Raw genomic sequence first — 110308 nt, 5'->3', positions numbered from 1 at the left:
GGCGGGCAGCGTGCTGGAGGCGATCGACCGGACGAAATACGAGGTCGTCCCCATCGGCATCGCCCAGGACGGGCGCTGGGTGCTTGCCTCAGACAGCCAGACGTACGCCATCGAGTCGGGGCGGCTCCCCGAGGTCGACGACTCCGGGACCGCGCTCGCGCTCCCGACCGAGCCGGGGTCGCTCATGGCGCTCGACCCCGGCGACATCCCGCGCTCGCTCGGCCGGGTCGACGTCGTCTTCCCCGTCATGCACGGCCCGTACGGCGAGGACGGCACCATCCAGGGCCTGCTGGAGATGGCCGGCGTCCGCTATGTGGGGTCTGGTGTGCTGGCCAGCGCGGTCGGCATGGACAAGGCGTACATGAAGCTCGTGCTCCGCTCGGCCGGCCTGCCGGTCGGGCCGTTCGTGGTCGTTCGCGACCGCGACTGGCGGCTCGACCGCAGCCGCGTGCTCAAGGAGATCGAGGAGCTGGGCTGGCCGGTGTTCGTCAAGCCCGCCCGCGCCGGGTCGTCCCAGGGCATCAGCAAGGCCCACGACCAGGAGTCGCTGGAGGCCGCCGTCGAGCGGGCCCGCGAGCACGACCCGAAGGTGCTGGTGGAGGCGGCCATCACCGGACGCGAGGTCGAGTGCGCGGTGCTGGAGTCGCCGGGGGACGCTCCGCCGGAGGCGAGCCTGCCCGGCGAGGTGCTCGTCCGGGGGGACCACGAGTTCTTCGACTTCGAGGCCAAGTACTACCCCGACCAGATGGCGCTCGACGTGCCCGCCGGTATCCCGTCCGCGGCCACGGAGGCGCTGCGCGGCATGGCGGTGCAGGCGTTCGAGGCACTCGGCTGCGAGGGGCTCGCCCGGGTCGACTTCTTCTACACGCCCTCCGGCGAGCTGATCGTCAACGAGATCAACACGATGCCCGGGTTCACGTCGCTGTCGGTCGCGCCGCAGCTGTGGGCCGCCACCGGCCTGCCGTACGCGGACCTGGTCGACCGGCTCATCCGGCTCGCGCTGGACCGGCCGGCCGGGCTGCGCTAGCCCTCGGGGATCGCCGCCTTGATGGGACCGGCCAGGTCGACCAGCACGTCTCCCGGCTGGTGCTGCGCGGAGATCGTCACCTCCACGTACGCCACCCGGCCGATGGCCGTGAACAGCGCCGGCGTCCGGGGGTCCTGGAACCAGGCCACGCCGTTGATGTCCGAGACCTCCGCCGTCGGCGCCATGGCGGCCGGCCGCTCAACCCCGCACCGGAGGGCGATCTCCCCTTCGCCCCAGACGGCGACGTACGGCGACGGGGGGTCGGTCTCGGCGCGGTCGAGGCCCACCAGCGTGCGGGGGAGGGCGGTCGTCAGCGCCCGGCAGTCGGCCGCCGCCGTCCCCGTCGGGGAGGGCGGCGTCACCCGGACCGTCCCGGAGCAGCCGGCCAGGACGGCCACCAGCAGCGCCGTCCCGGCCGCGGCGGCCCGCACGCCCATCGCTTCCCCGCTCCGCGCCCCGCGATCTCAGATGTGCACGATCGGGCAGGTCAGCGTGCGGGTGATCCCCTCCACGGCCTGGATCTGCGCCACCACCAGCTTGCCCAGCTCGTCAACGTTACGGGCCTCGGCCCGGACGATCACGTCGTACGGGCCTGTGACATCCTCGGCCTGCGTGACGCCCGGTATCCCGGAGATCTGCCCGGCCACGTTCGCCGCCTTGCCGACCTCGGTCTGGATAAGGATGTAGGCCTGCACCATGACGCCCTCCGGGTGGTAGAGATCAGTGCCGGAGCGTAACCGTACCTCGAATGCACAAGGGGTGTGCCATCACAGTCGGAGATCTCGGCGAATTCGGAGTAATTCAGCGAATTTCCGGACGGCTGCCGCAGGGGGCCGCCGTCCTGCTGGGACCCGGCGACGACGCCGCGGTCCTCCGGGCGCCGGACGGACGCGTCGTGGTCAGCACAGACCTGCTGGTCGAGGGTAGGCACTTCCGCCGCGATTGGTCCAGTGGCTACGACATCGGACGTAAAGCCGCGGCACAGAACCTTGCCGATGTCGTGGCCATGGGCGCCGATCCGACCGCCCTGGTGGTGGGGCTGGGCCTGCCGCCGGACGCCTCCACCGAGTGGCTCGACGCGCTCACCGACGGGTTCCGCGAGGAGTGCGACCTGGTCAGGGCCTCCGTTGCCGGCGGGGACATCGTCAGGTCGGAGACCGTGGTCATCGGCGTCACCGCGCTCGGAGACCTCGGCGGCCGGGCCCCGGTCACCCGGTCGGGCGCCCGGGTGGGGGACGTGGTCGCCGTGGCGGGCCGTCTGGGGCACGCCGCGGCCGGTCTGGCCCTCCTGGAGGCCGGGGTGGCCGCCACCGGCCCGCTGACGTCGCTGGTCGAGGCCCATCGCCGTCCCCTGCCGCCGTACGCGTGCGGGCCCGAGGCGGCCGGGCTCGGCGCGACGGCGATGCTCGACGTCAGCGACGGCCTGCTCCAGGACCTCGGGCACGTCGCCGGCGCGAGCGGGGCCGGGATCGTGCTCGACCCCGCGGCGCTGCCGGTCCCCGAGGCGCTCGCCGACGCCGCCGCCCTGCTGGGGACCGACCCGCTGGAGTGGGTGCTGAGCGGCGGCGAGGATCACGCGCTCGCCGCGACCTTCCCCCATCACGTGCGGCTCCCGCCCTCCTGGACCGTTGTGGGGAGGGTCGTCGAGGGGGAAGGCGTGCAGGTCACGGGACGAACCAGGACCACGGGGGGCTGGGACCACTTCCGTGGATGATGTGAAATTTGTGACAAAGGCGTATTAGATCTGTTATTAAGTATGGCGGTCGCCAACAGGAAGGACCGTCATGGGCCGCCACACGGCAGGACGACAGGCCGGAGAGGGAAACGATCCCTCCGATCTCTCCGATCCCACGGACGAGGCGGGCGACGCCCACCGGTCCGGCGACCTGACCTTCCGCTGGCCCGACCCACCCACCGGCGGCCGGGGGACCGAGCGGCCGGGCGAACGAGACACCGCCTGGCCGGTCCACGAGACCACCAGCCCCCACGGCCTGGGTTTCGCCGCCCTGTCCCCCGAGCGGCTCGCCGCCGAGCACGCGGCGACGTCCGGCTTCCCGGCGGTCGCGGACCCGCCGCCCGTGGACGTCCCGCCCCCCGGCGTCTTCCGGCTGCGGGACGACCTGCCCGCCTCGCCGACGCCGGGGGAGGGCGCGCAGGGCGTCCACTCCGGTCGCGCGGGGACGGCCGTACGGGACGGAGGTCCGGCGGCGCAGGGCGTCTACTCCGGCGGCACGGGAACGGCCGCGTCGGCGTCCGGGCGGGACGAGCGCCCCACCGGGGAGACGATGGCCGTCTACACCCTGGGCGGCGGCGCGGGAGACGGCGAGGGCAGGGGCTTCCTGGGGTCGGGCTGGCGCGAGGAGCCGCAGCCGCCGCGCCGTCTGCGCAGGATGGCCCTGGTCTCGGGGCTGTCCGTGCTGCTCGCCGTCGGCGTCACGGCAGGCGGCGTGCGCCTGATGGCCGGCCGTACGGCGCTGACCCTGGAGCCGCCGCACGCGGGCTGCGGGACCACCTGCCCGACCACCCCCGGCGTGCTCGCTCTTGGCGGCGGTTCGGGCGGCACCGATGCCTCCGGCTCTCCGGGCGACGCCTCCTCCGATGACGCGGCAGGCGACGCCGGGGCGACGGCGCCGCCCTCCGCCCCGTCCACGCCGATCCCCACCGCCACCCCGCCTGGCGTCCAGCACACGAGGGCGCGGGCCCAGGACGACCGCACCACCCCCTCCCACGCCCCCGCGAAGGGGGACTCCCGGCCGACGAGCGACGACGCCTCCTCCGGCTCGGACGGCGCCCCCGACGCCGGTGACACGTCCACCGGCACGACCGGCGACGGCGGGGACGCGACCCCGTCCGGCTCGGCCGGCGACTCCGCCGGAGGCGACGCCTCTCCCGACGCCGCAGACCAGGGCGCGGGCCAGGACACCACGCTGCAGGCCGGCGTCCCCGCCGGGTCCGTGAGCCTGCGGTTCGCCGTGACGCGGCGGGACGGGAACGGGTACGCGGCGGCGCTGAGCATCCGCAACGAGGCGGCGGCCCTGGGCTCGTGGTCGGTCGAGATCCCGGTCGGCGGCCAGGTCGTCGACGTCCAGGGCGCCGAGTGGCGGCAGAGCGGCGACACGCTGGTCCTCAGTTCGCCGGATCCGCTCGCCCAGGGCGACGACGTGCGGATCTCGTTCGAGGCCGACGGCGATCCGCAGCCTCTCGACCAGTGCACACTTGCCGGCGGGGAGTGCACGGTGGACGCCTCCACCCGCCACCGCTTCCACTGACCTCTTCCACCGGCCTCCCGCCGGGCGGCGGGCACAGGGCGGGTCGCCGAAGGGGCCTGGTTGGATGGGCGCATGACGACCACCCCTCCACGCGTGCTGACGATCGCGGGCTCGGACTCGGGCGGCGGCGCCGGGATCCAGGCCGATCTCAAGACGATGCTGGCCCTGGGCGTGCACGGCATGAGCGTGATCGCCGCCGTCACGGCCCAGAACTCGCTCGGCGTGCAGGGCTACTGGGAGCTTCCGCCCGAGGCGGTGCGGGCCCAGCTCGACTCGGTGCTCGGCGACATCGGGGCGCAGGCCATCAAGACGGGCATGCTGGCCTCGCCGGTGCTCGTGGAGACCGTCGCCGAGGTGCTCGCCGGAGTGTCCGCGCCGGTCGTCGTCGACCCGGTCGGGGTGTCCAAGCACGGCGACAGCCTGCTGGAGCCCGCCGCCGTCACGACCGTGAAGTCCCTGCTGCTGCCCACCGCCACCGTCGTCACCCCCAACCTGTGGGAGGTCGAGCAGCTCACCGGGGTCAAGGTCGAGGACGAGGACGACCTCCCGCGGGCGGCCGAGGCGGTGCTGGCCCTCGGCCCGCGGTGGGCCCTGATCAAGGGCGGCCACCTGCCCGGCGAGCCGGTCGACCTGCTCACCGACGGCACGAGCGAGCACCGGTTCCGCGCCGAGCGGCACGACAACCGCCACACCCACGGCACCGGCTGCACCCTCGCCTCCGCGATCGCGTCCTGTCTCGCGCTCGGCGAGGACGTGCCCGAGGCCGTGCTGCGGGCCAAGGAGTACGTCACCGGGGCGATCGAGCGGGGGTTTCCCCTCGGTTCGGGCATCGGCCCCGTCGACCACGCCTGGCGCTGGCGCTCCCGGTGATGACGCGGAGCCGCGTCGCGCGGTGAGACCGCCGTCCGGACCCGTCGCAAGGGACAGGGGACCCGGCGGTCTGGAGCGCCGGTCGCAGGCCGGTTCCCGTCAGTGGAGTTTCGGGAGCACCTCGGTGGCGAGGCGATCCATCTGCTCGAGGTCGTCGAACATCGGGTTGAGCAGGATCAACCCCGCCCCGGCGTCGATCACGTCGCGGACGCCCCGCACGCAGTCGTCCGGCGTGCCCGCCACGGCCACCGGGGCCAGGCCGCCGAGTCCGTAATAGCCGTAGAGGGCGTCGAGCGAGGCGGCGATCCGTTCGCGGGCACGTGTGGCGTCGTCGTCGACGGCGATGTAGATCCGCTTGGCGATCGGGAAGCCGGCGGGGTCGCGCCCCTGGTCGCGCAGCGCCTGCCGGACGATGCGCACGTGCTCGGCGAACTGCGCCGTGGTGGCCGAGCCCGCCCCGAAGAAGCCGTCACCGAGACGGACGGCACGCTGGAGCGATGCCGGCGCGGCGGCGCCGAACCAGATGGGCGGATGCGGCTTCTGGTACGTCTTCGGCTCCATCGCCGCACCGGACAACTGCCAGAATCGCCCGTCGAAGTCGATCCGGTCGTTGCTCCAGATCTCCTTCATCAGGCGCAGTCCCTCGGTGAAACGCGCGACGAAGGTGTCCGGCTCCACGCCGAAGGCCGCGAACGGCCGGAACCGCCCGCCCGTGGTGATGGCGACATCGAGCCGGCCGCGGCTGAGCTGGTCGAGGGAACTCAGGCTTTTCGCCAAGTGGACCGGGCTGTGCAGCGAGCTGATGATCGCGGCACAGCCGAGCCGGATCCGATCGGTGCAGGCGGCGGCGTAGGCCAGGGTCTCGACCGGTCCGAGATGCGGCATGGTGCCGAGCACCTGCTCCCCGGTCCAGGCGCTGTGGAAGCCGAGTTCCTCGGCGCGAAGGAGATACCGCCGCAGCCCTGCCGGGTCGAAGCCGCCGTCGGAGACGAACTGTGGGATGGAAATGGCGAATCGCATGATCGAACCGTACGCGGCGAAGGTTACGAAATACAAGTAGTCGATATTAGAAAAGAAGCATCTGCTATGCTTTCGCCCGTGCGAAGCTACGGCGAGGCGTGTGCCACGGCCCATGCGCTGGACGTGATCGGTGAGCGGTGGGCGTTGCTCGTGGTGCGCGATCTGCTGCTCGGTCCCAAGAGGTTCTCCGACCTCGAACGCGGCATGCCCGGGATCAACGCCCGGATCCTCGCCCAGCGGCTCCGCGAGCTGGAGGACGCCGGCGTGGTCCGGCGACGCCGACTCGGGCCGCCCGTCAGCGGGATGGTGTACGAGCTGACCGAGTGGGGAGCCGACCTGGAGACGGTCATCGCGCACCTCGGCCGGTGGGGTCGCCGGTCGCCCCGGCTCGACCTGGACGCCGAAATCGGCCCTGACGCGGCGGTCCTCGCGCTGCGCCAGCGGTTCGACCCCGGCGGCGTGCGTGATCTCACCGCCACCTACGCGGTGCGTTTCGAGTACGACCAGTTCGTGATCCAGGTCGCCGGCGGAGATCTGCGCGTCACCCGCGAGAGTCCGTCCGCCCCCGACGCCGTTCTGACCACCGACCCCCGCACGTTCGCCGAGCTGGTGACCGGACGGCTGACGGTCCCGGAGGCGGTCGCGAGGGGGCGGCTGGCCGTCACCGGAGACCGGGCGGCCGTCGAGCGGCTGCTCGCGGCCGTCCCGGTCGCGCGGTGAGCGACGCCGGCGTCCTCGGTCAGCTCACGGTCCACTCCTGTGACAGGGGCGGGGGATAGTTCGCGGTCCACAGCGTCAGGTACGTACCGCGGGCGAAGCTGTCGCCCTTGTTAGTGATCATCAGACCGCCGACCGCGGTGATGTAGGCGGAGTAGACGCCGTACGTCTGGGAAGTTGCGTTTGAGCAGGTCCACAAGGTGAGGACGGTGCCGGGGGTGTAGTTGGCGTCGCCCTTCGCCGTGAGGCACTTGCCGCTGTGCGGGTTGTAGATCTCCCCGTCGACGTAGGTCCACACCTGGCTGGCCGCGCCTGTGCACGGCCACACCGTGATGACGGTGCCGTTGGCGGTGCCGTCACCCTGTGGGGTCGCGCAGTACCCCACCACGTGCATGGTGCTGGTGGCGGCGCCGGCGACCCCGGCCCCCTGCACGCCCACGCCGGTGACGGCGATGACGGTGAACAGCGCTGCTGCGAGTCTGCGCGCCAGGGATGTCCCCCTCGTGTGCAACGATGACGTTCCGGCCGCCGGTACACCGGCAGAGCCTAAGCTGCGCACTCTTTCCTCCATTTGTCGGCCTCGGACCACGGCGGCCGGGAAGAGACCACGCGTGGTTCGGTCGGTGTTGTGACCCGCCGCCGAGGGAGAATCGGTCACCGCAGCCGAGTGAGACGCGTCACACGGAGCCGGCCGTGATCGCGTGGGCGCGGCCGGGCGGTCAGGTCCCGAGCTGAAAGGTACGGCGGTAGGCGGCGGGCGAGACGCCGACGATCGCACGGAAGTGCTGCCGGAAGGACGACGGGGCGCCGATCCCGCTCCGGTCGGCGATCTGGTCGATCGCGAGGTCGGTGCTCTCCAGCAGGTGCCGGGCCCGTTCCACCCGTTGCCTGATCAGCCACTGACCCGGCGTCATGCCGACCTCGTCGCGGAACCGCCGGGTGAAGGTGCGGACGCTCGTCCCCGCGTGGGCGGCGAGCTCGGACAGCGTCAGGGGCCGGTCCAGATGCTTCATCATCCAGGCCCGGGTGGCGGCGGTGGTCGTCCGGGACGGTTGGGGGACGGGCCGTTCGATGTACTGCGCCTGGCCGCCGTCGCGCCACGGGGGGACGACGCAGCCGCGGGCCACCCGGTTGGCGACCTCGCTGCCGTGATCCCTCCGGACCAGATGCAGGCACAGGTCCACCCCGGCGGCCGCGCCCGCGGAGGTGAGCACGTCGCCGTCGTCGACGAACAGGACGCCGGGATCGACCCTGACCCGAGGGAAGGTGCGCTGGAAGTGCTCCGCCTCCCGCCAGTGCGTGGTCGCCGGCCGGCCGTCCAGCAGGCCCGCCGCCGCCAGCACGTACGAGGCCGTGCAGATCGACACGACGCGGGCGCCCGGCCGGACACGGGACAACGCCGCGGCCAGGGGCGCGGGCAGGCGGCCCTCCTCGCGCACGGGCCCGAGGGCGCGGGACGGCGGGATGACCACGGTGTCCGCCCCGGCGAGCGCCCCGGCGTCGTGCTCGACGCCGATGGTGAAGCCCGCGCCGCCGGTCACCGGCCGCCCGTCGACCGTGCAGACGATCACCTCGTACAGCCGTTCGCCGTGGGCGCCGACGGCCTCACCGAAGATCCTCGACGGAATGCCGAGCTCGAACGGGATGACGCCGTCGAGGGCGAGGACGACCACACGATGCATGGCCAGATCCTGGCACAAAGTGACATTCAGGCCGATGGTGGCCGTTCGGCGCCGCTTGCACACTGGGCACCGGCCGCGTGAAGCGGAGCCCGGCGCGTCGAAGAGGAGCACGTACGGCATGAGCGAGACCAGTCCACGGATGCGGGCGATCACGGTGCGGGCATGGGGAGGGCCGCAGTTGTTGCGGGAGGCCGAAGTCGCGCGGCCCGCACCGGGGCCGTGCGAGATCCTGGTGCGGGTCCACGCGGCGGGGGTCAACGCGGCCGACTGGAAGCAACGGGCCGACGGCGGGCTCGGATTGTGGAACGATCCGCCCGTTCCCGGCTGGGACCTCTCCGGGACGGTCGAGGCCGTCGGCATCGGGGTGACGCTGTTCCAGGAGGGCGACGAGGTTTTCGGAATGCCCCGATTCCCCCACCAGGGCGGGGCGTACGCGGAGTACGTGACCGCGCCCGCTCGGCACTTCGCCCGCAAACCGGCGAACATCGGCCACGTGGAGGCGGCCGCCCTGCCGCTGGTCTCGCTGACGGCCTGGCAGGCGCTCGTCGACACCGCGCGCATCCAGTCCGGCCGGCGGATCCTGGTCCACGCCGCCGCCGGCGGCTTCGGCCACGTCGCCGTGCAGATCGCCAAGGCGCTCGACGCCTACGTGATCGGCACCGCGCGCCGGGAGAAGCACGCCTTCCTGCGCGAACTCGGCGCCGACGAACTCGTCGACTACACCGCCACGGACTTCAGCACGGCGGTACAGGACGTCGACGTCGTGCTCGACGCCGTCGGCCGCGACTACGGCCCCCGTTCCCTCATGGTCCTGCGTACCGGGGGAAGGCTGGTCTCGCTCGCCTCGCCGGCCGACGACGCCCTGCGACCGCGGGCCGCGGCCCTCGGCGTCCACGCCGGATTCATGCTCGTCGAACCCGACCACGCCGCGCTGACGGCGATCGCCGGCCTGGTGTCCGCCGGGCGACTCCGGCCCCGGATCGAGACCGTGCTCCCCCTGTCGAGGGCGTCCGAGGCGCACAGACTGGGCGAGACCGGCCGCACCACCGGAAAGATCGTCCTTGACGTCCTGGAATGACCGCCGCCGGCGGAGCTCACCCGTGGGGCCGGCGCAGGCGCACGCCCTCGATGGCGAGGTCGAGCAGTTGGCCCGCCTGGGCCGGGCCGTCGGGGTCGTCCTCGGTGGCCAGGGCGATGGCGCTGACGAGCTTGAGCAGTTGGGTGATGCCGGCCTCCGGGCGTACGGCATCGGCGCGGCGGGCCCGCGCGAGGAGTTCGTCGCCGGCGCTGACGATCATCGCGTGGCAGGTCTCTCCCACGGTCGGGTCGCCGTCACGGGCGCCGCGCATCAGTGAGGCCCCGAGGCCGCGGTTGGCCACAGCGTGCGCGCCGACGGCGTGGAGCCAGGTGACGAGCGCGGTGCCCGGGTCGGGGTCGGAGAGCAGGTCGCGCGCCTTGGCGCAGAGGGCCTCCACCCTGCTCTTGAACACGGCTTCGAGAAGGGCCTGCCGCGTGGGGAAGTGCCGGTGGAGGGTGGCCGAGCCGACCCCGGCGTGTCTGGCGATCTCCTCCAGTGAGGCTTCGGCACCCTGTTCGGCGATCACGGCCTCGGCGGCGCCCACGATGCGGGTGTAGTTGCGCCGTGCGTCGGCGCGCATCGGCCGTGCAGCCGGGGCGGTGGCGTCCTTGGGCACGGAATCTCCTGACGACTTGCTAACCGGGGTGGTCCTCCATATCGTATCGGACGATAACCGGAGGGCCACCCCAGTTAGTGGGACGTGGCCTTCGCCGGCAGGGACGAGCTCGAGGAGAGTCATGGAATCGACTGCGAGGACCGTCGTCGTGGTGGGGGCGACCGGTCTGCAGGGCCGGGCGGTGACCCGGCACCTGCTGGACGGCGGCTGGCGGGTGCGCGCGCTCACGCGTGATCCGGACGGGGCGCCGGCCGGTGCGCTGGCGAGCCTCGGGGCGCAGGTCGTGCGGGCGGAGATGGAGGACGTCGCCTCCCTGGTCGCCGCGGCGCGCGGCGCCTACGGCATGTTCAGCGTCCAGCCCACGGTCGGCTCTCCCGGCACCGCGCCCGACTTCGGCGCCGACGACGAGGTCCGCTGGGGGATCAACGTCGCCGAGGCGGCACACGCCGCCGGCGTCGAGCATTTCGTCTTCACCTCGATCGCCGGCGCGGACCGTCACGGCAGCGAGACGCTGCCGCGGAACCTGATCAGCAAGTGGCGGATCGAGCAGCACATCGCCGGGCTGGGCCTGCCCGCCACGATCCTGCGGCCGGTCTCCTTCATGGAGAACTTCACGAGCGGATACGCCCTGCAAGGGGGAGCGTTCACCACCGCCCTCGCGCCCGGCGTCCCACAGCAGATCATGGCCGTGGACGATGTCGGCTTCGTCGCCGCGCTGGCGTTCTCCCAGCCCGAGGAGTGGATCGGCCGCGCGGTCGCGCTGGCGGGGGACGAGCTCACGCCGGTCCAGATCGCCGCGGCCATCGAGCGCGCGCTCGGCCGCCCGCTGCCGTACGCCCAGGTCCCGATCGACGCGATCCGGGCCCTCAGCGAGGACTTCGCGTTCGCGTACGAGTGGCTCAACGAGCTCGGCTACCGCGCGGACATCCCCGCCACCCGCCGCATCCACCCCGAGGCGATGGATCTGCGCACCTGGCTGGAGCGCACCGGCGCCGCCCAGATCGCCGCCTTCCTGGCCGGCGGCCGATAATCGCGCAACCTTCGGGTTGCACATGAAGCTCCAGACGTGCAAGTCTGGAGTTGCACAACAGGCACGGCAGAGAAGGAGTCCTCCTGTGAGCGAGGATCGGATCGAACGCGAGATCCTGATCGCGGCATCCCTGGAGCGGGTCTGGTCGCTGGTGGCCGAACCCGGTTTCTGGGTGGCCGAGCAGGCGAGCGTGGCCGGCACCGTGGCCAGGGAAGGCGCGACGCTGGTCGCGCACAACCCCAACCTCGGCGAGGTCGTGGTGCGCGTGGAGAAGGTCGAGCCGCCGACCTACGTGGCGTACCGCTGGACAAGCGCGTTCCCCGGGGAAGAGTTGCGCGAGGACAACAGCACTCTCGTGGAGTTCACCGTGAGCGCGGAGGGCGACAAGACGCTCCTGCGTGTCGTCGAGAGCGGATTCGCGACGCTGAACACGTCCGAGGAGCTGCGCGACAGGGCGCTGCGGTTCAACACCGGCGGCTGGTCCGAGGTGTTCGACGCGTTCCAGGCGCGCGCCGAGCAGTCATCCGTGTGACGCACGAACGCGGCGGCGCCGCGGAGGCGGTCGACGGCGTCCTCGCCGCCCTGGCCGACCCGACGCGGCGTCAGCTGCTCGATCTGCTCGCCGCGCACGGCGAGGCCACGGCGACGACGCTCGCCGAACGACTTCCCGTCTCACGGCAGGCCGTGGTCAGGCACCTGGCCGTCCTGGACGCCGCCGGGCTGGTTTCCGGCGGTCGGGCGGGACGCGAGGTGCGCTACGCGGTGCGGCCCGCTGCGCTGGACGCGACGGCGCGGTGGATGGCCGCGCTCGCGGGCGAATGGGATCGGCGACTGGCCGGCATCAAGCGCGTGGCCGAGGTGACGGAGCGGGATTCTCTCTAGCGATCCCGGATCCGGCCGCTCCCGTTTGTGGTTGTTCTTCTTTCCCTGATCAGGACATTCGTCCGACCCCGGGCCGCCTCGGCGGCTCGCCGGGGCGGCGCGGCGTGCCGTGAAACGGACGCTCGACGCCACGTTCTCTCAGAAGGGACCCGTACATATGACTGCCGACGCACCTTCGCCGCCGCATTTCAACAGCAGGCAGCGGATAGTTCTCCTTGTCCTGCTCGGCGCCGGGTTCATGGTGTCCGTCGACTTCTCGATCCTGAACGTGGCGCTGCCGGAGACCGGCGCGGGCGTCGGGATGAAGGTGGCCGATCTGCCCTGGATCACCTCTGCCTACACGCTGCCGTCGGCGGGCTTCGCCCTGCTGTTCGGCCGGTTCGCGGACCTGTTCGGCCGCCGCAAACTGTTCATGGTCAGCATGGTCCTGCTGACCGGGGCCTCCTTGCTCGGCGGCCTCGCGTCCAGCCCCGGTGTCCTGCTGACCGCCCGTGCGCTGCAGGGCGTCGCCACCGCGATGGCGCTCCCTGCGGCGTTGTCCCTGCTCACCACCACGTTCGCGGAAGGCGCGATGCGCGAACGCGCCCTCGGCCTCAACGGCGCGCTGCTCTCCGGCGGCTTCACCGTCGGCGCGCTGGTCGGCGGCACCCTGGTCAGCCTGCTGAGCTGGCGGGCCGCTTTCCTGATCAACATACCGGTCGCCGTGCTGGTCCTGTCGTGCACGCCGTTCGTGATCGGCGAAAGCCGTCTTCCCGAGCGGGTGAAGCTGGATCTACCCGGGGCGATCACCGTGACCGGCGGCCTGCTGGCCGTCGTCTACGCGGTCGTCGAGAGGAGCATCGTCGCGGCCCTGGTCGGCGTCGTCCTGCTGGCCCTGTTCTCGGTGATCGAAGTGCTGGCCTCCGCGCCGCTCGCCCCGGTCCGCATCCTCAGGCGGCCCACGGTGATGTGGGGCAACTACGCGGGACTCGTCCTCTTCACGATGGAAACCGGCATGATCTTCCTGATGACGCTCTTCCTGCAGCGCATCCTGGGCTTCTCCCCGCTGATCACCGGCCTGGTCTTCGGCGTTCCCGGCCTGGCGGCCGTGGGGGCGGGAGTGATCGCCGGACGCCTCGTCGGGCGCTTCGACGGTCGCAGGGTCCTGGCCACGGCCATGCTGGTGCAGGGCGTGGCGATCCTTCCGCTGGTGTTCCTCGACGCCCACCGGACGGCGGTCGCGATGCTGGTCCCCGCGCTGTTCGTCGGGTTCTTCGGGCATGTGGCCGCGATCGTGGCGTACACGGTGACCGGCACCTCAGGCCTGCCGGACGAGGAGCAGGGCCTGGCCACGGGCCTGACCACGATGACCCAGCAGGTGGCCGTCTCCATCGGCATCCCGATCCTGAGCGCCGTCGCCGCGACACGGAGCGCGGAGCTGGCCGGTATCCACCTGGCGCTGAGCGTGGACGTGGCCGTGACGCTCGTCAGCGTGGTCGTCGTCTGGTTCGGGCTGCGCCCCGGCAGGACCACGCCGGCCGTGCGTGTGCCGGCAGGGGCAGGCGAGTCCCTGACCGCGTCCTCCGGCTGACCCCTTCAGGCGCCTGACGCCGGAGAAACGCGAGAGCCCGCCACCGGGATCGGTGGCGGGCTCGGCGAGTGTGAGGCGTCAGCGCGAGACCTTGCCTGCCTTGATGCAGGAGGTGCACACGTTCATCCGCTTCGGCGTCCCGTTGACCACCGCGCGCACGGTCTGGATGTTCGGGTTCCAGCGGCGGCGGGTGCGGCGGTGCGAGTGGGAGACGTTGTTGCCGAAAATCGGCTTCTTGGCGCAGACGTCGCAGACGGAAGCCACGGTAATCGCTCCTTTGAATCAGTCGATCGGCCCGGCGCCGGTGCATCGGCTCGTCCGAGCAATGCCGGGACAACCGGCTGGCCGTACGAGGATATCCGATGTCCGCCACTGCGCGCCAAACGGGGATCGCCGCGAACGGGGATAATCTCGTATCCGCCAACGGTAGCGCATCGGGGACGGGCGCGCGGCAGGGAAGGACGGCACGATGCTGGAGGTGCTCGATCCCCCCGCCGTACGGCGCTGGTCCCGGCACTGCGCGGACGCCCTGGCGCGGGCCAGGGCGGAGATCGACGCGCTGAACGTCTTCCCCGTGCCGGACGGCGACACGGGCACCAACCTGCACCTCACGCTCCTGTCGGCGGCCGAGGCCCTGGACGCCCTGCCCGGCGACGCGGACCCCGACACGACCTGGCAGGCGTTCGCCCGGGGCGCGCTCCTCGGCGCGCGCGGCAACTCGGGCGTGATCGTCAGTCAGGCCATCAGGGGCATGGCCGAGGTGCTCAGGAGGGCCGAGGGACGCGGGGCCGACCTGCGCGACGGGCTGCTCAAGGCGGCCGAGCTGGCCAGGGCGGCGGTGGTGCGGCCGGTGGAGGGGACCGTGCTCAGCGTGCTGGGGGCCGTCGCCCGCGCGGTGAAGGACGCCCCCGACGACCTGGCCGAGGTGGCGAGACGGGCGGCCGAGGAGGCGCGGCGCGCGCTGCGCCTGACCACCGGGCAGCTCGACGTGCTGGCCCGCAACGGCGTCGTGGACGCGGGCGCGGCCGGGCTCGCGATCATCCTGGAGAGCCTCGCCGAGGTCGTGGCCGAGGCGTACAGCGACCGGCACGACGTGCCGGCCCCCACCGAGAGGATCACCCCTGAGGCGCCGGGCGGGCCCGGCTACGAGGTGATGTACCTGCTCGACGCCGGCGAGGACGAGGTGGACCGTCTCCGGGCCGAGCTCGACCGCCTGGGCGACAGCCTGGTGGTCGTCGGCGGCGACGGCCTGTGGAACGTCCACGTCCACGTGGACGACGCGGGCGCCGCCGTGGAGGCGGGCATGGCGGCGGGCCGCCCCCACCGGATCCGGGTGACGTACCTCGGCGGCCGCCCGCACGAGCCGGGCCCCGGCCGGGGCGTCGTCGCCGTCGCGGCGGGCGACGGCCTGGCCGCGCTGTTCCGCCAGGCGGGGGCCGTGGTCGTCACACGGGCGCCCGGCTCGACGCCGCCGCTCGCCGCGCTGGTCCAGGCCGTGCGCAGCGCCGGCTCCGAGGTGGCCGTGCTGCCCAACGACGTCGGCGTCCACGCCGTGGCCGTGGCCGCCGCCGAGATCGCGCGCGAGGAGGGCGCGACGGTCAGCGTGCTGCCGACCAGGGCGTCCGTCCAGGGCCTCGCCGCGCTCGCCGTCCACGACCCGCTCCGGCGCTTCGACGACGACATCGTGGCGATGACCGACGCGGCCGGGCACACCCGGCACGGGCACGTCTGGGTCGCCACCCGCGAGGTCATGACCAGCGCCGGGCTCTGCCGTCCCGGGGACGTCCTCGGCGTGGTCGACGGCGAGGCGACGCTGATCGGCGACGACCTGGCCGGCGCCGCGATCGAGATCACCCGCCGCCTGGTGTCCGGGGGCAGCGAGATGGTGACGCTGGTGACCGGCGCGGACGCCCCGCCCGCCCTCCTGCCCGCCGTACGGGACCATCTGGAGGGCACCCGGCCGGACATCGAGATCGTGGTGTACGAGGGAGGCCAGGGCGGCTATCCGCTCCTCATCGGCGTCGAATGAGCCGGGAATGTCGCCGTCCCCGGGTAGAACATAGTGTCGTGACGAGCTTCGACGAGCCGCTCAGGAGGGCGGTGGGCCGCACGGCCGCCCCGCTGGAGAGCGCCCTGGGCATCACCACGGTGGGCGAGCTGCTGCGCCACTACCCCCGGCGGTACGCCCAGCGCGGCGAGCTGACCCCCATCGCGTCCCTGGAGCACGACGAGCACGTGACCGTGGTGGGCAAGGTGTCGTCCGCCGTGCGCCGCCCGATGAAGAACCGGCAGGGCACCTGGCTCGACGTCGAGGTGACCGACGGGAGGGACCGGCTGCGCCTCGCGTTCTTCGGCAAGGGGGCCTACGTCGCCGAGCAGCGGCTGCCGCCCGGCACCGAGGCGATGTTCTCGGGCAAGGTCAGCGTGTTCGTGAGCGGCAAGACCAGGCGCGTGTCGCTCACCCACCCGGAGTACGAGTCGTTCGACGAGACCGGGGAGACCGTCGAGGAGTTCGCCGCGGCGCCGGTGCCGATCTACCCCTCGGCCCAGGGCCTGGCCAGCTGGAAGATCCGCCGGGCCGTCCGGACCGTGCTCGACGTGCTCAGCCTCGACGACCCCGTCCCGGCCGGGGTGCGGGAGCGGCTGGGCCTGTCCACGCTGGAGGACGCGCTGCGCCGCATCCACCGGCCCGGGGACATGGGCGACGTCTCCCGGGCACGCGCCCGGCTCAAGTTCGACGAGGCGTTCGTGATGCAGTCCGTCCTGGTGCGGCGGCGGATGGCGGCGTCCGCCTGGCTCGCCCGGGCGCGCCCGGGGCGGGACGACGGGCTCCTGGGGGAGTTCGACAAGAGGCTGCCGTTCCAGCTCACCGAGGGCCAGCGCCAGGTCGGCGAGGAGATCGCGGCCGACCTCGCGAGAGAGCATCCGATGCACCGGCTCCTGCAGGGCGAGGTCGGCGCGGGCAAGACCGTGGTGGCGCTGCGGGCCATGCTCCAGGTCGTCGACTCGGGCGGCCAGGCCGTCCTGCTCGCGCCCACCGAGGTCCTCGCCCAGCAGCACCACCGGTCGATCGTGGGCATGCTGGGCGACCTCGCGACCGGCGGCATGTTCGGCGGCACCGCGGTGGCCCTGCTGACCGGGTCCATGGGCGCCGCGGCCCGCAGGAGCGCGCTCCTCGACGCGGCCTCCGGCGCGGCCGGCGTCGTGGTCGGCACCCACGCCGTCCTGCAGGAGCACGTGCAGTTCGCCGACCTCGGGCTCGTCGTGGTCGACGAGCAGCACCGGTTCGGCGTCGAGCAGCGCGACGCGCTGCGCGAGAAGGGCGGCGGCGGGCGTCCCCACGTGCTCGTCATGACCGCCACCCCGATCCCGCGGACGGTCGCGATGACCGTGTTCGGCGATCTGGAGGTCTCCACGCTCTCCCAGCTCCCGTCCGGGCGCGCCCCGATCACGACGCACGTGGTGCCGGCGGCCGAGAAGCCGCACTTCCTCGACCGGGCCTGGCAGCGCGTCCGCGAGGAGGTGGGGCTCGGCCGCCAGGCGTACGTCGTCTGCCCGCGCATCGGCGACCAGGAGGGCGACGAGGGGGACCTCGACCGGGACGACGAGGAGCGCCGTCCGCCGCTCGCCGTGCTCGACGTCGCCCAGGCCCTCGCCGACGGCCCGCTCCACGGGCTGCGCGTCGAGGTGCTGCACGGCAAGCTGGCCCCCGAGACCAAGGACGGCGTGATGCGCTCCTTCGCGCGCGGCGAGATCGACGTGCTGGTCGCCACGACCGTCATCGAGGTCGGCGTCGACGTGCCCAACTCCTCGGTCATGGTGATCATGGACGCCGACCGGTTCGGGGTCTCCCAGCTCCACCAGCTGCGGGGCCGGGTCGGCCGGGGCGGCCTGCCGGGGCTGTGCCTGCTCGTCAGCGAGGCGCCCGAGGGCACGCCGGCCCGGAGGCGGCTGGACGCCGTGGCGGCGACGCTGGACGGCTTCGAGCTGTCCCGGGTCGACCTGGAGCAGCGCCGCGAGGGCGACGTGCTGGGGGCCGCCCAGTCCGGCCGCAGGTCGTCGCTGAAGATGCTCCAGTTGCTCAGGGACGAGGACGTCATCGAGACGGCACGGGCCGAGGCGACCGCGCTCCTGGCCGCCGATCCGGAGCTGACGGCCCACGCCGCCCTGCGCGCGGAGCTCGACGCCCTGGTGGCCGACGAGCGCGCCGAGTTCCTGGAGAAGGCCTGACGCCCGCGCGGACGGACGGCCCGGCGGAAGCCGGGCGTGGAAAAGAAAAAGACCCAGGGCCCAGCCTTGGGACGGCCTCCCCCCGAATGCCGTCCCCGGCTGGGCCCACCCTCGGGTCAGGTGCCGAGGGCGCCGGCGTGCGGAAGGGCTCACGACCACGCCGGCCGGCCTTCCCCTGGGTCACGTGAAGGCCGCAGAACTCATCATGCGGATGCGGGCGGGTCCGCGATACCGCGATTACCCATTCCTCGCCGCCGCTTGCCCACTCTTGACCAGGGACGATCTTGGCCCCTCCGCCGTCACGCCCGCGCCTCTCGCCGCCGCACCGCTCGTGCCCGCCCGTGCACCCGGCTCGCCCGCCGGGCCCGTGCACCTGGCTCGCGGCGGGACAATGAACGGGTGACGCGGGTGATCGCAGGGACGGCGGGAGGGCGCCGGCTGGCCGTCCCGCCCGGCAGGTCGACCAGGCCGACGAGCGACCGCACGAGGGAGGCCCTGTTCTCCACGGTCGGCTCGGTGCTCGGCACGCTCGACGGGGCCCGGGTCCTGGACCTGTACGCCGGCTCGGGCGCGGTCGGCCTCGAAGGGCTCAGCAGGGGCGCCGCCCACGCGCTGCTGGTGGAGTCGGACGCGCGGGCCGCGCGGACGATCAGGGAGAACATCGAGGCCCTCGGGCTGCCCGGGGCGGCGCTGCGCGCCGAGAAGGTCGAGCGGGTCGTGGGCCGCCCGTGCGAGCAGCCGTACGACTTCGTCTTCGCCGACCCGCCGTACGCGGTCACGGACGACGCGGTGACGCGGGTGCTGGAGGCGCTGCGCGACAACGGCTGGCTCGCCGGGGGCGCGCTCGTGGCGGTGGAACGGGAGTCGAGGGGTAAGAACCTCGTGTGGCCCGCCGGTTTCACGGAGGACAGGGTCCGTCGGTACGGCGAAGCGGCCGTTTGGTACGGTCGCGCAGCCGGGATCCCGTAAATCTTGGGGGTGCGTCTTGCGCCGCGTCGTGTGCCCGGGGTCGTTCGATCCCGTGACCAACGGACATCTGGACATCATCGGCCGGACCTCACGGTTGTACGACGAGGTGGTCGTGGCCGTGCTGATCAACATCGAGAAGCAGAGCCTTTTCACGGTCGAGGAGCGCATCGAGATGCTCCAGGCGGTGACCCGGGAGTACGGCAACATCCGGGTGGAGAAGTTCCACGGGCTGCTGGTCGACTTCTGCAAGCAGCAGGGCATCCCCGCGATCGTCAAGGGCCTGCGCGCGGTCAGCGACTTCGACTACGAGCTGCAGATGGCCCAGCTCAACTACCGGATGTCCGGGGTCGAGACCCTGTTCATGTCCACCAACCCCGAATACTCCTTCCTGTCGTCCAGCCGGCTGAAGGAGATCGCGCGCTATGGTGGGGACGTATCCGGCCTGGTCCCGGACCTCGTGCACAAGTCGCTCGTCGAGCGGCTCAGGGGCTGAATCCGGGCTGGTATTCTTTCCTTTCAGCCTTGCACGACGGCGGTGATTCGCCATGCCTAACGAGAGCAGGATGACTCTGCAGAGCCTCGATCCCCGCGCCCCCTGGGTTATCTCCACCCACGACCTGGGGCGCCGACCGGGATCGATGCGCAGAATCACCCCGGTTCTCCCGGCACCGGAGGATCTCGCGGTCGGAATGATCGGCGCCCCCAAGGACGCCGACGTCGAGCTGGACATCCGGCTCGAAGCGGTGATGGAGGGCGTGCTCGTGACGGGCACGGCGCGGGTTCCCCTGAAGGGCGAGTGCTCGCGCTGCCTGGATCCGTTGACCTCGGAGATCGAGGTCGACTTCCAGGAGCTCTACTTCTACTCGGCGGAGGACGCCGGAGAGGACGATCTGCTCCTCGACGGCGAACTGCTCGATCTCGAGCCGGTATTCCGTGACGCGGTGGTGCTCGCACTGCCGCTGAGCCCGGTGTGCGGTGATGACTGCCCCGGTCTCTGCACGGAGTGCGGGGTCAAGCTGGCGGAGGCCGGCCCGGACCACCGGCACGAACAGGTCGACGCGCGCTGGGCGGCGCTGCAGGGCTTGGTTGTGGACAACGAAGACGATCAGGAGGGTTGACGTGGCCGTCCCCAAGCGGAAGATGTCGCGGAGCAACACCCGCGCCCGCAGGTCCCAGTGGAAGGCGGCGGCGGTCGCACTCGTGAGCTGCCCGCAGTGCCGCTCGCCCAAGCGCCCGCATGTGGCGTGCCCGACGTGTGGCACCTACAACCGCCGTCAGGTGGTTCAGCCGTCGGCCTGATCGCGTATTAGGCGGACAGTGGCGCCGGCCGGATCGTCAAACGAGCCGGCCGGCGTTACCGTGCTTTCACAGGCACGTGCGACGGCGGCTGGAACGACGCGACCGACAGACATGCCCGCGGCCGTGGTGGACGCCGTGGCCTCCGATATCGGCGGCCCGGCGTCCACCACGCCTTCGGGCTCTCCCAGCGACTCTCCGGCCCCCGTGCACGGCCCTGCCCTGCACCGGAGTTTGGAGGAGATCGATGGGCGCACCATCGAGCAAGCCGGTGGCCGTGGAGGTCGCCAGAGACGAGCTCAACGTCGTGCTCGACATCACGTTGAGCACCGACATCCTGGAGCGGGCGCTGACGCACCGCTCGTACGCCTACGAGAACGGCGGCCTGCCGACCAACGAGCGCCTGGAGTTCCTCGGCGACTCGGTGCTCGGCCTCGTGGTCACCGACACGCTGTTCCGCAACCATCCCGACCTGCCCGAGGGGCAGCTCGCCAAGCTCCGCGCCGCCGTGGTCAACATGCGCGCGCTCGCGGACGTGGCCCGCACCCTCGACCTGGGCAAGTATCTGCGGCTCGGCCGCGGCGAGGAGGGCACGGGCGGGCGGGACAAGTCGTCCATCCTGGCCGACACGCTGGAGGCGCTGATCGGCACGGTGTACGTGGACAAGGGGCTGGACGAGGCCTTCCGCGTCGTCCACCTGCTGTTCGACCCGCTGATCACGCGCTCGGCCTCGCTCGGCGCCGGGCTCGACTGGAAGACGTCCCTGCAGGAGCTCACCGCGGCCGAGATGCTCGGCGTCCCGGAGTACCACGTCGACGAGAGCGGGCCCGACCACGCCAAGTCGTTCGTGGCGGTGGTCCGGGTCGGCGGCCGCGACTACGGCAAGGGCGCCGGCCGCAGCAAGAAGGAGGCCGAGCAGCAGGCGGCCGAGGCCGCGTGGACAGCGATCCGCGCGCTCCGCGACGCCCGTGAGGGCGCGGGTCCCGTCCGCGCCTGACCGCTCGACAGCCGGAGGGGGAGAACATGCCCGAGCTGCCCGAGGTCGAGGTCGTCCGGCGGGGGCTGGAACGCTGGGTGGCCGGCCGTACGGTGGCGTCGGCCGAGGTCCTGCACCCGAGGGCGGTGCGGCGCAACGCCGGCGACCTGGCCGGCCAGCTCAAGGGCCGCACGCTGCGGTCCGCCGAGCGGCGCGGCAAGTACCTGTGGCTGCCCCTCGCCGACGGTCCGGGAGCCTCAGCCGCTCCCGGCTCCCCGGAGGACGAGCCGCGTTACGAGCCGGGGGACGAGCCGGGCGACGCGCTGCTGGCCCACCTGGGCATGAGCGGCCAGTTGCTCGTCGCCGACCCGCTGTCGCCCATCGAGAGGCACCTGCGCGTGCGGCTGGGGTTCACCGACGGCGGGCTCGAACTGCGGTTCGTGGACCAGCGCACGTTCGGTCACCTGCTCGTCGCGCCGATGGACCCCCGGCCGGCCAGGCCGGTGCCCGAGCCGATCGCGCACATCGCGCCCGACCCGCTGGAGGAGGCCTTCGACGACGCCGAGTTCGCCGTCGCGCTGAGACTCCGCCGTACGGGGATCAAGCGGGCGCTCCTCGACCAGTCGCTGATCAGCGGGGTCGGCAACATCTACGCCGACGAGGCGCTGTGGCGGGCCCGGCTGCACTGGGCCAGGCCCACCGAGACGCTGACCCGGCCCAAGATCGCCGAGCTGCTGGCGGCCGTCCGCGAGGTCATGGGGGAGGCGCTGGAGCAGGGCGGCACGTCGTTCGACAGCCTGTACGTCAACGTGAACGGCGAGAGCGGCTACTTCGACCGGTCGCTCGCCGTGTACGGCCGGCGCGACGAGCCGTGCCGGCGCTGCGGGACGCCGATCAGGCGGGAGGCGTTCATGAACCGCTCCTCCTACAGCTGCCCCCGGTGCCAGCCACGGCCGAAGAACGCGCGACCGTAGCCCCTGGGGTGCGCCGCCCCGGCGGCGTCTGGATACTGGTAAGCGTGATTCGCATGACCGCGTGGGTCCGGGGACGGGTGCAGGGCGTCGGGTTCCGATGGTGGACCCGCTCCCGCGCCCTGGAGCTGGGCCTGACGGGCTGGGCCGCGAATCTGCGCGACGGCAGGGTTGAGATCGTGGCCGAAGGTCCGCGGGAATCATGCGAGAAGCTGCTCGACATGGTCCGCACCGGCGACACGCCCGGCCAGGTGGAGGGGGTGGTCGAGCGCTGGAGCGAGCCGAAGGGAAGTATGGTCGGGTTTGTAGAGAGGTAGGACTTCCCTCAAACCCCTCAAATCCGGTATATTTACCTGTCGGGAGTGCCCACCGGTCATCTGTGCGGAGCGTTCAACTTGACCGACTCCAATGCCGGTGCGACTCTTGAGAGGAACCACGCGCACCCCTCCCGCGGCATGAAGTGCGCGAACCAGTCTGGTCACTCAGCGTGGAGGACCCTTTACTATGGCGAAGGCTCTACTCGGCCACGTCGGCGGTCCTGACCCTCGGATGATCTCGGAAATGCGTCGCCTCCAGCAGCGCATCCGCGACCTCGAGGCAGAACTTACCCGGCTCCAGGCACAAAACGACGCGCTCGCGGCGCAAACTCGTGACGAGGCCCTGGTCCGGCTTCAGGATCGCGAGCCGGCTCTCACCTGAGACCGGCTGGGGACACGAAAAGGATTGTAGGGACGCCCCGCAAAGGCGTCCCTTGCCATTTCCCCCTTGTTCCCGAGCCATTCATCCGCGCGTTGAGTGCCCGTAAAGTCCATTTCGAGTAGAGTTGCACGGATCGTCGGATCCTGCAATGGCACTGCGAACCCCGGTCTTCACCGCCCTCCCTCGACGCGCGATGATCGCTCCACGGTCCCGTCCGGAGGCTCTCCCGAGCCGTCCGGGGCTCGTCCGTACCCGCGGTCGCGTCGTAAGCGGCCACCCGTTCCCCGGAGACCGGTAGTCTTCCCGAAAGCGCCGACGGTGGGAGGGGGCTGAGGTGTACCTGAAGACGCTCACCCTGCGCGGCTTCAAGTCCTTCGCCTCAGCGACCACGCTGCGCTTCGAGCCCGGCATCACCGCGGTCGTCGGCCCCAACGGCTCCGGCAAGTCCAACGTCGTCGACGCCCTCGCCTGGGTCATGGGCGAGCACAGCGCCAAGTCGCTGCGCGGCGGCAAGATGGAGGACGTGATCTTCGCGGGCACCTCGAGCCGCCCGCCGCTCGGCCGGGCCGAGGTCACGCTCACGATCGACAACACCGACGGCGCGCTGCCCATCGACTACACCGAGGTGACGATCAGCCGCCTCATGTTCCGGTCGGGCCAGAGCGAGTACGCCATCAACGGCGACACCTGCCGCCTGCTGGACATCCAGGAGCTGCTGTCGGACTCCGGCATCGGCCGGGAGATGCACGTCATCGTCGGCCAGGGCCAGCTCGACCAGGTCCTGCACGCCGGGCCCGAGGAGCGCCGGGCCTTCATCGAGGAGGCCGCCGGAGTCCTCAAGCACCGCAAGCGCAAGGAGAAGGCGCTCCGCAAGCTCGACGCGATGCAGGCCAACCTGACCCGCGTCCAGGACCTCGTCACCGAATTACGCCGTCAGCTCAAACCCCTCGGCCGCCAGGCGGAGATCGCCAGGAAGGCGGCCGTCATCCAGGCGGACCTGCGCGACGCGCGGCTGCGCCTGCTCGCCGACGACGTGGTGACCTTACGCGACACGCTGCAGCGGGAGGAGGCCGACGAGGCGGCCGTACAGGCCCGCAGGACGCAGGTCGAGGGCGAGCTCGCCGAGGGCCAGCGGCGGGAGGCCGAGCTGGAGGCCGCCGAGAACGAGGCCCAGCCACGCCTCAAGGCCGCGCAGGAGACGTTCTACCGCCTGTCGGCGCTACGGGAGCGGCTGCGCGGCGTGGAGAGCCTGGCCGCCGAGCGGCAGCGGCACGCCGCCGACGCCGCCGCGATCGAGCGCCGCGGCCGCGACCCGGAGGACCTGGAACGGGAGGCCGCCGAGGTCCGCGAGCAGGAGCGGGTGCTGTCCGAGGAGCTCGACGAGGCGCGCGACCGGCTCGCCGCCGCCGTCGAGATCAGGGGCGAGGCCGAGGACGCGCTCGCGACCGAGGAGCGCCGCCTGGCCGCCGCCGCCCGGGCCGCGGCCGACCGCCGGGAGGCCCTCGCCCGGCTGCGCGGCCAGGTCGAGTCGGGCCGCAGCCGGGCCCGCGCCGCCGGCGAGGAGATCGGGCGTCTCACCAAAGCCGTGGACGACGCCCTGCGGCGCGCCGAGCGCGCCCAGGCCGACCTCGACGCGCAGGAGGTCGGCGGGCCGGAGGCCGATCCGGAGCTCGCCGCCGAGCTGGAGTCGGCCCAGGAGGGCGTGGACGTGGCCCGGGCCGCCGTGGAGGAGGCCAGGGCCGTGGCCGGGCAGGCCGAGGCCGTGGTGCGGGAGACGCGCGCCGCCCTCGCCGCGCCAAGGGACGCGCTGGCGGCGGCCAGGTCGGCGGTGGCCGCGGCGCGCGCCGCCGACCAGGAGTCGCAGCGTGCGGTGGCCGCCCTCCAGGCCCGCTGCGAGGCGCTGGAGATGAGCCTGGCGAGCGGTGTGGACGGCGCCGCCGCCCTGCTGGGCGCGGGACTGTCCGGGGTGCTCGGCCCCGTCGCCACCCTGCTGACCGTGCGGCCCGGGGCCGAGGCCGCGATCGCCGCCGTCCTCTCTGTGGACGGGGTCGCCGTCGACTCGCTGAACGCCGCCGTGGCGGCCATGGAGCACCTGCGGGAGCACGACGGGGGCCGGGCCGCCCTCCTCATCGGGGCCGACCGCCGTGACCGGCCGGAACGGCCCGACCTCCCCGTCGCGGGCGCCGAGTGGGCGGCCGACCTGGTGACCGCCCCCGACGGGCTCCGCCCGGCGGTCGACGCCCTCCTCGGTGACGTGCTCGTCGTCGCCGACCTGCTCACGGCGCGGAAGGTCGTCGACGCCGACCCCGGGCTGCGGGCCGTGACGCGGGCGGGCGACGTCCTCGGCGTCCACGCGGCCCGGGGCGGCTCCGGCGGCGCCACCTCGCTGCTGCAGATGCGGGCCGCCCTCGACGAGGCCGCCGGCGACCTCGCGACCGCCCGCGAGGGGGCGGCGCGGCACGCCGAGGCGCTGGCCGAGGCCGCGGCGGCCGAGCGGGAGTGCCAGCTGGCGGTCGAGGAGGCGCAGGGCCGGGTCACCGAGGCCCAGAACGGCGTCAGCTCCGCCCAGGGCGGCGTCAACGCGGCCCAGAACGGGCTCGACGCCGCCCAGGCCGTGCTCGATCGGGTGCGGGCCCGCCAGCGGGACGCCGACCAGAAGGCGGCCGCCGCGGCCAAGCAGCTCGCCCGCCTGGAGGCGGCCGTCAAGGCGGCCCAGGACGAGGCCGCCCGGCTCGCCAGGTCCGTGCAGGACGCAGAGGAGGCGCGGGAGGCGGCCCAGGCGGGCGTCGTGGAGCTGGAGGAGCAACTGGCCGAGGCCGAGTACGCCGCGGAGCTGGAGGCCGAGCCCACCACCGACACCCGTGACGAGCTGGCCTCCGCTCTCGGGGTCACCCGCCAGGCCGAGATCGAGGCAAGGCTCACGGTCCGTACGGCGGAGGAGCGGGTCAGGGGCATCGCGGGCCGGGCCGACGGCCTGCTGCGGGCGGCCCGGCGGGAGCGGGACGACCGTGCCAGGGCGGCCGCCCAGCGTGAGCGCCGCCGCCGGCAGGCCGAGGTGGCCGGCGCGGCCGTGCAGGGCGCCAGGACCGCGCTCCAGGCGCTGGAGGGGTCACTCGCCCTCGCCGCCCAGGAGCGCGACGAGGCCGAGCGGGCGCGCGGCGAGATCGACGCCGAGCTCAAGCGCGTACGGCTGCGGGTCCGCGAGCTGACCACCGAGCTGGACGCCCTCGTCAACCGCGTGCACGGCAGCGAGATGGCCAGGACCGAGCGCCGGCTGCGCCTGGAGCAGCTGGAGCAGCGGGCCCTGGAGGAGTACGGCGTCGACCTGGAGCCCCTCATCTCCGAGTACGGCCCGGCCGCGCCGGTCCCCGGCGAGCCGCCCGTGCCGTACGTGCGGGAGGAGCAGGAGAAGCGGGCCAGGGCGGCCGAGCGCCAGATGAACCAGCTCGGCAAGGTCAACCCGCTCGCGCTGGAGGAGTTCGCCGCCCTGGAGGAGCGCCACGCGTTCCTCACCTCGCAGCTCGAGGACCTCAAGAAGACCCGGCGCGACCTGCTGCTGGTGGTGAAGGAGGTCGACGACCGGGTCGAGCAGGTGTTCGCGGCGGCGTACGAGGACGTCGCCCGCGAGTTCGCCCAGATCTTCCAGCGGGTCTTCCCCGGCGGCGAGGGACGGCTGCTGCTGACCGACCCCGAGGACATGCTGACGACCGGCGTCGAGGTCGAGGCCCGGCCGCCCGGCAAGAAGGTCAAGCGGCTGTCGCTGCTGTCCGGCGGCGAGCGGTCGCTGACGGCGGTCGCGTTCCTGATCTCCATCTTCAAGGCCCGCCCGTCGCCGTTCTACGTGATGGACGAGGTCGAGGCCGCCCTCGACGACACCAACACGCAGCGGCTGCTCACCCTGTTCGAGGAGCTGCGGCAGAGCTCCCAGCTCATCGTCATCACCCACCAGAAGCGCACCATGGAGATCGCCGACGCCCTGTACGGCGTGTCCATGCGCGGCGACGGCGTCACCCAGGTCGTGAGCCAGCGCCTGCGCACGTAGCCTCCCCGGGCGGTGTGTGCCTGAACGGAGCACACCGGGGGGTCTGGGAAACTTCATATGTGGACGGTTACATCGGCATCATCGTGATCGTGGCCATCGCCGCCGTGCTGGCGGTGGGTGGCCTGTTCCTGCTGTTCCGGCCCAAAGCCAAGGACCTCCCCCCCGTCCAGGCCCCGCCGGAGCCGCCCGCCCCCGTCATCACCGAGCCCGGCACGACGGCCGGTCTGGGTGAGGAGGACGGCGGCACGACGACCACGCTGCCGCCTCCCGTCGAGGAGCTGGTCAAGGCTCCTCCGATCGAGGTCCCTCCGCCGTCCGCCGGCCGCATGGTCCGGCTGCGCGGCCGCCTGGCCCGCTCGCAGAACGTCCTCGGCCGCGGCCTGCTGGAACTGCTCTCCCGTGACCGGCTCGACGACGACGTCTGGGACGAGATCGAGGAGATCCTCATCACGGCCGACGTCGGCGTGGCCCCGACCCGTGCCATGGTCGAAGACCTGCGCACCAAGGTGAAGGTCCTCGGCAGCCGCACGCCCGACGAGGTCCGCAGGCTGCTCCGCGAGGAGCTGCTGGCCCAGGTCGCGCCCGACCTCGACCGCACGCTCCACACGGCGCCGACGGGGGAGCGTCCCGCCGTCGTCCTCGTCGTGGGCGTCAACGGCACCGGCAAGACGACCACGTCGGGCAAGCTCGCCCGGGTGCTCGTCGGCGACGGCCGCACGGTCGTGCTGGGGGCCGCCGACACCTTCCGCGCGGCGGCGACCGACCAGCTCCAGACCTGGGGCGACCGCGTCGGCGCGAGCGTCGTACGCGGACCCGAGGGCGGCGACCCGGCGTCCGTCGCCTTCGACGCCGTGGCCAGGGGCATCGAGGACAAGGCCGACACCGTGATCATCGACACGGCCGGCCGGCTCCACACGAAGACCGGCCTGATGGACGAGCTCGGCAAGGTCAAGCGGGTCATCGAGAAGCGGGCGGCGGTCGACGAGGTGCTGCTCGTCCTCGACGCCACCACCGGCCAGAACGGCATGCGCCAGGCGCAGGTGTTCGCCGAGGTGGTCAACGTCACCGGCATCGCGCTGACCAAGCTGGACGGCACCGCCAAGGGCGGCATCGTGATCTCCGTCCAGCGCGAGCTCGGCGTGCCGGTCAAGCTCGTGGGGCTGGGCGAGGGGCCGGACGACCTCGCGCCGTTCGACCCCGAGGTGTTCGTCGACGCCCTGATCGGCGACTGATCCACCGCACCGGGCCGGGGGCCTCGCCCCTCGGTCCGGTGCGTTCTGCGACCCGGGCCGCGTTCAGGCGCTCCAGGGCAGGCGCCGGCCCGCGCCAACGGGGACGACCAGGGGGGTGCCGGCCACCGGGTCGGCGATGACCTTGGCCTCCAGCCCGAAGACCTCCCGGACGCGGTCCTCGGTCAGCACGTCCTCCGGCGGCCCCGCCGCGACCACCCGGCCGTCCCGCATGGCCACGAGCCGGTGGGCGTACCGGGCGGCCAGGTTCAGGTCGTGCAGCACCATCACGACCGTCGTGCCGGTCTCGGCGTGCAGCCGGCCCACCAGCTCCAGGACCTCCACCTGGTGAGCCAGGTCGAGGAACGTCGTGGGCTCGTCGAGCAGCAGCAGGTCGGTCCCCTGGGCGAGCGCCATCGAGATCCACGCCCGCTGCCGCTGCCCCCCGGACAGCTGGTCAACCGGCCGGTCGGCCAGGTCGCGCATGCCGGTCCACTCCAGCGCCTCGGCGACGGCCGCCTCGTCGTCCCTCGACCACTGCCGGTACCACGTCTGGTGGGGGTGCCGCCCGCGCGCCACCAGGTCGGCGACCGTCAGCCCCTCGGGGGCGACCGGGGCCTGGGGGAGCACGCCCAGGATGCGGGCGACCTCCCGGGCCGGCATCCGGTCGATCCGCCGGCCGTCCAGCAGCACGTGGCCGCCCGAGGGCCGCAGCAGCCGTCCGAGCGCCCGCAGCAGGGTGGACTTGCCGCAGCCGTTCGGCCCGATGATCGTGGTGACCGTGCCCGTCTCGATGCCGAGGTCGAGCCCGTCGACGACCGTGCGGTCGCCGTACCCGAGTCGTAGGTCCACGGCCTGGAGCCTCATCGGCGCCTCCATCAGGTGAGGGTGCGGGCGGCGGCGCGCCGGCCGGATCCGCGCCACAGCAGGTGGATCAGGTACGGGGCGCCGAGCGCGGCCGTGACCACGCCGACCGGGAGCTCGGCGGGGGCGAAGACCGTCCGCGCCACGAGGTCGGCGGCCGCGGTCAGCACGGCGCCGGTCAGCGCGGAGACGAGCAGCGGCGGGTGCGGGGTCCTGGCCACGCGCAACGCGATCTGGGGCGCCGTGAGCGCCACGAACGCGATGGGCCCGGCGGAGGCCGTGGCGACCGCGGCGAGCAGCACGGCCACGAGGAGGAGCGCGGCCCGGGCCCGGCCCAGCCGCACCCCGAGGGCGAGGGCCGTCTCGTCGCCGAACCGCAGCGCCGCCAGCGTCCGCGACAGGCCGAGGGCCACGGGCACGAGGACGGCCAGCGCGACCGCCACCGGGACGACGTGCTCCCAGCCGCGGCCGTGGAGCGAGCCGGTGATCCACACCATCGCCCGTGCCGTGTCGTTCACGTCGCCGGCCGTCAGCAGCCAGTGCGTGACGTTCGTGAACACGGCGGCGACGCCGATCCCGACCAGGACCAGGCGGTAGCCGTCCAGGCCGCGCCGCCAGGCCAGGGCGTGGACGGCCGCCGCGCCGACGAGACCGCCCGCGACGGCGGCCGTGGGGACGCCGACGTCCGCCACCGCTCCGCTCACCCCGCCGTACGCGCTGCCGGTGGCGACGATCAGCGCCACCACGCAGACGCCCGCGCCGGATGTCACGCCGAGGATGTCGGGGCTGGCCAGCGGGTTGCGCGAGACGGCCTGGGTGATCGCCCCGGAGAGCCCGAAGGCGGCCCCGACGAGCGCGCCGGTCAGCACCCGGGGCAGCCGCAGGTCCACCACCACGAAGTGGGCGCCGCCGTCGCCGCCCAGCGCGCGGAGGATCTCGCCGAGCGGCAGCCGTACGTCGCCGAGGCCGAGGTGGGCCGCGGTGAGCGCGGCCAGGGCGGCCAGGCAGGCCAGCGCCACGGCCGCCGGCCGCGGCCGGACCAGCCACGACGCCCCGCCGATCCGGTACGCCCTGGCCTCCGGCAGCCGGATCTCCGGACGATCCGCGCGAGGGCGCGGCCGGACGGAGGGGCGGGGGAGCGGGGGACGGGCCTCCGGCGGACGAAGGAGGGCACGGACCCGGAGCGCCCGGGCCCGCCCCGCCGAACGCGCGGTGGCGGGCGCGGCCCGGCGGACGAGGGCGATGAGGAACGGCGCGCCCAGCAGGGCCAGGACCACGCCCACGGCGAGCTCCCCGGGCCGCGCGACGAGCCGCCCGATCACGTCGGCGACGAGCAGGAGCACGGCGCCGAGCAGTCCCGCGTACGGCAGGAGCCACCGGTGGTCGGGGCCGGACAGGGCCCGCGCCAGGTGGGGGACGACGAGCCCGACGAACGCGAGGGCGCCGCAGGCGGCGACCGCGCCGGCCGTGAGCGAGGTCACCGCGGCGAGCCCGACGACGCGGACGGCCCACACGTTGCGGCCGAGGGAGCGGGCCACGTCCTCTCCCAGGGCCAGCGCGTTCAGCCCGCGGGCGTTGGCGAGCGCGAGCACGAGCCCGGCCGCGACGAACGGCGCCACCTGCCAGGCCGGTCCCGCCCCGCGCCCGGCCAGCGAGCCGGCCTGCCAGAAGCGGAACGTGTCCATCGCCTGCTCGTCGAGCAGGACGAGGGCGGAGGTCAGCGCGTACAGCAGGGCGCTGACGGCGGCGCCGGCGAGGGCGAGCGTGAGCGGCGGGGAGCCGCCGCGACGGCCGCCGGCGGCGAGCCCGATCGCGAAGACGGCGACGCTCGCCGCGAGGGCGCCGCCGACGCCCAGCCAGATGGAGGCCCGGGTGCCGGACACGCCGAACGCGACGATGCCGAGGACCATGGCGAACGCCGCGCCTTGGGTCACCCCGAGCAGGCCGGGGTCGGCGAGCGGGTTGCGGGTGTGGCCCTGCATGAGGGCCCCGGCTATGCCGAGGGCCACCCCGGCGAGGACGCCGAGAACGGTCCGCGGCACCCGCAGCGAGCGCACGATCAGGTCGTTCTCGCCGCCGCCGGGCCACCACAGGGCGTGCCACACGTCGCCGGGCGGCACGGCCTTGGCGCCGAGGGCGAGGCTGAGCCCGGCGGCGACCACGAGCGCCGCGCCGAGCGTGAGGAGCACGCGCAGGCGGCGGCTCGCCATCCGGTCCTCCTTGACCCGAGCGTGAACTTCTTATTAGGTATGGCTAACCTAACTGCGGCGAGAGAGAGGGACAAATCGGATGAGAATGCGGCGTGCCGTGGTGACGGCCCTGATCGGGGCGTTGCTGTCGGGGGGACTGGCCGCCTGCGGCTCGGCGGGCACTCCATCGAGCGGGGGCGGCACGGCCCCGACGGCCGCGGGGTTCCCCAGGACGGTCCAGCACGCGATGGGGACCACGGAGATCGCGGCGCAGCCCCGGCGGGTGGTGGCGCTCGACCAGAGCTTCGTGGACGCGGCGCTGACGCTGGACACGCCGGTCGTGGGCTACACGACCTACCGGTCCATTGAGGACACGCTGCCCGGCTACCTCGCCCCCGTGCTCGACGACGCCCGTGAGGCGGTGTCCGTCGGGACGCTGGAGGCGCCGAGCCTGGAGAAGATCGCCGCGCTGCGGCCCGACCTGATCCTCAGCGCCAAGGTCCGCCACGAGGCGCTGTACGACAAGCTCGGCCGGATCGCCCCGACCGTGTTCAGCGAGACGACCGGCGCGAAGTGGAAGGACAACCTCCGCCTCGTCGGCCGGGCGCTCGGCAAGGAGGACCTGGCCGAACAGCGGATCAAGGAGTACGAGGACCGCGCCGCCGCGATCGGCGAGGAGATCGCGGCAGGGAACGGCGGAACCCCGCCGACCGTCTCGATCATCCGCTTCGCCGGGGAGCCGACCGTCCGGCTGTACGTGGAGAACTCCTACTCCGGCATCGTGCTCAAGGACGCCGGGCTCGTCCGGCCCAAGGGGCAGCCCACCACGACCGACACCATCGCCGTGAACCTCAGCGAGGAGCGGATCCCGGAGATGGACGCCGACCACATCTTCCTGGCGGCCTACGACGACCCCTCGGTGGGCCCGGTGAAGCAGAGGTTCGAGGCCAACCCGCTCTGGGGGCGTCTGAAGGGCAGGATCCACGAGGTGCCGGACATCACCTGGATGACGGCGGTCGGCATCCAGGGGGCCCACGCGATCCTCGACGACCTGGCGAAGACCTTCGGCGTGGACCCCGCCCGCCCGTCCTGACCCATCGGGAAGGGCGCCGGGCGTCAGCCCGCGAGGAAGCGGCGTAGATCGGCCAGATGGGGCTCGATGTCGATCCCCGTCTCGTCGAGCCAGCGCTGGTCGCCGTACGTGTGCCGGTAGCGCTCGCCGCCGTCGCAGATGAGCGTGACCACGCTGCCGCGCTCGCCGTTCTCCCGCATCTCGCGGATTACCGCCACGGCCGCCGCGATGTTGGTGCCGGTCGAGCCGCCGACGTCGCGGCGGGTGACCTCCCTGACCCAGTGCATCGCGGCGATCGACAGCGCGTCCGGCACCAGCGTCATCCGGTCGATCACGGTCGGCAGGAACGACGGCTCGACCCGCGGCCGGCCGATGCCCTCGATGCGCGACCCGCGCCCGGCGTGCTCCTCGCCGGAGGCCCAGGACGGGTAGAAGGCCGAGCCCTCCGGGTCGGCCACGCACAGGCGGGTCCGGTGGCGGCGGTACCGGATGTAGCGGCCGATGGTCGCCGAGGTGCCGCCGGTCCCGGCGCCGACCACGATCCACGCCGGGTCGGGGTGCCGTTCGAGGGCCATCTGCTGGAAGATGCTCTCCGCGATGTTGTTGTTGCCGCGCCAGTCGGTGGCCCGTTCCGCGTAGGTGAACTGGTCCATGTAGTGCCCGCCGGTCTCGGCGGCCAGGCGGTGGGACTCCTCGTAGATCGCTCCCGGGTCGTCCACCAGGTGGCACTTGCCGCCGTAGAACTCGATGATCTCCCGCTTCTCCGGCGACGTCGTGGCCGGGATCACCGCGATGAACGGCAGGCCGAGCAGGCGGGCGAAGTACGCCTCACTGACGGCCGTCGACCCGCTGGACGCCTCGATGATCGTCGTCGTGGGCCCGATCCAGCCGTTGGCCAGGCCGTACAGGAAGAGGGAGCGGGCGAGGCGGTGCTTGAGTGAACCGGTCGGGTGCACCGACTCGTCTTTCAAGTAGAGGTCGATGCCCCAGTGGGAGGGGAGCGGGAAGACATGGAGATGGGTGTCGCAACTGCGGTTCGCGTCGGCCTCGACGGCCTGTACGGCCTCCGACACCCACGCCCTGTCCGCAGGGTCGTGCCGGTCCACGTGTTTCATGGCGCCACTGTAGCCAGTGAACTCCGCCACACTTTACTCCGGATTGAGGCTCCGGTGTTACTATACTGAGACTTACTCGGCCTGCGTGTGACCAGACCGCGTCCGGCCCCGTGTCGCTTGCACTCCTGTGACCAGGAAAAACAATTAACACTGTGCTTACGTCCCATTCGGCACGATGTTCCTTGGCACAACAATGACCGGACGGCCTCGCATGGGTTCCTGGCGGACGGGTAACGGGGGAGAAGTTCTGTAGGGGGATGAGATGATCTCGACCGACGAGCAGCGACAGGTGTGGTTCGAGCGTGAGGTCGTGCCGGTGACCAACCAGCTCTACGCCTCCGCCATGCGGCTCACCCGTAACCCCGCCGACGCGGAGGACCTGGTCCAGGAGACGGTGGCCAAGGCGTACACGTCCTACCACCAGTTCCGCGAGGGCACGAACCTGAAGGCCTGGCTGCACCGGATCCTGACCAACAACTTCATCAACGACTACCGGAAGCGGCAGCGCTCGCCGAAGCTGTCGGCCGCCGAGGACATCGAGGACTGGCAGCTCGCCGCGGCCGAGTCGCACATGTCCACGGGCCTGCGCTCGGCCGAGAACGAGGCGCTCGACCAGCTTCCCGACAGCGTCGTGATGGACGCCCTGCGCGCCCTGCCCGAGGACTTCCGGGTGGCGGTCTACCTCGCCGACGTCGAGGGGTTCGCCTACAAGGAGATCGCCGACCGTATGGGAACCCCCATCGGCACCGTCATGTCCCGGCTGCATCGCGGCCGGCGGCAGCTTCGCGGCATGCTGGAGGACTACGCCCGCGAGGAGGGCGTCGTCCGCGTCCCCGTCCACGCCTACGCGGCATGAGAAACGTCTGAGAAAGCCCCAGATCGCCTGGGCGTAGGCGGGCGTGACAACCGCCCCGCGGACACCCGGCCCCGAAGACCCGGCCCGGTACGGCCGTCGCGCGACGTGGCGGCCGTACCGGCGTGTCAGGGGTCAGGACGCGGCGATGAGCGCGACCGCGCCGAGCGCGAAGCCCACGCCGGCGATCTGCAGGGCGCTGAGCCGCTCACCCAGGACGTACCGGGCCAGCAGCAGCGTGCTGGCGGGGTACAGCGACACCAGCACCGCCACGAGGCTGAGCATCCCCCGCTGCGCGGCCAGCAGGTAGAGCACGTTGGCCGCCATGTCGAGGACGCCGGCCCAGAGCGTCACCGGCACGCTCCCCGGCGTCGGGCGCAGGGTGGCGCGCCGGGCGACGGCCAGCACCGCCACCAGCGCGATCGAGGCGATCCGCGCCCCCAGCAGCGGCCACCCGCCGGAGTCGGCCGGGGCCAGCCTCAGCAGGATGAAGAACGCGCCGAACCCGGCCCCGGAGGCGAGCGCGCCCAGGATGGGGCCGACGCGCGAGCCGGTGGCCGTGCCGTTCGGGTCACGGCTGACGAGCAGGACGGCGAGCAGGCCAGCACCACGCCGGTCAGCGCCAGGGCGGACGGGCGCTCCCCGATGAGCAGGCCGAAGATCACCGGGACCGCCATCGCCGTGGTCGCCGTGGTCGGGGCGACCACGGACATCATCCCGGTGGCGAGCCCCCGGTAGAACAGGACGAGGGCGCCCGCCCCCGCCACGCCCGACGCCATCCCCCACAGCAGCGCCGCGGGGCTCACGCTCCCCGGCAGCAGCGGAATGAGCACCCCGATCAGCAGCAGCCCCCCCACCTGGGACAGGACGACGACCGCGAAGACCCGGGAGCGCCTGGTGGCCAGGCCGCCGAGGAAGTCGGCCGTCCCGAAGATCACCGCACATGCCGTAGCGAGCGCCACCGCCGTCACGAGTTCCCCCAAGGAATCGGCAAGAATAGTTCAATGGATTGTAATAGTAGACCACTAGACTGTACTCATGCCTGATCCGTCGACGATCAACGCGGCCATCGCCGCCAACGTCCGTGCTCAGCGGGCGCATCGGGGCATGACGCTCGACGAGCTGGCGGCCCGGTCGAACGTGAGTCGCGGCATGCTCATCCAGATCGAGCAGGGCCGCACCAACCCGAGCGTGAACACCCTGTGCCGGATCGCCGACGCCCTCGGCGTCACGATGGGCCGGCTCGTGGAGGTGTCGGACACGCCGGTCGTCCGCGTGGTCCACGCCGCGGAGGTCGTCACGTTCACGCACCCCGGAGGCGGCTCGGCCAAACTGCTCGTCGGCACCGACGCCCCCGCCATCCTGGAGCTGTGGGACTGGCGCCTCGGCCCCGGCGAGCACCACGACGGCGACGCCCATCCGGCCGGCACCCGGGAGATGCTCACCGTCCTCGAAGGGGAGCTGACGCTGGTCGTGTACGGCCGCAGCCACGTCGTCGGGGCGGACGAGGCGGTGGTGTTCAGCGCCGACCGCCCGCATCGATACGCGAACGAGGGCGACGCGCCGCTCCGGTTCGTCATGGTCGTCACCGAGCCGCCCGAGCGTCTGGACGACTGACCGGTTATGGCTGCGCTGTAACGCTTCGTAGTCTCATCATTACTCTATGAAGTGGCAAGGGGCGGCCCAAGGTTGGGTACATACCTTTTTGTGCGTGTCTCTACGGCAGGGGGCGGTGGCCGGTGACTGAGCCGCGCACCGCTATTGGACGACTCCGCGCGGAACTCGCCGCCCTCGGTGTGCACGAGGCGTACGAGATCGGCGACGGTGCCACGCTGTCGGTCTGGATCGGCCTCGTCGTGAGCTTCCGCGACGGCCTTTACCGTTGGCGCGAGGGCGCCGTGAAGTGCCGGCACTTGGGTACGGACCCTGTGGGATGCGCCACGCGGGTGGCCCGCCGGTATGCCGAGCTGCGGGCCGAGGTGCCGCCCTGGTGGGAGGAGCTGGCCAAGGTTCTGCGGGGGGACGCGGCCCAGGAGTATCCATAGCCGACCGCCCCCGCTCGCTCGGGGGGTCGTATGCGGAGGCTGTCCGTACTGCTGTCGCTGCTCGTGCTCGCCGGCTGCGGGCGGGCCGCGACCTCGGCGATGCCCGCCGGGCCCGCCGGGCCTGCCGCCGCTCGTCCGGGCTACGGCGTCGCCGACAGGTTCGACCCCGGGATGCTCCGGATGCGCCTCATCGGGGCCCAGCCCGGCTGGCCGGGCCCCCGTCTCCCGCTCGCCCCGCCGCCCCGCAAGCTGGACTGCGGCCGGCTCAAATGCGTCGCGCTGACGTTCGACGACGGGCCGGGGGAGGCCACGGACAAGGTCCTCGACCTGCTGGCGGCCCATCACGCCCGGGCGACGTTCTTCGTGCTCGGGCAGATGGTGACCGACAAGAGCCGGGACTTCGTCCGCCGGATGGTCGCCGAGGGCCACGAGGTGGGCAACCACTCCTGGGACCACGCCGCGCTGGCCGGCCTGTCCGCCGACGCCGTGCGCCGCGAGCTCGACCGCACCCAGGACGTCGTACGACGGGTCGCCGGCGTGCGGATGACGCTGATGCGGCCGCCGTACGGGTCGACGAACCACGAGGTGGAGAACGTCGCCAGGCAGGAGGGGCTGGCGCAGATCCTGTGGGCCGTCGACACGCTCGACTGGCGCGACCGCGACCCCGCGATCGTGGCCAAGCGGTGCTGCTCGGCGAAGCCGGGCGACATCGTGCTCATGCACGACATCCACCCCACGACGATCGCCGCCCTGCCCCGCCTGTTGGACGAGCTCGACCGCAAGGGCTTCACCTATGTGACCGTCTCCGAGCTGCTCGGCAGCCCGGCGCCCGGGAAGCAGTACTTCAACCGGTGAAGGGCTACGACGTCCAGGGGCCGGCGCTGGAGCTGGGGGCGCTGATCCGCGACGACGGCGCCGCCGACCCGGCCGAGCCCATCCGCGTCCCGCTGGCCATGATGAACCGGCACGGCCTGGTCGCGGGGGCCACCGGCACCGGCAAGACCAAGACCCTCCAGCTCCTCGCCGAGCAGTTGTCCGAGCAGGGCGTGCCGGTCTTCCTGGCCGACGTCAAGGGCGACCTGTCCGGCATGGCCTCGCCCGGCGTCCCGTCCGACCGGGTGAGCAGGCGGGCGGCCGAGGTGGGCGAGACGTGGTCGCCCGCGGCCTGCCCGGTCGAGTTCTTCTCGCTCGGCGGGATGGGCGAGGGGATCCCGCTGCGGGCGACGATGAGCGCGTTCGGGCCGACCCTGCTGGCCCGGGTCCTGGAGCTCAACGAGACGCAGGAGTCGTCGCTCGGGCTGATCTTCTACTTCGCCGACAAGCACGGGCTGCCGCTGCTCGACCTCAAGGACCTGGTCGAGGTGATCCGGTACCTCACCGAGACCCCGGAGGCCCTCAGCGGCATCGGCGGCCTGTCCGCCGCGACCGCCGGCGTCATCCTCCGCGCCCTGGTCAACTTCCAGGCGCAGGGGGCGGAGGCGTTCTTCGGCGAGCCCGAGTTCGACGTGCACGACCTGCTGCGGACCACGCCGGACGGCAAGGGGGTGGTGTCCGTCCTGGAGTTGCCCGCCGTCCAGGACCGGCCGCAGCTGTTCTCGACTTTCCTGATGTGGCTGCTGGCCGACCTGTTCGAGGTGCTGCCCGAGGTGGGCGACCCGGACAAGCCGTCGCTGGTGTTCTTCTTCGACGAGGCCCACCTGCTGTTCGACGGCGCGTCCAAGGCGTTCCTGCGGTCGATCACGCAGACCGTGCGCCTGATCCGCTCCAAGGGCGTCGGGGTCTTCTTCGTCACCCAGACGCCGAAGGACGTGCCCGCCGACGTGCTGGCCCAGCTCGGCGCCCGGGTGCAGCACGCCCTGCGGGCCTTCACGCCGCAGGACGCCAAGGCGCTCAAGGCCACCGTCTCGACGTTCCCGAACTCCTCCTACGACCTGGAGAAGCTGCTGACCGAGCTCGGCATCGGTGACGCTGTGGTGACCGTGCTGTCCGAGACGGGCGCGCCGACCCCGGTCGCCTGGACCCGGCTGCGCGCCCCGCGCACGCTCATGGCGCCGTCCGCCCCGGCCGTGGTGCAGGGCGTCATCGCCGCCTCCCCGCTGCTGCCCAAGTACGGCACGGCGGTGGACAGGCAGTCGGCGTACGAGATCCTGTCGGCCCGGCTGGCCCCGGGCGAGCCCGCGTCCCGGCCGCCCGAGCCGCAGCCGTCCCGCCGGGAGCCGGCGCCGGGAGAGCGGGAGGAGCGGCGCGAGCGGACGCCGTCCGTGCTGGAGGGGATGCTCGAGTCGAAGGAGTTCCGCTCGCTGGCCCGGTCCGCCGCGTCCGCCCTCGGCCGGGAGATCACCCGGTCGATCTTCGGGACGCCGCGGCGCAGGCGCCGCTGAGCGCGAGCGTGTGCGCTTTGTCGGAGGGACGTGCCAAAGTGGCGGGCATGGGTTTCAGCGGGTTCCCCGACGAGGCGCTCATCTTCTACGAGGGCCTGGTCGCCGACAACTCCCGGGGCTACTGGGCGGCCAACAAGGAGCTGTACGAGGACGCCGTCAGGGCGCCGATGCTCGCCCTGCTGGAGGAGCTGGCCCCCGAGTTCGGCGACTCCCATCTGTTCCGGCCGTACCGGGACGTGCGGTTCGCCAAGGACAAGTCGCCGTACAAGACCCACCAGGGTGCCTATTTCAAGGCGGGCCTGGAGGGCGTGGGCTTCTACGTGCAGATCGACGCCGACGGGCTGTACGCGGCCGCCGGCTGGTGGGCGTCCGGGGAGCAGGTGCTGCGCTACCGCGAGGCGCTCGACGACGACACGGCGGGCGCCCGGCTCGAGGAGGTCCTCGCCGCCCTGCCCGGCGGGCTGACGGTGGGCGGCGAGCGCCTCAAGACCCGGCCGCGGGGCACCCCGGAGGACCACCCGCGGCTCGACCTCATGCGGTACAAGTCGCTGCACGCCGGGCGCCGGTTCGAGCCCGAGCCGTGGCTCCACACCCCCGAGACCCTCGACCGCGTGCGGGACACCTGGCGTGCCTGCGTCCCGCTCGTCGACTGGCTGCGCGTCCACCTCAGCTGACCCGCCGCCCGCCCGCCGCGGTTCGCCGTGGCCGTTCCCGATCGTGGGCGGGCGCCGGGTCGCGGCTCGTCGCGTGCCTGGTCAGCGGCCGAGCAGCAGCGCCAGGACGGTGACGACCACCCAGGCGCCCGCGAGCGCCGTGTGCATGCCCGCACCCATGTTCCGCATCGCGGACCCTCCCTTCCCCCCGAGATCTCCTGACCTACGGGACGAGGATGCGCTCCGGCGGTTGCGTCCGGCTGAGGAGTGACTTGGACGGCAGTCAGGACGCGACGTGGACGACCCCGCAGGCGATCCGGCGGCCGGCGTCGCCGGTCTTCAGCGTGGTGGCGTCCGGGCCGGTGGTGCCGGTGGCGTCCTTCGGGTGCGTGTAACGGCTGGGGATGTTGGCGAAGTTGTCCGGCTTGGCGTGGATGATGATGGCGCTGCCGTCCGCGTCCCTGAGCCGGGCCGGGGTGAACCGGTCCGTCAGGAAGCTCGTGCTGGCCACGCCGTCGGCGGTCGCGAGCAGCGAGGGGAGGTTGCCTCCGGCGTCCCCGCCCTGTCCCTGGTCCATGTGACCGCCCGCGCTGGCGAACGGACTGCCGGTGTCCGGGTCGACCGAGGCGGGGTCGCACACGCCGGCCGAGTGGATGTGGAAGCCGTGGAAGCCCGGGGTCAGGCCGCGGACGAACACGGTGACCCGCGACGCGGCGGCCGAGTACCGCTCGATCCGCAGGGTGCCGAGGACCCGTCCGTTGACGTCCCTGATCACGGCGCTCGCCGCCGCGTCCGGCCGTGCCTGGGCCTGCGGCAGCGCACCGGTGTGCGGCAGAGCGCCGGCGTGCGGCAGCGCGAGGACGCAGGCGCCGACGCCGAGCGCGAGGTTGGCGGCCAGGGCGAGATGACTCGTGCGAAGCATGGGTGAGGCTCCTCCGTAGGGGCTGGTGCCTGCGACAGGAGAGCACGCGCGGGCACCCCCGGGAGAGCGGTAGACGGGCCCTGTGCCCGCCGTTTACCCCTTCTTGCCGCCGCGGGGAACGGCGAAGCCCCCGCGCCGGGTGGGGCGCGGGGGCTTCGGCAGGCTGGGTCAGTTGGCGCGCTTGGCGCGGGCGGCGGCGCGGCCGCGGCTCGAGGCGTCGAGAACGACCTTGCGCAGGCGCACGGTCTCCGTCGTGATCTCCACGCACTCGTCGTCGCGGATGAACTCCAGCGCCTGCTCCAGCGACAGCACGCGCGGCGGGATCAGCTTCTCCGTCTCCTCGCTCGTGGACGAGCGCATGTTCGTGAGCTTCTTCTCCTTGGTGATGTTCACGTCCATGTCGTCGGATCGGGAGTTCTCCCCGACGATCATGCCCTCGTACACCTCGGTGCTGGGGGAGACGAACAGCGTGCCGCGCTCCTGCAGGTTGAGCATGGCGAACGCGGTGACCTGGCCGGCCCGGTCGGCCACCAGCGAGCCGTTGTTGCGGGTGCGCAGGTCGCCGAACCACGGCTCGTACGTCTCGAACACGTGGTGCACCAGGCCGGTGCCCCGCGTCTCGGTGAGGAACTCCGTGCGGAAGCCGATCAGGCCGCGGGACGGCACCAGGAACTCCATGCGGATCCAGCCGGTGCCGTGGTTGGTCATGTGCTCCATCCGGCCCTTGCGGACCGCAAGGAGCTGGGTGACCGCGCCCAGGTACTCCTCCGGGCAGTCGACCGTGAGCCGCTCGACCGGCTCGTGGATCTTGCCGTCGACGACCTTGGTGACGACCTTGGGCTTGCCGACCGTCAGCTCGTAGCCCTCGCGGCGCATCTGCTCCACCAGGATGGCCAGCGCCAGCTCGCCGCGGCCCTGCACCTCCCACGCGTCGGGCGTCTCGGTGGCCAGCACGCGGAGCGAGACGTTGCCGACGAGCTCCTTGTCGAGCCGGTCCTTGACGAGCCGGGCGGTGACCTTGGCGCCCTTGACCTTGCCGACCAGAGGGCTCGTGTTGGTGCCGATCGTCATCGAGATGGCCGGCTCGTCCACGGTGATCAACGGCAGCGGCCGCGGGTCGTCGGGGTCGGCCAGCGTCTCGCCGATCATGATGTCCGGGATGCCGGCGATCGCGATGATGTCGCCGGGCCCGGCCTCCTCGGCCGGCTTGCGCTCCAGCGCCTCGGTCATCAGCAGCTCGGAGATCCGGACCCGCTGGACGGTGCCGTCCGTACGGCACCAGGCCACCTGCTGGCCCTTCTTGATCGTGCCCTGGTGGACCCGGCACAGGGCGATGCGGCCCAGGTAGCTGGAGGCGTCCAGGTTGGTGACGTGGGCCTGGAGCGGCGCCGACGGGTCGTACACGGGTGCCGGGATGGTGCTCTTGATCGTCTCGAACAGCGGCTCGAGGTCGGGGGAGTCGGGCATCCCGCCGTCCTGGGGACGGGTGAGGGAGGCCCGGCCGGCCTTGGCCGAGGCGTACACGATCGGGAAGTCGATCTGCTCCTCGGTCGCGTCGAGGTCGATGAACAGCTCGTAGACCTCGTCGACGACCTCGGCGATGCGGGCGTCGGGACGGTCGACCTTGTTGATGCACAGGATCACCGGCATCTTGGCCGACAGCGCCTTGCGCAGCACGAACCGGGTCTGCGGCAGCGGCCCCTCGGAGGCGTCCACGAGCAGGACGACGCCGTCGACCATGGACAGGCCGCGCTCGACCTCGCCGCCGAAGTCGGCGTGGCCGGGGGTGTCGATGATGTTGAGGGTCATGCCACCGTGCTTGACGGCCGTGTTCTTCGCGAGAATGGTGATCCCCTTCTCGCGTTCGAGGTCGTTGGAGTCCATGACCCGCTCGTCGACGTCCTGGTTGGCGCGGAACGCCCCGGACTGCCAGAGCATGGCGTCCACCAGGGTGGTCTTTCCGTGGTCGACGTGCGCGATGATCGCGATGTTCCGCAGGTCGTCGCGGCTGTTCAAAGGCATAGTGAGGTCTCGCTCTGGATCGTCGGGGTGTCGTCCGCGTCCCGGGACCGAAGCGAGACGCTCATCCGCCGTGGAGACACGGCCTTTCCATTTTAGTTGATCCGCGGTCGTCGCCAGGCGCCGCCCGGATGCCGCGGCCAGAGAGGCCAACGCGTCCGCCGCCCGGGACATTCCGTTACCGTCCGGTGGCTGAAACCTCACCACGCGGGCAGCAGGAGGGCGTGACGGATGAAGGACTTGTCCTGCTGATCGCCTGGGGAGAGTTGCTCGTCCTGCTGCTCGTGCTCGCGTACTTCCTGCTGAGGGGGCGGACGTGAGCGCGCCGCGCCGGGCTCTCCTCACCGGGGCGGCCCTGCTCGCCGCGTTCGGGCCCGCGGCCTGTGTGAGCCCGGCCTGGGACGACCACGACTACGCGCTCAAGGCCGGGAAGACGGCGGAGGCCGCCGCCTCGGCCGTGCAGCTCGCCCGTACGGCCGTCCGGCACGAGGACGGGACGACGCGGCAGTACCTGAAGGTCGTGCTCACCGAGGCGGCCGACGACCTCGGCAATGTGAACGACCAGTTCGGCGGCGTCCAGCCCCCCTCGGACGCCTCCGAGCGGCTGCGCGGCGAGGTGACGGATCTCACGGAGAAGGCGGAGGACGAGGTGCACGATCTGCTCGACCAGGTGCGGCGCGACCGGGTGCGCGACCCGGCGGGCGCCGTGCGCGACCTGGGGGAGATCGCCGGAAGGCTCAGCGCGTTCGCGGAGCGCCACAAGTGAAGAAGCTGTTCGCCGTCACGCTCGGCATCCTGACGGCCTTCGGTGGGTTCGTCGACATCGGCGACCTGGTGGCCAACGCGGTGGTGGGGTCCCGGTTCGGCCTGTCGCTGGTTTGGGTCGTGGTCGTGGGCATCGTCGGCATCTGCCTGTTCGCGGAGATGTCGGGCAGGATCGCCGCCGTCTCCCAGCGGCCGGTCTTCGACCTGGTCCGCGAGCGGCTCGGCCCCCGCGCCGGCCTCGTGAACCTCGGCGCCTCGTTCTTCATCAACGCGCTCACGCTGGCCGCCGAGATCGGCGGCGCGTCGCTCGCGCTGGAGCTCGCCACCGGCGTGAACTACCTGCTGTGGGTCCCGCTCGTGGCGCTGGTCGCGTGGCTCGTGATGTGGCGGGTCAAGTTCGAGACGATGGAACGGATCTTCGGCCTCATGGGCCTGGGTCTCGTGGTGTTCCTGGTCGCGCTCTGGAAGCTCGGGCCCGACTGGGGGGAGCTCGCCCACCAGCTCACCCGGCCGCCGCAGGACGAGGGACTGCCGACGTACTTCTACTACGCGATCGCGCTGCTCGGCGGGGCCATGACGCCGTACGAGGTGTTCTTCTTCTCCTCGGGCGGCGTGGAGGAGCGCTGGACGTCGAAGGACCTGGTCACCGAGCGGGCCAACGTGTTCGTGGGCTTCCCGCTGGGTGGGCTGCTGTCGATCGGCATCGCCGCCTGCGCGGCCACGCTGTTCATGCCGGTGGAGGCCGTGCCCGACTCGCTCGGGCAGATGGTGCTCCCGGTGGCGGCCGGCCTCGGGAAGGTCGCGCTCGGCGTGGTGATCCTCGGCGTGTTCGCCGCGACGTTCGGCGCCACCCTGGAGACGGCGCTGTCGTCGGGGTACTCCCTGAGCCAGTACTTCGGCTGGCAGTGGGGCAAGTACGTGCAGCCGGCGCGGGCCGCCCGGTTCCACGTCGTGGTCCTCGCCGTGACGATCGTGGCGACCGCCCTCATCCTCACGACGATCGACCCGATCATGGTGACCGAGTACTCCCTCGTGTTCTCCGCGGCCGCCCTCCCGTTGACGTACCTGCCGGTCCTCATGATCGCCAACGATCCCGACTACATGGGGGACAAGGTCAACGGCAGGTTCAGCAACGCGCTGGGCATGGTCTACATGGTGCTGCTGCTCGTGGTGGCGGTGGCGGCCGTCCCGCTGATGCTTGCGACGAAGGCGGGCCAATGACGCGGGGGCACGGACGACCCGGAGGTGGCGGAGCGATGACCGAGCACGCGCGGACCCTGCACGCCCGCCTCCACCTGCTCGACCGCCAGGTCGCCTCCACCGACGAGGACCGCCTGATCTGCAAGGTCGACGACCTGGAGGTGCGGACCGGCGACGGCCCGTTCCCGTACGTCACGGCGATCCTGTCCGGGCCGCTCGCGCTCGGGCCGCGCATCGGCGGGGTGGCCGGGTGGCTGATGGCCGAGGTCGACCGCCTGTTCAGGGACGACCCGTCCGGCGAGCCGTACCGGATCGCGATGGGCCGGGTCACGGAGATCGGCAGCGCGGTCAGGGTCGCGGGGCAGCCGCGTGACCTGGCCCTGGAGCGGTGGCTGGCCCGCAACGTCGTCGGCCGCATCCCCGGGGCGCCGAGGCCCGAGCACGAGGAGGACGCCGCAACCGAACCGGAGGCCCTGGAGGCCCAGGAGGTCGCGGAGGGCCGGGCGCGGCGGGAGGACGGGGAGACGCTGCGCATGAGCACGCTGCTCGCGCGTGTCGTCCGCGACGATTCCGGAAATGTCGTAGGCAATGTGGTCGACGTGCGTCTGGTCCAGGATGGACCCCTGCTGGACGGGGTCCAATTGGCATTCCGCCTCGCGGGGTTCGTCGTCGCGCGGCGGCGGGCCGGGCAGCTGTTCGGCTACGAGCGGGCGCACCGGGACGGGCACCCGGCGCTGGTGGCCGCCGTCGTCCGGCGCCTGCACGGGGAGATCAGGTACGCGGACTGGGATGAGGTGGCGTCCCTGGGGGACGGCGAGGTGCGGCTGCGGGTGCCGTGGGAGCGGCTGAGGATGCTGGACGACCTCTGACGGGAGGGGTGGGGCGTGCGGGGGCCGGGATCGGATGTCAATAAGGTCGGGGGCATGGATCTGGCTTCCGCGTTCCCGGCCATGCTGCGGACGGCAGACGGCGTCCGGATCGACGCCGCGCACACCCCCAACAGCTCGCTCGACCTCGGCATCGTGGTGGCGCACGGCTTCACGGGGTCCTGGCGGGAGCGCCCGTCCCGCCGGATCGTGCACGTCCTGTCCCGGTACGGCGGCGTGGTGTCGTTCGACTTCCGGGGGCACGGCCGCTCGGCCGGCCGCACGACGGTGGGCGACCTGGAGATCCTCGACGTGGACGCGGCGGTCAAGCACGCGCGGGCCATCGGCTACAGGCGGCTCGTCACCGTGGGCTTCTCGATGGGCGCCGCGGTGGTCGTCCGCCACGCCGGGCTGCACGGCGGGGTCGACGCCGTGGTGTCGGTCAGCGGCCCGGCCCGCTGGTACTACCGGGACACCAAGCCGATGCGGCAGGTCCACTGGGCCATCGAACGGTGGCACGGGCGGCTCGCGGCCCGGGTCGTCAAGGGCACCCGGATCGCGGGCGGCGTCTGGGACCCGGTCCCGGTCCCGCCGTACGAGGCGGCGGCGATGATCGCGCCCACGCCGCTGCTGGTCGTGCACGGCGACGCCGACCCGTTCTTCCCCCTGGAGCACGCCTACCAGATCTACGACAACGCGCGGGAGCCGAAGGAGCTGTGGATCGAGCCGGGGTACGGTCACGCGGAGAACGCGGCCACCCCTGACCTCATCCGCAAAATTGGTCTCTGGATTTCGCGAACCAAATCCCGATAAGGGTCGTCTATGGGAGGTGTGCGGGTCCGTCAGGGTTCGCGCACCGCCGGTTTACGGGGATCGGCGCACACCCTCCGGGGTGTGGCCCAGCGTCGCGGGGGCGCGCTGGGCGGCCCCGGTCCCGCCAACGACGCACGGCGGGACCGGGGCGCATCACCCGGGCCCCGCCGCGAACGCACGGCGCCGCCGCGCCCCGGTCCGGCCGCGAGCGCGCGACGGGACCGGGCGGACGACCCCGGATCAGCCCAGGCGGGCGATCGACTTGGTCTCCAGGTAGGTCTCCAGGCCCTCCGGGCCGAGTTCCCGGCCGAGGCCGCTGGCCTTGTAGCCGCCGAAGGGCGTGTTCGGGTCGAGCGTGTGCATCATGTTCACGCCGTACGTCCCGGTGCGGACCCGCCGGGCGACGTCCATGCCGCGCTCCGTGTCGCCCGTCCAGACCGTGCCCGACAGGCCGTAGTCGCTGTCGTTGGCGATCCGGACCGCGTCGTCCTCGTCGTCGTACGGGATCACCGTGAGGACCGGGCCGAAGATCTCCTCGCGGGCGATCCGCATGTCGTTGGTGGCCCCCGCGAAGACGGTCGGCGCGACGTACCAGCCCCGGTCGAACGGCCGGTCGAGACCGCCGACGACCGGCTTGGCGCCCTCCTCCAGCCCGGATCTGATGTAGGCCTCGACCCGCTCCTGCTGGCGCCGGGCGACCATCGGGCCGATCCCGGTGGCCGGGTCGGCCGGGTCGCCCACCCGCTGGCCCGTCACCATGTCGGCGACGGCCTGGACGACCTCGTCGTACCGGGACCTGGAGGCGAGGATGCGGGTCTGGGCGACGCAGGCCTGGCCGTTGTTCATCAAAGAGGCGATGGACAGGAAGCCCATGGCGGACGGGAGGTCGCAGTCGTCCAGGACGATCGCGGCGGACTTGCCGCCCAGCTCCAGCGTGCACCTCTTGAGCTGCTCACCGCAGATGGCCGCGATCCGCCGTCCCGCGGCGGTCGACCCGGTGAAGGCCACCTTGTCCACGCCGGGGTGCGAGACCAGGTGCTCGCCCGCCTCGCGCCCGGCCGCGACGATGTTGACCACGCCGGCGGGGATGCCGGCGTCCTTGACCATCTCGGCGAGCAGGTAGGAGTCGAGCGGCGTCTCGGGAGCGGGCTTGATCACGACGGTGCAGCCCGCGACGAGCGCCGGGGCGAGCTTGGTCATGATGACGAACTGCGGGACGTTCCACGGCACGATCGCCGCGACGACGCCGACCGGCTCCCGGCGGACGACCACCGGGCCGAACATGCCGGGCCGCTCCTCCTCGACCCGGTAGTCGGCGCCGAGCCCGGCGTAGTACCTGAGCATGCCGAGCGGCTGCGGCGCCTGCGCCATCTGCGAGAACGTGATGGGCGAGCCCATCTCCAGCGTGATGGTCTCGGCGAGCTCCCCCTGCCGGGACTCGTAGATGTCGGCCAGCCTGCCCACGACGGCGGCGCGCTCGGCCATGGTCATGCGCGGCCAGGGTCCGTTGTCGAAGGCCTCACGGGCCGCGGCGACCGCGCGGTCCATGTCGGCGGGCGTGCCGTCGGGAACCCGGGCGACCACCTCCTCGCTGTGCGGGGAGATCACCTCGATGACGTCCGTGCCCGCGGGGGCCACCCAGTCGCCCCCGATGAACAGCTTGTCGTGCTGCAGCATGTCCCTGCCTCCTGATCGGGCTCGCGGGGCCGCGCACCCAGACAGACCGAACCATGTTCTGTCCGGCCTTGGCAAGAGCCGGTCCCACTGTCCGGTCCCCTCCTGCCGCCGCCCGAAGGCCGCCGCCGTCCCGGCCCCCGCCCCAAGGCCGCGACCGTCCCGGCCCCCGCGCGACGGCGGGGGCCGGGACGGGCCGGTCAGGGAAGCGTGCGGCCGAGCAGGTGGGTCATCGCCCGGCGGACCAGGTCGGTCCGCATGGCCTGCGTGGTCGCGCCCTCGGCCCCGAAGCCGAAGTAGACCGTGTCCTTCGTGGTGATGCCCGCTCCGTCGTCGAGGGACCGGTCGCTGCGCGCCCAGTCGTTGAGCGCGACGGCCGACCCGGGCGGCGGCCCGGCGACCGTCCACCCGCCGAGGTCGCCCTCGAACGACGTCTGCGACAGCGTCGCGCCGTCGGCCGTGACCGTGGCGTCGTCCAGCCAGACGCCGAGGCCCTGCGTGCCCCAGTCGCTGATGTAGGAGATGGACACCTCGACCTTCTTGCCCGCGTACGCCGTCAGGTCGACCGACCACTGCTGCCAGCCCTTGGACGAGCCGCTCGCCGCGTTCCATGCGCCGGTCGTGCCGGTCGGCGTGCAGGACGAGACGCCGTCGTAGGTCTGGTAGTGCGCGGTGAACGGGTGGATGTCCACCCAGCCGCTCCCGCAGCTGTCGCCCGGCTCCTGGGAGGTGTGCCCGTTGCGGTCGGGCAGCGTGGTCCAGTCGTCCTGGCCGGCCGTGTGCGCCTCGACCGTCAGGAAGTCCCAGTTGGGCTCGGTGTCGTACGACGCCCAGAAGGACAGGGCGCCGCTGCTCCTGCCGGTGAGGTCGATCGTGGTGGTGAGGCGCTTGTAGGAGACGTCGGCCTGGCCGCTCTGCACGGCCCACGAGCCGGTGTGCGGGGCGAAGGGCGCGCCCGCGCCGTACTGCCACTTGAGCGGCGCCGCGCTCGCGAACTGCGGGAAGCGGTCGGGCGGCAGCACCGAGGAGGTGCTGACGAACGCGGAGGTGTGGTCCTGGTTGCCGGCGGAGTCGCCGCCGTTGAGGGTGCCGAGGAACCCGGTGAACGCCCCGCCCGCGCCCTTCAGCGGCAGCGTCGCGCCGTCCGCGTCCTGGCCGCCGCCGTCCACGAACGTGTAGGCGCCCAGGTAGTACTGCACGAAGTCGTTGCTCAGGGCAAGGCACGGCGGCTTGGTCCGGGTGGTGCACTCCGGCTGGGCCGGGTAGTCGGGCTCGTACCAGTACGAACCGTTGACGTTTTGGGCGTAGAGCGCGTACTTGCCGGTGGCCAGCAGCTTGCCGCCCTCGTTCAGGTAGTCGCGGAAGGCCAGTTCCAGGGCCTCGGCGAGGTTGGCGGCGGTGCCGCCGGGCTGGGTGGCCGCCCGGGGGATGATGTCGTCGCCCGTCTCCCACACCACGGCTTTGTAGTGGCTCAGCACTCCGAGCGGGTCGGGCGCCTTGCGGCCGTGGGTGTCCACGTCGTACACGTCGGAGGAGTAGCCGGCCTGCGAGAGGGCCTTCGCGTAGGCGTCGGCGTACTTGGCCGCGGTCGCGCCCTGGGCGGGGCTCGCCCCGGTGACGTCCTCCGCGGCGACGATCAGCACCGTGCCGCCGATGTCGGCCGACACCGTGTAGGTGAAGTCCTGGCTCTTCTTCGTGGGCGAGGCGAACCACACCTTCACGCTGTCACCGGGCCGGGCGCCCTTGACCGTGCCCCTCAGCCGGTGGAAGTAGGTGTCGTAGCCGCCGCCGTAGCGCTCGCCGCCCTTCCACTCGCCGGTGGGCGCGGTGCGGACCGGGCCGCCGTTGATCTGGTAGCGCAGCAGGACGGGTCCCAGGTTCCGCTTGGCGTCCACCTGGACGACCTGGTCCCTGCCGTAGCTGGTGTCGAACGTGTTCACCACGAAGTCGGGCACCGTGTTGCCGAGGTGGCTGACCGGGTCGCTGAGATCGCGCGCCGACGTGAGCACGTCGAGCGCGAACGGCAGCTGCTTCTCGAACTCGGCCTGGACCAGCGCCTCGTCGTCGGGGAAGACGAACCCGCAGCCCTCGCAGCCCTCGTCGAGCTCCGGCGTCCAGGCGAGCGTGCCGTAGGCCGCGTGCGCGTGATCGGTGGTCTCGCCGTTCGTGGTGTACAGCTCGGCGCCCACGCCGGGGTCGAACCCCGGGACGGCCGGCTTCTCGTCGGTCCCCGTCAGCGCCAGGTAGACCGGGTCGTCCGCGGTGGTGGTCTCCACCTGCCAGCCCTCCGGGTAGAGCAGCAGCGGCCCGTACGAGTGGTAGTTGACCTGGGCCTTGAACCGCAGCCGCCGGAGCAGGCCGTCCATCGCCCGCGTCTCGGGCTCGGAGGCGGGGGCCGTGCCCCGGTACGTCTCGCTGCTCAGGACGCTGGACGAGCCCTCCTCGTCATACCCCCACTTGGTGGGGAAGTTCCGGTTGGGGTCGACGCCGTCGTTGCCCGTGATCCGCCCGTCGCCGTCGTTGTCGCGCAGGGTCTTGCGCCACAGGCGGTTGCCCTCGGTGAAGGTGAAGTCGTAGCCGTCGGGGTTGGCCACCGGCACGAACCACACCTCGGTGGTCCCCAGCAGCCGGGAGACGTCCGGCGTGGCCTTGTTCGCGACCAGATACTTCAGCAGCCGCATGTCGACCTCGGTGGAGATCCACTCGCGGGCGTGCTGGGTGGCCGAGTAGAGCACGGACGGCCGGGCGCCGTCGGGCAGGACGCGGGCCTGCCTGGTGAGCCTGAGCGCGAGGATGTCCTTGCCCTGCAGGGATCTGCCGATCGACTCCAGCTTCGCGACGTCCTTGTTCGCGTCGGCGATGGCCCTGAGCTGGTCGGCGATGCCGCCCTTCTCCGAGTAGGACCTCCAGACCGTGTAGCCGCCGGCCGCCTGCGCCCGGGCCGCCTGCAACTGGGTCTGGCCCTGCGGGTTGCGCACCGGCTCCGGCCGCAGGCCGAGGGACCGGAGCTTCCTGACCTCGCCCGGCGTGGCGGTCAGCTCGACGTGCTCGCGGTCGCCGGTGAGGCGGCGCTGGACGACATCGAATCCCTTCTGGGCCAGCGTCCCGGAAGTGCCGGGCGCGCTGTCGAGCTGGTAGAGGTCGATCTGGTCGGCGGGAGGGAGGGGGTCGCCCTGGTCGGCCTGGGCCGGGAGGACCGGCGTCAGGAGCGCCGCGGCGAGAGCGGCGGCGGCCAGGGCCGGGACGGTCACTCGTCGGGACATCGAGGAGCCCTTCGTGAGGGTGACGATCACCCGAATCTCGCCCGGAGTCAGCGGGCGTGCAAGTGGTCGTGAGGAGACGGGTAAGTCTCGAATCGATCACGGAAACATCTACATTAATCACGACAAGTGACCGCGAACTGTGCGATTGCTCGCTTTCAGCCCATCGGTTTCTCCTGTTCCGGTAGCAGGCATAAAGATCGCCTTCTATAGTTTCGGACCGGATCCGAGTGGAGGTCGACGTGCGGTCGGGACGCTGGGCCGGGCTCGCGGCGGTCGCCGCCGCGCTGCTCGCCGCGCTCTCCGTTCCGGCTGGGTCCCCCGCGCAGGCGGACCCGGACCAGCAGGCCAAGCTGCGCCGCCTCACCAAGGAGGCCGCCGACCTGTCCAAGGCGTACCGGGGCGAGATCGTGAGCCTGGAGGACGCGCAGCTGGCGGTGGACAAGGCGGCCAAGCGGGTCAAGAAGCTCAAGGTCGACCTGCGGGGCGCGGAACGTCAGGTGGCCGAGTTCGCCCAGACGGCCTACATGGGCGGCGGCTTCGACCCGTCGCAGTTCTTCACCATGACGGCCGACCTCGGCTCGCTGTCCACGTTCGCGTACCTGTCCAGCGCGAAGTCCGAGCGCCTCACCAGCATCCAGTGGCTCATCGGCCAGCAGCAGAAGGCGGCCAAGGACGCCGACGCCGAGATCGACCGCCTCCAGGCGCACATCAAGGAGCTCAAGGCCAAGCAGCGCGAGGTCGAGACCAAGATGGCCAGGTACGGCTTCCAGACGCCGGACGCCGGGACCGGGCTCACCGCCCGCCTGGTCACCGTACGCAACGCCATCATGCAGAACTTCCCGATGCCGTTCGGCGTCGGCTGCCTGCGGCCGGGTGACCCGGGGGAGCACGGCAAGGGCCGGGCCTGCGACTTCATGATGAGCGGCGGCGGCCGGATGCCCGACGCCACCGCCAAGGCCCGCGGCGACGCCCTCGCCCAGTGGTGCATCGAGCACGCCCAGCAGTACGGAATCATGTACATCATCTGGCAGCAGCGCTTCTACGACATGCGCACGGGCACGGGGTGGCGCATGATGGCCGACCGGGGCGGGATCACCGCCAACCACTACGACCACGTGCACGTGTCGGTGCTCTGACAGGCGTCCCCGGCGCGGGCGTCTCAGGAGCGGGCGGCGATCCGCTCCCTCAGCCAGTGGTACGACGCCTTGGGCGTGCGCCTCTGGGTCTCGAAGTCCACGTGGACCAGGCCGAACCGCTGATGGTAGCCCTCGGCCCACTCGAAGTTGTCGAGCAGCGACCAGACGAAGTAGCCGCGGAGGTCCACGCCCTCGACCCGCTCCGCCGCCGCGATGTGGCCGTCGAGGTAGGCGATCCGCTCCTGGTCGTCGATCCCCTCGTACGAGCAGCCGTTCTCGGTGACGTAGACGGGCGGGAGGGCCTCGCCGTACCGGGCCGCGAGGCCTTCGAGCAGCTCGCGCAGGCCCTCCGGCACGACCGGCCACCCGAACGCCGTGGTGGGGTAGCCGGTGATCCCCGCGTCCCGGAACGGCAGGCCGTCGGCGCCGGGACCCGCGATGCGCGTCGGGTTGTAGTAGTTGACCCCCAGGCCGTCGAGCGGCTGGGCGATCGTCTCCAGGTCGCCCGGGCGTACCACGTCCAGCCCGTCGATCCCGTACGCCGACAGATCGGGATAGGCGCCGAGGAGCACCGGGTCGTTGAACAGCCGGTTGTGCAGGGTGTCGTAGGCGTCCGCGGCGGCCCTGTCCTCCTCGGAGCCGGAGGCCGGCCACACCGGCGTGCAGTTGTTGGTGACCAGCACCTGCCGCGCGCCGGCCGCGCGGAGCGCCTGGACGGCCAGGCCGTGGCCGAGCAACTGGTGGTGGGCGACCGGCAGCGCGTCGAGGAAGAGCGTCCTCCCCGGCGCGTGCATCCCGAGCCCGTATCCGAAGACCATGTGGACGAACGGCTCGTTCAGCGTGATCCACATGTCGACCCGGTCGGACAGCCGCTCCGCCACGACGGCGGCGTAGTCGGCGAAGCGTCCCGCGGTGTCCCGGGACAGCCAGCCGCCCTCGTCCTCGAGCGCCTGCGGCAGGTCCCAGTGGAAGAGCGTGGGGACGGGCGTGATCCCCCGCTCGTGGAGGGCGTCCACCAGACGGTCGTAGAAGTCGAGCCCGGCCGGGTTGACCGCTCCGTACCCCGAGGGCAGCACCCGCGGCCAGGCGATCGAGAACCGGTAGGCGTTCAGCCCCGCGCCGGCCATCAGCGCCACGTCCTCGGCCCAGCGGTGGTAGTGGTCGCAGGCCACGTCGCCGGTGTGCCCGTCGCGGACCCGCCCCGGCTCATGGGAGAAGGTGTCCCAGATCGACGGGCCGCGGCCGTCCTCCCGGACGGCCCCCTCGATCTGATAGGACGCGGTGGCCGTACCCCAGAGGAACATGTTTCGCCCTCCCGTTTCATGAGCGAAACTCATGTTAACCCGCGCTCCACGTCGTGGGGAGAGAATGACGGACATGACGAGTGTCACTGGGGGAACGTTGCGTCGCAGGCCCGCCCAGCGCCGCAGCCAGGAGCGGGTCGAGCGGATGCTCGACGAGTGCGCCCGGCTGCTCGACGAGGTCGGGTACGAGGGCCTCACCACCAAGGAGGTCGCCCGCCGGGCCGAGGTTCCCATCGGGACCTTCTACCAGTTCTTCAGTGACAAACAGGCCCTCGTGCGCGCGCTCGCGCTGCGCAACCTCGACGCGTTCCTCGACCGCGTCGCCACCCGGCTGGCCGCCGAGCCGCTCTCGGGCTGGGCCGGCGCCGTCGACCTCGGCATCGACGAGTTCGTCCGGATGAAGCGGACCACGCCCGGGTTCGGGGTGGTCGACTTCGGCGAGGTCCTGGCCGCGCCCGGCGGGCCCGCTCTGCCGGGCACCCAGCGGATGCTCGACGAGGCCCTGGAGAACAACGTCGTCGTGGCCGACCGGCTGCGCACGCTCATGGTCGACCTGCTCGGCGTCCGCCCGGACGACGGCCTGGCCCGCGCTTTCGTCGTCGCCGTCGAGGCCGCCGACGCCGTGCTCAAGCTTGCCTTCCGCGCCCACCCGGACGGCGACCCCGACCTCATCGCCGAGTGCAAGCGCCTCGTCCGCCGTTACCTGTCCGGCCACCTCGGCTGACCGTCGCCCCCGGCTCCGCCGCCGACGGAGGCGATGCGGCCCCGCCGCGGGCGGAGGCGGTGCGGGCTTGCCGCTGGCGGAGGCGGTGCGGGCTTGCCGTGGCGAGGTCGTCGCCCGGACCGCTCGGCGGTCCGGGCGACAGCGGCCGGGCGGTCCTGATCAGGCGGGGGCGTCGAGGCGGGCGATCTGGGCGGGCTCGAGCTTGACCTCGGCGAGCAGCTCGTCGAGCTGGGCGAGCGAGCTGACCCCGACGATCGGGACGACGTCCTGGGCCCGCAACCACGCGAGGACGACCTGGTTGGGGGTGGCGCCCAGCTCGTCGGCCACCTCCCGCAGCACCGCGAGCCGCCGGGTCGTGCCCGGGTGGTCGTAGTGCTCCGGCAGGGGCTTGCGCGCGTACGCCCCGGCGAGCAGCGAGGTGTAGACCCACAGTGCCAGGCCCTCGGATCGCACGTAGTCGAGGGTCTCCTCGCTCACCTGGACGTGGCCGCCCTCGGGCAGGCGGACGCCCGGCCGGGGCCGCAGATAGGAGTGGCGGAGCTGGACGTGTGTGTACGGCGTCAGCCCGCGGGCGGCCGCCAGCGCCCGGGCCCGGTCGAGCCGCCAGGTGGCGTGGTTGCTCGCCCCGAGCTGCCGCGCCCTGCCCTCCCGCACCAGCTCGCCGAAGACGGCCACGGTCTCCTCGAGCGGGACCGATCTGTCCTCGATGTGCGCCCAGTACACGTCGACTCCGTCGACTCCGAGCCGGCGCAGGCTGCCCTCCATGGCGGCCCGGACGGCGGCGGCCGACAGGCCCTCGGCCGAGCCGAGCGTCCGGTCGCCGGGCACGGTCGGCCGTCCGCCGACCTTGGTGCTGATCACCACCTGGTCGCGGTTGCGGCGCGAGGCGAGCCAGCGGCCGATGGTGGTCTCGCTCTCGTCGCCGGTCGCGCCGTCCAGCCAGAACGGGTAGTTGTCGGCGGTGTCGATGATCGTCCCGCCCGCGTCGACGAACCGGTCGAGGATGGCGAACGACGTGGGCTCGTCCACGGTGGTCCCGAACGGGATGGTCCCCAAAGCGATTGTCATGCCGGCAACCCTGCCGCCTGGAGTGCACTCCACCTCAAGCCCGAAGCCCGCCCGTGTGCCAGGATCGACGGCGTGGCCGTGTACACACCTGGACAGGTCGTCGAGGAGACCGGGTTCAGCCTCGACACCCTGCGTTACTACGAACGGATCGGGCTGCTTGAGCCCATCGGACGCACAGCGTCGGGTCAGCGGCGGTTCACCGAGGAGGACGTGGCCTGGCTGGGCATGATCCGGTGCCTGCGCGACACCGGCATGCCGATCGCGGAGATGCTGCGCTTCGCCCGGCTCGTCCGGCAGGGCGACCGGAGCATCCGGGACCGGATCGTGGTGCTGGCCGACCACGACCGGAAGGTCGAGGCGCAGATCGCGGACCTGCGCCAGAAGCAGCAGGCCATCCAGCGCAAGATCGCCTATTACCGTGACGTCCTGTCCATCCCGGACGGGCTGCGCGGCCGCGAGGAGGAGCCCGCCTCCTGACTCAGGCGGTGCGGTAGGCCTGGGCCTGGAGGTTGTACAGCTCGGCGTAGAGGCCGTCGACCGTCATCAGCTCCTCGTGCGTGCCCTGCTCGCGCACCTGGCCGTGGTCGAGCACGTAGATCCGGTCGGCGTACCGGACGCTGGCGAGGCGGTGCGTGATGAGCAGGACCGTGCGGCCGTCGGCGTGCTGCCGGATGCGCTCGAACAGCGCGTGCTCAGCCCGGGCGTCGAGCGCGGCCGTCGGCTCGTCGCAGATCAGCAGCGGGGCGTCGCGGTAGAAGCCCCGGGCGACGGCGATCCGCTGCCACTGGCCGCCGGACAGCTCGTGGCCGTCCTTGAAGCGGCGGTCGAGCAGCGTGCGGTAGCCGTTCGGCAGCTCCGCGATGACCTGGTCGGCGCCCGCGACCTGGGCGGCGCGGACCACCTCGTCCTCGCCCTTGTCCATGCCCATGGTGATGTTGTGCCGGGCCGTCAGCGGCCAGCGGGTGTGGTCCTGCGCGATGACCGCGATCCTGCTCCTCAGCGTGTCGGGGTCGACCTCGCGCAGGTCGACGTCGTCCCACAGCACGCGGCCGCCGTCCGGCTCGTAGAGCCCGGCGAGGATCTTCGCGAGCGTCGACTTGCCCGAGCCGTTCTCTCCGACGAGGGCCACCACTTCGCCCCTATCGATGCGGATCGACACTCCACGCAGGGCCTGAGTTGCGGAAGCTGGGTAGGAAAAGGTGATGTCCTCGACGGTCAGGTGCCGGAAACCTGGGGGCGCTTCCCTGGTGCGGCCGCTGGGGATTCGCGACTCCGCTTCAGAGACGAAGTCGATGAAGTCGGTGAAGTAAAGCCCCTGCTCGTAAAGCCTGTTGGTGGCGTACATGAAGCTCGCCAGTGAGGCCTGCCCGGACCGGATGGCGAGCACGGCGGTGCCGGCGACCGCGAGCGGAACGGCTCCGATCGCGAGTAGCACGCCGAGCGCCACGTACACGGCGGCCTGGCCGATGCCGCCCAGGCCCTCACCCATGATCCTGGCATAGGTCTGCCGCCTGGCCAGGTCGAGCATCACCCGCTGCTCGCCGCGCGCGACGGAGTCGAACATCCGCAGCAGGAAGCCCCGCATCGTGAACGAGCGCACCTCGGCGGCGGTGTCCTTGTCCGCCAGGAGCTCCTCGATGATCCACTTGCGCCGGCGCGCCGGGATGAGCAGTAGATCGGTCCGGTAGCCCATCCGGGCCGAGCGGACCGCCGCCCAGGCGTCCGGAAGGACGGCGAGCAGGAGCAGAAGGAGCAGCACGGGGTGGAGCACGCCCAGAACACCGGCCGCGGCGGCGATGCCGACGGCGCCGGTGAGGACGTCGATGGTGGTGGTTACCACCATCGAAGCCATCGACATGCCGCGCAGGCGCGCCCGCTGCAGCGCGTCGTGGAATTCGGGGTCGTCGAAGCAGACGAGGTCGACGAGGCTGGTCAGGCCGTACAGCCGCTCCTCGCTGATCCGTTCGACCTGCGGGTCGAGCCTGGACTGGGCCCAGCCCGCACCCGCCTGCAGCGCCGTGCGGGCCGCCGCTGCGAGGCCCACCAGCAGAAGGCTGGGCAGTGCAGCCCGGATCCGCTCCGGTGTGGGGCCGGCCTCGAACAGCGCCGTCAGCACACCCGTTGTGGCCAGCAGTCCGAAGGCCGTGAACACACCGCCGAGGATGCTCAGGATGACACTGACGAGCGTGTCGCGCGGGCTCGCCTCCCACGCCATGGCCAGAGCCTGGCGGATCAGGCCGGGCAGCCGACGCGCCATCGTCATGAAGCCGAGCACGGCCATGGTGTCGCCGTGGCGGAACCACAACGGCGAGTCGACCTCGGCCAGAGTCGGGAGGTCGTCCTCGGAATCCGCTTGCGTCGTCACCGTCATGGGAGCAGTGTGTGCGCCCGCACCGACATTTCCCACGGTCGTCCGGGTCAGGCCCTCGTATGCAGAGACGTTATCCGGACAAACTTGACGCCGCATGGTCGGAAGTGGGTTGATTGGGCCTGCTGACAACGTTGTCAGCGGCCTTGTGATCGGGGGGGCCTTTTCTTCACCAATCCCGAAGGGAATGTTGCGATGAGACGACGGTGGATGGCGGCCGTCGCGGTCTCTGTGGCAGGTCTGCTCACTCTGTCCGCCTGTGGAAAGGGCGACGACAAGGCGAGCGGAGGCGGTCAGGCCGCGCAGAAGAAGGTCGAAGTCTTCTCGTGGTGGACGGGCCCCGGTGAGTCCGACGGCCTCAAGGCGATGCGCCAGATCTTCGCCAAGCAGTACCCGCAGTTCACCTTCTTCGACGCGGCCGTCGCGGGCGGCTCCGGCGACCAGGCCCGCGCGCTGCTGTCGAGCAAGCTGCAGGCCAACCAGCCCCCGGACACCTTCCAGGGCCACGCCGGCGCCGAGCTCCAGGGCTACATCAAGGGCGGCAAGCTGGAGTCCCTGAACTTCCTGTACGACGAGCTGAAGCTCAGGGACGTGCTGCCGCAGCAGCTCGTCGACCAGATCTCCGTGCAGGGCCAGATCTACTCGGTGCCGGTGAACATCCACCGATCGAACGTCCTGTGGTACAACCCGTCCGTCCTCAAGGACGCCGGGATCTCCGCGGCGCCGAAGACGATGGACGAGTTCATCGCCGATCTCGGCAAGGTGAAGAAGACCGGCAAGATCCCGCTGTCGATCGGTTCGCAGTGGACGCTGGTGCACCTGCTGGAGAGCGTGCTGTGCGGCTCGCTCGGCACCGACGTCTACAACCAGCTGTGGACGGCCAACTCGGACTGGTCGAACGCCAACGTCACCAAGGCGCTGGAGAACTACAAGACCGTCCTGTCGTACGCCGGCACCCCGCAGGACGACTGGCAGCCGGCCGCCAAGCAGGTGGCCGACGGCGACGCGGCGTTCAACATCATGGGTGACTGGGCTTACGGGTACTTCCAGAACCCGGCTCCCGGCGGCATCGGCAAGACCGCGCACAAGGACTTCGACTGGGCGGCGTCCCCGGGCACGGACGGCACGTTCATGTGGCTGTCGGACAGCTTCACGCTGCCGAAGGGCGCGCCCAACCGCGACGGCGCGATCGCGTGGCTGAAGGTGGCGGCCAGCAAGGAGGGTCAGGACGCGTTCAACCCGCTGAAGGGCTCGATCCCGTCGCGCAAGGACGCCGACACGTCCCTCTACAAGGACTACCTGGCCTGGAGCCTCCAGCAGTGGGCGTCCGACAAGCTGGCCGGGTCGATCCAGCACGGCGTCGTGGCCAACGACCAGTGGCGCACCGCGATCACCGACGCCGTCGGCCTGTTCCAGCAGGACCAGGACGTGGCCAAGCTCCAGCAGGCGCTGGTGGCCGCGGCCAAGGCCAGCGGCCAGTAGCCGATCTCCGGTACGGCCCACGCCCCGACGCCTGCCGCCCGGGCGTGGGCCGTACGTGACTTCTGAGAGGTGCATGTGACGCGGGTGCGCAGATGGCTGCCCGGGCTGCTCCTGGTGTCGCCGTCCATCATCCTCATCGCGGTCTTCGTGTACGGCCTTCTGGGGTGGAACTTCAGGGTCGCGATGACCGACAAGCACGACGAGATCGCCGAGATCCCGGGACACTTCGTCGGCCTCGCCAACTTCACCGGCATCTGGAGCGAGGAGCGCTGGGGCCTGTCGGTCCGGCACGCCCTGGTCTTCACCGTCGTGTTCGTCGGCGGCGCGCTCGTCCTCGGCTGGTTCCTGGCGTTCCTGATGGAGAAGGGGATCCGGGCCGAGAGCGGCTTCCGCGCCGTCTACCTGTTCCCGATGGCCATCTCGTTCATCGCCACCGGCGTCGTGTGGCGGTGGCTGATGAACAGCGGGACCGGGGAGCACGCGGGCGGGCTCAACCGGCTGTTCCACTACCTCGGGCTCGACGTCCTGCAGTGGCAGTGGTTCCGCGACCCCGACTGGGGGATGGCCGCGATGGCGATCCCCGCGATCTGGCAGATGTCCGGATACATCATGGCGCTCTTCCTCGCCGGCTTCCGTGGCGTGCCGGAGGAGCTGCGCGAGGCCGCGCGTGTCGACGGATGCAGCGAGTGGCAGGTCTACCGGCACGTCATCCTGCCGATGCTGCGCCCGGTGACGCTGTCCGCCCTGATCATCCTCGGGCACATCTCGCTGAAGGTCTTCGACCTCGTCGTGTCCGTGTCCGGAAAGCAGATCATCACGGACGTGCCCGCGACCTTCATGTGGACGGCCGTGTACGACTCCCACGACCCGGCGAAGGGCGCGACGATCGCGTCCTACATCGTGCTGTCCGTCGCGGTCTTCGTCGTGCCCTACCTGATCTGGAACGCCCGTAAGGGGAACCGTTCATGACCGCGGAAGTCGTTCAGAAGGCCCCCCGCGTCGCCCCGGTGGCCCGGGCGGGAGGGCGGGGGACCACCGCCCGCTGGGTGCGGCTGGTCCTGCTGATCCTGTTCGTCGTCGTCTTCCTGCTGCCGGTCTACGTCCTGCTCGTGACCAGCTTCAAGCCGCTCAGCGAGGCCGACCCCGCCCAGGCGTGGAACCTGCCCCAGGTGTGGACCACCGAGGCGTGGAGCGTCGCCTGGGAGAAGCTCGAACCCGGCATCGTCAACAGCGTCCTGCTCGCCGTCCCGGGCTCGCTCATCTCGGCCGCCCTGGGCTCGCTGAACGGGTACGTGCTGTCGAAGTGGCGCTTCCCCGGCGCCGACGTGGTCTTCACGTTGTTCCTGTTCGGCATGTTCATCCCGTACCAGGGCGTGATGATCCCGCTCGTGCAGCTCATGGTGAACCTGGGGGACACCCTCGGCATCTCCCTGTACGGCGGCATCCCCGGGCTCGTGCTCGCCCACGTCGTGTACGGCATCCCGATCTGCACGCTGATCTTCCGGAACTACTACGTCACGATCCCGGACGAGCTGATCGAGGCCTCGCGCGTCGACGGCGCCGGCATGCTGCGCACGCTGTGGTCGATCGTGCTGCCCGTCTCCGGCCCGGCGTTCGCCGTGGTCATCATCTGGCAGTTCACCTCGATGTGGAACGACTTCCTGTTCGCCGTCTTCCTCACCGGGCCGACCTCCTGGCCCACCACGGTCATGCTCAACAACATCGCGGGCGCGGTGACGACGCCGTACAGCCAGCAGATGGCGGCGGCCATCCTGGCGTCGATCCCGACGATGCTGATCTACCTGTTGCTCGGCAGGTTCTTCATGCGCGGCCTCATGGCGGGCGCGCTCAAGGGCTGACGCTCAGGCCGGGGGCAGCTCGCCCGATCCGCGCGGGATGAGCCGCGTGGGCACCTCGGCGCGCCGCGCCGGGCCCTCGTCGCCGGACAGGCGGCCGAACAGCAGTTCGGCCGCCGTCCGGCCCATCCGCCCGGGGTCCTGCGCCACCACTGTGATCCCGAGCAGGTCGGCCGGCTCGAAGTCGTCGAACCCCACCAGGGCCAGACCCCCCAGGTACGGCTCCGCGCCGAGCCGTACGGGGGCGGGGGACAGCGCGGCGAGCGCCCGGAGCGTGTCCACGGTGAACCGGCCGTTGCCGGTGACCAGGGCGGTCGGCGGGTCGGCGGCCGCGAGCAGGCGGGCGAGGTCGGCCCGCAGCCTGTCCGGGTCGGGCGGGCCCATCGTCACCAGGCCCTCGTCGTACGGCAGGCCGGCCTCCGCCAGCGCCGCGCGGTGGCCGCGCAGCCGCTCGCGCGCCGTGAAGATCGTCGGGGAGTCGCCGAGGAAGGCGATGCGGCGATGGCCGCCCGCGACCAGATGGGCCGTCGCCGTGCGGGCGCCGCCCACGTTGTCGCACAGCACGGCGTCGGCCTCGCACCCGGCGCCCGGGGGCCGGTCGGCGAAGACCGCCCTGATGCCGTCCGCGAACTCGGGCTCCAGATAGCCGTGGTCCTGGCCGGCCGGCACGATGATCAGCCCGTCCACCCGGCGTGCGCAGAAGGCCAGCACGAGCTCGCGCTCCCGCTCCGGCGACTCACGGGACGAACCGGTGAAGAGCAGGTGGCCGTGCCGCAGCGCGACCTCCTCCACCGCCCTGCTCAGGCTGGAGTAGAAGGGGTCGGCGACGTCTTCGATCACGAGCCCGATGCTCGCGGTGCGGCCGCTTCGCAGGGTCCGGGCGCTGTCGTTGCGCCGGTAGCCCAGCAGGTCGATGGCCGCGTGGACCCGCTCGGCCGTGGCGGCGTTGACGCCGGGCTCCTGGTTGACGACACGGGAGACCGTCTTCAACGCCACCCCCGCCGCGGCCGCCACGTCGTTCATGGTCGGACGCCCGCGCCTCGTGTCTCCCACCCCCGGATCATCTCCCATATCAGGCCTGCTGACAACGTTGTCACACAGGGTGGACTCATGTGCGGCGCCGCGTCACGCGACCTCTCGTGGCCACGCATCTTCACATCTGTAGGGTTTGGGGGGTGAAAAGGGGGATTATGGCCAATAGGGGACGCGTGTTGCTGGTGGCGGGATTCGTCCTGGCCGCCCTCAACCTCAGGCCCGCGCTGGCCGGGGTGTCGCCGCTGCTGCCGTCGGTCATGGCCGACCTCGGTCTGACCCCGTCCCAGGGCGGGGCGATCACGACGGTCATGGTGCTGTGCCTGGGCCTGCTCGGCCCGGTGGCCCCGGCGCTGGCCGGCCGGATGGGCCTCGACCGCACGCTGCTGGCGGGCCTGGTCCTCCTCGCCGCCGGGGTGGCGCTGCGCAGCGCGCCCGGCCTCGTGGCCCTGTACGCCGGCGCCGCCCTGGCCGGCACGGCCATCGCGATCATGAATGTGGCCATGCCCGGCATCGTCAAGCAGCACTTCCCCGGCCGGATCGGCCTGATGACGGGGGTCTACGTCTCGTTCCTGGTCGGCGGGGCCGCCGTGGCCTCGGCCTCGGCCGTGCCGCTCGCGGAGCGGGCGGGCTGGCGGGCCGCCGCCGGCTCGGCGGCCGTCCTCGCCCTCGCGGCCGTCGCCCTCTGGGCTCCCCAGGCCGTCCGGAGGCACGGCGGTGGCGGGCGGGCCGGGCACCGGCCGTACCGCGCCCTGCTGCGCAGCCGGACGACCTGGTTCGTCATGGCGTTCATGGGCCTTCAGTCGCTCACGTTCTACATCGTGCTGGCCTGGCTGCCGACGATCTTCCAGTCGGCCGGGATCCCCGCGGACCAGGCCGGGTATCTGCTCAGCCTGACCAACATCGCCCAGATCGCGGCCACCCTCACCGTGCCCGTGCACGCGGGGAAGGCCCTCTCCCAGGTCCCCCACGTGGTCGTGGCCGGGGTGCTCACGATCGCGGGGTACGCCGGCGTGCTGCTCGCGCCCGCGACCGTCCCGTGGCTGTGGATGATCGTGCTTGGCCTCGGGCAGGGCGCGTCGATCGCGCTCGCCCTGCTGATCATCGCGCTGCGGGCCCCGGACGCGGCCTCCGTGACGGCGCTGTCGGCCGTCGCCCAGTCGAGCGGGTACGTGCTCGCCGCCCTCGGCCCGCTGGCCATCGGCCTGCTGCACGAGGCGACCGGCGGCTGGACCGTCCCCCTGCTCGCGGGCGTCGCCGCCTGCCTCGTGCAGATCGCGACCGGCGTCGTCGCCGGTCGCCCGGCTCCCGCCGTCGTCCCGGCCGCCGCGACGGAGGAGCTGCGCTCCTGACGGCCCGCTAGCGGGGGAGCCGTTCCAGGTCGATGTCGATGGGGAAGGGCGCGTCCACGGTCATGCGGGAGTGGTGGATGCCGGTGACCTGGTAGGCGCCCGTGGCCGCGTCGAGGTCGTAGGAGTAGACGAACGGCCGGTTGCCCGAGTTCTCCACCCGCCAGAAGTGGGGGATCCCGGCGGCCGCGTAGTGCCGGGGCTTGACGTCCCGGTCGGGCTCCTCGGTCTCCGGGGCGACGACCTCGATGATCAGCCGTACCTCCTCCGGGAGGTAATAGGTCCGGGCGTCGTCGGCGGCGGCCAGGTCGTCGACGAGCGAGACGTCGGGGCAGGTGCGGCGGTGCCGGCCCAGCCGCACGTCCATCCTGCTGACCGCGACCACGTCTCCCGGCGCCTGCGCGTTGAGGACCGTGCGCAGGCCGTACAGCATGCGCTCGTGGAAGCGCATCTGCGGGGCCATGAAGATCATCGAGCCGTCGACGAGCTCGGCGTGCCTGAGGACGCCGAGCTCGCCCTCCCCGTCGTCGGAGGCCTGCGGGCCGCCGTCGTCGTCGCCGCATCCGCCGGAGCGGGGGTGGGGCCAGTCATCGAGGAGGCTCGTCATGACACCAAGGGTAGCGCCGCTGTGTAACGGCTTGTGGTCGTTGGATTACTTCCCGTCGGCGACCGGTCGGTGCGGTGCGGTGGTCAGCGGAAGGCGGCGGCGTTGCGGGCCGCCCAGTCGGCGAAGGAGCGCGGCGCGCGGCCGAGGACGCGCTCCACGTCCGGGCTGACCGCCCGCTCGGCCGGCAGCGGGTCGCCCAGGATGGCGAGCGTGCCCTCCACCACGGCCTCCGGCATGACCTCGAGCATCCGCGCCCGGGCCTCCTCCCGGCTCTGCTCGGCGAACCGGACGGGCGCGCCGACGGCGTCGCCGATCGCCGCGGCCCGCTGCCTCGGTGTGACGGCCGCGGGCCCCGTCAGCTCGTACGTCCGGCCGGTGTGGCCCGTCCTGGCCAGGGCCGCGGCCGCCACCTCCGCGATGTCGGCCGGGTCGACGGACGGCAGGCCGACGTCGCCGAACGGCGCGGCCGCCGTCCGCGAGGTACGGATCGACTCGGCCCACGCGAACGCGTTGGAGTCGAAGCCTCCCGGCCGCAGGATCGTCCACTCCAAGCCCGACCGCCGTACGGCGTCCTCGAACGCCACCGGGTGGCGGTAGGCCTCGGGCCGGGTGCCCGCGCCCTGGGACGAGAGCAGCACGACCCGGCGGACGCCCCCGGCCGCGGCGAGGCCGAGGAGGGCGTCCGGGTCGTCGCCCGCCACGAGCAGGAACAGCGCGTGGGCGCCGTCGACGGCGCCGCGCAGGCTGCCGGGGGCGGTCAGGTCGGCCCGCCGGTGCTCCACGCCGTCCGGGAGGGGGGCCGGCGTGCGGGAGACCGCCGTCACCTTCTCGCCCGCCGCGGCCAGCGTCCGCACCAGCACCCGTCCGACGTTTCCGGTCGCGCCCGTCACCACGATCATGTCTGTCTCCCTCGATATGAGTTAGTCGGCTGACTAACACGGAACCCTAGGAGAGCGCGGTCGCTGTTGTCTATAGTCAGTGAGGTGACTGACTCAACACGGGCGCGGCCGGGCAAGCGGGAGCGGCTGGCCGCCGCGGCCCAGCGGGTGCTGCACGAGCAGGGCGTGGAGCGGACGACGCTCGCCGACATCGCGCGGGCGGCCGACGTCCCGGTGGGGAACGTCTACTACTACTTCAAGACCAAGGACCAGCTGGTCGAGGCGGCCATCGGCGCGCACGCCGGCGACCTGCGCTCGGTGCTCGACGCGCTCGACGGGCTGCCGGCGCCGCGGGAGCGGCTCACCGCGCTCCTGCGTGGATGGGTGGCGCAGCGCGAGGTCGCGGCGCGGTACGGCTGCCCCACCGGGACCCTGGCCTCCGAGCTCGACAAGCGCGACGACGGCCTCGACCGGGCCGTGGCCGGGGTCATGCGGGTGCTGCTCGACTGGGCCGAGGAGCAGTTCCGCCAGATGGGCCGCGACGACGCCCGCGAGCTCGCGGTCGCGCTGGTGGCCGCGTACCAGGGGATCTCCCTGCTCACGAACACCTTCCGCGACCCCGAGCTCATGGCGGTCGAGGGACGGCGGCTGGAGCGGTGGATCGACTCGCTCGGCTGAGGGATCAGGCCGGGTCGACCGGGCGCAGCTCGTCGGCGTAGCTGACCGACTGCCGGCGCATCATGCCGTCCTTGTCGATGGAGTACTGCCCCATCCGCCACAGGGGCGGCGAGTAGGCGTGGATCGACACCGTGCCCTGGCACTCGCCGGTGAGGCGGTGGATGTGGTCGGGCCCGAACGAGAACGACTGCCCCTCGGTCACCAGGCTCTCCAGGTGCTCGCCGCCGATCCGCGGGTTGCACTCCCTGAGCTCGCCCGCCACCACCTTGACGGCCCCCGACGAGATGTCGTGGTCGTGCCAGCCGGTGTCGTCGCCCGGCCGCCAGCACAGCAGCCACACGTCCACGTACGCGTCGCGGTGGAGGGAGGCGTAGTGACGTCCCCCGTCCTGCGACCCCTCGAAGCCCAGGTGGTGCGTCCACAGCTCGGGCCGGGCGGCCAGCTCCTCCACCAGTGCGGAGAGCTCGCGGCGATCGAGCGGGCGCGGGGGAAGCTCGTCGAAGGGAGCACAGCTCTCGGCGACCTGGACGGTGGGCGTGCTCATGACTGCGACTCCTTTCGGGTGAGCAGGCGGTGGGGGTTGACCACCGTGATGGCGTGCCGTGCGGCGTCGCCGAGGTCCGGCGACGGCGCCTCGGCGTACGGCTGGTCCGAGCCGTTCACGACGACGTCGATGCCGAGCTCGCGGATCACGGCGTCGACGGCCCGGGGACCGTAGGAAGAGGTCTCGACGAACAGGTCCGGGTCCACCAGTCCCCGGCCGTGGCCGCCGCGGTTGATCTGGCGCTCGGAGTGCAGCGGCGCCAGCCCGGCGAGCAGCGCGAAGCAGACCCGCAGCCGCGGGTGCCGGGGGCGGCCGAAGGCCTGGAAGGCGTACCAGGCGGCGTGCATCTGCTGGACGTACGGCACCACGGCGGCCCACCACACGGGCTCGGAGCCGGCCGCGCCGCCGGCGGCGGGCCCCGGGTGGACGAACAGGGGCAGCCCCCGCTCCTCCAGCACGTCGAGCAGCGGGGCCGCGCGCCGGAGTCCGGCGTCGTCCTGGACCGCCGTGGCGGGGAGCTGGAGGCCCGCGAAGCCCTGGTCGAGCGTCGCGGCGAGCCGTACCGGATCGGGATCGGCGACGGGGGCGGCGGCCCAGGCTCCGAACGGCGCGGGCAGCGCGCGGGCGCCCTCGTGGTAGGCGTCGACGAGCGGCCACGCCTCGGCGGGCGGGAGGTGCTCGATCCCGAGAGGGCTCGACAGCGAGACGAGCGCGAGCTCGAGGCCGGCGTTGCGCTTGAGCCGGGAGTCGAGGTCGTGGTCGGCCGGGTCGACCTCGTACGGCGTCTCGCCCTCGAGGACGAGAGTCCAGCCGTCGAGCACGGGGGGCCGGGTTCGGGCCCGCAGGGCCTCCAGGAACGACGGCGTCCACAGGTGCTGGTGCACATCGACGGCCATCGTTCACCTCCCGGTTCTTCTCATTCCCTACAGACAATACATGTAATACACGAGGTACCGCGACGTCAATGAGGTGAAGCGTTTCAGTGAGCCGTTTCAGTGAAACGCTTCAGTTGATGGAGTGTCAAGACCGCGAACCCGCCGCGGCATAGGGTGACGGAGTGGCCAACCGCAAGCGCGCGACCATCCGCGAGGTGGCCCAGGCCACGGGCCTGTCACCCGCGGCGGTGAGCTACGCCCTGCGGGGGCTGCAGGTGTCCGAGGAGACCAAGCAGCGTGTGCGGCGGGCCGCCGAGGAGCTGGGCTACGAGGCGCACCCGATCGCGCGGGCCCTCGCCAGCGGCAGGACCGGGATGATCGGCCTGCTGTGCGGCTCGCTGGAGGACCTGTGGCAGCAGTCGCTCGCCGTGGGCATCGGGCGCGCGCTGCGGGAGAAGGACCGGTACGCGCTGATCCTGGACGCCGCCGGCGACCCCACCCGGGAGCGTTCCCTGGCGCTCCAGCTGCGGGACCAGCGGGTGGACGGGCTGATCGTGCAGCCGGTGGACCCATCGGCCCTGTTCTGGGGAGACCTCGCCGAGTCGCTCCCGATCGTGACCATCGGCGACGCGCTGAGCAACGGCCACAGCGCCGCCGAAGTGGTGTTCGACAACCGGCGCGGGGTCACGATGGCGCTGGAGTACCTGCGGGGCCGGGGGCACGAGCGGATCGCCGTGCTCACCCCCACCCGCCCCAGCACCCCGGACCGGCCGGCGGACGTGCACGTCATGGCCGAGGGCCGGCGGCTCGGCCTGGACGTCGAGGTGCGGACGTCGGGGCAGGGCATGGCGGAGTCGGCCCGGGTGGCCGCCGAGGTCCTGGGGGGCGACGACCCGCCCGGGGCGGTGTTCTGCTTCTCCGACTCGATCGCCTACGGCGTCTACAAGGCCGCCGCCCAGCTCGGGCGGTCGATCCCGGGCGACGTGGCGGTGATGGGGTACGACGACCACCCGATGTCGGAGCTCCTGGGCCTGACGACGGTCAACTGGGACCTCGAGGGCATCGTCCGCGCCGCCGTCCGGCTCGTCGTGGCGGCGTCGGACGGCAAGGTCCACCGCCGCCGCATCGTGCAGGCCCCCGACCTCCGGGAACGCGGGTCGGTCCAGTGACCGCCGCCGGCGCCCGCGGTCCCGTGCCGGTCCGGCTCAGTCGTCGCCGAGGATCATGTTGAGGATCCAGCTGATCACGCCGACGACGATGGCGCCCCAGAACGCCGCCATGAAGCCGCTGACGTGGAAGGGCAGGTCGAGCTGACCGGCCAGCCAGCTCGTGAACAGGAGCAGCGCGGCGTTCACGACCAGCGCGAACAGGCCCAGCGTCAGCACGTAGAACGCGCAGCCCACGGTCTTGATGATCGGCTTGAGGACCGCGTTGACGATGCCGAAGATCAGCGCGACGGCGAGGAGCGTGCCGATCTGCTTGGCGGTCGTGTCGGCGGAGACGCTGATCCCGTGCACCAGCTTCGTGGACGCCCACAGGGCCGCCGCGACAACGATGATCTTGAGTATGACCTTCACGAAAAGATCCTTCCATGGCGCGGCAAAGAACGCGCGGGTCACGTGCGGAAAGTACGCTCCGGACACCGGGCCAGCACCCCCCGGGAACGCGCGCGTGCGCGCTGTGGTCGGATGGACGCGCCCGACAACCGTCGCCGCCGGACAGGAGACGTCATGAGAACCCGCGAGATCCGCCTCGCGTCCCGGCCGAAGGGGTGGCCGGAGCCCGCCGACTTCGACCTCGCCGAGACCGATCTTCCCGAGCCGGCCGAGGGTCAGGTGCTCGTGAGGAACCTGTTCATGTCCGTCGACCCGTACATGCGGGGGCGGATGAACGACGTCAAGTCGTACGTGCCGCCGTACCGGCTCGGCGAGCCGCTCGAGGGGGGAGCGGTCGGCGAGGTGGTCGACAGCCGCGCCCCCGGACTGGCCAAGGGGGATGTGGTCCTGCACAACCACGGCTGGCGGGAGCACGCTCTGCTCGACGCCCGGGCCGTGCGGAAGGTCCCCGACGTCCCGGGGGTGTCGCCCTCGGCGTACCTCGGAGTGCTGGGGATGCCCGGTCTCACGGCGTACGCCGGCCTGCTCGACGTGGCCGGGTTCAAGGACGGCGACGCGGTGTTCGTCTCCGGGGCGGCCGGAGCCGTCGGGAGCCTCGTGGGCCAGATCGCCCGGCTCAAGGGCGCCTCCCGGGTGATCGGCAGCGCCGGGTCGGCCGCGAAGGTCGCGTTCCTCACGGAGCGGCTCGGCTTCGACGCCGCGTTCGACTACCGCGACGCGCCGGTGGCCGAGCAGCTCGCGGCGGCCGCGCCGGACGGCATCGACGTCTACTTCGACAACGTGGGCGCCGACCACCTGGAGGCCGCGATCGGCGCCCTCCGGCCGCACGGCCGGGTGGCCCTGTGCGGCGCCATCGCGGTCTACAACCGTGCGGACCCCCAGCCGGGGCCGCGCAACCTGTCCCTCGCGATCGGCAGGCGGCTCACCCTCCGGGGCTTCATCGTCGGCGACCACTACTCCCGCATGCCGGCCATGGTCGACGAGGTGGGCGCCTGGCTGCGCGAGGGACGGATCGTGTACCAGGAGACCGTGGCCGACGGGCTGGACAACGCCCCCGCCGCGTTCATCGGCATGCTGCGGGGCGAGAACGTCGGCAAAATGATCGTGCGCCTCTGACCTGCATATCCTTACTTGCGGGTATAAGCGGCAAACTTGGGGGAAATCACCCCTCTTGGGGGTGAGGCTGAATGGACGTGGAAGAGCTCGAGTCGCTGCCGGCGAAGGAGCTGCATGACCGAGCGGTCCGGTACGCCGTGCGGCATGGCGACTTCGGCTTCCTGTGGGACCTGCTGAAGGTGATCCCCGCGGCCGAGGCCGCCAGCGGCAACAGCGAGGAGACGGCCAACGACCTCAGCCGCGTGTCTGCGCTGCTCAGCGACGCCATGGCCGCGGGTGAGGGCGAGCTGGGCGACGCGCTGCGGCCCGTCTACGTCGAGTACCTGTCCAAACACCCCGACGCGTGATCGCCGTCCCGCCACGGCCCGCCGACCGGCGAGGCCGCGGCGGAACGCCGTGCGTCGCCGCGGGAGTGCGGCCCCGGCGTCGCCCCGGGCGCCCGGCGGCCATGAACGCCGGAGACGAGTGCGTCCGGCCGGACCTGTGGCCGCCCCGGTCACCGGCGGTCGTGAGCCGAATATGAGCGAGTAGCCTGCCAGGGCGGTTTCTTCAGCCCCTTCTCATGTCACCTGGTCAGGATGTCGCTGTGGTCAAGACGCGTGTGCTGGTCGTCGACGACGAGCCCGAGGTGCGCGACGCGGTGGCGCGGGCGCTGCGGGTCGAGGGCTACGGCGTGGCGACGGCCGGCGACGGCCCGTCGGCACTGGAGGCCATCGGCGCCGGCCCTCCCGACCTCGTGGTCCTCGACGTGCTCATGCCCCAGATGGACGGCCTGGAGGTGTGCCGGACGCTGCGCGGCGACGGCCACCGGCTGCCCGTGCTCATGCTCACCGCCCTCGACGGGGTGGGCGACCGGGTGGCCGGGCTCGACGCCGGAGCCGACGACTACCTGATCAAGCCGTTCGCGCTGGAGGAGCTGTTCGCCCGGGTGCGGGCGCTGCTGCGCCGCACGGCCGCGCCCCCCGCCGAGGGCTTCGCCGACCTCGTGCTACTGCCCGACAGCAGGCAGGCCAGGCGCGGCTCCCGGCTGATCGACCTGACGAGGACCGAGTACGCCCTGCTCGACCTGCTCATCCGCAACGGCGGCCAGGTCCTCACCCGGCAGGTCATCCTGGAACGGATCTGGGGCTACGCCTTCCGGCCCGGGTCGAACCCCCTGGAGGTCTACATCCGCTACCTCCGCAAGAAGACGGAGGCCGGTGGGGAGCCCCGGCTCATCCACACGGTGCACGGCCTGGGGTACTGCCTGCGGGACCCGGACCTCGCCGACGGCGGCGACGGGCCGGGGGAGGCGCGGTGAAGCTCCGCTGGCGGCTCGCCCTGGCCTCCGCGCTCGCCGCCGCGGTGAGCGTGATCGTGGTCATCGTCGCGGCCTACCTGATCACCTGCCGGAGGGTCGAGAGCGCCCTCGGGCGGTTCGACGGCTACCCGGACCGGCCCCCGGCCGGGGTGCTCGCCGGGCTCGCCGACGTCGACGACCTCGGCTGGCCGTTCTTCGCGGTCGCCCTGGGCGGCCTGGTGCTGTCCGGCGCCCTCGGCTGGCTGGCCGCGCGGGCCGCCCTCCGGCCGGTCAACCACTTCCGGGACGCGGCCAGGCGGGTCGCCACCACCCGCGACCTCACCACCCGCATCCAGGTGACGGGGGACGACGAGCTGGCGAGCCTCGCCCGCAGCTTCAACACGATGCTCGACGCCCTCGAACGCTCGGCCAAGGCGCAGAAACGCCTGGTCGCCGACGCGTCCCACGAGCTGCGCACACCCCTGACCGCCGTACGGACCAATGTGGAGCTCCTCATCCGGGGGGAGCTGCCGCCGGAGGACCGCGACGACGTGAGCCGGGCGGTCGTGAGCGGGCTGGAGGAGCTCACGGCGCTCGTCTCCGACGTGGTCGAGCTCGCCCGGGACGAGGAGCCCGCGGCGCTGGTGGAGACCGTACGGCTCGACGAGCTGGTGCGGCGGGAGGTGGCCCGGGCCGCGCGGCACTGGCCCGCGACCTCCTACACGGTGTCCGCCGAGCCGTCCGTGGTCCGCGGCGTGCCGGAACGCCTGGCTCGGGCCGTGGCCAACCTGCTCGACAACGCCGCCAAGTACAGCCCCCCGGCCGGCCGGGTCGAGGTGTCGCTGCGGGACGGCGTGCTGACCGTGCGGGACCACGGCCCGGGGATCGCGCCGGAGGACCTCCCCCATGTGTTCGACCGGTTCTACCGGGCCCCGGCCGCGCGGTCGCTGCCCGGCTCCGGCCTCGGGCTCGCGATCGTGGGCCAGGTGGTGGACAGCCACGGCGGCAGCGTCTCGGCCGCCCCGGCCCCCGGCGGCGGCACGCTCGTCAGACTGGCGCTGCCAGTAGGGTGACGGACATGGGCTCTGTACGCGTCGAGCGGACCGAGGACGGCTTCGTCGCCCGCAACGACCGGGGCGGCGAGATCGTCATGGCGACGGGTGACGGGCTGTTCAGCCCGCTCGAACTGCTGCTCGCGGCCGTCGGCGGATGCAACATCATGACCGTCGAGCCGCTGACGGCCCAGCGCGGCCACCGGCTGGTGCGGCTGGCCGTCGACGTGACCGCCGAGAAGGCCGCCCCCACGCTGCTGCGGTCGGTCACCGTGACCTACGACGTGGAGCTGCCGTCGGAGGAGTCGCGGGAGGTGTTCGAGGCCGTCGCCGAGCGGGTCCACGAGCGCCACTGCACGGTCAGCAGGTCGCTGGCCGCGGGCACGGAGGTCCGGCTGGAGCTGCCTCCTAGCGCGCCCCAGGCATGACGGCCCGGATGTAGGACGAAAATCCACCTCCGTCTTACGACTTCATGACAACTGCGCTTGTACTGTTGAAGCAAGTCCTCCAGATGAGGACGCCACACGGACTTTATTGAAAAAGGACGCGGATGGGGGAACCGCGTCCGGAAAGCGGGGGACCCGCCGGTGCCTTTGGGGAGGGCATTCCTGGCGGAACCGCTTCGATCCGGAGCCGGGCAGTTGGGGGACTGCCCGGCTCCGGCATTTTCGTCCCCGGATCCTCCCCCGTCCGGGCCCGCCCGACGTGCTCTCGCGCCGCCCGTCCGCGATCACGGCCGGCCCCCGTATTGACCCTCGTTTGGTGAAGGAAAAGCGCCGTCACGGTGATCTCGTGGCGGCGCTTTTCTGTCTGTTCTTTGCCTCGGCGTGGTGTCGGGGGCGCCCTTCTTGAATGTGGCCGCCCCGGCTTGCCGTACGGGTTGGGTATTTTGCCGGCGCCTGCCGTGCGGGGCGGGCGGCGGCCCGGCGGGACGGTGAGGGCTTTCGTGGGAGGGGCTTGGCGTTCGCAGTCGGGCTTGGCCTAACCGGGTAGATCTTCTGGGCGTTTTGTGAGTTTTACTTTGCCCCGTCCTGACTTGTCCGGTAGTGTCGCTTTCGCCGCCGACCGGTGGCTGGATTGGCCGGGAGAGGAGATCGCTGTGGGAGACCCCACCACGACCTCCGCGTCCCGGTACGGATCACACGTCTGACTCACGACGGCCTTCCGGCCGGTCGCCATAGCCAGCGCCAGAGCGCACGACGCCGGGTGATCACCGACACATCCGCCCGGCCCGTGGTCCCTCTCAGCGGACTGCCGTGACCCTGCAGGCCCCTTGCTACAAGGCCAGCCCCTGTCGTCTCACGAAAGATCCCCTCTCTTGATGAAGACACTGTTTGACCTGCGCCACAACCGAAGCGTCGCGTGCGTGGCCATGTGTGCGGGCGCCGTCGTCGTCGGCGGTTCGCTCATCGCCGCCGCTCCCGCCCCGGTCGGGAAGCCGGTCAACCAGGCCGTCACCACGGTGTCCGCCGCCCTGTCCGCCACGGCTGTGTCCGCGGCCGCCCTGCCCGGGGCCGTGCTCCCCGTCAACGAGCGGGTGCTGCTGCGCGGCAGCACCAAGGGCTCCTACTTCTGGGACGACTCCTCCGGCCGCCAGGGCGACACGGGCCTGCCGGCGATCGGCAAGCCCATGCAGAAGGGACTGTTCGCCAGCCCGAGCTGGCCGCTCGGCACCGAGGGCTACATCTTCTACAACGGCAAGAGCGCCAAGTTCTTCATCGGCGACCGCGGCCCGGGCGTCCCGTCGGACGAGGGCGTCATGCTGGACATCGACGGCAAGACCTTCGCCCAGCTGACCGGCAACGACTGGAACGACGACACGCTGACCGTGAACGGCGAGGACGGCCACATCCAGGTCGACTACATCGTCACCAAGTGGGGCGACGGGCCGGGCACCCGCGGCGAGCCGCTCCCCTTCTCCTCCGGCGCCTGGCAGGGCTGATCCACAACCCCCGTTCGTCGATGTGCGGACCGTCCCCGGGACTGCTAAGGTTACGCACGTCGCAAGCGCCGCTAGCTCAGTTGGTTAGAGCAGCTGACTCTTAATCAGCGGGTCCGGGGTTCGAGTCCCTGGCGGCGCACCGACAAGCCCCGGGTCTTCCACGGAAGACCCGGGGCTTTTCCTTTGCCGTCGCCGGTGACGGATCCCCGGCGGTGCGCGTTCAGGTGCCGAGGAGATCGTGCAGGTGCCACCCGTCCTCGTCCCCGGCCATGCGCGGCGCGGGCGCGTGAGGTGGGGTTCGAGCGTCACCGGGGCCGGCGGTTTGCCGAGGCCTATAGTCAAGGGGGATGGCCGTACACGGCTGAGCGGGGCCGGAGCGCCACCGCGGCCGTGGTGAGGGGGACCGTCATGGACGCATCCGTGCTCGATCGGCTGAGCCCGGGCGACCATGTGTGCCGGGTCTACGGCGAGGAGGGCCAGCGGGCCGAGACCGTCGCCGGCTTCGTCAGGGGTGGAGTGAAGCGCGGCCACAAGGTGGTCTACTTCGCCGTGCGGTCGCCCGGCGCCGTACTCGAGGAGCTGGCCTCCCGGGGCGTGGACGGGCGGGTGCTGTGCGACCGCGGCCAGTTCGAGGTGGCCCGCGCCGGGGACGGCTACCTGACGTCGGACGGCTTCGACGTCGGGACGGCGATCGCGGGGTGGGAGCGGGAGATCGCGCGCGCCCGGGAGGGCGGCTACACCGGGCTGTGGGCGATGGGCGACATGGCGTGGGCGGCCGGGGACGGCGCGGTGGCGGAGCGGCTGCTGCGCTACGAGCGCGAGGCCACCCGGTTCTTCTCCCGGGACGACGCGCTCGCCCTGTGCCTGTACGACCGGCGGATCTTCCCGGAGGAGGAACTGGACGCGATCGCCGCCGTCCACCCCTCCACCCTGGAGCCGGCGGACGACGCGGACTGGGCGCCGCTCCTGCGGATGCGCCGCACGTCTCGGCCGCTGGGACTGAGGCTCATCGGCGAGGCGGACGCCTCCAACCGCCACGCGCTCGCCGCCACCCTGGCGAGCCTCGCCGGCGACCTGCCCCTCACCGACGAGCCCCTGACCCTCGACCTCACCGAGCTGCGCTTCGCCGACGCGGCGGTGGCGCGGTTGCTGATCCGGACCGCGCGCGTCCTGCCCACCGGGATGCGGATCGCCGGCTGCCCCTCCGGCGTCGCCCGCCTGCTGACCCTGCTCGGCGGCGGCTGGATCCCGGGGACCGGCCTCCACCACGACGGCTGACGCGCACCCCGCGCATCCGCCGGCCCCGCGCATCCGCCGACCCCGTCAACCCCGGCCCGCTGGGCGCCTCGCGTCACCAGCTGACCGGCAGCTCCCGGAATCCGCCCGTCAGGCGGTCGGCCCGCGGCCGCAGGTCCTCGTACGGCACGGCCAGCCGCAGGCCGGGGAAGCGCTGGAACAGCGAGCCGAAAACGGCCCGCAGCTCCACCCGCGCGAGGCTCGCGCCCAGGCAGTAGCGCATGGCGTAGCCGAACCCGACGTGCGGGATGGCGAGGTCGCGGGAGATGTCGAAGCGGTCGGGGTCGGCGAAGACCCGCTCGTCCCGGTTGGCCGCCGGCGTGGACAGCATGATCAGCTCGCCGGCGCGGATCCGGACGCCCGCGATCTCGGCGTCCTCGTGGGCGTACCGGACGAGCCCGTGCTCGCTGGGCACGGCGAAGCGCATGATCTCCTCGACCGCGTCGGCGGCCCGCGACGGGTCGCGGATCAGGGCCTCCCGCTGGTCGTGGTGGCGCAGGAGGAGCAGCACGCCGTAGTCGATCTGGTTCACGGTCGTCTCGTGGCCCGCGAACAGCAGGCCGCCGGCGATCCGGGCGATCTCGGACTCGGGCAGGTCGGCCGTGGCCAGGTCGGAGTACACGTCCTCGCCCGGGTGCTCCCGCTTGGCCTGCACGATGGCGTACGTGTACTCGCCCATCGCGTCCCGGGCGGCGGCGGAGCGGGCCAGGTCGGTGAGGTCGGTCATGTCCTCCGCGATGGCCCGGAACCTGTCCCTGTCCTCGAACGGCACGCCCAGCAGCTCGCAGATCACTTGGATCGGCAGCGGCACCGACAGCCGTTCGTGCAGGTCGGCGGGCGGCCCCTGGTCGGCCAGGTCGTCAAGGAGGCCGTCCACGAGCGTCTGGACCCGGCCCGACAGGCTCTGCATCCTCCGCGCCGAGAACGCGGGCGCGAGCAGGCGGCGCATCCGGCCGTGCACGGACCGCTCGGTCGCGTGGTCGCCGTTCGGGCCGCCGATCAACGCGTTCCGCGACAGCCGGGGGGCCGACTCCGGGGCCGGGTGCGACCGGCCGAACCGCTCGTCCGCGAAGACCTCCCTGACCTCGTCGTACCCCGTCACGAGCCACGCCTCGTCACCGGTCTCGGTCAGGACCTTGGTGACCGGGCACTTCGCGCGCAGGTCGGCGAAGCCGGGGGAGACGTCCAGGGCGTCCGCCCGCTCGAACGGCAACTGAGGGAGTCCGGACATGTCAGAGATCCCTTCAAAAGGCGTCAACCTCTCGAAGCTCTCATCCGACCCGTCCCTGGACAAGTAGCGAAACCATGTCTTAGGAGGGGCTTCCCCATCTCCGGAACAGGTGCTCACCCGCCCTGATCCACGCTCACGGGCTCCGGTCGGGGGGTCCTCTCCTCGGAGCGCCTCATCCGCCGCGTTCGCCGTCCGATCACGACGGTCGCCGCGGCGGCGGCCACGGCGAACCCGACGGGGACCATCCACAGCCGGTTGAGCCGGTCGCCGAGCAGGTGGTCCACCGAGAGCCGTCCGGGGCCGGCCACCGCCAGCGCGGCCGAGGCGGCCCCGAGCAGCGCGGGGAACTCCAGCCCGCCCTGGGTCGAGAAGAACCCGTTGGGCACGTGCACGGAGGCGGCCGCGGTCATCGCCGCCGCGGCGGCGGCGCCGGCGGCCGGCGTGGCCAGGCCGAGGGCGAGCAGGCCGCCCCCTCCGGCCTCGCCGAGCCCGGAGGCCAGCGCGCTGTGCCGGGCCGGCGTGAAGCCGGACTTCTCCATCATCGCGGTGGTGCCGGTCATCCCGCCCCCGCCGAACCAGCCGAACAGCTTCTGCGCGCCGTGGGCGAACAGCACTCCGCCGACGCCCAGCCGCAGCGCCAGCAGTCCGATGTCGTGTCTGCCGATGTCAGCCATGACCGCCTCCTTCCCGGGGACGTCCGCCTGACTCGTCCAATCTCGGGTCAGGCGCCCGCCGGGGCCGCCGACGGGTCGGGGGCGGAGGCCGTCCACGCGGCCTCGCCCTCGCCGAGGACGGCCTCGTAGTGCTCGACGAGCCGTTCGCACAGCGAGGTCCACGTGCGGGAGAGCACCGAGCGCCGGGCCTCCTCGCCCATCCGGGCGCGTGCCGCCGGGTCGGCGACCAGCCGTCTCACGGCCTCGCGCATGAGCGCCGGCGAGTCCGGCGGATAGAGCAGGCCGTTGCCGCCGGGCCGCACGAGGTCGAGCGGGCCTCCGGCGGCCGCCGCGACCACCGGGACGCCCGCCGCCAGCGCCTCCTGCACGGCTTGGCAGTACGTCTCGTTCGCCCCGGTGTGCACGAACACGTCGAACGACGCGAGGGTCCGGGACAGCTCGGCCCCGGTGCGCAGCCCGCAGAAGACGGCGCCGGGCAGGCGGCGGCGCAGCCCGGGCGCGGCGGGACCGTCCCCGACCACCACCAGCCGCACGCCCGGCAGGTCGGCCAGCTCGGCCAGCAGGTGGACGCGCTTGTCGGCGGCCAGCCGGCCGACGTACCCGACGATCACCTCTCCGCCGGGGGCAAGCTCGCGGCGCAGCCCCTCATCGCGGTGGGCGGGGTTGAAGCGGTCGAGGTCCACGCCGCGCCCCCACAGCCGCAGCCTCGGCACGCCGTGCGCCTCCAGCTCGGCCATCGTCGCGGTGGACGGCGCGAGCGTGCGGGCCGCCCGGACGTGGATGTGCCGCAGCCACGCCCAGATCGCCGGGTCCGCCCCGCGCAGGCCGTACTGCCGGGCGAAACCGGCCAGGTCGGTCTGGAACACCGCGACCGCCGGGACGCCGAGCCGCGCGGCGGCGGCCACCCCGGAGGCGCCCACCACCGTGGGGGAGGCGAGGTGGACGACGTCGGGCTTGAAGTCCGCCAGGCGGGAGGTGATCCTCCGGCTGGGCAGACCGACCCGGAACGACCGGTAGAACGGCAGCCGGAACGCCGGGGTGGCGTGCACCGGGAACCCGGCGTAGCCGGCCGGCCCCCGCGACGGCGCGACGACCATGGCCTCGTGGCCCTCCGCGGCCAGATGGTCGAGGACCCGGCAGACGGAGTTCGTCACGCCGTTGACCTGGGGGAGGAACGACTCGGCGACGATGGCGACTCTCATGGCGTGATCTCCGTCTCTGGGCCGGCCGCCGTCCGGTCAGGACAGCGGCCGGGACAGCGGTCGACAGGGGTCAGACAGGGGTCGGGCGGATGCGGCGCAGCACCGGGTCCAGCTCCGCCGCCGAGCGCTCGTCGAGCAGGGCGGTGCGGCCGCGGGCGGCGTGCCACGCCTCGGCGAGGACGAGCGCGCCGAGCCTGGGCAGGAAGTCGCGCGAGCGGCGCACCACCCAGCCGGTGCCCTCGACCGCCATCCAGCGCACGCCGTCCCAGGCCGAGGGGACGGGGCCGGACGGCTCCTGGTCGGGCAGGGCCCGCACCGCGATCCCGCGCGCCGCGAGCTCGCCGGCGAACAGGCGGGCCAGCAACCGGTGGCCGCGCTCGCTCGGGTGCAGCCGGTCGACGCCCCACATCCGGCGCTCGTACAGCGCGGGGTGCGCGGCCAGGTCGACGTGGACGGTGCCGTACCGCTCGGCGAGGCGGTCGAGGATCGCGTTGATCCCCCGTACGCGGCGGGTGAGCGGGCGGCGGACCAGGTCCGGCACGCCGAGCATGAGGCCGGGGTCGGGGAGGCGGGCGGTGAGCACGGTCGCGCCGCCGTCGCGCAGCCCGGCCACGACGGCGTCCAGGTCGGCCGCGATGGCGGGCAGCGAGAAGTCGCCGCGGAGGGTGTCGTTCACCCCGGCAAGCACCGTGGCCAGCGTGGGCCGCAGGGACAGGGCGCGGGGCAGTTGGGCGGCGGCCAGGTCGCGGGAGGTCGCGCCGCTGTGGGCGAGGTTGCCGAACAGCACCTCCTCGCGCGGGCCGAGCGCCTCGGCCAGCAGCGCGGCGTAGCCCCGCCAGCCGCCGCCCGGCAGCGGGTCGCCGAGCCCCTCGGTCACCGAGTCGCCGAGGGCCACCAGTCGCGTCGTCACCATCGTCGATCTCCGATCAGCCTGGGGAGTCCGTGCGCGCGCAGGAACCCGTCCACGGAGGCGGGCCAGCCGAACCGCTCGGCCTGACGGCGGGCCGCGGCCCGCCGGTCCGCCTCGTCCCGGGACAGCAGGCGCTCGATCGCGTCGGCGTACGCCTCGGGGCGGCCGGCCGCCGTGAGGCCCGCGTCGCCGACGACCTCGGGGAGCGCGCTCTCGGCCGCCACGGTGACCGGCGTCCCGCAGGCCAGGGCCTCCAGCGCGGCCAGGCCGAACGTCTCGATGGGTCCGGGGGCCACGACCACGTCGGCGGTGGCGAGCAGCCGGGCCACCCGGTCCCGGTCGGCGATGTGGCCGAGGAACCGCACCGGGAGCCCGTCCGCGAGCGCCTCAAGGGCCGGCCGCCGCGGGCCGTCCCCGGCCACGGCGAGGACGGCCGGAACGCCCCGGCGGCGCAGCTCACGCAGCGCCTCGACCGACCGCTCGGGCCGCTTCTCCGGGGAGAGCCTGCCGCAGTGCACCAGGAGCCGCTCGCCGGGCCGGGCCAGGGACCCGCGCAGGACGGGGTCGCGGCGGACGGGCGAGAAACGGCCGAGGTCGACGCCGAGGGGGACGCGCACGAGGTTGGGGACGCCCAGCCGATGGAACTCGGCCGCCGCCCACTCCGTCGTACAGGCGATCACGTCGTACGACCGGGCCGTCGCGGAGTTGAGCCGGTCGGCCAGGCGCCTCGACAGGGGGACGGGCATCCGGCGGGGCGCGAGCACGCGCAGCAGGCCGTCCAGGCTCTCGTGGGACACCATCATCGAGCGGACGCCGCGCGAGCGCGCCCACCGGCCGGTCCACCGGAGCGTCGCGCGGTCCGACACCTCCAGGCGGTCGGGCTCCAGGTCGTCGAGCAGCCGGGCCAGGGGCCGCCGGGCGGTGATGACGCGGTAGCCGCCGGTGCCGGGGACGAGCGGCCCCGGCACGGTGACGACCAGCCCGGCCCGGGTCTCGGCCCGTCCCGGACGCTCGCCGGGGATCACCAGGACGACCTCGTGCCCGGCGGCGGCGTACCCGGCGCCCAGCTCCTCAAGAGCGGTGCGCAGGCCGCCCGAGCGGGGGGCGACGAAGTTGGCCAGCCGTACGATCCGCATGATCCATCCCGGCGTCGAGTCGGTGCCTGCGCCGATGGTGGACCGGCCGACCACCCGGACAGATAACCCCAAATGGCCTGATCCCTAACCTTCTCCGAATACCGGTGTCATTTCCGGTCACGGCATGGGCCGGATGAGGCGGGGACGGCCCGGATCAAGGACCGGTGAAGTGACCCCAGCCGGCGGAAGATCTTCAACGGGGGCGCGGTGGCGCGGACTCCGGACGGGGGAGACCGCTTCTCACTACCAAGTGTGTCCGGATGAGCACATCCTTGTCTCCCGGCACCCGAGCCTGGAGGTGGTGACGAGTGCGGTTCTCAGCGGAGGACGCTGCCTGGAGTCAGCTGCGCAGCGAGTACGCCGGGCGCTGGTCGATCTGGCGGAGCGACGCCGGCCGCTGGTACGCGACACGGCTGACGAGGTCGCTGTCCCGCGCCGAGATGGACCGGGGCCTGATCATGACCGCGAGCGGCGAGAACGCGGACGAGCTGCGCGCGCAGCTGATGGCGCAGGACGGGCTCGCCAGCCACGTGATCTCTGGCTGACCCGCGGGGAACGGCGCCGCACCCGCAGGGCGCGGCGCCTTCGCATGAGGCATGACCTCGACGCACCGCTTGGCACGCCACCGGAGCCGCTTCAGGAAGAAGCGGCACGGCCGCCGCACGGGTGGGGTGATCGGCCCGGCATGACGGGTGAGACGATCGGGGAGTGACCGAATCCGTGGTTAGCGACGGCGCGCCGGCCGGCGCCGTCACCGTCCCCCCGACGGGCGCCCAGTACACGATCGCGGCCGAGGGCTACCGGGCCGTGCTCACCGAGGTGGGCGGCGGCATCCGCGCCCTGACATACGGCGACCGCCCGCTGCTCATGGACTACCCGGAGGACCAGCCGCCCGTGGGCGGGGCCGGCCAGCTCCTCATCCCCTGGCCCAACCGCGTCAGGGACGGCCGCTACATCTTCGACGACGAGGAACGGCAGCTCGCGATCAGCGAGCCCAGGACGGGCAACGCCGCACACGGGTTCGCCCGGCTGCTCTCGTGGACCGTGCTGGCGGAGGAGCCGTCGTCCATCCGGTTCGGGGTGCGGATGTTCCCCCAGCTCGGGTACCCGCACGTGCTCGACCTCACGGCGACGTACGCGCTGGGCCGGGGCGGCCTCGAAGTCGAGGTGACCGCGACCAACGTGGGCGCCGGCACCGCGCCGTACGGGATCGGGGCCCACCCGTACCTGACGCTCGGCGAGGGCCTGGTCGACGACGCCGTCCTGGAGATGCCCGCCGCCGCCTGGGCCGAGCTGGACGACCGCAAGATCCCCACCGGGCTCCGGGACGTCGAGGGCACGCCGTACGACTTCCGGCGGGCGCGGCCCATCGGCGACCTGCCGCTGGACACGCCGTTCACCGGCCTGCGCCGCGATCCCGACGGGCTGGTCCGCGTGATCTTGCGCGCGGGCGACGGCTCCCACGGCGTCGAGCTGTGGGGCGGCGAGGGCGTCGAGTGGCTCCAGGTCTTCACCGGCGACCCGCTGCCCGAGCCGTACCGGCGGGCGGGCATCGCGGTCGAGCCGATGAGCTGCCCGCCCAACGCGTTCGAGACGGGGGAGAACCTGCTCCGGCTCGCCCCCGGCGACCACGTGAGCCACCGCTGGGGGGTCCGGGCCCTCTCGTGACACCGCCTTGAGGGGCGGGTGTGACAGGCGATCGTCGTGATTTCAGCTATTTTCATCTGCTCTCCGGAACGGGGCGAACCGGGGGCCGGTCCGGCCCGGTCCCGGCCTCACCCCGGATGAGCTGCTCCGACGCACGTCGGGACGGGGCAGGGGCGCGGGTCGTGGTGACGGTGAGGTCACGGAAGCGCACTGGGCGGGAAACAATCCTGTTTCTTTGAATTCACACAGCCGCGACACGTGCCGTATGGTGACTGTGGGAGCGCTCCCATTTGACTCAGAGGAGGCGCGCGTGACTCTCCCCTTCGGATCGGCGCCGCTCGACGCTATGCCCGTCGGGACCGCCGAGTGCCTCCTGCCCGCCGTGGGGGCGAGTGTCGGTGTCGCCCGCGGCGTCGTGCGGCGGGAGCTGGACAGGTGGGGGGTGCCCGAGCTCGTGGACGACTGCTCCCTCATCGTGAGCGAGCTGGCGGCCAACGTCGTGCGCCACGGCGGGACGGTGTTCACCCTGCGGCTCGGCAGCAACGGCGCCTGGGTCTACGGCGAGGTCTTCGACCAGGGGGAGGGCGTGCCGCGGCCCCGGGAGGCCGACGAGGACTCCACCGACGGGCGCGGCCTGATGATCGTGAACGAGCTCGCCGACGACTGGGGGGTCGCCCGGGACGCCCGGGGCGGCAAGACCGTGTGGTTCATCGCCGGGGCCGACGTCCCGCGCCACGTGCCCGTCGTCCCCTCCCGCTCACGCGTCGCGGTGGGCTGACGCGCCCAGCCGGGCCAGCACCTGCTCGGCGATCTCCTGAGGCGTGCGAGCGCCGCTGTCCACCGTCACGTCGGCCACCTCCAGGAAGTGCGCGAGCCTGCGCGCCCGCTGCTCCTCCAGCATCTTCACCAGGTCGGGCTGGAAATGCGGCCGGTGCGGGCTCGACTTCATCCGCTCGGCCAGCACCTCGGGCGGGCCGTCGAGGAACACCACGAACGCCGAGGCCAGCGCCGCCCGGGCCGCCGGGTCGTCCACCGTGCTCGCGGCCGCGGCGACCACCGGAACCGGACGGGCCGCCAACGCCTCCCGGAGCACCTGGGACTCCCTGGCGTGCAACTCGTCCGCGCCCAGGTCGGCCGCCATCCGCGCGGCGGTCGCGCCGTACCTGGCCTCCAGATCGGCGTCGCTGTCGCGCATCGGACGGCCGAGCGCGTCCGCCAGGAGGCGGGCCACCGTGCTCTTGCCGGCCCCCATGAGTCCCGTCACCACTACCGGAATGTCCGTCATGACCACCATGCTGCCCGGTCAAGAGGGGGGCACGCGAACGTTTGGAATCCGTGGAGGGGATAGAGGCACAGGCGAAGGAGGACTAGCCAATGACCATCGCCGGAAGCATCATCCTCATCATGATCGGTGCGATCCTCACCTGGGCGGTCGACTTCGCCGTCGCCGGAATCGACATCCAGGTCATCGGGGTAATCCTGATGGTGGGAGGCCTCGCCGGGCTGCTGTTCGGCATCTGGCGCCTGACCACGGCCCGCCGCGCCGCCGCCGTGACGACGACCGTGCCGGTGGACGAGGCGACGACCCGCCGCCACGTCTACGAGGAGCGGCGCTACAACGACCCGATCTGAGCCCGCTCAGCAGGAGGCCTCGCAGGAGGGAGGCACGACCATGCCAGGACGCAAGGAGCTGCCGTCCACCCTGGAGCGCTCCCCCAAGGACGCCCAGGAGACGTGGATCAAGGCCCACGACTCGGCCGTGGAGACGTACGGCGAGGGCGAACGGGCGCACCGGACGGCGTTCGCCGCGCTGAAGCACTCCTTCGAGAAGGTGGGCGACCACTGGGAGAAGAAGGGCAGGCGCGGCCCCTCGGACGAGCAGGCGGCCAAGGGCACGCCCAAGGCGGGCAAGACGGCGGAAGGGGTGGACGCCAACGCGTCGAAGCGCCACCTCTACGACGTCGCCACCCGTCTCGGCGTCCCGGGCCGTTCGAAGATGTCCAAGGAGGAACTGGTCGACGCGATCAAGAAGGCGAACCGCCGCGCCACCGCCAAGGCCCGCTGACCCCTCCGTCCGGGCGGGCCGCGCGGGTCCGCCCGGACGGGGACGAGATCAGTACGGGTAGTGCAGGGGCGCGTCCGTGCTGGTGATCCAGCGGCGTTCGGTGAACTCCTCGAGGTTCGCCTCGCCGCCCGAACGGCCGCCCAGGCCCGACTGGCCGATGCCGCCGAAGGGCGCCAGGGCCTCGTCCTGGGGGGTCGCGTCGTTGACGTGCGCCATGCCGCCCCGCAGCCGGCGCGCGAGCCGCAGACCCCGTTGTGTGTCGGCGGTGACGACGGCGTTGACCAGGCCGTACCCGGTGTCGTTCGCCGCGCGGACCGCCGCCTCCTCGTCGTCGACCACCAGGACGGGCGCGATCGGCGCGAAGATCTCCTCGTCCCAGAGCCGCATGCCGGGGGTGACGCCGGTGACGACCGCCGGCCGCAGGTACGGCGGCCGCGCCGACCCGCCGGTGACCACCCGCGCTCCCGCCGCGACAGCCTCCTCCAGCATCTCCTCGGCGCGCCGCCGCTGCCGCTCGTTGATCATCGGTCCGAGGCCGACCGGCTCGGTGTGCGGGTTCCCGACCGTGATGGCGTCGGCCCTGGCGGCCAGTGCGGCCACGTAGCGGTCGGCCACGGCGCGGACCACGATGTGGCGGCCCGCGGTGATGCACGTCTGGCCCTGGTAGTGGAAGCTCGACCAGGCGCCGATCATGGCGGCCCGGTCCAGGTCGGCGTCCTCCAGCACGATCAGCGCGTTGTTGCCCCCGAGCTCAAGGGAGGCCTTCTTGAGCAGGCCGCCCGCCGTGGCGGCGATCCGCCGGCCCACCGCGGTGGAGCCGGTGAAGTGCACCATCGCGACGTCGGGGTGCTCCACGATCCGCTCGCCCACGTCCGCGCCGCCGGGCAGGACCTGGAGCACGCCCGGGGGAGCGCCGGCCTCCGCGAACACCTCGGCGAACGTCAGGCCGCCGGACAGCGGGGTCTCCGGCGACGGCTTGAGCACCACCGTGTTGCCGAGGGCCAGGGCCGGCGCGACGACGCGCATGCCGAGCACGAGCGGGAAGTTCCACGGCGTGATGAGCCCGACGACGCCGAGGGGGACGCGCTCGGAGACCGACAGCCGCCCGGGATGGGTGGTCTGCAGGATCTCGCCGACCGGCCGGGAGGCCAGCGCGGCCGCCTCGGTGAGCTCGCCGGCCGCCGCGCCGATCTCGTAGTCGGCCTTGCCGGGGATGCACCCGGTCTCCCGTACGAGGAGCTCGCGCAGCTCGCCGGACCGCTCCTCGAGGATCGCGGCGGCGCGCCGCAGGACGGCCGCCCGCTCGGCGTACGTGGCCGCCGCCCAGGCCGGCTGGGCCGCGGCGGCCGAGGCGACCGCGCGGTCCACGTCGGGCACGCCGGCCAGGTCCACCGTGGCGAGCGTCTCGCCGGTGGCCTTGTCCAGGACATCGATCGTCTTGCCTCCGGACGGGGGCTCGAAGGCGCCCCCGATGAAGAGAGTTGTGGGCCGCTCGCTCATGTCTCTCCTTGAGCTGGTCGGGGTCAGGGGGACGGCTCGTCGCCGGGGACGGGGGCGAGCCGGTCGACGGCGCGGCGGGCCAGGACCACCGCCCCGCGCACGGGCGGCTTGCGCATCAGCCGTATCGGAAGCCGCGGGTGGCGCTCGGCCAGGGCGTCCTGGAACGCGTGGAACAGCATGGGCTGGCGGACGAAGACGCTGCCGCCGGTCACCACCTCGGTCGCGGCGGCCCCCCTGGAGACGAGGGTGTCGACAAGGCCGGCCAGCCGCCTCCCGCCTGTCTCGATCACCTCGGTGGCGTCGGCCGAGCCCCTCCGCGCGGCCTCGAAGACGACCGGGGCGCGGTCGGCCCAGTAGCCGGCGGCCGGGTTGTCGTTGACCGCCCGGGCGAGCGCCGCGGGGCCGGTCACCTGGAACCCGTCCATCAGGAGGGGAAGCAGCACGTCGGGAGCGCCCCCCGCGTCGTCGCGGGCGAGCGCCACCTTGACGGCCTCGCGGACGAGCCCGGCCGCGCTCCCCTCGTCGCCGATCACCCAGCCCCAGCCGCCCGCGAACGACAGCCCGCCGTCGCGGCCGACCGCGACGGCGATGGAGCCCGTGCCGGCGATGACCCCGATGCCCTCCTCCAGCCCGGCGGCGCTCACCAGCAGCGCCGCGTCGTTGGTGACCGCGCAGGGGACGCCGAGCCGGGCGCGCAGCGCGTCCGCCAGGTCCCGGCAGTGCTGCTCGGTGTCGCACCCCTGGGCGCCCGCGCCCACCGCGAGGACGGTCTGGCCGGCCGGCGTGTGCCGTCCGACGAGGGCCTCGATCCAGCGGGCGGCGGCGTCGACCGGTCCGGCGGACCAGTCCCCGCTCGGCTCGACCGCCTCCCACGCCGGCGTCCCCTCGGGGGTCTCCGCCCTGATGGCGGTCTTGGTGCCGCCGATGTCGAGCCCGACGAGCACGCCGCTCACGCCGTCTCCCCCGAGTACGCCGCCATGGCGGTCTTGGTGTCGGCGGAGTGGAAGACGAACGACTCGATGGGCACGTCCCTGGCCTCGGCCAGCGCCTGCGCGAGTCCCTGCAGCACGACGGCCTCCAGCACGGACCGCTGCGCGGGCGGCAGGCCGGGCACGCGGACGACCCGCAGCAGCGGCCCGGGCGGCACGTCCCGGGAGGTGAGCAGCAGCACCGGATGGCCCGCCTCGGAGAGCTGGCGGCCGAGCGCGACCTCCCGATCGCCCCCGACGATCACGTGGGCGGTGCCGCCGGCCGACTCCATCGCCCCGTGCAGGTACTGCCGGGTGCCCATGGCGGTGGACGGGACCCGCGCGACCTCGCGGAACAGCAGGGCCCCCGCCTCGGCGGTGCCCACGGCGGACGCGTCGCCCACGAAGTCGACCGACGAGACCCCGTCGAACGCGGCCGCGGCCTCGGCCGTCGCCGCGGCGGCCTCCTTCTCGAAGTCGCCCAGCAGGCCGGGGAGGTCCCGCCATCCGGGATCCGGCGCGCCGCCGTCCCACATGTCCGCCAGGACGCCCAGGGCGACCAGGGTGCCGGTGTACCCGATGGTCGAGGCGTAGCTGTCCCGCTCGTTGCCGAGGTCCACCGCGGCCCGCGCGGCGCCGGCGATGTCGGACGGCCACACGTTGACCACCGCGATCGTCTCCACGTCGTCCGGCAGCGACCGGAGGGCCTCAAGCGTCTCGACGCTGCCGCCGCTCTGGGAGACGGCCACCACGGCACGGCCGCGCACGGTGAGCGGCAGCGGCGCGTCGCCGGCGCCGATCCGGTACGCCTCGTGACCGCGGGCGCGCAGCGCCCACAGTGGCGCCGCGCAGGCGGCGAGGCTCGCCCCCATCGCGACGAAGAGCGGGCCGGCACCCCGGAGACTTCCCGCGTCCGCCAGCTCGCCCAGCCGCCGTGTCACCCGATCGGTGATGGCCGCCAGGGCGTCGCGCTGCGCGGCGCGCCCCTCGACGAAAGTCCGATACTTGCCTGACATGTGTGTCGTTCACTCCTGATCTCTGGCCGCCGGTGACGGCGGCCGGTCACTTGACGGCGCCCGCGGCGAGACCGCTCATGATCTGGCGCTGCAGGATCACGGCGAACACGACCGGGGGCACCAGGGCAACGACGCCGCCCGCCGCCATCAGGCCGAAGTCGAGGCTGGCGTACTTGCCCACGAACTCGCTCAGCGCGACGGGGACGGTCTTGGCGGCGGGGGAGTCGGTGAAGATGAGCGCGTAGAAGAACTCGTCCCACGAGGCGAGGAAGGCCATGATCGCGGCGGTCACCAGGCCCGGCCGGGCGATCGGCAGGACGATCCTGAACAGGGCGCCGAGCCGGCTCAGCCCGTCGATCTGCGCCGCGTCCTCCAGCTCCACGGGCAGCGCCGCGAAGTAGTTGCTCAGCAGCCACAGCAGGAACGGGGTGGTGAACGTGCAGTTCACCAGCACCAGGCCGGTCCTGGTGTCGAGCAGCCCGAGGTTCGCCATGATCAGGTACAGCGGGATGACGAGCGCCAGCGGCGGCATCATGTACGTCCCCAGGAACAGCAGCAGCACCGGGGTCTTGCCCCGGAAGCGCACCCGGGCGAACGCGTAGGCCCCGAAGACGGCCGCGACGCCGCTGATGACGACGGTCGCCGTGGCCACCACGAGCGAGTTGACCATCGCGGCCCGCAGGGCGCCGCCCACGCTGCTCTGCGCGCCGGTGAAGATCTCCTGGTAGCGGGCGAGCGTGGGGTGGTCGGGGACGAAGTGCGTGGGGACGCTCAGCAGCTCGGCCTGCGTGGACAGGCTCGAGATCACCAGCCACAGGATCGGCCCGAACACGGCCGCCAGCAGCACCGCCCCGATGGCGTACATGAGGACGTAGTAGCCCGTCCGGCGGCGCGTCATCGGCCCGATCCCGTCTGCCGCAGCGCCCGCAGGTAGACCAGCGACAGCGCCAGGATGAACAGGGCCGTGAGGAACGCGATCGCCGAGCCCAGCCCGAAGCGCTGGTTGGAGAAGGCCTGGAGGTAGGCGTAGAAGGCGATGGTGGTGGTGCCGGAGGCAGGGCCGCCCCTGGTCATGATGTAGATGATGTCGAAGACCTTGAACGCCTCGATCGTGCGCAGCACGATGACCACCGCGATCACCGGCTTCAGCAGCGGCAGCGTCATGTGCCGGAAGCGCCGCAGCGCCCCGGCCCCGTCGATCGCGGCCGCCTCGTAGATGTCGGCGGGGATGGTCTGCATGCCGGCCAGCAGGAGGATCGCGACCAGCGGGATCGTCTTCCAGGCGTCCACGACGGCGACGACGTACAGGGCGCGGCCGGGGCCGCCGATCCAGTCCTGGTAGTGGTCGATCAGGCCGAGCCGCAGGAGCAGCCCGTTGAGCGCGCCGTAATTGGGGTTGAGGATCCAGCGCCACATGTTGGCGTTGACGATCGTGGGGACCGCCCACACCACGATGACGGCGGTGCGGAAGAGCCACTGGCCGGGGATCCTCTGGTTGAGGAACTGGGCGAGCAGCACCCCGACGACCAGCTCGATCCCGGTGGAGAAGACCGTGAAGACCGCCGTACGGCCCACGGTCTGCCAGAAGGCCGGGTCGGTCACCAGGTCGGCGTAGTTGCGCACGCCGACGAAGCCGTAGGCCGCCTCCACCACCGAGTCGGCGTCCAGGAAGCTCAGGACGAGGGTCCGGCCCAGCGGGTAGAGGATGATCCCGAAGACGACGACGAGCGCGGGCGTCAGGAGGGCCAGGGCGTAGCGGCCCTCCCGGGCGCGGCGGAGCGGGCGGCCGGCCGGGACCGGCGCCGCCCGCGTGCCCGCGCTCGTCGGCTGTCGCACCAGTCCCGTCATGCCGTCGCCAGCTCGTTGGCCTTCTCCACGGCGGTGTCCAGGGCGGCCTGCGGGCTCTGCTGGCCGTACAGCGCCGCCTGGATCTGCTGCTGGATCACCTGGCTGATGGCGTTGTAGTTGTTGACCTTGGGCCGGTCGGTCACGCTCTTGAGCTGCTCGCCGTGGGCCTTGGCCAGCTCGGGGTTGTCGCCCAGCACCGACGCCTTGGAGTAGGAGTCGGCCCAGATGGGCGTGATGTTGTCGGGGTGCGCCTCCTGCTGCGCGGGGCTGGCCAGGAAGGTCACGAAGTTCCACGCGTCGTCGACCCGCTCGCATCCGGTGGTGATGGCGAGGTTGCTCGACCCGGTGCAGGCGGGGCCCGCCCCGCTGGGGCCGATCGGGCTGGTCGTGACGACGATGTCGCCGACCACCTTGCTCTGCTGCGGGTCCTTGGCGGCCGAGGCCACGTAGTCCCAGTTGAGGACCATCGCCGCCTGACCCTGCAGGAGGACCCGCTTCACGTCGTCCTCGATGTACTTCAGCGACGAGGGGTCGGTCAGGCCCTCGTCGATCGTGCTCTTCATCCACTCGAGCGCCGTGACGCCGCCGCCCGTGTTGAAGACGAACTTCCCCTGGTCGTCCTGCCACCTGCCGCCGAACGCCGCGAGCAGCGAGCCGTAGTCGACGATGACGCACTCGGCCTGGGCCCAGCTCCACACGAACGGGAACTTGACCGCGCCCTTCTTCTTCAGCGTCCTCGCCGCGCCCAGGACGCCGTCCCAGGTCTTCATGTCGGTCTCGGCGACGCCGTTGTCCGCCAGGAGCTTCTTGTTGTAGTAGAAGAGCTTGCCGCCGACGACCCACGGCATGGCGTAGTCGCGGTCCTGGTATCGGACGATCTCCTCCACCGGCAGCATCGTCGTCTTCCAGTCCGGCTTGAACCGGGACGTGACGTCGATGATCATCTTCTTGGTGGCGAACTCGGTGAGCCACTGGCCGTCGATCAGGACCACGTCGAACTTGCCCGCCGCGGCCGAGGTCACGATCTTGTCGTGCAGCGCCTCGTACGCGACGAAGGTGGCCTCGACGGGGACCTTCGGGTAGGCCGCCTTGAAGGCTCCGATCATCGCGTTGATGTCGGACTCCGAGTAGCCGGCCTGCTTCATGAACAGGGCGCGGAGCGGGCCCGTGGCCCCGGAGCCCGATGATCCGCCGGGGACGCCGCAGGCCGCCAGGAACGCAGCGGTGCCGGCCGCCACGCCCAGCCCGAGAAACTCACGCCGCTGTAGCGACACGCTGATCACTTCCTCTGAGACGCTTTTGTCTATTTCTCCCAGGCAGGGAGTATGTTAGTTAAATTACTAACGAACTCGGATCCGGGTCAAGGACTGGCCGAGTCATGATTCGTGAGAACCTGGAGTGATGAGGGACCGTCGGCATCGGCCGTACCAGACGGCAGAACTGACCGCGCCGGGGAGAGCGGTCCTGGGCCTTCTCGCGCGCGGCGGCGAGTTCACCCGGCCCTACATCAGCACGCAACTGGAGATGTCCAAGCCCACCGTTTCGCTGGCGATTGCCGAACTCGAGGCGGCCGGCCTGGTGGAGATGGTCGGCACCTCGCAGGGCTTCACCGGCCGGTCGGCGGCGCTGTACGCGCTGTCGGACTCGGCGGGCTACGTCCTCGGCGTGGACCTGGGGTCGACGCGGGTGCACGTGATGGCGGCCGCGCTCACCGGGGAGATCCTGGCCGAGCGTTACCGCACCCATCCGGCGGCCGACCCGCACCCCGGCGCCGCCAACCCGGCCCTCGCGTCGGCCGCCCGGCGGCTGCTGCCCGAGGTCGTGGCCGGCATCGGGGAGTCGCGCGGCCCGCTGCGCGCGATCTCCGTCGCGATCCCGATGGTCGTGCCGCCCGACCGGTCGCTGCTGACGGAGGAGGACCTCGACGCGTGGGCCGGGATCTGGCCGCCGCTCGTCGACGCCTGGAGGGGCTGGGGGCTCGACCTGGACCTGCCGGTGCGGGTGGCCAACAACGTCAACTGCTCCGCCCTGGCGGAGCTGCACTGGGGCGCGGCCCGGGGCCGGGAGGACTACGTCTTCGTCCAGGTGGGCGTCGGCATCGCGCTCGGCATCGTGAGCCGCTCCCAGGTGGTGGTCGGCGCGAACGGCGCGGCGGGCGAGGTGGTCCGCATGCCCTACCCCTGGGCGGAGAACCAGCCGCCCCGGCCCAAGGCGCTGGAGGCGCACCTGGACGCGGGCGGGCTGATGGCCCGGTGCAGGCGGCTCTGGCCGCGGGACGCGGGACAGCCCCCGGCCGACGCGGAGCGGCTGTTCAGCCTCGCCGCCGACGGTCACCCGGTCGCCCGGTCCCTCGTCGAGGACCACGCCACAGAGGTGGGCCGGCTGGTGGCGGCCATCGTGGCCGTCCTCGACCCCGGACTGGTCGTCCTCGGCGGCGGTGTCGGGCAGAACCCGCTGCTGCTGCCCGGAGTGATCAAGGTGCTCCAGGAGACGAGCTGGCCGACCCTCGTCCTGCCGGGCCAGCTCGGCGCGCAGGCGACGGTGAAGGGCGCGGTGCGCCTCGCCGTCGAGGAGGGCAGGGCCGCCCTCCTCGACGGCTGAGGCACGCCGCCGCGTCACCCGGCCTTCTCTACGCGTGGCAGTGGCCGCCGGCGGCGCTGGGCGGCACGTCCAGCGTCGGGTTGCGGTCGAAGAAGCCGCTGGGCTTGAGCGTGAAACCGCACCGGTCGACCGGCATCACCGGCCAGTCCTCCGGGCGGGGGAAGTGCGTGAGCCCGAACGTGTGCCACAGCACGACGTCCTCGCCGTCGATGCTCCGGTTCCGGCGGGCGAACTCCGGCAGCCCCCGGCCCGGCGGGCTCTGGTTGACGTAGTCGCCGGCCGGGTAGAGCTCGTCGGGCGCGTACCTGGTGACCCACAGGTCCCGTGTCGCGAAGCCGGCCCGGGAGTGGATCCCACTGTCCTCGTCGGCCAGCAGCATCGGCTGCTGCTGCGGGTGGAGCACGTAGGCCACCGGCTCACCGAACCGGTTGGTCGCGCCCGGGTTGCTCACCCGCCACACCCGGCCGCGGTCGGCCGCCGCGCGCCGCGCGCCGTCCAGTTCTGTGGTCAGCCTGGTCACCCTGCGGCCGATCACGTTGCCGTACGGGTTGTCCGGGCCGAGAGGGGCCCGTTCGACGTCGATCTCGTCCACCGCGTTGACCAGGCCGTCCACGGTCATGTCGAGGCGGGCGCCGAACAGGTGCTGGTGGCTGGGCGCGCCGAGCCCGGGGGCCACCTCGGTCGCGTGCGGGTACCCGGGGTGGGGGTGGGCGGAGGTGAAGACCACCCCTGTGGCCTTGACCTCCAGCTCGATGGTCCCGTCGAGGTAGAGGTACCAGTAGAAGCCGTAGTCGTAGTTGCCCACCGTGGTGAAGAACGAGATCACCAGCCGCCGCTGCCGCCGGGTGTCGGCCTTCCCCGTGAAGATCTCGGTGTGCTTCCAGAGAATGCCGTAGTCCTCCTCGTGGATGCAGACGGCGTTGCGGATCGTGCGGGGCGCGCCGAGGTCGTCGGCGATCACGGCGTCGAGGTAGACGATCTCCCCGAGGCAGTCGCAGCCCAGCGTCAGCGAGTTGGCGAACTTGCCGACCAGGTACTCGCCGGAGTCGAAGTAGTTCTGCCAGTACCGGGTCGGGCCGGGGTCGCCGTACGGGATGACCATCTCGGCCACCGAGGCGCGGTAGACGACCGGGCGGCGCCTGCCGTCGTCGTCGAACGCGATCTGGTGCAGCGTCAGTCCCTCGCGGGCGTCGAACCCCACCCGCAGGCTCCACTTCTCCCATTCGAGGAGGTTGCCGGTGAGGGAGAAGCTGACGCCCTCGGGCTGGCTGATCTCGATCGGCTTCAGCGTGGTGCGGTACGCGGCGGGCTCCAGGCTTCCCGACTCGGCCGGGACCGGCATCAGGCGCTCGTCGACCAGCTTGATCACCCGGCCCTCGACGAGGTCGACGTACGCGGCCACCCCGTCGATCGGATGGGCCCACGGCACGTCGTGCTCGTCGGCCTGGTGGAAGGCGAGCACGCGGACGAGCCGCCGGGCGTCCTCGTCCGGGTCGCCGTACCGCCCGGCGGTCAGCGGGCAGGCCCGGATCTTTGACACGTCGGTCAGCCCGCGCCTGGCCATGGCCGCCCGCCAGCCCTCGTCGGCGTGGACGATCTCCTCGGCCCGCGCGAAGTCGCCGTCCAGGATCGGGAACTGGCCGTCCGCCGCGCCGTCCACGACCTTCGCGGCCAGGACCGCGCCCATCGTCAGGGACACCTCGACGTCCTCCAGGCGTCCGGTGGCGACGTCCACGAGGAACGCGCGGACCACCCGGTCGACGGCGTCGCCGGGCCGGTGGGACAGCACCTCGGACTTGTGCGGCTCGCGCAGGCCCAGGTAGGCGAACCGCGTGTGCTCGCCGACGTGTCCGGCCGCGCCCAGGATGTCCCTGGCCCGGCTGATCTCCTCGGCGCTCAGCAGGTCGAGCGGATGCGGCGTCGCCATGAGGCTCCCTCTCACTGGGGTAATACCACTGCATACCAATTAGATCCAGAAGATACAATCGGCCTCTCATCATGACAAGCGCCGATGGCGCCGGAAGGAGACCGCTCGTGATCGGGATCGGACTTCTCGGGTCGGGATTCATCGCCGACACCTACGCCGACGGCCTGCGCGACGTGCGCGACGCCAGGCTCGTGGCGAACTTCTCGCGCGACCCCGCCCGGGCGGCCCGCTTCGCCGAGACGTGGGGACCGGTCGCCCGCACCCACGGCACGATGGAGGACCTCTGCCGCGACCCGGAGGTCGATCTCGTGGTGATCGCCCTGCCGAACGAGGCCCACCTGGAGGCCGTGCGGATCGCGGCGGCCGCAGGCAAGGGGGTCGTCTGCACCAAGCCGCTCGCCCGCACCGCGGCCGAGGCCGCCGAGATGCTGCGGATCGTGCGCGAGGCGGACGTGTGGCATGGGTACGCCGAGAGCTCGGTCTTCTCGCCGAACATCGCCAAGGCGTACGACATGGTCGGTGCGGGCGCGATCGGCGAGGTGCTGTCGATGCGGGCCAGGGAGGCGCATTCGGGGCCGCACGCCCCGCACTTCTGGGACGCCGGGACGGCGGGCGGCGGCGCGCTGCTCGACATGGGGTGCCATACCGTCGAGACGGCCCGGCTGTTCTTCGGCAAGGACGTGCCGATCGTCGAGGTCTTCGCCTGGGGAGCCACGCTGGTGCACGGCGACAGGACGACCGGCGAGGACAACGCGATCGCCCTGCTGAAGTTCGCCAACGGCAGGGTCGCGACCGTCGAGTCGTCCTGGACCGAGCGCGGCGGCATGCACCTGCGCCACGAGATCGTCGGCACCGAGGGCCGCCTGATCACCGACACGGGCTCCACGCCCGTCTGGGGGTTCGTCCAGAACCCCGCCGGATACCTGGTGGAGAAGGCCGACGCGGAGACCGGCTGGGTCCATCCCGTGCCCGAGGAGGCCAGGGCGTACGGGTTCTCCCAGGAGATGCGCCACTTCGCCGAGCGGTTCGCCGCCGGGCTGGCCCCCTCGGAGACCTTCGAGGACGGCTACGTCGTCAACGCCGTGATCGACGCCTGCTACCGCTCGATGAAGTCCGGCGTCTGGGAGCCGGTCGAGCCGGCGCTCTGATCGGGCCGGGGGCCGCCGCCGGCGCCACGCGCGAAGCTCGTGCGCAGACGGTAGCGGTCCCCCCGGTAGTGCAGGCGGGAGTGGAACAGCCGCGTGTCGGCGGCGTCGACCACGATCTCGGTCATCACCAGCAGCGGGGCGCCGGTCTCGACCTCCAGCAGGCCGGCCACCCTGGCGTCGGCGGGCCCGGCCTCGATCGTGGTGTCGGCCCGGGAGGGCTCCCGGCCCGCCTCGGTGAGCACCTCGAACAGGGACCGCGTCGCGAAGTCGGCATCGGGCAGCCCGGGGGCGACCGCGAGCGGCACCCGCGTGTAGTCGAGCCCCACCGTCCCGCCGTCGAGCAGCCGTACGCGCTCCAGGTGGAACAGCGGCGCCCCGGCCGCCACCATCAGCAGGTCGGCCTCGTCGAGCGTGGCGGGGTGGACGTCGGCCCGCAGCACGCGGGAGGCCGGGGCCAGGCCCTTGCGGGCAGCGGTCTCGGAGAAGGACTCCAGGGAGTTGGGCCAGTCGGTCTTGGCCGCCGTGCCCACGTACCACCCACGGCCGTGCGAGGCGGTGAGCACGCCCTCTTCGACGAGACGGCCGAGCGCGCGGCGCAGGGTCACCCTGCTGACGCCGAGGTCCAGGCACAGCTCGCGCTCCGGCGCGAGCCGGGCGCCGGGTGCGAGCGACCCCTCCGCCACCTGACGCCTGACGTGGTCGGCCACCTGCGCCCAGAGAGGCTCCGGCGCATCGGGGTTCAAGGGTCCGGCCGCTCCGGACGCGAGCACCAACGGGACCGCCTCGGCATGGGATGAACAGAAGACCACTGCATACCGGATTATGCCAGAGGGACGCCGTCAGGCGATCAGACCGCCGACGGGGGCGCTGTGGCGGATCATGTCGAGTACGGCACGGCGGATCGCCCCGCGGTCGATGCCGGCGTCCTCCAACTGCTCCTGCGAGGTGGCCGAGCCGGGCATCTCCGACACGCCGAGCTTCACGACGGGGACGGGGGCGCCTGCCAGCGCCGCGAGCACGGCGTCGCCGAGCCCGCCCTCGGGCCGGTGGTCCTCGACTGTGACGACCCGGCCGGTGGCCGTGGCCATGGTCCGCAGTTCCTCGGAGTCCAGGGGCTTGACCGAGTACGCGTCGATGACGGTGATCGAGACGCCGTCCTCCTCCAGCAGGTCCGCGGCGGCGAGGGCCTCGTGGACCGTGACGCCCGCCGCCACCACGGTCGCGTGGCCCCCGGTCCGCAGGACCTTGCAGCCGCCCACCGGGAACCGCTCGCCCGGGCCGTAGACGACCGGGGTCTCGCCGCGGGTGGTGCGCAGGTAGCGCACGCCCTTCAGCCCGGCCGTGTCCGCCACCAGCCGCGCGGTCTGGTTGGCGTCGCAGGGGTAGAGCACCGTGCTGCCGTGGATCGCGCGGAAGGCGGCCAGGTCCTCCAGGCCCATCTGGGACGGCCCGTCCTCGCCGATCGAGACCCCGCCGTGCGACCCCACCAGGCAGATGTCCGCCCGGCTCACGGCCGCCATCCTGACGAAGTCGTACGCCCTGGTGAGGAACGCCGCGAAGGAGGCGGCGTACGGCTTCCAGCCCCGGGCCTGCATGCCGATCGCGGCCGCCGTCATCTGCTGCTCGGCGATGTGGCACTCGAAGAACCGCTCCGGGTGGGCCTCGGCGAAGGCGTCCAGCTTCGTGGAGTCGGCCACCTCCCCGTCGAGCGCGACGACCGCGCCGTCGGCCGTGCCCAGGGCCGCGAGCGCCGCGCCGAACGCCGTCCGCGTGGCGACCCGCTCGCCCACCCGGTACTCCGGGAGCTCCAGGGAGCCGGCGCCGAAGGCGTACGGGGTGCCCGCGATGGTCGGGGGGTTCACCTGGACGGTCAGCCGGCGCGGGCCGCCGAGCTCCGCGACGGCCTGCTCGGGGTCGTCGAGCGGCTTGCCGTGCTTGCCCTCGCGGTCCTCCACGGCCGGCACCCCGAAGCCCTTGCACGTACGGGCGATGATCGCGGTAGGGCGCCGCCGGGTGGCACGGGCGTCGGAGAGGGCGTAGTCGATCTGCCCGGGGTCGTGGCCGTCGATCTCGATCGTGTGCCAGCCGAACGCGCCGATGCGCCGGGCGTACGCCGCGAGGTCCCAGCCGTGCCGGGTGGGGCCCCGCTGGCCCAGGCGGTTCACGTCGACGATCGCGGTGAGGTTGGCCAGGCCCTCGTGCCCGGCGTGCTCGAACGCCTCCCACATCGACCCCTCGGCCAGCTCGCCGTCCCCGCACAGCACCCAGACGTGGTACGGCAGGCGGTCAAGCTTGCGGCCGGTCAGGGCGAGCCCGACGCCCACGGGCAGCCCGAACCCGAGCGAGCCGGTCGCCACGTCGACGAACGGCACGCGGGGAGTGGGGTGCCCCTCCAGGCGCCGCCCGCGCCCGCGGAACGTCAGCAGCTCCTCGTCGGTGACCACGCCCGCCGCCTTGAGCATGGCGTACAGCAGCGGCGAGGCGTGGCCCTTCGAGAAGACGAGGTGGTCGTTGGCCGGGTTGGCCGGGTCGCCGGCGTCCAGCCGCAGATGACGGGCGAGCAGCACGGCCATGAGCTCGGCCGCCGACAACGAGGACGTCGGGTGCCCCGAGCCGGCCGACGCCGAGGCGCGCACCGAATCCACCCGGAGCTGGGCCGCGAGTTCGCACAGGAAGCGGTAGTCATGCTCGTCCATCGCCATCGACTACCCCGCGCGGGTGATTCATATCGCGGCAAAGGCCCGGTATGTCGCGCTCGTCGTCGCCGGCGTACGAGGCCCCATGTGTCGGGCTCGGGGTCAGCGGCGATAGAGGCGCGCTACGTCGCGCTCGCCGGTGTCTCGGGCGTCATCGGCGGCGCAGGCCCAGCCCCGCCGCGGCGGCCAGCCCCAGCCCCGCGACCGTCACCAGCCGCCGGTGCTGCGAGAGCCACAGCTGGAGGCTGCGCCCGTGCGACCGGTCGTCGAAGCTGCCGTGGGCGCCGTAGTCGTGGTCGCGGTCGGCCGGCTCCCACAGGTTGGACACCCCCGTGGGCGCCTTGTCGTCGTCGAGCTGCGACTTCACGCCGCTCCTGGCCAGGTAGCGGTCGAGCAGGGCCGGCGCGACGCGCTGCGCCATGATGGTCGCGGCCGTCGTGGCGCCGACCCAGTACTCCTTGCGCTCCGGGTGCGCGGCCGCGAAGACCAGCGCCCGGGCGGCCACCTCCGGCTGGTAGATGGGCGGCACCGGCTGGGGGTGGCGCCGCATCCGGTTCAGGCCCCAGTCGAACTGCGGGGTGTTGAGCGCCGGAAGCTGAACCATGGTGATCTTGATTCCGGAGTCCTCGGCGAGCAGCTCGGTCCGCACGGCCTCGGTGAAGCCGCTGATCGCGTGCTTGGCCCCGCAGTACGCCGACTGCAGCGGGATCGACCGGTAGGCCAGGGCGGAGCCGGCCTGCACGATCACGCCGCGGTCGCGCTGCTTCATCATCTCCAGCGCGACGCGGGTGCCCCAGACGTACCCCAGGTACGTCACCCGGGTGGTCCGCTCGTACTCCTCGGGGGTGATCTCCATGAACGGCGCGAAGACCGTCGTGAAGGCGATGTTGATCCACACGTCGATCGGGCCGATCTCGGCCTCGACCTGCTGGGCGGCCTGCCGCACCTGGTCGTAGTCGGCGACGTCCGCGGCGAAGACCTTGGCCGTCCCGCCCTCGACGCCCACGTCCACGGCCGCTCCGGCCAGGCCGGCCTCACCGCGCGCGATGAGCGCGACCCGCGCGCCCTCGCTCCCGAGCTGGCGGACGACGGCGCGTCCCACCCCGCCGCTCGCCCCGGTCACCACCACGACCTTGTCAGTCAGGCTCACCTCGTCATCCTCTCGATTCCGGACCGCCGCCCAGCGAGCGCTGCCGCCGTACGGCGAACGCCATGAACAGGGCGGTGATCACAACGACGATCCCGACGATCGCGGTCAGCCACCACAGGCGGGCCACGGCCGACAGCACGCCCACGGCCACACAGAAGACCAGTACGAACGACGCGATGCGGATGCGGATCACATCCACCGGCGTCGCCGGCACCATCGGCTTGCCCGTCGGCGATCGTTGTTCCTCAGTCATGAGGCGCCCCCTACCCTCGTATCCGGTTGACTATCGCGGTCGTGGACCGGTCCGGCACGTATCCCAGCACCCGCACCTCGCCGCCCAGCTCCCTGACGAGATCCGCCTCCGGCAGCAGGTCGGGGTGGTAGTCGCCACCCTTGACGTACACGTCCGGGCACACCAGCCGCAGCAGCTCCACCGGGCTGTCCTCGTCGAACACGGCGATGTGGTCGACGCAGCCCAGCGCCGCGAGCACGGCCACCCGGTCCTCGCACCGGTTGATGGGACGCTCCGGTCCCTTGAGCCGGGCCACCCCGGCGTCGCTGTTGACGGCGACGATCAGCACGTCGCCGAGCCTGGCCGCCTCCTCCAGGCACGCGACGTGGCCGCGGTGCAGGACGTCGAAGCAGCCGTTGGTGAAGACGATCCGCCTGCCCTCCCGCCGGTGGCGCTCGACGAACGCCGCCAGCCGGTCGTACGGCAGGGCGGCGTCGGGCCGCAGCGCCTGCTGCAGGTCCTCGCTCGTGCAGACGCCCGTCCCCGGACGGCGGACGACCACGCCCGCGGCGGCCTGGGCGACGTCCGCGGCCTCCTCCGGGGGCGCGCCGGCGGCCAGGCTCAGCGCGAACGCGGCGGTGAAGGTGTCGCCCGCGCCGATGCTCATCGCGTCGGACACCGGCGTCGCGTGGGTCCGGTGGGGCTCGCGTCCCCGGCGGTGGAGCAGGGTGCCCTGCCCGTCGAGGGTGGTCACCACGAGCTCGGCGCACGTGGCCTCGAGCAGCCGTGCCGATCGCGAGGTCAGGAAGCCGATGCGGTCGTGGTCGCCCGTCTCGCCGAGCAGCCGCTGGACCTCGGCGTAGTTGGGCAGCACGGCCTTCGGCAGGCAGTCCCGCCAGGGGCCCACGTCGTGGGCGTCCACGATCAGCATCGGGGCGCCGCGGGAGCCGTCGCCGCGCCCGGCGCTCAGGTCGCACAGGGCCCGCCGTACGGCGGGGGTGCAGACGCCGCCCGCGTAGTCGCAGGCCACGATGACGTCGGCGGCCGCGGCCAGGCGGGCGATCCGGTCGATCAGCTCGCGCTCCGCCGCCTCCGGCAGGGGAGCGTCGTCCTCCTCGTCGTACCGGGCCACGATCTGGCCGTCCGTCAGGACGCGCCGCTTGACCGCGGTGCGCCGGCCGCGGACCGTGATCAGCCCGTCGATGCCGAGCCGCCCGAGGGCGGCGGTCAGAGTGGCCCCGGCGGAATCCGCCCCGGTCACGCCCACCATGTGGACGCGGGCGCCGAGGGCGGCCAGGTTCGCCGCCGTGTTGGCCGCGCCACCGGGCTGCTCCTCGGTCTGCTCGACGGTGACCACGGGTACGGGGGCCTCCTGCGCCATCCGCCTACTGCGACCCCGCAGCCACGAGTCGAGCATCACGTCCCCGACGACGACGGCAGTGACATCACCGAAACGGTTGAGCGTCTCTTCCGTCATACCTGGGCGGCTACCCCCGCTGCCGCAGGAGAAACAAGGGGCGCGACCAGCACCGTCGGTCGGTTTGGGCGGCGCGTGAGAGGGTAGCCAGGGGGTCGCTCCGCGTGAACGTGGCCCGGTGGGAGCCGGACCCGCGACGACGACAGGGGGTTGCCGATGGGCGTGACGACGAAGCGAGGACGCGGAGACGGCTCGTGCCCATGACCACCGCGCTCCTCGTCGAGGGGGTCGAGCGGATCGCCGTGTTGAGGGCCAACGCTCTCGGCGACCTGCTGCTCGCCCTGCCGGCGATGGAGGCGCTGAAGAGGGCCTACCCCGCCGCGAAGCTCACCCTGCTCGGACGCGAGTGGCACGTCAGGTTCCTGCGGAACCGGCCCGGCCCGGTCGACGAGGTGGTGGCCCTGCCGCCCATAGCGGGCGTGTCCTCCCCGCCGGACGGCTCCGCCGCCCCCGAGACGCTGTACGAGGACCTGCGCGGGCGCCGCTTCGACCTGGCCGTCCAGATGCACGGCGGCGGCCGCAACTCCAACCCGTTCATCCGCAGCCTCGGCGCCCGGCTCACCGCGGGCCTGCGCACCCCCGACGCCGCGCCGCTCGACCGCTGGGTGCCGTACGTCTACTACCAGCACGAGACCCTGCGCTACCTCGAGGTGGCCGGGCTGCTGGGGGCCGCCACGACCGACATCGAGCCGAAGGTCGCGGTGATCAGGGAGGACTGGGCCGAGCTCAGGAAGACCCTCGGACGGCTGCCGCGCGGGCTCGTCGCCGTCCACCCCGGAGCCGGGGACCCTCGCAGGCGGTGGCCGCCGGAGCGGTTCGCGGAGGTCGCCGACCGGCTCGACCGGCCCGTGGTGGTCACCGGGACCGAGGACGAGCGCGACGTCGTCGAGAAGGTGGTCGCGACCATGACCCGGCCGGCCCGGCCCGTGGTCGGGCAGCTGTCCCTCGGCGGGCTCACCGCGCTGTACGCCGCGTGCGACCTGCTCGTGGCCAACGACACCGGGCCGCGCCACCTCGCGGCGGCGACCGGCACGCCCACCGTCGCCGTCTACTGGTGCGGAAACCTCGTCAACTGGGGGCCGCTCACCCGGGGCATCCACCGGCCGCTCGTCTCCTGGACGCCCCACTGCCCGGTCTGCGGCTCGGACGGCACGACGTTCGGCATGCGGGACTGCGGGCATGACGACGTTTCCTGGGTAGGGGACGTGACCGTGGACGACGTGCTCGAACAGGCCGTGGACCTGCTCCGATGACCGACGTGGAGACGCTGCGCGCCAGCGACCCGAACGAGCCGGGGATCCGGCGCCTGCGGCGCGGGCGCGGCTTCAGCTACACCTGGGCCTCCGGGCGGCCGGTCAAGGACCCGGTCACCCTGCGCCGGATCCGGTCGCTCGCGATCCCGCCGGCCTGGACGGACGTGTGGATCTGCGGGTCTCCCGACGGCCACCTGCAGGCCGTGGGCACCGACTCGGCCGGCCGCCGCCAGTACCGCTACCACGACCTGTGGCGGCGGCAGCAGGACCAGGCCAAGTTCGATCACGTGCTGGAGCTGGCCGAGCGGCTGCCGGAGTTCCGGGAGCGGGTCGCCGAGGACCTGAAAGGCGACGAGCTCAGCCGGGAGCGGGTGCTCGCCACGGCCGCCCGCATGCTCGACATCGGCTTCTTCCGGGTGGGCGGCGAGGAGTACACCGACTCCTACGGCCTGGCCACCCTGCGCACCTCCCACGTCAGATGCCGGAACGGCGAGGTCGTGTGCCGCTACCTCGCGAAGGGCCGCAAGGAGCGGGAGCTGGTGCTGTCCGACAGCGACGTGTGCTCCGTGCTCACCGCTCTGACCTCCGGCCGGAGGGGCGAGCTGCTGCGCTACCGCGGCGACCGCGGCTGGGTCGACGTGCGCAGCTCGGACATCAACGCCTACCTCAAGGAGGTCGTGGGCACCGAGGTGTCCGCCAAGGACTTCCGCACGTGGCACGCGACCGTCCTGGCCGCCGTGGGGCTCGCGGTGAGCCGGCCGGTCAGCAGCGCGGCCGGGCGCAAGAGGGCCGTGGCGAGGGTCATGCGGGAGGTCTCCGAATACCTCGGCAACACGCCCGCCGTCGCCCGCGCCTCGTACGTCGACCCCCGGGTGATCGAGCTGTACGAGAAGGGCAGGACGATCCCGCTGGAGCGGCTCGGCGAGGACGGCCCGGGCGGGCTGGCCACGCACGGTCCGGTCGAGCGGGCCGTCATCGACCTGCTCCGCCGCGCGTCGTCCGGTCCGGGCCGGCGGGCCCGTCCGCCCCGGCGCCGCGCCGCGCCGCAGGAGGCCGGGCAGGCGGCGAAGCGGCCCAGGCGGAAGGCCCCGAGCCGCCGGGCGTCGGGCCGGAAGGCGTCCGGGCACACCGCTCGCGGCCGGTAGGAGCCACGACGGCGCCGCTCGCCGGCCGGCAGTGACACGACGGCGGGGACGCGGTCAGCGGACGCCGGCGCCGAGGGCGGCGAAGGCGGCCCGGATGACGTCGTCCGCCGGGAGCCCGCCGCCCGGGGTCTCATGGAGCAGCCGGTGCCGCCGCCCGTCCGGCGCCGACACGGTGACCGACGGAGTGCCGTACGACATGGCGAGCCGGGCCATGCCCGGGTCGGCGCCGATCACCAGTCGCGCCCCCGCCACCAGCGCGCACAGCTCGCGCAGTGACGTCCGGCCGGCCAGCACGATCTGCGGCGGGAGCACGGCCCGTGTGGCGACCAGCAGCGCCATCGGCCGCTCCCGCCGGCTGCCCGTGACGACGACCGGCAGGCCCTCGTCCGCCAGCGTCCTGGCGACCGTCGCGAAGCGGTCGGGTGGCCAGCGCAGAGTGGTCTCGCCGGCCCCGGGATGGATGACGACCGCCCCGGGCGCCGGGCTCGCCACCATCGGGGTGGGCAGCCGCAGGTCGTCCGGGTCGGCCGGCACGCCGTACCACTGGACGAGGCGGCACCACCGCTGCACGCCGGGCTCGGACGGGTCCCACCGCGGGCCGGCGACGCGCGGGACCGCCTCGTGCGCGTACGCCCACAGGCGGCGCGGCCCGAGGTCCAGCAGGACGCGGTGGCTCTGCGGCCCCCGGCCGTGCAGATTCACCGCGATCTCCGGCAGGAGCGGGTGGAGGGCCTCGTCCTCCCCCGGTCCCGGCCAGGCGAGCGGCGTGAGGCCGCGGGCCGGCAGCAGCCGGTCCACGGCCCCGGTCAGCGCCGCGAGCTCGCTCAGCTCGGGCGGGCAGGCGAGCACGACCCGCAGCCCTCCGCGCCGCAGGCCGCGCAGCGCGGGCACGGCCGTGAGCAGGCCCTCCATGCCATGGGAGCGGAGGACGAGCGCCGTCACCGCCATGAGCGCTCCCCGCGTCGGGCGTGTCGCATCAGGAGGCGCTCCTCTCCAGCTGGCGGGCCGACAGCACCCGTTCGTAGGCGGCGAGGGTCTCGGCCGCGATCCGGGTCCAGCCGTACCGCGCCCGGGCCCGGTCGGCCCCCGCGATGCCGTACGCCGTGCGGCGGACCGGGTCGTCCAGGAGCCTGCGCAGGGCCCTGGCCAGCACGACGGGCTTGCGCGGCGGCACCAGGACGCCGGTCACGTTGTTGACCACGGTCTCCTTCTGGCCGCCGACGGCGGTGGCGACGACGGGCACGCCGCTGGCCATGGCCTCCAGCGTCACCATCCCGAACGGCTCGTACCACGGCACCGAGACGACGGCGCTCGCCGAGCGCATGAGCGCGGGCAGGGTGTCGCGGCCGACCCGGCCGAGGAAGCTCACCCGGTCGGCCACCCCGGCCTGCGCGGCGAGCCAGCGGAGCCGGGTGACCTCGGGGTCGTGGTGGAGCTCGGCCGCCGCCGGGCCGCCGGCGATGACGAGTTCGGCGTCCTTCAGGTACTGGAGCGCCCGGATCGTGGTGTCGACGCCCTTGCGCGGCACGAGACGGCCGACCGACAGCAGCCGCGGCCGCTCGGGCCGTTCCAGCGGCTCGACGTGCGGGTGGAAGACGGAGGTGTCCACGCCGCAGGGGACGACCCGGGTGACCCGGCGGGGCACCCGCATCCGGATCAGCTCGTCGATCTCGTCGCAGCAGGTGGCGATGACGGCGTCGGCCCGGCGGCCGATGTCTGCCTCCGCCTCGACGCGCTCACGCGGGCTGGTGTCCGCGGGGCCCTGGTGGCGGCGCTTGACGCTGCCGAGCGCGTGGTAGGTGTGCACGACCGGGATGCGCAGGCGCTCCGCGGCGGACAGGGCGGCCAGGCCGCTCATCCAGAAGTGGCTGTGCACGATGTCGGGGCGGTCGAACAGCCACCGGTCGTGCAGCCACTTCCCGAACTGGGGGACCCAGGGGAGGATCTCGTCCTTGGGGATCTCGGCGGCGGGGCCCGCGGGCACGTGGACGACGGTCACGCCGGGGCAGAAGCCGACGGATTCGGGCAGGTCCTCACGGTCCCTGCGGGTGTAGACGGTCACCTCGTGACCGAGCTCGGCGAGCGCGCGGGCGAGGGCCGCGACGTGCACGTTCTGGCCGCCGGCGTCCACACCTCCGAGCGTGGCGAGCGGGCTGGCGTGCTCCGAGACCATGGCGATCTTCACTGGGGGTTCCTCCGTGAGCGGCAGTGGCGAGTACCCGGCTCGGGGGTCAGGGAGTCCAGGTGAATGAGCCCGGTGGACGGGCGGAGGGGAGCGGCCCGCGACAGCTCGCTCCGGGCGGCGGCGCCGATGGAGGCGGTACGGCCGGAGGTGGCGGAGGCGGTGCGGCCGGCGTCGGCGCGGGCGCGGCCCCCGTGGGGCGGGAAGGCGGCGTGGCCGGAGGCCGTGGGCGTGTGAAGACGGGCGGACCCGCTGCCGCTGACACTGCGGTCAGGGCGAGGGGAGAGCGAGTGACCCGTTCCCAAGACGGTCCTCCAACACGGCATGCTCACGCCAAGGAGGTACCTGCGTCTTAGGCACCAGGAACTTCATTCACCATATCCAGGGCTGCCGCCGCCAAACCACTGGTTTCGTCAGGAAAGCGCCGGGCAGCGCTATCCGTACAGCATCGAGGGGGAAGCCATGGAGACGCCGCACTATGTCGCGGCCCGTGTGCAGCGGGCGCTGGCGGAGGACGACAGGACCAACGAGCTGGGCATCCGCGTGGACGTGCGCGGGGAGCAGGTGTACCTGCGCGGCCAGGTCTCCTGCGAGGAGCGGCGGCACCAGATCGAGGACGTCGCGCGGGAGGCGGCGCCCGGGCTGCGGGTCCACAACGAGATCACTCTTGTCGAGGTGAGGGAGCCGGGGGAGGAGGAGCACCTGTGAGGGAGCTGAGGATCGCCGCCGTGGCGGACATCCATCTGGGCGAGGACCTGCGCGGTCACTATCGAAAGAAGCTCGAGGGCATCGAGCGCCGCGCGGACGTTCTGCTGGTCGGCGGTGACTTGACCAGGCACGGCACGGTGGAGGAGGGCCGGGTCGTCGCCGACGAGCTGCGCGACCTGCAGATCCCCGTCGTCGCCGTGCTGGGCAACCACGACTACCACTCCGACCACGACCGGGACATCATCTCCATCCTGCGGGACGCCGGGATCATCGTGCTCGACGACGAGGCCGCCGTGCTGCCCGTCGACGGCGTACGGCTCGGGGTGGCGGGCGGCAAGGGCTTCGGCGGCGGGTTCGCCGGCAAGTGCGCCAGCGAGTTCGGCGAGCCGGAGACCAAGGCGTTCGTCCGGCACACCCGTGAGATCGCCGAGCGCTGGCGGTGGGCGCTGAAGGACCTGGAGGCCGACCACAAGATCGTGCTGAGCCACTACTCGCCGGTCAAGGACACGCTGATGGGCGAGCCGCCGGAGATCTACCCCTTCCTCGGCAGCTATCTCCTCGCCGAGGCGGCCGACTCCGAGGGCGCCGACCTGTTCGTCCACGGGCACGCCCACGCGGGCACAGAGAAGGGCGTCACCCCCGGCGGCATCCGCGTGCGCAACGTCGCGTTGCCGGTCATCAAGCACGCGTACACCGTCTACTGCCTCGACGGCGACTACTGCTGACCGTCCGCCGCCGTGCCGCATCCGGCGGCGGGCGACGGCCCGTCTCCGGACAGGACGGCGGCCGGCCCCGAGAGGCCGGCCGCCGTCCTGTACCGCTAGTGCGAGGTGGCTAGGGATTGAAGATGCTGACGCCCCCCGGGCCGACGAGGAACCCGAGAACGATGAGGACGATCCCCCAGAGGATGTCCCGACGGGCCAGGATGACGTAGATCCCGGCGATCACCAGTACCACGGCGATGATCCAAAGCAGAGTAGCCATGGCCCTCCACTGCCCTGACAAAAGGGCTCGTAACATCATCGAGCATCACGCGCCATCGAATTTGCCGTCGAATCCGGTGTCCATGGCGTTTGCATTACCGGATCCGGGCAGGGACGTGGCATGACCACGTTCGGATACTTCCTGTCGAGCGAGGAGCACGACCCCAGGGAACTGGTCCGGCAGGCCAAGCTGGCCGAGCAGGCGGGGTTCGACGCCCTCTGGATCTCCGACCATTACCATCCCTGGCTGGACGAGCAGGGGCAGAGCGGGTTCGTCTGGTCGGTCATCGGCGCGCTGTCGGAGGCCGTGTCGCTGCCCGTGACGACGGCCGTGACCTGTCCGCTCATCCGCATCCACCCGGCGGTCATCGCCCAGGCGGCGGCGACGTCCCAGATCCTGCTGGACGGCCGTTTCCGCTTGGGGGTGGGCACGGGCGAGGCGCTCAACGAGCACATCCTCGGGGACGCGTGGCCTCCGGCCGAGGAGCGCCAGGCCATGCTGGAGGAGGCCCTCCACGTCATCCGGGAGCTGTGGACCGGCGAGCTGGTGACGTACCACGGCGAGTTCTACGAGGTCGACACGGCCCGGATCTACTCGCTGCCCGCCGAGCCGCCGCCCATCTACATCTCCGGCTTCGGGCCCAAGGCCATCGACCTCGCCGGGCGCCTCGGCGACGGGTACGTCTCGACCGCCCCGGAGGCGAGCCTCATCGAGGCGTTCCACAAGGCCGGCGGCGAGGGCAAGCCGGCGGCGGGCGGATTCAAGGTCTGCTGGGCCGCCGACGCCGCCGACGCCCGCAGGACTGTCCACCGGCTGTGGCCCACCGACGCCATCCCGGGGGAGGCCCACCAGCTCCTGCCGCTGCCCCGGCACTTCGAGCAGCTGTCGCAGCTGGTCACCGAGGAGACGGCCACCGCGTCCGTCCCCTGCGGCCCCGATCCGCAGACGCACCTGGAGGCGATCCGGCAGTACGTGGACGCGGGCTACGACGAGGTCTACGTGTCGCAGATCGGCCCCGAGCAGGACGGGTTCTTCTCGTTCTACTCCTCGGAGATCCTGCCGCGGCTCAAGAACGGCTGAGCCTCACGCGGCCGGCTGCGTGTGCGCTTCCAGCCGGCCGCAGGGGGTGCCGGCGGCGGCCCGGCCGCCGCGTCACGCGCGGGTGAGGCGGTCGTCGCCGGTGTCCGGCGCGTCAGGGGCTTTCGCCGCGTCCGGGGAGTTCGGCCCGGCCGGGGCGTTCGCGGCGCCCGCCGACCTCGGCCGGGGCGTGCCGTCCGTCCGGGTGCCGGCCGCGCGCAGCGACAGCAGCGGCTGGACGAACCAGAGCCACCCGCTCAGCCCGGCGACGACCGCCGCCACGAGCGCGGCGGGCCAGGCGCCGGCCAGCGCCTCGACGACGAGCCCGGTCGCGAACGTCATCGAGATCGCCAGGGCGGCCCCGCCGGCCACGCCGAGCCGGTTGGCCCGGTGCAGCATGACCTCCTTCAGGCCCGAGCGGAACAGGATGCGGTGCTGTGTGGCCGGCGCGATCAGGCAGATGGACGCCACGGCCGCGGCCAGCACGGCCACGTAGAACATCCAGCGGACCGTCTGGTCCACCTTCTCGAACCCGGCCGAGAACGGCAGCGTCAGGAGGAACGCGAACAGGACCTGGACGCCGGTGGCGGCGACCCGCAGGCCCTGCAGGAGCTCGCCGAGCTCGCGGTCGACCCGTTCCTTCCGGTTCTCCTCGGGGTTGCCAGGCAGGTGGGAGTCGTCCGGCGGCTCACCCATTGGCGGCCTTCATCAGCCGGCCGTAGGCAAGCTGGAGCCAGTCGGAGATCGCCACGGCGGCCATCGTCGTGCCGGCCATCCGCGTCACCCGGGGAGCGAACACCATGCCGGCGGCGTATCCGGTCGCCACCCACTGAGCCAGGCAGAACGGGCAGGTCAGCAGCTCGCCCAGGGCGTGCTTCCAGCCGGAGCCGCGGACCTCCTCCTTCAGCTCCGCCGGCCCCGACACCCCCGCGTACCGGGTGAAGGGCGCCCGGATGGGGCTCGTGACGCTGTCCTTCGCCAGAGTCCGGGAGAGCCGGTGCGTGAACAGTCCCATCAGCGCCAGGTCCATCGGGCTGATCCGCTCCGGCGGCCGGCGGCCCGTCAAACGGCCGGCGGCCAGCAGGACGGAGACGGCGCCGCCGTACACGGCGAGCACCCGCGCGTACGACGCCAGGGGGCGGCGCTCCTCACCGGCGTATTCACGCTGGATTTCCTTGAGGCTCTCGGTCATGCAGCCGCTTTACCCGCGATTGTTTGCGGCGAACATGGCGGGGCAAGCGACGTGAGTGGGTAGTCACAGTCACGCCGTCACCGACGCGATCCTAGAGACGCTCAAGCGCGCCGGAGCGGGCCTGAAGGAGGCCGGGGTCCGTTTCGCCCTGGCCGGAGGCTGCGCAGGCTACGCGAGGGGCGCCGCGCCTTCACTGCACGACGTCGACTTCGCCCTTGTCGAGGAAGACGTCCCGCTCGCCCTCAAGACCCTGGAGAACATGGGCTTCCGCACCGCGAAGCCCCCGGAGGACTGGCTGGTCAAAGCTTTCGACGAGGAGGGCGTCCTGGTCGATCTGATCTTCTCTCTCGCCGACAGGCCCGTGACCGAGGCCATGATCGCGCGATCGGAGTCCATCAACACGGCCGCGCTCAGCCTCCCGGTCCTCGAGGCCACCGACCTGGTGATCTCGTGGATCCTTCCGCTGTCCGAGCACGCTTGCGACTACGGCGGCCTGCTGCCGGTGGTCCGCGCCATGCGGGAGCAGGTCGACTGGGACAAGGTGGCCTCGGTCGTCGCCCCGTCGCCGTACGCGTCGACGTTCATCACGCTGCTGGAACGTCTCCGCGTCATCGCTCCGACGACTCCCGCGCCGGACGTGCGCTGGCCCTGACCTGCGCCGCGTCGTCCCCGCACAGGGGAGGAGCCGCACCCCCGAAGGGGTGCGGCTCCTCTCGTTCTCGGGCCGGCGGCCTACAGGCTGCCGGTGTAGGGGAAGCGACCGTAGTACTCGCCGAGGCGGTCGCGGTAGTCCGACTCCTTGAACGCGGCCTCGTCGAACTCGGGCGCGTTCTTGATCTCCTGCTTGGTCCGGCTCACGAAGACCTTCCGCTCCTCGGGGTCGATCTGCGTGACCACGCTCGCGGGCAGCATGACCTTCTTGCCGAAGATCCAGGGACCGGTGTCCACGACGATGTAGCTCTGGCTGGCGTCGTAGGTCGCTTCGTCCACCGACCCGATCTTTCCGTCCGTGGCCTGGACGTCGTAACCGACCACGTCCAGGTTCCGACTGGTGTCGTACACGCTCGAGGGGTACGACCACAGATCCGGTGTCATGGTTCTCACTCCCTTCGTCACCTCGACCCCTACCCGGCGACGCGGGCGGAAACGTCTTCTGCACGTAAGGATCATCCCATTAGTCCCATATGTCCCTCTGGCCCCTAAGAGTGGCGCGAGTGGGGGCGAAGTGGCGCTAATCTGGTGGGGGTCATGCGCCGCTAGCTCAGTTGGT

General features: G+C 72.5%; 112 protein-coding genes and 2 tRNA genes (2 of these 114 cut by a window edge). 65 read left to right on the top strand and 49 right to left on the bottom strand.

Annotated elements, in window-relative coordinates; all coding sequences use genetic code 11:
- Positions 1-1027 carry the 3' portion of a D-alanine--D-alanine ligase family protein gene (locus Mco01_RS16185; RefSeq protein ID WP_036331329.1) on the top strand. It extends 89 nt beyond the left edge of the window, so 1027 of the gene's 1116 nt are visible here — the last part of the coding sequence; its start codon lies off the left edge, out of view; the stop codon is at positions 1025-1027.
- On the opposite strand, the gene Mco01_RS16180 is transcribed toward Mco01_RS16185, so the two are convergent.
- Both Mco01_RS16180 and Mco01_RS16175 read right to left on the bottom strand, forming a co-directional pair.
- On the bottom strand, positions 1024-1464 hold the full coding sequence (locus Mco01_RS16180) for a DUF3515 domain-containing protein (protein ID WP_204057713.1): 441 nt from the start codon (positions 1462-1464) through the stop codon (positions 1024-1026). The genes Mco01_RS16185 and Mco01_RS16180 overlap by 4 nt on opposite strands.
- Positions 1465-1491: 27 nt before the next feature.
- Entirely contained in the window at positions 1492-1725 is a 234-nt protein-coding gene (locus Mco01_RS16175; protein ID WP_036331334.1) for an Lrp/AsnC family transcriptional regulator, read from the bottom strand.
- 50 nt (positions 1726-1775) lie between these two features.
- Here Mco01_RS16175 and Mco01_RS16170 point away from each other — a divergent pair, with 50 nt between their 5' ends.
- The 3 genes from Mco01_RS16170 to thiD all read left to right on the top strand — a co-directional run bounded on the left by Mco01_RS16170 (position 1776) and on the right by thiD (position 5166).
- Positions 1776-2741, top strand: coding sequence for a thiamine-phosphate kinase (locus Mco01_RS16170; protein ID WP_204057712.1), 966 nt, complete (start codon positions 1776-1778; stop codon positions 2739-2741).
- 70 nt (positions 2742-2811) lie between these two features.
- Positions 2812-4296, top strand: a complete 1485-nt coding sequence (locus Mco01_RS16165; protein WP_204057711.1) for a hypothetical protein — start codon at positions 2812-2814, stop codon at positions 4294-4296.
- A 72-nt stretch (positions 4297-4368) separates the two neighbouring features.
- On the top strand, positions 4369-5166 hold the full coding sequence (gene thiD, locus Mco01_RS16160; RefSeq protein ID WP_204057710.1) for a bifunctional hydroxymethylpyrimidine kinase/phosphomethylpyrimidine kinase: 798 nt from the start codon (positions 4369-4371) through the stop codon (positions 5164-5166).
- 99 nt (positions 5167-5265) lie between these two features.
- Here the strand turns inward: thiD and Mco01_RS16155 are convergent, their stop codons facing one another.
- Entirely contained in the window at positions 5266-6186 is a 921-nt protein-coding gene (locus tag Mco01_RS16155) for an LLM class flavin-dependent oxidoreductase (RefSeq protein ID WP_204057709.1), read from the bottom strand.
- 78 nt (positions 6187-6264) lie between these two features.
- Between Mco01_RS16155 and Mco01_RS16150 the strand changes: the two genes are divergently transcribed.
- Entirely contained in the window at positions 6265-6906 is a 642-nt protein-coding gene (locus Mco01_RS16150) for a winged helix-turn-helix transcriptional regulator (RefSeq protein ID WP_239103646.1), read from the top strand.
- 19 nt (positions 6907-6925) lie between these two features.
- On the opposite strand, the gene Mco01_RS16145 is transcribed toward Mco01_RS16150, so the two are convergent.
- Positions 6926-7414, bottom strand: a complete 489-nt coding sequence (locus tag Mco01_RS16145) for an RICIN domain-containing protein (protein WP_204057707.1) — start codon at positions 7412-7414, stop codon at positions 6926-6928.
- A gap of 208 nt (positions 7415-7622) precedes the next feature.
- On the bottom strand, positions 7623-8585 hold the full coding sequence (locus Mco01_RS16140; protein ID WP_204057706.1) for a GlxA family transcriptional regulator: 963 nt from the start codon (positions 8583-8585) through the stop codon (positions 7623-7625).
- Positions 8586-8703: 118 nt separating this feature from the next.
- Here Mco01_RS16140 and Mco01_RS16135 point away from each other — a divergent pair, with 118 nt between their 5' ends.
- Positions 8704-9663 carry an NADP-dependent oxidoreductase gene (locus Mco01_RS16135; protein ID WP_239103645.1) on the top strand — a complete coding sequence of 320 codons (960 nt, stop codon included), beginning with the start codon at positions 8704-8706 and terminating at the stop codon, positions 9661-9663.
- A 16-nt stretch (positions 9664-9679) separates the two neighbouring features.
- Here Mco01_RS16135 and Mco01_RS16130 read toward each other — a convergent pair whose 3' ends face one another.
- Positions 9680-10279, bottom strand: coding sequence for a TetR/AcrR family transcriptional regulator (locus tag Mco01_RS16130; RefSeq protein ID WP_239103644.1), 600 nt, complete (start codon positions 10277-10279; stop codon positions 9680-9682).
- Positions 10280-10400: 121 nt separating this feature from the next.
- On the opposite strand from Mco01_RS16130, the gene Mco01_RS16125 reads away from it, so the two are divergent.
- The 4 genes from Mco01_RS16125 to Mco01_RS16110 all read left to right on the top strand — a co-directional run bounded on the left by Mco01_RS16125 (position 10401) and on the right by Mco01_RS16110 (position 13761).
- Positions 10401-11309, top strand: a complete 909-nt coding sequence (locus Mco01_RS16125) for an NmrA/HSCARG family protein (RefSeq protein WP_204057705.1) — start codon at positions 10401-10403, stop codon at positions 11307-11309.
- A gap of 85 nt (positions 11310-11394) precedes the next feature.
- Complete coding sequence (locus tag Mco01_RS16120) at positions 11395-11841, top strand: SRPBCC domain-containing protein (RefSeq protein ID WP_204057704.1); 447 nt, start codon at positions 11395-11397, stop codon at positions 11839-11841.
- Complete coding sequence (locus tag Mco01_RS16115; RefSeq protein ID WP_204057703.1) at positions 11838-12191, top strand: ArsR/SmtB family transcription factor; 354 nt, start codon at positions 11838-11840, stop codon at positions 12189-12191. The genes Mco01_RS16120 and Mco01_RS16115 overlap by 4 nt, the downstream gene beginning before the upstream one ends.
- A gap of 157 nt (positions 12192-12348) precedes the next feature.
- Entirely contained in the window at positions 12349-13761 is a 1413-nt protein-coding gene (locus Mco01_RS16110; protein ID WP_204057702.1) for an MFS transporter, read from the top strand.
- A 78-nt stretch (positions 13762-13839) separates the two neighbouring features.
- Here the strand turns inward: Mco01_RS16110 and rpmB are convergent, their stop codons facing one another.
- Positions 13840-14025, bottom strand: a complete 186-nt coding sequence (gene rpmB / locus Mco01_RS16105) for a 50S ribosomal protein L28 (RefSeq protein ID WP_036331350.1) — start codon at positions 14023-14025, stop codon at positions 13840-13842.
- A gap of 205 nt (positions 14026-14230) precedes the next feature.
- Between rpmB and Mco01_RS16100 the strand changes: the two genes are divergently transcribed.
- The 12 genes from Mco01_RS16100 to ftsY all read left to right on the top strand — a co-directional run bounded on the left by Mco01_RS16100 (position 14231) and on the right by ftsY (position 28176).
- The gene (locus Mco01_RS16100) at positions 14231-15790 is read left to right on the top strand and encodes a DAK2 domain-containing protein (protein ID WP_204057701.1); all 1560 of its coding nucleotides are present in this window, start codon (positions 14231-14233) and stop codon (positions 15788-15790) included.
- 38 nt (positions 15791-15828) lie between these two features.
- Positions 15829-17991 (top strand): ATP-dependent DNA helicase RecG, encoded by a 2163-nt coding sequence (gene recG / locus Mco01_RS16095; RefSeq protein ID WP_204057700.1) that lies wholly within the window; start codon positions 15829-15831, stop codon positions 17989-17991.
- A gap of 399 nt (positions 17992-18390) precedes the next feature.
- Complete coding sequence (gene rsmD, locus Mco01_RS16090) at positions 18391-18960, top strand: 16S rRNA (guanine(966)-N(2))-methyltransferase RsmD (RefSeq protein WP_204057699.1); 570 nt, start codon at positions 18391-18393, stop codon at positions 18958-18960.
- Positions 18961-18976: 16 nt separating this feature from the next.
- Positions 18977-19453 (top strand): pantetheine-phosphate adenylyltransferase, encoded by a 477-nt coding sequence (coaD, locus tag Mco01_RS16085; protein WP_204057698.1) that lies wholly within the window; start codon positions 18977-18979, stop codon positions 19451-19453.
- Positions 19454-19523: 70 nt separating this feature from the next.
- Positions 19524-20078, top strand: coding sequence for a YceD family protein (locus Mco01_RS16080; protein WP_036332023.1), 555 nt, complete (start codon positions 19524-19526; stop codon positions 20076-20078).
- Between the two features lies 1 nt (position 20079).
- Positions 20080-20259 (top strand): 50S ribosomal protein L32, encoded by a 180-nt coding sequence (gene rpmF, locus Mco01_RS16075; protein WP_084370173.1) that lies wholly within the window; start codon positions 20080-20082, stop codon positions 20257-20259.
- Positions 20260-20503: 244 nt separating this feature from the next.
- Positions 20504-21253 carry a ribonuclease III gene (gene rnc / locus Mco01_RS16070; protein ID WP_036331360.1) on the top strand — a complete coding sequence of 250 codons (750 nt, stop codon included), beginning with the start codon at positions 20504-20506 and terminating at the stop codon, positions 21251-21253.
- 26 nt (positions 21254-21279) lie between these two features.
- On the top strand, positions 21280-22206 hold the full coding sequence (gene mutM / locus Mco01_RS16065) for a bifunctional DNA-formamidopyrimidine glycosylase/DNA-(apurinic or apyrimidinic site) lyase (RefSeq protein ID WP_204057697.1): 927 nt from the start codon (positions 21280-21282) through the stop codon (positions 22204-22206).
- Positions 22207-22259: 53 nt separating this feature from the next.
- Positions 22260-22520 carry an acylphosphatase gene (locus Mco01_RS16060; RefSeq protein WP_036331363.1) on the top strand — a complete coding sequence of 87 codons (261 nt, stop codon included), beginning with the start codon at positions 22260-22262 and terminating at the stop codon, positions 22518-22520.
- A gap of 187 nt (positions 22521-22707) precedes the next feature.
- Complete coding sequence (locus tag Mco01_RS16055; protein ID WP_036331364.1) at positions 22708-22902, top strand: hypothetical protein; 195 nt, start codon at positions 22708-22710, stop codon at positions 22900-22902.
- Between the two features lie 334 nt (positions 22903-23236).
- Positions 23237-26944 carry an SMC hinge domain-related protein gene (locus Mco01_RS16050; RefSeq protein WP_204057696.1) on the top strand — a complete coding sequence of 1236 codons (3708 nt, stop codon included), beginning with the start codon at positions 23237-23239 and terminating at the stop codon, positions 26942-26944.
- A 59-nt stretch (positions 26945-27003) separates the two neighbouring features.
- A complete protein-coding gene (gene ftsY, locus Mco01_RS16045) occupies positions 27004-28176 on the top strand; it encodes a signal recognition particle-docking protein FtsY (protein WP_036331365.1) in 1173 nt (390 codons plus the stop codon).
- A 63-nt stretch (positions 28177-28239) separates the two neighbouring features.
- Here the strand turns inward: ftsY and Mco01_RS16040 are convergent, their stop codons facing one another.
- The gene (locus Mco01_RS16040; protein WP_204057695.1) at positions 28240-29040 is read right to left on the bottom strand and encodes an ABC transporter ATP-binding protein; all 801 of its coding nucleotides are present in this window, start codon (positions 29038-29040) and stop codon (positions 28240-28242) included.
- A gap of 11 nt (positions 29041-29051) precedes the next feature.
- Positions 29052-31247: an iron ABC transporter permease gene (locus Mco01_RS39125; protein ID WP_239103643.1), complete on the bottom strand. Its 2196-nt coding sequence runs from the start codon at positions 31245-31247 to the stop codon at positions 29052-29054.
- A 79-nt stretch (positions 31248-31326) separates the two neighbouring features.
- Here Mco01_RS39125 and Mco01_RS16025 point away from each other — a divergent pair, with 79 nt between their 5' ends.
- Positions 31327-32319: an ABC transporter substrate-binding protein gene (locus Mco01_RS16025; RefSeq protein WP_204057694.1), complete on the top strand. Its 993-nt coding sequence runs from the start codon at positions 31327-31329 to the stop codon at positions 32317-32319.
- Positions 32320-32342: 23 nt separating this feature from the next.
- On the opposite strand, the gene Mco01_RS16020 is transcribed toward Mco01_RS16025, so the two are convergent.
- The gene (locus tag Mco01_RS16020; protein WP_204057693.1) at positions 32343-33413 is read right to left on the bottom strand and encodes a PLP-dependent cysteine synthase family protein; all 1071 of its coding nucleotides are present in this window, start codon (positions 33411-33413) and stop codon (positions 32343-32345) included.
- A 262-nt stretch (positions 33414-33675) separates the two neighbouring features.
- Here Mco01_RS16020 and Mco01_RS16015 point away from each other — a divergent pair, with 262 nt between their 5' ends.
- On the top strand, positions 33676-34269 hold the full coding sequence (locus Mco01_RS16015) for a sigma-70 family RNA polymerase sigma factor (RefSeq protein WP_036331368.1): 594 nt from the start codon (positions 33676-33678) through the stop codon (positions 34267-34269).
- Positions 34270-34401: 132 nt separating this feature from the next.
- Here Mco01_RS16015 and Mco01_RS39120 read toward each other — a convergent pair whose 3' ends face one another.
- A complete protein-coding gene (locus tag Mco01_RS39120) occupies positions 34402-34743 on the bottom strand; it encodes an EamA family transporter (RefSeq protein ID WP_239103661.1) in 342 nt (113 codons plus the stop codon).
- 2 nt (positions 34744-34745) lie between these two features.
- Positions 34746-35249: a DMT family transporter gene (locus Mco01_RS39115; protein ID WP_239103667.1), complete on the bottom strand. Its 504-nt coding sequence runs from the start codon at positions 35247-35249 to the stop codon at positions 34746-34748.
- 55 nt (positions 35250-35304) lie between these two features.
- Between Mco01_RS39115 and Mco01_RS16005 the strand changes: the two genes are divergently transcribed.
- The 5 genes from Mco01_RS16005 to Mco01_RS15985 all read left to right on the top strand — a co-directional run bounded on the left by Mco01_RS16005 (position 35305) and on the right by Mco01_RS15985 (position 39366).
- Entirely contained in the window at positions 35305-35883 is a 579-nt protein-coding gene (locus Mco01_RS16005; RefSeq protein ID WP_204057691.1) for a helix-turn-helix domain-containing protein, read from the top strand.
- Between the two features lie 122 nt (positions 35884-36005).
- Entirely contained in the window at positions 36006-36311 is a 306-nt protein-coding gene (locus tag Mco01_RS16000; RefSeq protein WP_036331371.1) for a hypothetical protein, read from the top strand.
- Positions 36312-36341: 30 nt separating this feature from the next.
- Positions 36342-37166 (top strand): polysaccharide deacetylase family protein, encoded by an 825-nt coding sequence (locus tag Mco01_RS15995; RefSeq protein ID WP_204057690.1) that lies wholly within the window; start codon positions 36342-36344, stop codon positions 37164-37166.
- A complete protein-coding gene (locus Mco01_RS15990) occupies positions 37163-38692 on the top strand; it encodes a helicase HerA-like domain-containing protein (RefSeq protein ID WP_204057689.1) in 1530 nt (509 codons plus the stop codon). The genes Mco01_RS15995 and Mco01_RS15990 overlap by 4 nt, the downstream gene beginning before the upstream one ends.
- Positions 38693-38739: 47 nt before the next feature.
- Entirely contained in the window at positions 38740-39366 is a 627-nt protein-coding gene (locus tag Mco01_RS15985) for a DUF2461 domain-containing protein (protein WP_204057688.1), read from the top strand.
- 262 nt (positions 39367-39628) lie between these two features.
- On the opposite strand, the gene Mco01_RS15980 is transcribed toward Mco01_RS15985, so the two are convergent.
- Both Mco01_RS15980 and typA read right to left on the bottom strand, forming a co-directional pair.
- Positions 39629-40267 carry a superoxide dismutase family protein gene (locus Mco01_RS15980; protein ID WP_204057687.1) on the bottom strand — a complete coding sequence of 213 codons (639 nt, stop codon included), beginning with the start codon at positions 40265-40267 and terminating at the stop codon, positions 39629-39631.
- 168 nt (positions 40268-40435) lie between these two features.
- Positions 40436-42289 carry a translational GTPase TypA gene (gene typA / locus Mco01_RS15975; RefSeq protein WP_204057686.1) on the bottom strand — a complete coding sequence of 618 codons (1854 nt, stop codon included), beginning with the start codon at positions 42287-42289 and terminating at the stop codon, positions 40436-40438.
- Between the two features lie 313 nt (positions 42290-42602).
- On the opposite strand from typA, the gene Mco01_RS15970 reads away from it, so the two are divergent.
- Genes Mco01_RS15970 through Mco01_RS15955 form a run of 4 tightly spaced genes read left to right on the top strand, consistent with a single transcriptional unit; the run spans position 42603 to position 45930 of the window.
- The gene (locus Mco01_RS15970; protein ID WP_204057685.1) at positions 42603-43052 is read left to right on the top strand and encodes a hypothetical protein; all 450 of its coding nucleotides are present in this window, start codon (positions 42603-42605) and stop codon (positions 43050-43052) included.
- Positions 43049-44272, top strand: coding sequence for an NRAMP family divalent metal transporter (locus Mco01_RS15965; RefSeq protein ID WP_204057684.1), 1224 nt, complete (start codon positions 43049-43051; stop codon positions 44270-44272). Before Mco01_RS15970 ends, Mco01_RS15965 begins: the two co-directional genes overlap by 4 nt.
- A gap of 35 nt (positions 44273-44307) precedes the next feature.
- Positions 44308-45120 (top strand): hypothetical protein, encoded by an 813-nt coding sequence (locus Mco01_RS15960; RefSeq protein ID WP_204057683.1) that lies wholly within the window; start codon positions 44308-44310, stop codon positions 45118-45120.
- A gap of 54 nt (positions 45121-45174) precedes the next feature.
- The gene (locus Mco01_RS15955; RefSeq protein WP_239103642.1) at positions 45175-45930 is read left to right on the top strand and encodes an alpha/beta hydrolase; all 756 of its coding nucleotides are present in this window, start codon (positions 45175-45177) and stop codon (positions 45928-45930) included.
- A 240-nt stretch (positions 45931-46170) separates the two neighbouring features.
- Here Mco01_RS15955 and Mco01_RS15950 read toward each other — a convergent pair whose 3' ends face one another.
- Positions 46171-47607 carry an aldehyde dehydrogenase gene (locus Mco01_RS15950; protein WP_204057682.1) on the bottom strand — a complete coding sequence of 479 codons (1437 nt, stop codon included), beginning with the start codon at positions 47605-47607 and terminating at the stop codon, positions 46171-46173.
- A gap of 197 nt (positions 47608-47804) precedes the next feature.
- Positions 47805-50867 carry a M14 family metallopeptidase gene (locus Mco01_RS15945; RefSeq protein WP_204057681.1) on the bottom strand — a complete coding sequence of 1021 codons (3063 nt, stop codon included), beginning with the start codon at positions 50865-50867 and terminating at the stop codon, positions 47805-47807.
- 239 nt (positions 50868-51106) lie between these two features.
- Here Mco01_RS15945 and Mco01_RS15940 point away from each other — a divergent pair, with 239 nt between their 5' ends.
- Positions 51107-52003, top strand: a complete 897-nt coding sequence (locus Mco01_RS15940; RefSeq protein ID WP_204057680.1) for a coiled-coil domain-containing protein — start codon at positions 51107-51109, stop codon at positions 52001-52003.
- Between the two features lie 23 nt (positions 52004-52026).
- Here the strand turns inward: Mco01_RS15940 and Mco01_RS15935 are convergent, their stop codons facing one another.
- On the bottom strand, positions 52027-53307 hold the full coding sequence (locus Mco01_RS15935; RefSeq protein WP_204057679.1) for a GH1 family beta-glucosidase: 1281 nt from the start codon (positions 53305-53307) through the stop codon (positions 52027-52029).
- Positions 53308-53380: 73 nt separating this feature from the next.
- On the opposite strand from Mco01_RS15935, the gene Mco01_RS15930 reads away from it, so the two are divergent.
- Entirely contained in the window at positions 53381-54031 is a 651-nt protein-coding gene (locus tag Mco01_RS15930; protein WP_204057678.1) for a TetR/AcrR family transcriptional regulator, read from the top strand.
- A 159-nt stretch (positions 54032-54190) separates the two neighbouring features.
- On the opposite strand, the gene Mco01_RS15925 is transcribed toward Mco01_RS15930, so the two are convergent.
- Positions 54191-55099 (bottom strand): aldo/keto reductase, encoded by a 909-nt coding sequence (locus Mco01_RS15925; RefSeq protein ID WP_204057677.1) that lies wholly within the window; start codon positions 55097-55099, stop codon positions 54191-54193.
- A gap of 72 nt (positions 55100-55171) precedes the next feature.
- Between Mco01_RS15925 and Mco01_RS15920 the strand changes: the two genes are divergently transcribed.
- The gene (locus Mco01_RS15920) at positions 55172-55576 is read left to right on the top strand and encodes a MerR family transcriptional regulator (RefSeq protein ID WP_204057676.1); all 405 of its coding nucleotides are present in this window, start codon (positions 55172-55174) and stop codon (positions 55574-55576) included.
- A gap of 1 nt (position 55577) precedes the next feature.
- Here Mco01_RS15920 and Mco01_RS15915 read toward each other — a convergent pair whose 3' ends face one another.
- Entirely contained in the window at positions 55578-57470 is a 1893-nt protein-coding gene (locus tag Mco01_RS15915; protein WP_204057675.1) for an ABC transporter ATP-binding protein, read from the bottom strand.
- Between the two features lie 192 nt (positions 57471-57662).
- On the opposite strand from Mco01_RS15915, the gene Mco01_RS15910 reads away from it, so the two are divergent.
- The 3 genes from Mco01_RS15910 (at position 57663) to Mco01_RS15900 (ending at position 60808) form a co-directional block, all read left to right on the top strand.
- The gene (locus Mco01_RS15910) at positions 57663-58949 is read left to right on the top strand and encodes an ABC transporter substrate-binding protein (protein ID WP_204057674.1); all 1287 of its coding nucleotides are present in this window, start codon (positions 57663-57665) and stop codon (positions 58947-58949) included.
- A gap of 84 nt (positions 58950-59033) precedes the next feature.
- Positions 59034-59918, top strand: coding sequence for a carbohydrate ABC transporter permease (locus Mco01_RS15905; RefSeq protein WP_239103641.1), 885 nt, complete (start codon positions 59034-59036; stop codon positions 59916-59918).
- Positions 59915-60808, top strand: a complete 894-nt coding sequence (locus Mco01_RS15900; protein ID WP_204057673.1) for a carbohydrate ABC transporter permease — start codon at positions 59915-59917, stop codon at positions 60806-60808. The genes Mco01_RS15905 and Mco01_RS15900 overlap by 4 nt, the downstream gene beginning before the upstream one ends.
- A 3-nt stretch (positions 60809-60811) precedes the next feature.
- Here the strand turns inward: Mco01_RS15900 and Mco01_RS15895 are convergent, their stop codons facing one another.
- The gene (locus Mco01_RS15895) at positions 60812-61828 is read right to left on the bottom strand and encodes a LacI family DNA-binding transcriptional regulator (RefSeq protein WP_239103640.1); all 1017 of its coding nucleotides are present in this window, start codon (positions 61826-61828) and stop codon (positions 60812-60814) included.
- 152 nt (positions 61829-61980) lie between these two features.
- On the opposite strand from Mco01_RS15895, the gene Mco01_RS15890 reads away from it, so the two are divergent.
- Positions 61981-63189, top strand: a complete 1209-nt coding sequence (locus Mco01_RS15890; protein WP_239103639.1) for an MFS transporter — start codon at positions 61981-61983, stop codon at positions 63187-63189.
- 7 nt (positions 63190-63196) lie between these two features.
- On the opposite strand, the gene Mco01_RS15885 is transcribed toward Mco01_RS15890, so the two are convergent.
- Together Mco01_RS15885 and Mco01_RS15880 are read right to left on the bottom strand one after the other, a co-directional pair.
- Positions 63197-63793, bottom strand: a complete 597-nt coding sequence (locus Mco01_RS15885) for a Uma2 family endonuclease (RefSeq protein ID WP_036331397.1) — start codon at positions 63791-63793, stop codon at positions 63197-63199.
- An 83-nt stretch (positions 63794-63876) separates the two neighbouring features.
- Positions 63877-64692, bottom strand: a complete 816-nt coding sequence (locus Mco01_RS15880) for an SDR family oxidoreductase (RefSeq protein ID WP_204057671.1) — start codon at positions 64690-64692, stop codon at positions 63877-63879.
- A gap of 84 nt (positions 64693-64776) precedes the next feature.
- On the opposite strand from Mco01_RS15880, the gene Mco01_RS15875 reads away from it, so the two are divergent.
- A complete protein-coding gene (locus Mco01_RS15875; protein ID WP_239103638.1) occupies positions 64777-65349 on the top strand; it encodes a TetR/AcrR family transcriptional regulator in 573 nt (190 codons plus the stop codon).
- 4 nt (positions 65350-65353) lie between these two features.
- Here the strand turns inward: Mco01_RS15875 and Mco01_RS15870 are convergent, their stop codons facing one another.
- Positions 65354-65893 carry a cysteine dioxygenase gene (locus tag Mco01_RS15870; protein WP_204057670.1) on the bottom strand — a complete coding sequence of 180 codons (540 nt, stop codon included), beginning with the start codon at positions 65891-65893 and terminating at the stop codon, positions 65354-65356.
- Complete coding sequence (locus Mco01_RS15865) at positions 65890-66789, bottom strand: amidohydrolase family protein (RefSeq protein WP_204057669.1); 900 nt, start codon at positions 66787-66789, stop codon at positions 65890-65892. The genes Mco01_RS15870 and Mco01_RS15865 overlap by 4 nt, the downstream gene beginning before the upstream one ends.
- Before the next feature lie 161 nt (positions 66790-66950).
- Here Mco01_RS15865 and Mco01_RS15860 point away from each other — a divergent pair, with 161 nt between their 5' ends.
- Positions 66951-67937 carry a LacI family DNA-binding transcriptional regulator gene (locus tag Mco01_RS15860; RefSeq protein ID WP_239103637.1) on the top strand — a complete coding sequence of 329 codons (987 nt, stop codon included), beginning with the start codon at positions 66951-66953 and terminating at the stop codon, positions 67935-67937.
- A 36-nt stretch (positions 67938-67973) separates the two neighbouring features.
- Here Mco01_RS15860 and Mco01_RS15855 read toward each other — a convergent pair whose 3' ends face one another.
- Positions 67974-68345, bottom strand: a complete 372-nt coding sequence (locus tag Mco01_RS15855) for a phage holin family protein (RefSeq protein WP_036331415.1) — start codon at positions 68343-68345, stop codon at positions 67974-67976.
- 153 nt (positions 68346-68498) lie between these two features.
- On the opposite strand from Mco01_RS15855, the gene Mco01_RS15850 reads away from it, so the two are divergent.
- From Mco01_RS15850 to Mco01_RS15815, 8 genes are all read left to right on the top strand, one after another.
- Positions 68499-69500, top strand: a complete 1002-nt coding sequence (locus Mco01_RS15850) for an NADP-dependent oxidoreductase (protein WP_204057668.1) — start codon at positions 68499-68501, stop codon at positions 69498-69500.
- Positions 69501-69571: 71 nt separating this feature from the next.
- Entirely contained in the window at positions 69572-69847 is a 276-nt protein-coding gene (locus Mco01_RS15845; RefSeq protein ID WP_036331418.1) for a hypothetical protein, read from the top strand.
- Between the two features lie 215 nt (positions 69848-70062).
- The gene (locus tag Mco01_RS15840) at positions 70063-70800 is read left to right on the top strand and encodes a response regulator transcription factor (protein ID WP_204057667.1); all 738 of its coding nucleotides are present in this window, start codon (positions 70063-70065) and stop codon (positions 70798-70800) included.
- Complete coding sequence (locus Mco01_RS15835) at positions 70797-71852, top strand: HAMP domain-containing sensor histidine kinase (protein WP_204057666.1); 1056 nt, start codon at positions 70797-70799, stop codon at positions 71850-71852. The genes Mco01_RS15840 and Mco01_RS15835 overlap by 4 nt, the downstream gene beginning before the upstream one ends.
- 5 nt (positions 71853-71857) lie before the next feature.
- Positions 71858-72259 (top strand): OsmC family protein, encoded by a 402-nt coding sequence (locus tag Mco01_RS15830; RefSeq protein WP_204057665.1) that lies wholly within the window; start codon positions 71858-71860, stop codon positions 72257-72259.
- A gap of 893 nt (positions 72260-73152) precedes the next feature.
- Positions 73153-73773, top strand: coding sequence for a hypothetical protein (locus Mco01_RS15825; protein WP_204057664.1), 621 nt, complete (start codon positions 73153-73155; stop codon positions 73771-73773).
- Between the two features lie 65 nt (positions 73774-73838).
- Positions 73839-73912: transfer RNA gene (locus Mco01_RS15820), tRNA-Lys, on the top strand.
- 269 nt (positions 73913-74181) lie between these two features.
- On the top strand, positions 74182-75051 hold the full coding sequence (locus Mco01_RS15815) for an MEDS and STAS domain-containing protein (protein ID WP_204057663.1): 870 nt from the start codon (positions 74182-74184) through the stop codon (positions 75049-75051).
- 73 nt (positions 75052-75124) lie between these two features.
- Here the strand turns inward: Mco01_RS15815 and Mco01_RS15810 are convergent, their stop codons facing one another.
- The 5 genes from Mco01_RS15810 to Mco01_RS15790 all read right to left on the bottom strand — a co-directional run bounded on the left by Mco01_RS15810 (position 75125) and on the right by Mco01_RS15790 (position 80294).
- Positions 75125-76300, bottom strand: coding sequence for a cytochrome P450 (locus tag Mco01_RS15810; RefSeq protein WP_204057662.1), 1176 nt, complete (start codon positions 76298-76300; stop codon positions 75125-75127).
- Positions 76301-76413: 113 nt separating this feature from the next.
- Positions 76414-76974 carry a DoxX family membrane protein gene (locus Mco01_RS15805; RefSeq protein ID WP_204057661.1) on the bottom strand — a complete coding sequence of 187 codons (561 nt, stop codon included), beginning with the start codon at positions 76972-76974 and terminating at the stop codon, positions 76414-76416.
- Positions 76975-77021: 47 nt separating this feature from the next.
- Positions 77022-78176, bottom strand: coding sequence for a glycosyltransferase family 4 protein (locus tag Mco01_RS15800; RefSeq protein WP_204057660.1), 1155 nt, complete (start codon positions 78174-78176; stop codon positions 77022-77024).
- Between the two features lie 70 nt (positions 78177-78246).
- A complete protein-coding gene (locus Mco01_RS15795; RefSeq protein WP_204057659.1) occupies positions 78247-79089 on the bottom strand; it encodes an SGNH/GDSL hydrolase family protein in 843 nt (280 codons plus the stop codon).
- A complete protein-coding gene (locus Mco01_RS15790; RefSeq protein WP_239103635.1) occupies positions 79083-80294 on the bottom strand; it encodes a glycosyltransferase in 1212 nt (403 codons plus the stop codon). Before Mco01_RS15790 ends, Mco01_RS15795 begins: the two co-directional genes overlap by 7 nt.
- Before the next feature lie 236 nt (positions 80295-80530).
- Here Mco01_RS15790 and Mco01_RS15785 point away from each other — a divergent pair, with 236 nt between their 5' ends.
- The 3 genes from Mco01_RS15785 to Mco01_RS15775 all read left to right on the top strand — a co-directional run bounded on the left by Mco01_RS15785 (position 80531) and on the right by Mco01_RS15775 (position 82647).
- Positions 80531-80767 (top strand): hypothetical protein, encoded by a 237-nt coding sequence (locus Mco01_RS15785; protein WP_036331426.1) that lies wholly within the window; start codon positions 80531-80533, stop codon positions 80765-80767.
- A 175-nt stretch (positions 80768-80942) separates the two neighbouring features.
- Entirely contained in the window at positions 80943-81890 is a 948-nt protein-coding gene (locus tag Mco01_RS15780) for an aldose 1-epimerase family protein (protein WP_204057658.1), read from the top strand.
- A 289-nt stretch (positions 81891-82179) separates the two neighbouring features.
- The gene (locus Mco01_RS15775) at positions 82180-82647 is read left to right on the top strand and encodes an ATP-binding protein (protein WP_198167522.1); all 468 of its coding nucleotides are present in this window, start codon (positions 82180-82182) and stop codon (positions 82645-82647) included.
- On the opposite strand, the gene Mco01_RS15770 is transcribed toward Mco01_RS15775, so the two are convergent.
- Positions 82627-83154 carry a shikimate kinase gene (locus Mco01_RS15770; RefSeq protein WP_239103634.1) on the bottom strand — a complete coding sequence of 176 codons (528 nt, stop codon included), beginning with the start codon at positions 83152-83154 and terminating at the stop codon, positions 82627-82629. The two genes, Mco01_RS15775 and Mco01_RS15770, sit on opposite strands and share 21 nt — an antisense overlap.
- A gap of 89 nt (positions 83155-83243) precedes the next feature.
- On the opposite strand from Mco01_RS15770, the gene Mco01_RS15765 reads away from it, so the two are divergent.
- Both Mco01_RS15765 and Mco01_RS15760 read left to right on the top strand, forming a co-directional pair.
- Positions 83244-83501: a DUF6458 family protein gene (locus tag Mco01_RS15765; RefSeq protein ID WP_204057657.1), complete on the top strand. Its 258-nt coding sequence runs from the start codon at positions 83244-83246 to the stop codon at positions 83499-83501.
- 40 nt (positions 83502-83541) lie between these two features.
- On the top strand, positions 83542-83934 hold the full coding sequence (locus Mco01_RS15760) for a ChaB family protein (RefSeq protein WP_204057656.1): 393 nt from the start codon (positions 83542-83544) through the stop codon (positions 83932-83934).
- Positions 83935-83982: 48 nt separating this feature from the next.
- On the opposite strand, the gene Mco01_RS15755 is transcribed toward Mco01_RS15760, so the two are convergent.
- From Mco01_RS15755 to Mco01_RS15730, 6 genes are read right to left on the bottom strand one after another with little or no spacing between them, the layout of a single operon-like run.
- Positions 83983-85434: an aldehyde dehydrogenase family protein gene (locus Mco01_RS15755; RefSeq protein WP_204057655.1), complete on the bottom strand. Its 1452-nt coding sequence runs from the start codon at positions 85432-85434 to the stop codon at positions 83983-83985.
- Positions 85435-85457: 23 nt separating this feature from the next.
- Positions 85458-86387, bottom strand: a complete 930-nt coding sequence (locus Mco01_RS15750) for an N-acetylglucosamine kinase (protein ID WP_204057654.1) — start codon at positions 86385-86387, stop codon at positions 85458-85460.
- A complete protein-coding gene (locus Mco01_RS15745; RefSeq protein ID WP_204057653.1) occupies positions 86384-87418 on the bottom strand; it encodes an SIS domain-containing protein in 1035 nt (344 codons plus the stop codon). The genes Mco01_RS15750 and Mco01_RS15745 overlap by 4 nt, the downstream gene beginning before the upstream one ends.
- A gap of 46 nt (positions 87419-87464) precedes the next feature.
- Positions 87465-88316: a carbohydrate ABC transporter permease gene (locus tag Mco01_RS15740; protein WP_204057652.1), complete on the bottom strand. Its 852-nt coding sequence runs from the start codon at positions 88314-88316 to the stop codon at positions 87465-87467.
- Positions 88313-89266 carry a carbohydrate ABC transporter permease gene (locus tag Mco01_RS15735; protein WP_204057651.1) on the bottom strand — a complete coding sequence of 318 codons (954 nt, stop codon included), beginning with the start codon at positions 89264-89266 and terminating at the stop codon, positions 88313-88315. The genes Mco01_RS15740 and Mco01_RS15735 overlap by 4 nt, the downstream gene beginning before the upstream one ends.
- Complete coding sequence (locus tag Mco01_RS15730; RefSeq protein WP_204057650.1) at positions 89263-90540, bottom strand: extracellular solute-binding protein; 1278 nt, start codon at positions 90538-90540, stop codon at positions 89263-89265. The genes Mco01_RS15735 and Mco01_RS15730 overlap by 4 nt, the downstream gene beginning before the upstream one ends.
- A gap of 127 nt (positions 90541-90667) precedes the next feature.
- Here Mco01_RS15730 and Mco01_RS15725 point away from each other — a divergent pair, with 127 nt between their 5' ends.
- Positions 90668-91867 (top strand): ROK family transcriptional regulator, encoded by a 1200-nt coding sequence (locus Mco01_RS15725; protein ID WP_204057649.1) that lies wholly within the window; start codon positions 90668-90670, stop codon positions 91865-91867.
- A 28-nt stretch (positions 91868-91895) separates the two neighbouring features.
- Here the strand turns inward: Mco01_RS15725 and Mco01_RS15720 are convergent, their stop codons facing one another.
- Complete coding sequence (locus tag Mco01_RS15720) at positions 91896-93794, bottom strand: primary-amine oxidase (RefSeq protein ID WP_204057648.1); 1899 nt, start codon at positions 93792-93794, stop codon at positions 91896-91898.
- Between the two features lie 107 nt (positions 93795-93901).
- Here Mco01_RS15720 and Mco01_RS15715 point away from each other — a divergent pair, with 107 nt between their 5' ends.
- Complete coding sequence (locus Mco01_RS15715) at positions 93902-94942, top strand: Gfo/Idh/MocA family protein (RefSeq protein ID WP_204057647.1); 1041 nt, start codon at positions 93902-93904, stop codon at positions 94940-94942.
- Here the strand turns inward: Mco01_RS15715 and Mco01_RS15710 are convergent.
- The 5 genes from Mco01_RS15710 to rfaE2 all read right to left on the bottom strand — a co-directional run bounded on the left by Mco01_RS15710 (position 94891) and on the right by rfaE2 (position 100497).
- Positions 94891-95685: a GntR family transcriptional regulator gene (locus tag Mco01_RS15710; protein WP_204057646.1), complete on the bottom strand. Its 795-nt coding sequence runs from the start codon at positions 95683-95685 to the stop codon at positions 94891-94893. The genes Mco01_RS15715 and Mco01_RS15710 overlap by 52 nt on opposite strands.
- 96 nt (positions 95686-95781) lie before the next feature.
- Complete coding sequence (locus tag Mco01_RS15705) at positions 95782-97638, bottom strand: transketolase (RefSeq protein WP_204057645.1); 1857 nt, start codon at positions 97636-97638, stop codon at positions 95782-95784.
- 151 nt (positions 97639-97789) lie between these two features.
- Positions 97790-98782 carry an SDR family oxidoreductase gene (locus Mco01_RS15700; protein ID WP_204057816.1) on the bottom strand — a complete coding sequence of 331 codons (993 nt, stop codon included), beginning with the start codon at positions 98780-98782 and terminating at the stop codon, positions 97790-97792.
- Positions 98783-98792: 10 nt separating this feature from the next.
- Positions 98793-99041, bottom strand: a complete 249-nt coding sequence (locus Mco01_RS15695; protein WP_204057644.1) for a hypothetical protein — start codon at positions 99039-99041, stop codon at positions 98793-98795.
- A gap of 10 nt (positions 99042-99051) precedes the next feature.
- The gene (gene rfaE2 / locus Mco01_RS15690; protein ID WP_204057643.1) at positions 99052-100497 is read right to left on the bottom strand and encodes a D-glycero-beta-D-manno-heptose 1-phosphate adenylyltransferase; all 1446 of its coding nucleotides are present in this window, start codon (positions 100495-100497) and stop codon (positions 99052-99054) included.
- A 200-nt stretch (positions 100498-100697) separates the two neighbouring features.
- On the opposite strand from rfaE2, the gene Mco01_RS15685 reads away from it, so the two are divergent.
- On the top strand, positions 100698-101750 hold the full coding sequence (locus Mco01_RS15685; RefSeq protein ID WP_204057815.1) for a glycosyltransferase family 9 protein: 1053 nt from the start codon (positions 100698-100700) through the stop codon (positions 101748-101750).
- Positions 101747-102895, top strand: coding sequence for a DNA topoisomerase IB (locus tag Mco01_RS15680; protein WP_204057642.1), 1149 nt, complete (start codon positions 101747-101749; stop codon positions 102893-102895). The genes Mco01_RS15685 and Mco01_RS15680 overlap by 4 nt, the downstream gene beginning before the upstream one ends.
- A gap of 54 nt (positions 102896-102949) precedes the next feature.
- Here Mco01_RS15680 and Mco01_RS39795 read toward each other — a convergent pair whose 3' ends face one another.
- Positions 102950-103843 (bottom strand): glycosyltransferase family 9 protein, encoded by an 894-nt coding sequence (locus Mco01_RS39795; protein WP_275410502.1) that lies wholly within the window; start codon positions 103841-103843, stop codon positions 102950-102952.
- Positions 103844-103871: 28 nt separating this feature from the next.
- Positions 103872-105080 (bottom strand): glycosyltransferase, encoded by a 1209-nt coding sequence (locus Mco01_RS15670; RefSeq protein WP_204057641.1) that lies wholly within the window; start codon positions 105078-105080, stop codon positions 103872-103874.
- A 63-nt stretch (positions 105081-105143) separates the two neighbouring features.
- On the opposite strand from Mco01_RS15670, the gene Mco01_RS15665 reads away from it, so the two are divergent.
- The 3 genes from Mco01_RS15665 to Mco01_RS15655 all read left to right on the top strand — a co-directional run bounded on the left by Mco01_RS15665 (position 105144) and on the right by Mco01_RS15655 (position 106510).
- Positions 105144-105314: a hypothetical protein gene (locus tag Mco01_RS15665; RefSeq protein ID WP_204057640.1), complete on the top strand. Its 171-nt coding sequence runs from the start codon at positions 105144-105146 to the stop codon at positions 105312-105314.
- 225 nt (positions 105315-105539) lie between these two features.
- The gene (locus Mco01_RS15660; RefSeq protein ID WP_036331450.1) at positions 105540-105785 is read left to right on the top strand and encodes a BON domain-containing protein; all 246 of its coding nucleotides are present in this window, start codon (positions 105540-105542) and stop codon (positions 105783-105785) included.
- Positions 105782-106510: a metallophosphoesterase family protein gene (locus Mco01_RS15655; protein ID WP_204057639.1), complete on the top strand. Its 729-nt coding sequence runs from the start codon at positions 105782-105784 to the stop codon at positions 106508-106510. Before Mco01_RS15660 ends, Mco01_RS15655 begins: the two co-directional genes overlap by 4 nt.
- A 109-nt stretch (positions 106511-106619) precedes the next feature.
- On the opposite strand, the gene Mco01_RS15650 is transcribed toward Mco01_RS15655, so the two are convergent.
- Positions 106620-106769, bottom strand: coding sequence for a GPGG-motif small membrane protein (locus Mco01_RS15650; protein ID WP_167530303.1), 150 nt, complete (start codon positions 106767-106769; stop codon positions 106620-106622).
- A gap of 120 nt (positions 106770-106889) precedes the next feature.
- Here Mco01_RS15650 and Mco01_RS15645 point away from each other — a divergent pair, with 120 nt between their 5' ends.
- The gene (locus Mco01_RS15645; RefSeq protein WP_204057638.1) at positions 106890-107849 is read left to right on the top strand and encodes an LLM class F420-dependent oxidoreductase; all 960 of its coding nucleotides are present in this window, start codon (positions 106890-106892) and stop codon (positions 107847-107849) included.
- 72 nt (positions 107850-107921) lie between these two features.
- On the opposite strand, the gene Mco01_RS15640 is transcribed toward Mco01_RS15645, so the two are convergent.
- Together Mco01_RS15640 and Mco01_RS15635 are read right to left on the bottom strand one after the other, a co-directional pair.
- Complete coding sequence (locus Mco01_RS15640) at positions 107922-108542, bottom strand: DUF6328 family protein (protein WP_204057637.1); 621 nt, start codon at positions 108540-108542, stop codon at positions 107922-107924.
- A complete protein-coding gene (locus tag Mco01_RS15635) occupies positions 108535-109038 on the bottom strand; it encodes a DUF1360 domain-containing protein (RefSeq protein WP_204057636.1) in 504 nt (167 codons plus the stop codon). The genes Mco01_RS15640 and Mco01_RS15635 overlap by 8 nt, the downstream gene beginning before the upstream one ends.
- Positions 109039-109093: 55 nt before the next feature.
- On the opposite strand from Mco01_RS15635, the gene Mco01_RS15630 reads away from it, so the two are divergent.
- Positions 109094-109690: a nucleotidyltransferase family protein gene (locus Mco01_RS15630; protein ID WP_204057635.1), complete on the top strand. Its 597-nt coding sequence runs from the start codon at positions 109094-109096 to the stop codon at positions 109688-109690.
- Positions 109691-109770: 80 nt separating this feature from the next.
- Here the strand turns inward: Mco01_RS15630 and Mco01_RS15625 are convergent, their stop codons facing one another.
- Positions 109771-110133 (bottom strand): PRC-barrel domain-containing protein, encoded by a 363-nt coding sequence (locus Mco01_RS15625; RefSeq protein WP_204057634.1) that lies wholly within the window; start codon positions 110131-110133, stop codon positions 109771-109773.
- A 155-nt stretch (positions 110134-110288) separates the two neighbouring features.
- Between Mco01_RS15625 and Mco01_RS15620 the strand changes: the two genes are divergently transcribed.
- Positions 110289-110308, top strand: a tRNA-Lys gene (locus tag Mco01_RS15620) (it continues 54 nt past the right edge of the window).

It is taken from the genome of Microbispora corallina, assembly GCF_016863035.1.
Classification (GTDB): Bacteria; Actinomycetota; Actinomycetes; order Streptosporangiales; family Streptosporangiaceae; genus Microbispora; species Microbispora corallina.
The sequence above is the reverse complement of the archived record's forward strand: the minus strand, read 5'-3'. Positions and strand labels throughout refer to the sequence as shown.

Bases quoted from the DNA above. Each gene is read 5' to 3' on its own strand.
- Mco01_RS39795 (WP_275410502.1), bottom strand. From the start codon at position 103,843: ATGGCGGTGACGGCGCTCGTCCTCCGCTCCCATGGCATGGAGGGCCTG.
- Mco01_RS15895 (WP_239103640.1), bottom strand. From the start codon at position 61,828: ATGAACGACGTGGCGGCCGCGGCGGGGGTGGCGTTGAAGACGGTCTCC.
- Mco01_RS15720 (WP_204057648.1), bottom strand. From the start codon at position 93,794: ATGGCGACGCCGCATCCGCTCGACCTGCTGAGCGCCGAGGAGATCAGC.
- Mco01_RS16015 (WP_036331368.1), top strand. From the start codon at position 33,676: ATGATCTCGACCGACGAGCAGCGACAGGTGTGGTTCGAGCGTGAGGTC.
- Mco01_RS15635 (WP_204057636.1), bottom strand. From the start codon at position 109,038: ATGACCGAGAGCCTCAAGGAAATCCAGCGTGAATACGCCGGTGAGGAG.
- Mco01_RS15845 (WP_036331418.1), top strand. From the start codon at position 69,572: ATGGACGTGGAAGAGCTCGAGTCGCTGCCGGCGAAGGAGCTGCATGAC.
- Mco01_RS16140 (WP_204057706.1), bottom strand. From the start codon at position 8,585: ATGCATCGTGTGGTCGTCCTCGCCCTCGACGGCGTCATCCCGTTCGAG.
- Mco01_RS16165 (WP_204057711.1), top strand. From the start codon at position 2,812: ATGGGCCGCCACACGGCAGGACGACAGGCCGGAGAGGGAAACGATCCC.
- rfaE2 (WP_204057643.1), bottom strand. From the start codon at position 100,497: ATGACGGAAGAGACGCTCAACCGTTTCGGTGATGTCACTGCCGTCGTC.
- Mco01_RS15760 (WP_204057656.1), top strand. From the start codon at position 83,542: ATGCCAGGACGCAAGGAGCTGCCGTCCACCCTGGAGCGCTCCCCCAAG.
- Mco01_RS15885 (WP_036331397.1), bottom strand. From the start codon at position 63,793: ATGACGAGCCTCCTCGATGACTGGCCCCACCCCCGCTCCGGCGGATGC.
- Mco01_RS39125 (WP_239103643.1), bottom strand. From the start codon at position 31,247: ATGGCGAGCCGCCGCCTGCGCGTGCTCCTCACGCTCGGCGCGGCGCTC.
- Mco01_RS16135 (WP_239103645.1), top strand. From the start codon at position 8,704: ATGAGCGAGACCAGTCCACGGATGCGGGCGATCACGGTGCGGGCATGG.
- Mco01_RS15985 (WP_204057688.1), top strand. From the start codon at position 38,740: ATGGGTTTCAGCGGGTTCCCCGACGAGGCGCTCATCTTCTACGAGGGC.
- Mco01_RS15805 (WP_204057661.1), bottom strand. From the start codon at position 76,974: ATGGCTGACATCGGCAGACACGACATCGGACTGCTGGCGCTGCGGCTG.
- Mco01_RS16080 (WP_036332023.1), top strand. From the start codon at position 19,524: ATGACTCTGCAGAGCCTCGATCCCCGCGCCCCCTGGGTTATCTCCACC.
- Mco01_RS15770 (WP_239103634.1), bottom strand. From the start codon at position 83,154: ATGACGGACATTCCGGTAGTGGTGACGGGACTCATGGGGGCCGGCAAG.
- Mco01_RS15665 (WP_204057640.1), top strand. From the start codon at position 105,144: ATGAGCCCGGTGGACGGGCGGAGGGGAGCGGCCCGCGACAGCTCGCTC.
- Mco01_RS15755 (WP_204057655.1), bottom strand. From the start codon at position 85,434: ATGAGCGAGCGGCCCACAACTCTCTTCATCGGGGGCGCCTTCGAGCCC.
- Mco01_RS15960 (WP_204057683.1), top strand. From the start codon at position 44,308: ATGACCGAGCACGCGCGGACCCTGCACGCCCGCCTCCACCTGCTCGAC.
- Mco01_RS15695 (WP_204057644.1), bottom strand. From the start codon at position 99,041: ATGACTGAGGAACAACGATCGCCGACGGGCAAGCCGATGGTGCCGGCG.
- Mco01_RS16025 (WP_204057694.1), top strand. From the start codon at position 31,327: ATGAGAATGCGGCGTGCCGTGGTGACGGCCCTGATCGGGGCGTTGCTG.
- Mco01_RS16040 (WP_204057695.1), bottom strand. From the start codon at position 29,040: ATGAGGCTCCAGGCCGTGGACCTACGACTCGGGTACGGCGACCGCACG.
- Mco01_RS15840 (WP_204057667.1), top strand. From the start codon at position 70,063: ATGTCACCTGGTCAGGATGTCGCTGTGGTCAAGACGCGTGTGCTGGTC.
- Mco01_RS16110 (WP_204057702.1), top strand. From the start codon at position 12,349: ATGACTGCCGACGCACCTTCGCCGCCGCATTTCAACAGCAGGCAGCGG.
- Mco01_RS16100 (WP_204057701.1), top strand. From the start codon at position 14,231: ATGCTGGAGGTGCTCGATCCCCCCGCCGTACGGCGCTGGTCCCGGCAC.
- Mco01_RS15725 (WP_204057649.1), top strand. From the start codon at position 90,668: ATGAGGGACCGTCGGCATCGGCCGTACCAGACGGCAGAACTGACCGCG.
- Mco01_RS15945 (WP_204057681.1), bottom strand. From the start codon at position 50,867: ATGTCCCGACGAGTGACCGTCCCGGCCCTGGCCGCCGCCGCTCTCGCC.
- Mco01_RS16005 (WP_204057691.1), top strand. From the start codon at position 35,305: ATGCCTGATCCGTCGACGATCAACGCGGCCATCGCCGCCAACGTCCGT.
- Mco01_RS16155 (WP_204057709.1), bottom strand. From the start codon at position 6,186: ATGCGATTCGCCATTTCCATCCCACAGTTCGTCTCCGACGGCGGCTTC.
- Mco01_RS15930 (WP_204057678.1), top strand. From the start codon at position 53,381: ATGACGAGTGTCACTGGGGGAACGTTGCGTCGCAGGCCCGCCCAGCGC.
- Mco01_RS16170 (WP_204057712.1), top strand. From the start codon at position 1,776: ATGCACAAGGGGTGTGCCATCACAGTCGGAGATCTCGGCGAATTCGGA.
- Mco01_RS15800 (WP_204057660.1), bottom strand. From the start codon at position 78,176: ATGAGAGTCGCCATCGTCGCCGAGTCGTTCCTCCCCCAGGTCAACGGC.
- Mco01_RS16055 (WP_036331364.1), top strand. From the start codon at position 22,708: ATGGCGAAGGCTCTACTCGGCCACGTCGGCGGTCCTGACCCTCGGATG.
- Mco01_RS15880 (WP_204057671.1), bottom strand. From the start codon at position 64,692: ATGATCGTGGTGACGGGCGCGACCGGAAACGTCGGACGGGTGCTGGTG.
- Mco01_RS15810 (WP_204057662.1), bottom strand. From the start codon at position 76,300: ATGTCCGGACTCCCTCAGTTGCCGTTCGAGCGGGCGGACGCCCTGGAC.
- Mco01_RS15995 (WP_204057690.1), top strand. From the start codon at position 36,342: ATGCGGAGGCTGTCCGTACTGCTGTCGCTGCTCGTGCTCGCCGGCTGC.
- Mco01_RS15925 (WP_204057677.1), bottom strand. From the start codon at position 55,099: ATGACAATCGCTTTGGGGACCATCCCGTTCGGGACCACCGTGGACGAG.
- Mco01_RS16060 (WP_036331363.1), top strand. From the start codon at position 22,260: ATGACCGCGTGGGTCCGGGGACGGGTGCAGGGCGTCGGGTTCCGATGG.
- Mco01_RS15795 (WP_204057659.1), bottom strand. From the start codon at position 79,089: ATGGTGACGACGCGACTGGTGGCCCTCGGCGACTCGGTGACCGAGGGG.
- Mco01_RS15825 (WP_204057664.1), top strand. From the start codon at position 73,153: ATGAAGACACTGTTTGACCTGCGCCACAACCGAAGCGTCGCGTGCGTG.
- Mco01_RS15830 (WP_204057665.1), top strand. From the start codon at position 71,858: ATGGGCTCTGTACGCGTCGAGCGGACCGAGGACGGCTTCGTCGCCCGC.
- rnc (WP_036331360.1), top strand. From the start codon at position 20,504: ATGGGCGCACCATCGAGCAAGCCGGTGGCCGTGGAGGTCGCCAGAGAC.
- Mco01_RS15735 (WP_204057651.1), bottom strand. From the start codon at position 89,266: ATGACGGGACTGGTGCGACAGCCGACGAGCGCGGGCACGCGGGCGGCG.
- Mco01_RS15935 (WP_204057679.1), bottom strand. From the start codon at position 53,307: ATGTTCCTCTGGGGTACGGCCACCGCGTCCTATCAGATCGAGGGGGCC.
- Mco01_RS15980 (WP_204057687.1), bottom strand. From the start codon at position 40,267: ATGCTTCGCACGAGTCATCTCGCCCTGGCCGCCAACCTCGCGCTCGGC.
- typA (WP_204057686.1), bottom strand. From the start codon at position 42,289: ATGCCTTTGAACAGCCGCGACGACCTGCGGAACATCGCGATCATCGCG.
- Mco01_RS15680 (WP_204057642.1), top strand. From the start codon at position 101,747: ATGACCGACGTGGAGACGCTGCGCGCCAGCGACCCGAACGAGCCGGGG.
- Mco01_RS15650 (WP_167530303.1), bottom strand. From the start codon at position 106,769: ATGGCTACTCTGCTTTGGATCATCGCCGTGGTACTGGTGATCGCCGGG.
- Mco01_RS15685 (WP_204057815.1), top strand. From the start codon at position 100,698: ATGACCACCGCGCTCCTCGTCGAGGGGGTCGAGCGGATCGCCGTGTTG.
- Mco01_RS15815 (WP_204057663.1), top strand. From the start codon at position 74,182: ATGGACGCATCCGTGCTCGATCGGCTGAGCCCGGGCGACCATGTGTGC.
- Mco01_RS16020 (WP_204057693.1), bottom strand. From the start codon at position 33,413: ATGAAACACGTGGACCGGCACGACCCTGCGGACAGGGCGTGGGTGTCG.
- Mco01_RS15765 (WP_204057657.1), top strand. From the start codon at position 83,244: ATGACCATCGCCGGAAGCATCATCCTCATCATGATCGGTGCGATCCTC.
- Mco01_RS15645 (WP_204057638.1), top strand. From the start codon at position 106,890: ATGACCACGTTCGGATACTTCCTGTCGAGCGAGGAGCACGACCCCAGG.
- Mco01_RS15955 (WP_239103642.1), top strand. From the start codon at position 45,175: ATGGATCTGGCTTCCGCGTTCCCGGCCATGCTGCGGACGGCAGACGGC.
- Mco01_RS15705 (WP_204057645.1), bottom strand. From the start codon at position 97,638: ATGGACGAGCATGACTACCGCTTCCTGTGCGAACTCGCGGCCCAGCTC.
- Mco01_RS15745 (WP_204057653.1), bottom strand. From the start codon at position 87,418: ATGTCAGGCAAGTATCGGACTTTCGTCGAGGGGCGCGCCGCGCAGCGC.
- Mco01_RS15640 (WP_204057637.1), bottom strand. From the start codon at position 108,542: ATGGGTGAGCCGCCGGACGACTCCCACCTGCCTGGCAACCCCGAGGAG.
- Mco01_RS15850 (WP_204057668.1), top strand. From the start codon at position 68,499: ATGAGAACCCGCGAGATCCGCCTCGCGTCCCGGCCGAAGGGGTGGCCG.
- thiD (WP_204057710.1), top strand. From the start codon at position 4,369: ATGACGACCACCCCTCCACGCGTGCTGACGATCGCGGGCTCGGACTCG.
- Mco01_RS15950 (WP_204057682.1), bottom strand. From the start codon at position 47,607: ATGCTGCAGCACGACAAGCTGTTCATCGGGGGCGACTGGGTGGCCCCC.
- Mco01_RS15870 (WP_204057670.1), bottom strand. From the start codon at position 65,893: ATGAGCACGCCCACCGTCCAGGTCGCCGAGAGCTGTGCTCCCTTCGAC.
- Mco01_RS15915 (WP_204057675.1), bottom strand. From the start codon at position 57,470: ATGACGGTGACGACGCAAGCGGATTCCGAGGACGACCTCCCGACTCTG.
- mutM (WP_204057697.1), top strand. From the start codon at position 21,280: ATGCCCGAGCTGCCCGAGGTCGAGGTCGTCCGGCGGGGGCTGGAACGC.
- Mco01_RS15660 (WP_036331450.1), top strand. From the start codon at position 105,540: ATGGAGACGCCGCACTATGTCGCGGCCCGTGTGCAGCGGGCGCTGGCG.
- Mco01_RS15740 (WP_204057652.1), bottom strand. From the start codon at position 88,316: ATGACGCGCCGCCGGACGGGCTACTACGTCCTCATGTACGCCATCGGG.
- Mco01_RS16175 (WP_036331334.1), bottom strand. From the start codon at position 1,725: ATGGTGCAGGCCTACATCCTTATCCAGACCGAGGTCGGCAAGGCGGCG.
- Mco01_RS16180 (WP_204057713.1), bottom strand. From the start codon at position 1,464: ATGGGCGTGCGGGCCGCCGCGGCCGGGACGGCGCTGCTGGTGGCCGTC.
- Mco01_RS16125 (WP_204057705.1), top strand. From the start codon at position 10,401: ATGGAATCGACTGCGAGGACCGTCGTCGTGGTGGGGGCGACCGGTCTG.
- Mco01_RS15910 (WP_204057674.1), top strand. From the start codon at position 57,663: ATGAGACGACGGTGGATGGCGGCCGTCGCGGTCTCTGTGGCAGGTCTG.
- Mco01_RS15900 (WP_204057673.1), top strand. From the start codon at position 59,915: ATGACCGCGGAAGTCGTTCAGAAGGCCCCCCGCGTCGCCCCGGTGGCC.
- Mco01_RS15625 (WP_204057634.1), bottom strand. From the start codon at position 110,133: ATGACACCGGATCTGTGGTCGTACCCCTCGAGCGTGTACGACACCAGT.
- Mco01_RS15865 (WP_204057669.1), bottom strand. From the start codon at position 66,789: ATGGCCGTCGATGTGCACCAGCACCTGTGGACGCCGTCGTTCCTGGAG.